Genomic DNA, 115,343 nt, shown 5'->3' with positions numbered 1-115,343 from the left:
TGGAACGGCGGGCATCGTCGGCTCGAAGACAGCAGCCCGGCTCGGCGAGCGTACCGTCCTGGTCGAGTCCGGTCGCACGGGCGGGGATTGCCTGTGGACCGGGTGCGTGCCTTCCAAGACCCTGCTGTCCGCTGGGAAGGACGCCGCAGAAGGGCATACCGATACCGGTTTCGAGCAGGCACGGGAACGGATCGCCGCCTCGATCAAGGCCATCGAGCCGGAGGACTCACCGGAATCCCTGGAGGCGGCCGGAGTGTCGGTCATCAGCGGATCCGTCCGGTTCACGGGCGCTGGGGAGGCGGAGGTGGGCGGCAAGCGGATCAGCTTCCGCCAGGCGTTGATCGCGACCGGCAGTTTCCCCACCGTTCCGCCCATTCCCGGACTGGATGATGCCCGGACGGTCACGTCCGAGACTGTCTGGGACCTCAAGGAAATGCCCGGCCGGATGGTGATTGTCGGCGGAGGTCCGATCGCCTGCGAGCTCGGCCAGGCGTTCGCCCGCCTCGGTTCGCGGGTGACCATCCTCGCGGGCTCGGGCATTCTGTCGAAGGAGACCCGGAAAGCTGCGGCGCTGGTCCGCACTGCCCTCGCGGCGGACGGTGTGGTGGTTGCCGAAAACGAGTCCGCCGAGCACGTTGAGACCGCACCGGGCGGTGGCTCCACCGTGCACACCTCACGCGGCAACCGGTTCAGCGCCGACGTCATCCTCGTCGCCGCCGGCCGCACCGCGCGCACCGAAGGCCTGGGCCTGGACGCAGTTGACGTGGAGTGCGACGACAAGGGCCAGATCCTCGTGGACTCCGCCATGCGCACGTCGAATAAGTCCATCTGGGCGGCCGGGGACGTGACCCAGAACCCGAAGTTCACGCATCTGGCCGGCGTCCATGCCAGCACCGCGGCGTCCAACGCCATCCTCGGGCTGCACCGGTCCGTCAGCGCAATCATCCCACGGGTCACCTTCACCTCACCCGAGGTGGCGGCGGTCGGAGTGACCGAGGCATCGACCCCGGGGCAGACGCTGTCCACCGTCGACCTGTCCACCACCGACCGCGCCATCACGGAGGGCTCACCGGCAGGTTTCGCGCAGCTGGTCATCGGCAAACGCGGACGCATCCTCGGCGGCACGATCGTTGGCCCCCGCGCCGGGGAGTCCCTCGGCGAACTGACCCTCGCGGTGGAGCAGGGCATGAGCACCCGACAGCTGGCCGGAGTTACCCACCCGTACCCCACCTATAACGACGCCGTCTGGAATGCCGCCATTTCCCACGCTCAGTCGTCGTTGGACTCGCCAGCGGTCAAGGCGGCGGTGCGCCTGCTTTCCGTCGTCGCCCGCCTGCGGAACGGACGCCGGTGATCCTGCCGGCGGACGCCTCAGCGCAGCGCCCGGAACCCGGCAACGACGCGCTGGCCGGCGCTCACCGACACCAGCACAGCCCACACCAGCGCGATATGACCGGCAAATGCCGGGAATATCAGCCACAGGCTGTGTACGACGACGGTCTCCGCACCTTCCGCGAGGCCGCCCAGGAAGGACAGCGAGCGTCCGTCGTCGAGCTGTCTCCCGTTGCGCTCGGCGATGGAGGAGAAGGCGAGGAACACGCTGCCGTTGATGTAGTACGCGAACAGGACCAGCAGGAAGGGCAACCAGCCGGCGTCGTACGCGGCAGTGGCCCCGACCGCCACACCGACCACCGTCGCCCCGTACACGATGAAGTCCGCTGAGATGTCCCAGAATCCGCCCTGTCCGGCATCCGTCTGCCCGGTCCGGGCCGACCGCAGCCGCGCCAGCGGACCGTCCAGGCCGTCGGCCAGGCGGCACAGCAGCCACGCAATCAGCGCCGGCACCCAGAGCTGCCCGGCAGTGAGCGCCGCGCTGGCGAGCCCCAGTACCAGGTTGAGCGACGTGAGCCGGTTGGGCGTGATCCACGGGACGTCGAGGCGCTTTGCCGTCCAGTCGAGCGCTGGCGCAAGCGCGGGCCGGAGCCGGGAATCAAACATCGGTCCGGGTGTCCTTCCGTCGCGCCCGGACGGCGTACACCACGCCGAGGAGAGTCAGGAGCCCCAGTGCCGCGACGGCGAGCTGCGCCTGCCACCCCAGTTCGAATCCGTAGGCGCCCAGCGCAAGGAAGCTGATCGTTCCAGGCAGGATGCCGAGCGCCGTGCCGAGGAAGTAGGGCCGCCAGCCCACAGAGGTGAGGCCCGCGGAGTAGTTGATGGCGGTGAAGGGCAGCACGGGCACCAGCCGCACCCCGATGATCGCCGCGAAACCGCGCCGGCGCAGCACCTCGTCCACCTTCGCGACGCGCGTGCCGGTGAAGCGCTCCACCGCTTCCCGGCCCAGGACACGGCCCAGCCAGAACGCCGCGGTGGCGCCGAGCATCGCGGCGACGTAGACGATAGCCAGTCCGGCGCCGAAGCCGAACAGCACCCCGGCCGCGATGGACAGGATGTTCTTGGGAACCGGCGCGAGGGTCAGCGCCGCGTAGCCGACCACGAAAGCCACCGGTCCCCACCAGCCGGCCGAGTCCACCATGGCTCGCAGGTCTTCCACCGGTGGAATCGGCACCAGCAGCACAACCGCAGCCATTGCGGCAACGAAGATCAGAAGGAGGAACGCCCGCCTGAGTGCCCTGGGGAAGCGCTCGCGCCGGCCAACTTCCTCCGCCATGTACACCGCCGTCCGTTCCTCGCTCCCGCCCCTGAGCGGGGCACGCATCGAGCATACGCCGAACCCGTCAGCCCGGAATCCGAGGATCAGAAGAGCCCATGAACCGCCCAGCAACCCGCTTCCCCCGCCGCGCTGTGGTCCCGTTTGCCCTGGCTTCGGCGCTGCTACTGCCCTCCTGCGGAGCGCCTGCCGGTCAGTCAGACGGGCAGGACGAATTCTCGAGCTTCGACGAGGTGCTGGAGGCAGCCGAGGGCCAGACCGTGGACCTCTGGATGTATGGCGGAGACGAGCAGGGCAACGCCTACGTGGATGAAACCCTGGCGCCTGCGGCGGAGGAACTCGGCATCACGCTGCGCCGGGTGCCCGTGGCGGATACGGCCGATGCGCTGAACCGTGTGCTCAGCGAACAGCAGGCGGGGCGGAACGACGGATCGGTCGACCTGGTCTGGGCGAACGGAGCCGTCTTCAGTACCGGCAAGCAGGCCGGCGCGTGGCGCTGTGACTGGACCGGGATGCTTCCGAACATGGAGTACACGGACCCCGAGGACCCGCTGCTGACCAACGATTTCGGGACGCCGGTCGACGGGTGTGAAGCGCCCTGGCACAAGGCGCAGTTCTCCTACTTCTACAACTCGGAAACCGTGGCTGAGCCGCCCACCAGCCTGGCAGGACTGCTCGACTGGGCCGAAGCCAACCCAGGACGCTTCACCTACCCTGCGCCGCCGGACTTCACGGGCAGCGTTTTCCTCCGGGAAGTGCTGATTACGACGGCGGGCGGCCCGGAGGAGGTCCCCCTCACCTACAGCGAGGAGGCCTTCGACGAGCATGCGCCGGCAGCCCTCGACGCCCTGGAAACCCTCGAGCCCTCGTTGTGGCGCGAGGGAGCCACGTATCCGCGCGACGAGCAGGCCCTCAACGAGCTGTTTGCCAACGGTGAAGTGGATTTCGGGATGACGTACGGCCCGGCGCGGCTGACGGACCTGGTGGCCTCCGGTGCCTTTCCGCCGTCCACGCAGGTCCTCACGTTCGACGAGGGCACGGTGGGGAACGCCAGCTTCCTGGCTGTGCCGGCCAACGCGGCGGACGCCGCCGGCGCCATGGCGGTGGCGAACCTCGCGCTGTCCCCTGAGCAGCAGGCCGCCAAGGCCGGCCCCGAGGTGTGGGGCCAGTTTCCGGTCCTCGACCGGGAGCGCCTCAACGCAGAACAGCAGGCCCTGTTCGACGCCCTGCCCGATTCCCCCGTGGTGCCGCCCTATGAGGAACTCTCCCGGAACTCCCATGGCGAGCTGGGATCCGCGTGGGTAACCGAGCTCGACGACGCGTGGCGCCGATCGGTCGCCGGCGGGGAATGACTGCCCGGTCCAGGGCGCTGCTCACCGCTGCGCCCGCCGTCCTGCCGGTGCTGGTGGTCCTGGGTGGCGCGCTGACCGCCGCCCTGCTGCAGAGCGTGGGGCTCCTTCCGTTCATCGGCGAACCGCGCTTCAGTACCGCCGCGTGGGATGCCGACGGGGAGTTGCTGCTGGCCACCGGCGTCTCCGTCTACATTGCTGCGGCGTCAACGGTGCTGTCCGTCGTCGTCGGCTTCCTGATCGCGGCCTACGTGCTGACCTCAGGGTTCAGCGGACGGGTGCTGGCGGTGCTCAGCGCCGCGTCGATTCCGATTCCGCACCTCGTCGCGTCCGGCGCCATGGGGCTGCTGCTGTCCGACGCCGGCTTTCTGGCCCGGGTCCTGGTCCTGCCCGCCGGCTTTCCGGAACTCGTGGGGAACCGGTGGTGGGGTGCGGTGATCCTTGAGTTCGGATGGAAGGAATCGGCGTTCGTGGCGCTGGTCCTGATCGGCAGCATGGCCCGGCAGGCGACCGGATTTTCGGAAGCTGCGGCCACCCTCGGAGCATCAGCGCGGCAACGGATCCTGCATGTGCTCCTTCCCCTGGCGCGGCCGGCCCTGACGGTGTCCGCGATCGTCGTGTTCGTCTACACCCTGGGCTCGTATGAGGCGCCCTGGCTGCTGGGACCGGTGGTACCCGAGGCGCTGCCGGTGCGCGCCGTCCGGCTGTTCGGTTCCATCGACCTCACCGCGCGGCCGGAAGCCATGGCAACAGCGCTGGTGTCCGTCGTCGTCGGGTTCGTGGCGATCGGCGCCGGCGTGCTGGTGCTTCGCAGGCTGAAGGGATGGCGCTGATGCAGCTGTCCCCACCGGCGCAGCTTCCTGCCCGCACTGGCACCCGCGCCGCAAGGCCGCTTCTCGGCGGACTGCTGTTCCTCTGGATCCTGCTGCCGGTGGTTCCGCTGCTCCTGTGGTCGGTGGCAGCGCAGTGGCGGGCGCCGGACATCCTGCCCGCCGAGTTCTCGGCCGCCGGGCTCCGTGCCCTGTGGTCAGCGGAGGTACTGGTGGCGACCGGGGCGTCCCTGGCCCTCGGACTCAGTGTCGCCGTGCCCGCGACCGCCCTCGGGCTGCTCGCGGCGTTCGCGTTGCGGCGGCTGCCCGCCGCCTGGGCGCGGACGGCAGAGGTGATCCTCCTGGCGCCGCTGGCCATTCCGCCGTTTGCGCTGGTGATGGGATCGAACGTCCTGCTGCTGGGCGCGCGGGTGCCGGCTTTCCCCGCGGTGGTCCTGGTGCTCACCGTGACCGCACTGCCCTACACCGTCTTCATGTTCCGTTCCGCGCTCGCCGCCTATGAGGACCAGTTCGACGAGGTGGCACGCACGCTCGGCGCGGGTACCCGCCGCATCGTGACGCGAGTGCGGTTACCACTGCTGGCTCGCGCCACCGCGCGGGCAGCCTTCCTCGCCTTCCTGGTGGGCTGGAGCGATTACATCACGACCCTGCTGGTCGGCGGCGGACAGCTTCTCACGCTCCCGCTGGTGCTGGCTCCGGCGGCCTCGGCGACCGGGAATGAGCAGATCACCGCGGCGCTCTCGCTCGCTATGATCGTGCCACCGCTGCTGTTGTTGGCATTGTTCGCGGTATCGAAACCGAGGAGGCGCCGATGAGCTCCAGCGTGGCCTTCGACCGGGTGTCCCGGGTGTTCGGGCAGACGGAAGTCCTGCGGGACGTATCGCTGACCGTGCCGGCGCGGACCTGCGTGGCGCTGCTCGGGGCGTCGGGCAGCGGCAAGTCGACGCTGTTGCGGATCGCCGCCGGACTGGATGCGCCGTCGGGCGGTTCGGTGCTCGTGGACGGGGAGGATGTCGGTGGGGTGCCGGCCGAAAAGCGGGGTATCGCCGTCGTCTTCCAGAAGCCGCTGCTGTTTCCGCACCTGACGGTGGTGGACAACGTCGCGTTTTCCGCGCGCATGGCCGGCCTGCCGAAGCGGGATGCGCGCTCGCAGGCGCGGGAGTTCCTGGAACTGGTCCAGCTCGGCGATTTTGCGCGGCGGATGCCGGGTGAGCTGTCGGGCGGGCAGGAACAGCGGGTGTCGCTGGCGCGTGCCCTGGCCGCCAACCCGCGCATCCTCCTCCTTGACGAGCCGTTCAGTTCCCTCGACTCCCGGTTGCGGGATGACATGTATGAGCTGATGGGGAAGATCCGGGCGGAGCTCGAGCCGACAATAGTGCTGGTGACCCATGACCGGCGGGAAGCATCGGTGCTCGCGGACTCCATCGCTGTCCTTGATGGCGGAACCATCCTCCAGCACGGCACCGTCCCGGAGCTGCACTACCAACCGGCCGGCCGCGCCGTGAACCGCATCATGGGCGGGCTCAATGAGGTCCCAGGGACGGTGGCGGGCGGCTTCCATACCTCGGTGCTGGGGCGCATCGCCGTCCAGCCGGGTGTGCCGGAAGGCCCTGCCCTGCTCGTTGTGCGCCAGGAAGCGGTGCAGCTTTCGCTGCACAGGGATCCCGACGACGACGGCGGCACCGCCGCTGGTGCGGTCGACGCCATTGGTGATGGTCCGGCCGCCACCGGTGTGGTTGGTGACGTGAAGTCGATGGGTGCCCACCTGCTGGTGATGGTCTATCTGGAATCCGCGGACGGCAGCGGGGCAAGTGTCGCCGTCGAGCTGGCGGGTGCGCCGTCCCTTCGTCCGGGTGACCGCGTGGCAGTGTCGGTTCCTGCCGGTCAGGGCTGGGTAGTGACGGGCTGAACCGGCCTCCACTGGTCTTGTCCACGGGGTTCCATCCCGTGTGTCAGGGCGCGTAGAGTCGCCAGCATGTGCGCCGGGCGCGACGCTTTCCCCGGCCGACGGTTCCGATGGGAAGGACGGCAATGTTGCCGCTTGTAGAAGTCCTTAAGCAGGTGGAGCTCGCAACGCGCCCCATCCATCCCGAGTCTCGTGCCGCATTGGACGCCCGCTGGTTGGGCCTGCCTGAGCATGTGAAGACGCAGAACCAGTTGCTGGGCCGCTGTGCGCTTGGGTGCGAGGGAACCCATGGCGTCTTTCCGAAGTGCAACCTCACCTGCACGCCCTGTTATCACTCGGCTGACGCCAACCATGTACGGATAGACGGACTCCATACCGTTCGTGAAGTGACGCGGCAGATGGAGTACCTCAGGAGCGTGCGCGGGCCGCGGGCGCATGCGCAGCTCATTGGCGGGGAAGTCAGCCTGCTTCCGCCGGACGATCACGCTGCGGCCCTGGCGGCGATGCGTGCCAATGGCCGGGAACCGATGTCGATGACGCACGGGGATTTCGATTACGAGTACCTTCTGGCTGTTGTGCTCGGCCCCGATGGCAAGCCACGATTCGACAGGGTCTCCTTCGCGGCGCATTTCGATTCCCTGATGCGCGGCAGGCGTGGCGCGGTCCGACCGCGGAACGAAGCCGAACTGGACCCGTTCCGGCTGAAGTTCGCCGAGATGTTCGCTGATCTGCGGCGTGAGCACGGCGTTGCTTCCTATCTGGCGCACAACATGACCGTGACGCCGTCGAACCTTGATGAGGTGGCGGACGTGACACGGGCGGTGCTCGCGATGCCGTACGACATGTTGTCGTTCCAGCCGGCGGCCTACATCGGGGATGACCGCCGCTGGAAGGAGGATTTCACCGACGTCGGCATTGACCGGGTTTGGGAGAAGATCGAGGAAGGCGCCGGCCAGAAACTTCCGTGGCAAGGGACCCAGTTCGGGGATCCCCGGTGCAACCGCTATACCGCGGGCCTATCGGCGGGCGGCACGTTCACGGTCCTTGTTGATCCGGAAAATCCAGCCGACCTCGCCGCGCGGGACACTCTGCTGTCCCATCACGGAGGGATGATTCTGGGCGATCACAGCACGCTCATCCGGGCGGCGAAGATTGTGCGGGCGGTGCTGCGCCATCCCGGGGATGTCCGGATTCTGGCGGGAGTGGGGCGGCGGATGGTGCGCAGAGCGGGCGGGGCTCGTGCCCTCTGGCGGGCCTGGCGGAGCAATTCCCTCGGGGTGAAGTCATTCGTTGTCCACAACTTCATGGATGCGGAGGTGGTGGCGCCGGCCTGGGCGCTGATGCAGCAGGGGAAGACCAGTGATGATCCGGCTGTGCGCGCAACCCAGGACGGCTGGAGGCCTGCATGTATACGATGAGCCATCCGGAGACGGGTCAGCTGATACCGGCGTGTGCGCAGCATTCGGTGCTGGATCCGGTGGCCAACGTCGAACTGCGCCGGCTGTTGCCGTTGCGGGTGCGGGGCTGAGGCCCTTTCCGCCATCTTCCCAGGGTTTCCTCCGGACCATGAGCGGCGTAGAGTCGCCCGCATGGCTGGCACACTGACACGTCCCCGTAGCGGCAAACTCATCGCAGGAGTCTGCGCGGCTCTCGCATCCGGTTTCGGTCTGCCCAAGTGGCTCGTCCGGATCGGATTCATCATCTTCGGGCTGGTGGGCATCGGCGAGCTGGTCTACATCATTCTGTGGATTGTGCTGCCCAAGTCCGACCGCTGATTACGGTTGCCGCTTAGCGGTTCACACTTGAGAGGCACGCTGGCCGCTGTCGGTTGCGCGCATGGCCGTGGCATCCAATTTGGCTGCGCGCCAGAGGTTGATCGCCAGCAGGATGGTCACCGGCGTCCAGATGGCGCGCTCTACCCGTGAAGGCGAGGCCGCGTTCAGTATGGTTCCCACCGCCATCAGGGCACTCGTGCCGTACATGAACCGGGAGCGGATCGATGTAGGTGCCAGGCGTGTTCCCGCGACGCCTGCCAGTCCCGTATAGATCGCAGCAGCGACGGCGCTGCTGATGCGAAGATTTTGCGGCAGGACGCCCGAATGGGCACCTCCGTATGCTGCTCTGCCCCACGGCGCGCCCGCAGCCAGGAGCATCTGGAAGCAGCCGACAACCACCAGCAGAGTCGCTGCGAATTTGCCTTCTCGGCTGGCGGAACGATGTTCTTCTTTGCTGCTGCGGATCATGGGAGTTCCTTACGTAGTGGCAAGCACATCCGGTTATTCAGAGTGCGACTGGCGCAAGTGGGATGGTTGAGGCATCCGCCCCCTTGATGGGCAGATACAGCACCATTATGGCTGGATCTTCCGCTGGTAGATCACCGCTAGAACCCGGGAAGTAAGGCCCGGCGCAGGGTATCCAGGCCCACCGATCCCAGGTTCAGTGCTTCAGTGTGGAAGGCACGGAGATCGAATGTATCGCCGTCGGTCTGCTGGCGGATAGCGCGGATTTCTTGCCAGACCCGCTGCCCTACCTTGTAGGACGACGCCTGGCCCGGCCATCCGAGGTAGCGGGTGAACTCAAACTCGAGCGCTCCCTCGGAAATATCGAGGTGCCGGGTAAGGAACTCGTAGCCTTTCTCTGGGGTCCAGGTCCCGCTGCCCCACTGCTCGGGAACGTCCAGCTCGAGGTGCACCCCGAGATCGAAGACAACCCGGGCTGCGCGCATCCGCTGCATGTCCAGCATCCCCATATAGTCACCGGGATCAGCGAGATAGCCCAGCTCCAGCATCAACCGTTCGGCATACAGTGCCCAGCCCTCGCCGTGGCCGGAGACCCAACAGGCGTGGCGCCGCCAGTTGTTCAGCAGCTCCCTCTGGTAGGTCGCCGTTCCATACTGCAGGTGATGCCCGGGCACCCCCTCGTGGTAAACGGTGCTGGTTTCGGCCCAGGTGGTGAACTCGTCCTCGCCGGGCGGGATGGACCACCACATACGCCCGGGGCGGCTGAAGTCATCGGAGGGAACGGAGTAGTAGATCACGCCCTCCTGGGTGGGCGCGATCATGCATTCCAGGCGGTCCATGGGTGCCGGAATGTCGAAGTGCACCCCGGCGAGGTCAGCCAGGGCCTGGTCCGCTGTAGCCTGCATCCATTCCTTCAGGGCAGCGGAGCCCTTGAGCTGACGGGCGGGGTCCGCGTTCAGGATCGCCTTGACTTCCTCGATCGTGGCGCCGGGCTTGATCCGGCCGGCCACCTCCACCTGTTCGGCAATCAGCCGGTCGAGCTCAGCCACTGCCCAGGCATAGGTTTCGTCGAGGTTGACGGCGGCGCCCAGGAAGCGCCGCGAGCACAGCTCGTAGTAGGCGCGCCCGACGGCGTCTTTCTCCGGCGCTGTCGGCAGCAGTTCGGTTTCGAGGAAATCCGCGAAATCTACGTACGCTGCTGCGGCGCCTGCTGCGCCGCGTTCGAGCCGGCTCCGGGTCCCGGCGTCGAGTTCGTTGTCCTTGATCTCCGCCTCCGCTGCCAGGGACTTGAAGTAGCCGTTGTCTTTGGCATGCTCGCGCGATTGCCAGACGACGGCGTTGATTTGCCGGGCAGCCGCGACGTGGCCTTCATCGCGGCTCTTTCGCAGTGAGGCAATATACCCGTCCAGGGCGCCACTCACATTTTCGAGTCTTTCGGCGATGCGCTCCCAGTCTTCGGCCGTCTCTGTGGGCATGAGATCGAAGACGTTCCGGATCAGCTGGGACGGGCACTCAATGTTGTTCAGTTCGGTGATACCGGTGGCGAGGAACTCCAGTTCCAGACCCAACCGCTCACGCATGGCGTCCAGAGTCACTCCGTCGACGTCGTCGACCGGGTTGAGGTCTTCCAGCCTGGCTAGTGTCTTCTGAATCGCCTGTGCAAAGACCTGATGTCCGGCGGGGGAGTAGTCGAAGAACCCGCTGCCGTAAGCCGGGATCCCGAGGGCGGCGGCAAGCTCCGGCTTGAGCCCCAGCAGCTTCAGGAAGAAGGCGTCCGCGACGTCGTCAATGGCGGTCCGGGCGCGCCGAACGGGGGCCAGGGCATCGGTCATGGCCCCACACTATCCATTTTCCGGAGCCGGACGAAGCATGGTCAGGGGCGTATCTCAGAGCAACTTTCGCAACAGTTTCCGTTTGAGCGCACCGAAGGGCGGGTAGGCAAGCCGGAGGGTGTCCACCGCCGTCGGCTTGGAAAAGACCGGCTGTAGGTGGCTGAACGTGTCGAAGGACTGGCGGCCGTGGTAGCTGCCGGTCCCGCTTGGGCCCACACCACCGAAGGGCAGCCCGGGCACCGCGAGTTGGATGGTGCAGACGTTGTGCGCAATGCCGCCGGCCTGCACTTTCTCCGTGAACGCGCGAAGGTGCTCGTCCTGATCGCTGAACAGGTAGGCCGCAAGCGGATGCGGGCGCTCGCCGATGAAGCGGATTGCGTCGTCGAGGTCCTCCACTTCGAGGATCGGCAGCAGCGGGCCGAAGATTTCCTCCTGCATGAGCGGTGAGGCCGGGTCGACGTCGCGCAGGATGGTTGGCTCGATGTACCGCTCGGAGCGCTCGTGCCGTCCACCCGCGACAATGGTGCCGTCGCCCAGAAGCTTCACCAGCCGGTCGAAGTGGTGTTCGTTGATGATCCGCCCATAGTCGCCGGACGTCTGCGGATCGTTGCCATAGAACTCCCGGACGGCGTCCGAAAGTGCCAGCGCCAGCGCGGGGGCGGCAGCCGGCGTCGTTAATATGTAGTCCGGTGCCACGCACGTCTGGGCCGCGTTCATGAATTTGCCGTAGGCAATGCGCCGGGCTGCGGCCTTGAGGTCACCACCGACGACGACGGCGGGAGACTTCCCTCCCAGCTCCAGCGTCACCGGGGTGAGGTGCTCAGCGGCGGCTTTCATGACGATTTTGCCGACGCGTTCCCCGCCGGTGTAGAAGATGTGGTCGAAGGGCTGGACGATGAGATCTGTGCTGACGTCCGCTCCGCCTTCCACGACGGTCACGGCCGACCGGTCGAGGTACTGCGGGACGAGCTCGGCGAGCACACTGGAGGTGGCCAGCGCGAGCTCGCTGGGCTTGAGGACCGCCGTATTGCCGGCGGCCAGGGCACCGACCAGCGGCGCGAGGACCAGCTGCAGCGGGTAGTTCCAGGGCCCGATGATGAGCACGGTGCCGAGCGGCCGGGGCTGGGTCCACGCCTTGGCCGGTTGCAGGCCGAGCGGCACGGCGACCTTTGCCGGCGCCATCCAGCGGTCCAGGTGCATCAGCGCGTAGTCGGTCTCCGCACGGACTACGGCGATCTCGGAGATGAAGGCTTCCGTGCGGCTCTTGCCCAGGTCCTTTTCGAGGGCGTCGGTGAGTGTGTCTTCGCGTTCGGTGAGCAGGCGCAGGAGGGCCTCAAGCTGTCCGCGGCGCCATTCGACGGGTCGAGTGGCTCCGGTGTGGAAGTACTGCTTGTGGTCTGCGAGCAGGTCGGCGGCGCTCATCGCGTGGTTTCCTCCTTGGCTGCGGTGGTTGGGCGTCCGGTGAAGTGGTCCATTGAGCTGTAGACCTTGAAGACCCGGCTGGCTATGACGTCCCAGGCTGGTTGCGGCAGGACGTTGCGGAGGGTTCCGGCGAGCTGCACGGTCCAGGGGAGTTGGACGCGTGCTTTGCCCGCCAACGTTGCGCGCCAGGCTTTGTCCACCACGTATTCGGGTTCCATGAGCGGAGTCAGCAGCGGCCCGCGGGCACCTTCGAACATACCGGTCTTGATGTAGCTAGGGATGAGGGTGGTGACGGCGATGGGGTGGCCGGTGGAAGCGAGCTCGAGGCGCAGGGAATCGCTCCAGCCGATGACGGCCCATTTCGATGCCGCGTACACGCTCATGCGCGGGACGGAGAGTGTGCCGGACGCGGAGGCTACGTTCAGGATCCGCGCGGGTGTTCCGCGTTCCATCATCGCGGGCAGGAACGCGCGGGTGACGTGCATCGGTCCGCCGGTGTTGATCTGGAGCGTGAGGTCGATGTCCGCGTGGTGATCGTGTTCCCAGAAGTACTTGCCGCGCACAATTCCGGCGTTGTTGATGAGCACATCCGGTGTACCGACGTCGTTCAGGACGGACTTTGCAGCGGCGGTAATGGACTCGACGGAGCCAACATCGACCACGTTGGTGTGGACCGTCGTCGTGCTTGAGGCAAGGCTCGCGGCGACGCTCTCGAGGGCGGTTTCGTTGATATCCCAGAGCACGACAGCGGCTGCCCCTTCACTGACGGCGCGTTCGGCGTAGAGCTTCCCGATGCCCATTCCCGCGCCGGTGATCAGGACGGTGCGTCCGCGGATAGTGAATGCCAAGGCAGGTTCCTCTCGGATGATGGCCCAGCGGCCAGCGTGCAGCGGTGTGGATCAGTAGTGGTCGCGGGCCTGTAACACGACGATATGCGTATCAGTCACGAGGTAGACGAGGCGGTGTGCCTCATCGATTCGTCTGGACCAGGCTCCGGACAGGATGTGCTTGAGTGGCTCGGGTTTGCCAGTGCCGGTGAACGGGTCGCGCAAGACATCCTGAATCAGCAGATTGATTCGCTTCAGCGTCTTTCTGTCCTGGCCTTGCCAGTAGGTGTAGTCTTCCCACCCGTTCCGGTCGAATGCGAGCTGTCGGCTCACGCGTCATGGAGTTCGTGAGTCTCGAACTCCCCGCGTCGGGCACGTTCCAGGGATGCGAGCAGCCGCTCAGCACCTTTCGTATGCCTCAACAGGTACGCAGTTTCGGTGATCGCGTCGTAATCGTCCTTGGACATGATGACGGCGTTACCGTGCTTTGACACGACCTCGACCGGAGCATGGTCCTCGTTGACCTGCTGAATGAGCCCGAACAGGTTGCGTCGAGCTTCTGTTGCAGTGATTGCGGACATCGGGAACCCCTTTGTAGTGGTACATGAAAGCGTACCACTTCACTCCAGTCGGGACTGTGAGAAGAAGGACCGCTTCCTGTTTCTAGCGGATTCCGGCACCCTGAGCGGCGGAGGTGACGAGGTCACTCTTGGGCAGCATCTCGCCTGTGCGTAAGGCGATGGCCCAGGTCGTGGTGTCGGTGACGGAGGCCCAGTTCGAGTGCAGTAGCGCCATGAGGGTTTCGTGGACCTGGCGTGCGGGTGCGGTACCGGCCTCGTTGGCGAGGTCGATTGCTCCGATCGCGTCCGCAAGGACTTCGACGGCGAAGCCGAGGGGCTCGGCGGCTGCAGCGGAGGCGATCACGCAGTTGTTGGTCATGTAGCCGGCGAGAGTGATGGTGTCGATGTTCTGCTCGCGCAACCAGGCTTCAAGGTCCGTGTTTGCGAAGATACTGGAGAACTGCTTGCTGATGCGCTTGGCTGCGGCGTCCTCGTAGGCGGCTACCGTGGGGTGGTTCTGCCAGGTCGACGATCCCGAGGCGAACACTGGGGCTTCCGCCGGGAGTTCGTGCTGGACGAGCACCACAGGCGTGTCGGTTTGCTGGGCCGCGTCGATCGCCGCCTGAATGTTGGTGATGGAGTCTTCGCGGGCCGGGAACTGGATGGGGAGCAGTCCCTCAAAGTATTCGTTTTGGGCGTCGATGACGATGAGGGCTCGGCGTGGTGCGGTCATGAGGTTCTCCTTCAAAGAGGGTTGGTTTGGAGCGTTGGGATGTGGGAAACGAGTTCTACTGCGCGGCGGCCGCGAGCGATGTTTCCAGGCGGGGCATTGCGTAGTGATCGGCCATCAGGCTGATCCCTTCCTGGTCGAGCGAGGTGGAGTGGCCCCCGACGACGAGCATCACCTCATCGGCGCCGGTACGCTCCCGTAGGGCTTCGATACGAGCGGCGACCGTTTCGGGAGTGCCGTGGAAACTGCGGCTGGTGTAGGCATCGATGATGTGCCGCTCCTGCATCGTGGCTTGGTAGGCCTCGACCTCGTCCGGGGGCAGGAGCAGGTAGCCTTCGCCTTTGAACATGCGCAGCATCGCCATGGCCGACGTTGCCGCCTGACGCCTGGCCTCGACCGGGTCGTCGCTGATTGCCGCGGATACGCTGACAAGGGTGTGGGGCTCGGCGAGTACGTCGGAGGGCTGGAAGCTCTCACGGTAGAGGCTCATGGCTGTGTCGACGTCGGCGTCGCCGAACTGCAGCGCGAACGCATATGGTCGGCCGAGTTGCCCGGCCAGTTGGGCCGAGTGCCGCGAGGAACCCAGCACCCACATCTGCGGCGTGCTCGGCGGTGCTGGTACGCGGTTCTCAGCCGCTTGCCAGGGGCCCGGTACCGCGTGGACCTGCCGGTAAGGATGCCCGGACGGGAAGTCATCGCCCAGGAATCCGAGCAGCTCCAATACCTGCTGCGGGAATCCGTCATTGGCGTCCGCTCCCCGACGCAACGCGGCGGCAGTAGCCCCGTCAGTGCCGGGAGCTCGACCCAACCCGAGATCGATCCGGCCCGGGGCCAGCGCCTCCAACATCCCGAATTGCTCGGCGATCAGCAGCGGGGAATGGTTAGGCAGCATCACCCCGCCAGCACCGAGACGGATGCGCGTTGTCTCTGAGATGAGGCGGGCGATCATCAACGGAGGTGACGATACGGAGGTCGCTCCCATCCCGTGATGCTCGGACATCCAGAACCTATGAAAGCCGCGCTCATCGGCAGTCCGCGCAAGCGAGATGGCGCTCTGGAGGCCCTCCGCGGCAGTCATCCCGACGCCGGTGCCGCCAGCGGAGAGCACTGACAGCGTGAACGGCGCCGAACCAGACGGTTGACTCAACTCCACAACAACTCCTCACGGGAAAGCAATATTTTTAGCATGATAAGAGCCTAGCATCGTTCTCACGCCTAATAGCTACTGATACCATGAGAACCATGACTGAGACTCTGTTAACAGCTGCGCCGGGGGCCCAGGAACACCCGAGCCTCGCCCTCGTCAACAGCGCAGGCAACGCGGCCGGCGGCAGGGGCTATGACGAGCTGAGTACTCCTGAAGCCGCGACGGCTTGGCTGGCGGCGCGCGATCTCGTCAGAGCAGAAGCTGTGCTGTACGAGCATTGCCAGGGCCGGCTCGTGACGCTGCGCGCGGATCTGCGAGATCTCTTCACCGCCCACACCACCGGAGACGCCCCCACGACGTCTGCGGTACACGGGCTGAACTCCGCCCTGACCTCTGTCCCCGGCGCTCTGCTGTTACGGTTCGACCCACAAGCGGGATTCACCCGTCGCGCCGACCACCCCGTGACCCAGGTCGTAGAACACGTCATGGCCGTGATTGCCGATGATGCCGCCTCCCTGCTCAGCGGTGACCAAGCCTCACAGCTCGCGTCTTGCGAAGCGGACTCCTGCCAACGGTTCTTCGTCCGCACCCACGCCCGACGCCAATGGTGCTCAACCCGTTGCGGCGACCGGGTCCGCGCAGCGCGTGCCTACTCACGTAAACGCGCAATCCCCAGCGCCCAGGTTGTGTGACGCACCCCGACAGGCGTCCTCGTTATCCAGACCACTTAAGTGAGTCATAGGCCGTGCGGTCGCCCCAATAGCCGAGCGTGTTCCTCCGCGGTAATCGATAGAAGCGATCCGTGGCGCGCAAGCGGCGGCAGGACGGCGTCGTGCACGTGCTTCCACTTCCGCAGTTCCGGGTCAGCGGCTTCGAACAGGTGATAGCCGCTGAGGCCGAACTCGTCGATCAGCAGTAGCGGAGCTGAGCCATTGGAAGGCAGGACGACGGCGGGACCCTCACCCTGCCTGATGTCACCTTTGCCTGCGGCTACTACCCAGGGCTCGAAGTCCGGGTCGAGGAGGCTGCGGCCGCGTTCGATGAAGACGAAAGCGTCCTCCTCGGGGCTGTCGGCCGGCCGGGAGGTCGCGGAGAAGCGGTACCACCAGTCGCCCACCTGCAGGAAGGTCACGTCGATGACGGATTTGCCAAGGTCCAGGTACAGGACGGGCGCGCTGAAGCTGGTGAAGTCGACCGTTTCGGTGACGAACATGCGCTGGTAGTCATTTCCTTCCTCACCGGTGCCCGGCAGGGAGGATGCGAAGAACACCAGCCACGCGTTGCGTTCCTCGGACCAGAAGCCTTTCGGTGCCCAGGCGTTGCCGGCGTCCTCGCGTGCGATGGGAACCAGCCGCGGGCCCGACCACGTGATGAGGTCATCGGATTCCCACACGAGGATCGACCTGCTGCCGCGGTGTTCGGCTCGGTCCCAGTCGCCGTCGGTCGCTATCCTCAGGTCGGTGGCGAGGACCACGAACTTGTCGCGGGTGTGATCGCGGAAGATGAAGGGATCGCGGGCGCCGCGCTCGCCGACGTCGCTGGTCAGGATAGGGGGGCCGTCATTCAGGGCGGTCCACCTCCTGGCATCCGGGCCGGCATTCACTGCGAGGCGGACCTGCTCGCCGTCCTCCTCCGTCTCTGGCGTGAAGTAGGCGAAGAGCCAGCGCTGGGAGGCAGCGTCGTCGTCGTTGGTTGTGTTGGCGGTATCGGTGAGAGGGGAAGTCACGCGAGACAGTCTGTCAGACGCTGATCCGCATGCCGTGGGGAACTGCTCATCGGTGGTCATCCTGTCAGGGCCGGGGTGCGGCGCAGCCACCATTCGCCGACGGCGACGTGCATCGAGAGCGCGAGCCAGAAGGCGATGCCGAACATCGTCGGGTCCAGGGTGGCCGGCGTCGTTCCCCCGGAGATTCCCTGTTCGATGCCCTCGAAGATTCCCACCCAGATCCTGATGGTGCCGACGCCGAGCCCGACGGCGAATGCGCGGATCATCCAGCGGCGATGCTGCGGTACCTCGTGACGCCGGATCGCGAGGAACGCGAGCACGAGACAGGCCAGGAACCAGCAGCCGAACACTAGTGTCGCGATGGACTCGGGGGCGCCTCCCCAGGCGTGGGGGATGCCGAAGAGGAGTGCGAACAGCCCGGAGAGTAGGGCGCAGCTGAGCAGTACCCGCCCAAGCCGCCGATGCACGGTGTAGTGCCGGGTTCGGAACCGCCGTGATAGCTGCAGCGGTGCTCCCAGGAGGAAAACGATGCCCGGCGCTATATGGAGGTAAGCAAGCCAAGGGTGGGCGACGTACCGTTGGCCGAAATCGTCGTCGGGTGCAGTTCCGGCGAGGATGTTGGGCCAGTCCGACGCCACCCGGATCGCCGCGAAGACCAGCACGATGGTGACCAGCACGCCGATTGCCACTGCGGCACGACGCACGAGCCGCGGGCTTGCAGTCGCCAGCTTCTCCGCCACGAGCGGATCGTCGCACCAAGTGGGTTGGGTGTCAATGGTTACGGCGCTATCCTGCGCAAGCGTCAGTTCGCTGAAGGCTCCAGATACGCTCTCACCGAAGTACGTAGCGCTTCCGTGTGCTCATAAATCTCGTCCAAAGAGCTGATCGGCACCCGAGTCTCCGCCTTGTTCTCGTCGAACAGTCCGAGGTACTTCTGCAGGCGATTAAAGTGCAGGCGAGCGATTGGCTTGCGGTTGTTGTCGTCGAGGAGGACCGCACAGTACGACTTGGCGTCACGCTGAACGATTCGGGCCGGCTTCACATCGCCGCAGACGATTGCACGGACAATATGGAAGCCCTCCATCTCTTCGAGAGTCGTCTCGATGCCCGTCTCGACAAGGTCTTCTTCTACAGATGCTTCGCTAGTGACCGTCGCCGCAATCTCGGCATCGTTAGCCATTGGAAAATTTGGAGCGCCCAACGCGGTCTTGAGACGTTCGTTGACTTGCTCGTTGAGAAACTGCTTGGTGGCTTTGGTGACGAGCCCCGTGAATTGATCCCGCACCTTCTGGGTGAACGGACCGTCGTACACCTTCGATGTGAGGAATTTGATCCAGTCGTCCGCGGGCTCGCGGAACTCCGCTGCTATAGCTCGTTTGATAGCGCCGATGTACTTCAGCTCGCCGGCCGCGCTGATGATGGAGTCGAGGTCGAATTCATCCTTGGAGAGCTTCATCAGCTCCGGTATGAGGGTTTCATCGACGTCATTCAGGTCGAGTACCAAAAACGGCTTGGCATCCATCCGGTTCGGCGCGTCCAGGTCCGTGAAGAACTCGTAGACCTCGCCGTTAGTAAGGATGGCAATCCGTGCATTCGTCACTGCGAAGTAGCGGAAGAGCTGCGATGCATGCTCAATACGGAGTGGTTCTTTGGACTTCTTGCACTCCATGAGAATCTGCACCGTGCCACCGTGCATGATCGCGTAGTCAATCTTCTCGCCCTTTTTCACGCCGACGTCGGCGATGAACTCAGGCACGACCTCAAGTGGATTGAAGACGTCATACCCGAGAATCGTCGAGATGAACGGCATGACGAACGCGTTCTTGGTCGCTTCTTCCGTCTCGATCTGACCCTTCTGCTGGCGCACCTTTGCGGCAAGCGCGGTCAGACGTTCTGCAAACTCCATTGTTTCCCCCTCGAAGTAGTTGATCCTTACAGTAGCTAAGAGTCGTTCGTGGATCATCGGGAAACACGGTTGGGCTCAGCACTGTTGCAGGAAAGTCACCGAACTGTCTTCGAATCTGCGCGACGTACTCGTGCGCGTTTTCGGTAGATTACGCGAACCGGGTTGGCCCCCTGGCATCCGGGTGTGAGCTGTCGATTACGCCGGAGTCCGAGCCGTACTCGGAGTTCCGGACCGACCAGCGTGCCCTCGCACTGTACGTCCAGCACGCCGAGTCGCTGGGGCGGGACTTCAACGCGTCGCCTGAACAGGCGACCATGAACCGCGCCTCCACCGACATGGGCAACGTGTCGCAGGTGGTTCCGGCCATCCACCCCTACATAGGTCTGGGCTGCTTCCCGGCAGCCAATCATCAGCCCAGCTTCGCGGCACACTGTGTCGGTGAGGCAGCGAATCAAGCAATTTACGACGGCGCTGCCGCCCTGGCGCTCACCGCGCTGGACTATCTGGCCTAGCCTGCACTACACCACCCACGCAGAAAGAGATCATGGACAGCCAAGAGTCACCGTCGACTGGCGACGTGCGATTCGAACGAGACAGCCTCGGAGAACGGGAAGTTCCCGCCGATGCGTACTGGGGCATCAGTACCCTGCGCGCTGTGGAGCACTTCCCGGTCAGTGGGCGGACCATCGGCACCATGCGGTCCCTGCTCTGGGGCTTTGGTGCCATCAAAGCTGCGGCTGCTCGGACCAACGAGAAGCTGGGGCTGCTGGAACCGCCTCGCTCGGCAACGATCCAGGCAGCATCTCGCGAGGTGATGGACGGGCTGCTTGACGAGCACTTGGTCGTTGATCGAATTCAGGGCGGTGCGGGGACCAGCACCAATATGAACGTCAACGAGGTGGTCGCGAACCGCGCGCTCGAGCTTCTCGGCCACACGAAGGGCGATTACTCGGCCCTGCATCCGATTGACGATGTGAACCGCAGCCAGTCAACCAACGACACCTATCCGACCGCCATCAAGATCGCTCTGTAGCGCGAGCTGACCACGTTGTGCGACGAACACCAGCGACTCAGCAACGCCTTTGCGGCGAAGGCCCAGGAGTTTGCGGACATCGTCAAGGTCGGGCGGACCCAGTTGCAGGACGCTGTGCCGATGACCCTGGGTCAGGAGTTCGGGGCGTTCGCCGAGACTTTGCGGGAGGACCGAAAGCGACTGCTCGAGCTGCTGCCTCATCTGCGCGAGTCAAACCTCGGCGCAACGGCAATTGGCACCGGGATCACAGCGCCGCCTGGCTACCGCGAAGCCGTCATCGAGGAACTTAACGCCCTAACCGGTATGCGGCTCGTCTCCGCGACGGACCTGGTGGAGGCAACGAGCGACACCGGTGTCTTTATGTTGGTTTCCGGTGTGCTGAAGCGCGCCGCGGTGAAGCTTTCGAAGATCTGCAACGACTTACGTCTGCTTTCATCAGGTCCGCAAACGGGCTTCGGGGAAATTTTCCTGCCGGCGGTTCAAATGGGATCGTCGATCATGCCGGGAAAGGTGAACCCGGTCATTCCAGAGATGGTCAACCAGGTGGCTTTCCGGATCGTCGGTGCCGACTCCACCGTGACGATGGCCGTCGAGGCAGGCCAGCTCCAACTCAGCGCTTTCGAACCTGTGATCGCTGATGAGCTGCTCGAATCACTCGGCTGGCTCACCGCCGCCTGCCGGCTGCTGCGTACACACTGTGTCGACGACATTCGGGCAAACACAGCGATGCTTCAGCAGCGGATGATCGAATCCATCAGCGTTGTCACTGGTCTAACTCCCTTGATCGGTTACGCGGCGGCCGCAAACCTGGCCAAGGAGGCGTTAGCCAGTAACCGAACTATCGCGGCGCTGGCCGTTGAACGAGGTCTCCTGAACGAACAGCGGCTTTCACTCGCCCTGTCCCCCGGCGGCATGGCAGGTCTGGACCTGAAAAAATCAGTATCAGCCTTGTAGACCAAGGTCGGCGAGCGTCGCTGTCAAGGACTTCGACTTCTGCAAGGGATTGGAGCGCTTCCCGGTTTCAACACGTCGCGCGCACCCGGCGGGATGGTTCACACCTGCGACCTTATGGAAGGTTGCCATCGCCGCCGCGGCGGGAGCTGCTGTGTCGCGGTTGAAACGCCGGGGCGAAATAAGGTGCTTGCGAAGCAACCGAACGGTTAGCTTCCCGAACGCCCTGCCCGATTCGTGTTTAGAGCGAAGGGCTGCAATTGCAAGACCCTACCTACGTCGGCTCAACTAATTCCAGACGCTGCTCCTTCAGGGAGCTCCCGGAATCCGTCCGGTTCACCCATTCACCGGATTCAAAACAGTCGGTGGTAGGCGGTTTCGTTGGGTAGCATGCCTATAGACACAGCGAACTTAGGAGCGTTGATTGCGAATAGAAAAGTCGGTCCTGAAGACTCTGGATCTAAGAGCCGCAGCGGAGGCGGTAACCACGCAACCGATGGACCGACTGCCCCTGATGATCACCGACAGATGCTTGTCGGAATCAGTTCGAGAACTAGTTCAATTCGTCGATGCTACTTATGCCACGGGCGCTCATCCATATAGCGAAACGTTGACAATGCCCAGAGCAAGTTCTGGGCCGAGACCAGTGAATATCATCGCTGCACAGGATCGCATCATCTATCATGCATTAGTCGAGCGACTTCGCCCCGCATTACCTCCAGAAACGCGATCGAGCGAGAATTGGAGCAAATTCGCCTCAGTCGGTGTCGAATCAAGGGCCGACGCCTATATCGTCGAATTCGACATGGCCTCTTGTTATGAGTATATCGATCATGTGACACTCCGTCGCGAACTCATCCTGCAATCCATGGACGTCGAAGGGGTGACGGCCGTGATGGAATTCCTGCAGTCGATCTTCGGCAGGTTTAGAGGTTTGCCTCAACTAATCCGTTCTAGTGATCTATTATCGGATGTGTATCTCGAGGGAATCGAACGGGAATTACTCCGCGGTGGATCTACCCCGGCGCGCTACGCCGATGATTTCAAAGTTGTATCAGAAAATTGGGGTGCAGCTAATACGATAATTGAGACTGCTGCCGACGTAGCGCGAGATTACGGCTTGATCCTGTCCACAGGAAAGACGAATATTCGCAAATCAGTGACGGTCACTGAGGATCGTGCGCGGTTCATCGATTTTCTAGTGAAGTACTTCAATGCAGCTAAGGGGGATTTGAGCCGTGTTGATGTATTTTCTGATAACTACGGGGATCCCGAAGAAGTTGAATCGACCGCAGACTCCAAAGAAGCCTACACCGTTGCTTTCCGACGAATTTTGGACGAGTGGTATGCCGCACAAGTCGGTCATGACTCCGCGGTCAACATTGACTTCCATGCACGCCATATTCCTCTCGCGCTATCCTGGTTACGCGATGCCGACGAGCGAATCGGTGACGACATTCTAGACCAGATCGTCTTTCGTGCCCCACTCAAGCTGAACTCAGTTTTGGCGTACATAAGGTCAAGAAAAGAGCACTTGCTGAACTGGGACACTATCTTGCGACTCGTATCAAGCGAGCGGCAGAGCCCATGGGCAAGATTGTGGTTGCTAAGTGCGGCCCAGGAAGAGTTTCAGTCGGGCGATGTCCTTCCACAACCACTTCTTGACTGGGCGCAGCTGCAATTGGGGGATAAGCATGAATCGGTGCGAGCGGAGGCCGCATGGTTTCTCGGTAGCGTTGGACAGCTAGCTGCGAATGATTTGCGGTTGCTCATCTCGTCCGCCACTCCCTTGTCGCTACCTGCACTCGCTGCAACCACCGCAACTTCGTTTGCTAAGACTGGCATGGCGAAAGCGATAAAAGGGGAGTCGCCTTTGACGAGAGCTGCCTACGCGTGGGGCGAAAAGCATTCTGCATGATACCCAAAGAAATTTCCGCCGAAGCAGAGAACGCATTGCGTAAAATCGCAGAGCTCACCATACTGACTTCCCCCTCTGCCGTCGAAGTCCGCCAGATTGTGATCGCTTGTGCCAGCTTGATGGAAGCCTACACGGACATAGCCAATGCAACTTTGATTGATGGTTCAGAGGTGTCTCGCTCCACCCTTGGGATGGCATTGCTTGAGGAAGCGCGATCCGACCTGTCACGTAGCTGGGATCGTCGTCTTTTCTGGTTCGAGACAGTGGCTGGTATGCAACTCAAGGGCAGTCACTCCACTCAAGCGGCGATGATCTTAGTCGATCTGCGTAATTCGCTGGCGCACGGAACAGGTGGGCTATCTGCATATCAGCGAGAAGCTCGTGATGGGGGGCGCCGGCTGGTGAAGGATCTCAGCTCAGTGCTTGGTGTCGACATTGGTAATGGTGGAGAACTGATTCTGTCGCCAGAAACCGCGAGGCAGGCGATCTTAATCTGCCGCGATTTCGTGCTCACCTTGGATAACCATTTTGTCGGAGCTGTGCGCCCTAGGGTCAACCCGTAGATAAGTCGTGATTCATTATGCTCATCCATCCCGTCGCCCTGCCGAGGAGCCTGGACTTCTCGCCGGGAGCAGATCCTTAAGGACAAGCTCGGCTTGCTGTCTAACTCCGTAGTGGATGTGGGTAGCTGCTAGAGCTTGCACTTTTTTCAGCAGCCCGGGGGACATGGGAACCGCGGTCTTGCGAAGTCCAAAGAGAGCCAACATAGGGATCCGCGCGCCGTCCTCATCGAGCAGAATAGAGAGCCTCTGATCAATGTGAGACAGGAGGGGGGAGGTCTCACGCCGCATGTAGCCCAGTGTCGCCGCCGCTTCGGCTCGAGTCCTGTAGTCAGCGTCGAAAGTGGCACCAATTGCAGTAGCGAATACCCAGTCAGTCTGAGGGGCGTTCTCAGCAAGGACTTGAAGGGTCTTCACTCCCTCCACACGGGCCTTCGCGTTGTCGCTCGCGATTAGGCGGCCGAACAGCACGACAAGCTCGTCATTCGGTAGGAGGCTTAAAGCTGCTATCAGCTGCACGGCTTCCGGATAGGGATCGATATCCTCGCTGAAGAACCCAGATGTAGAACTAAGAAGACCAGCTGGGTTTTGTTTCAGTCGATCAAGGAAGGACGAGGGCAACGATCCGATATGGCGCAAGAGACGTCGGTAGACAGGTGACTTGTCACTGCGTTGCACTACCGGATCGAGCAGATATTCACCTACATCTGTCCAGATTGGCGACTCCTGATTCGCCAGCCCGAATACGACCGCTAACTCACCTTCCGGCAACCCTCCCCCGGAGAACACCCCCTTCATAGCGCTTTCGCGGGTTTTGGCCATGGCCTCCCGTAGGACGCGCTCGACCGCAGCACGAGTAGCCCCGGAGAGCTGGTACCCCTGGACGAGCTGCAAATTCAACAGCTCGGCGACCCGCCTCAAATCGAGCCTGTCCTCCTCTACGTCAGGTATCGGCGCGCGTTCGGCCAAGACTGTCGCTGTACGCAATGTTCGCGACAGTTCGGAGTGTGGGTCAATCGAGCCTTTCAGAGCAGCGCGAACGCATTCTCTGAAAGACTCGTCGTTCCACACTTCGTTGTGCAGCCGATCGAAGAGACGGATCGACTCGTGATCGGCGGAGTTGCGCGTAGTACGTTGAAGCAAGAGTTTTGCTATTTCGGCCTCACGGTCGGCGCGGCGTGCCAGTATTATCGCTGCGCGCCAAACGTACTCAAATCTGAACTCGTTGGACTCCCAGGTACGTCCACGCTGAATTTTCGGGACAGCGCTCGCTTCCAAAACCAGATTCAGCGCTTCGCTAGCAGTTTTCGGGTCCAGGAGCTCGGATGAGGATTCCAGCAATAGGAAATCGAGCTGGTCCATCAAATTTGGCGCCGGCCGCTCGCTGATTAGCCGAGATGCCTGATTCCTCAAGACTTTCAACGGACCTTCGATCCTTATGCTTGCCAAGCCATACTCGAAATCCTTCTTGCTGCGCGAAGTCCGAAGAAGCCGGAGCGCGTCCTCGACTCTCCAGTCTTGGGAGAGATTGCGACCCCGTAAGTACCTCAAGCTACCTAGTAATTTTCGAAGGTTAAGGGCAGCAAGGTGACCACTAAACTCCGCGTGCATCAACGCTTCCGATAGCTCCGCGTCTCCGTCTGTCAAGGACGATGCAAGGTTGTTGTCGAGATTCGATCTATATGAATGCTCGAGGAACATTGACAAGCCGGACGCCACCCGGCTTCTCAACTGAAGGGCTTCATAGTCCGACGCTTGGCGAACTAGTTCTAAGCGGGCGGTCCAATCCTTACTGATCTGAATGAAATGGAGGTCATTAGCTGCACGTAGGAACTGATGCATGGCTCTTACGGTTTCCTGCGACCCCCAAGCGACGCCTCTGCTTAGCTCGAAGGCAGGAATTTGATCGGCCTTGAACTTCGTCAGGTACAACTTGGCTTGCTGAGCTTCAGCGACACCTTCGGCCCCTTCATCCCATCGGCGGAGGGCTAGGTTTTGGAATATCACGGCGAGCAAAAGCTCTTTGTTCAGAACATCGCTACTCGATATTTGCTCGGCGACGTCTCCTAGGATCTTCATCGACGATCTGTGTTTACCTAATTCTGCGAAGAACGAAGAACTTAGTACGGCACATACCGTCTTCTCCAGGGGGGTCGAAGAACTCGATCTAGCCCGTTCAGCCAGCTCGTTCGCTCCCTGTTGAACAGTACCTGCACTCAGTCCAGCCAGCGCGGAGTCCAATAAAGCTATGCCCGATGTATCGCGGGCCGCGAGATCGCGATAACCTTCAGATTCTCGTTCCCGGCGGTAGGCGTCAATCTGTGCCGTTGTCAGAAGTGCCAGGAGCGACGCAACCGTCACGACTTCGGAACTCCGGAAGTTTGGGTGCAGCGCCACGTCTCGGGGGCGCAGAATAGCCGCAAGTAGCGCGAAGTCTTCAGACATATTAGGCATCCTCGATAGCTTGTCGTTCCGAGCGGTCAAGCGCCCATGTTAAGCTCAATGCCGCTCCAGATGGCGGTTCATGGAGCGGAGCCAGTTTATGCACGCGGTACAGCCAATGCATTATCTCCTCGCGCAGTTCCTCGAGTGAAGTTGCGCCGGCCGCCCATAGGTTGGAGCGATCCCCGAGCAGGAACGCAACCTCATGGACAGCTTCTGATGGCGTTGTCCCGAATACGGAAACTCCGATTGCACGCACAACCTTCCTCTCATGGAGGCTAAGGTCGCTCCGAAGCTTTGACTGAGAATCGCCGGATGCCACGTCCTCGCACCGCAACACGCGGACGCGCAGTTCGACCGCTAGATCCATTGTTTGCCCCGTCATGTCGTCAACCGGTACTTCTTCGGCCGCGGCAAAATCCTCTAGCGCACCCTGATAGGAATCCACCCATTCGCCGTGCGAGGGATGCCCCTCAAACGACGCACGCAGCCTCTTCTGCTGTGGCACAGCGCGCTTGACAGTATTCCAAATGTGTCCGACTTCGAGTACCTTCGTAGCTACCCAATCCGACAAGTTGCGGCCCCGGAGAAAATTGGAGTGGCTTCCTCTGAAGGTCTTTGATCGCTCACTCGCGATCTGCCCCGTTGAACTGTATCGATCAACGACGCGATCTCCAGATGCTTTCGCGGCGAAATGGGGAATCCAAAGCGGACGGGTAGCGGAGGGCGCTAAGTCGACGCACACGTGATCAGCAAAAAATTTGGAGTTGGCACGTTGCAATTCCGAATGGATTGATAACGCCCCGCTCTCTCGAATGGGGATCACAGCAAATGGGATCCATTTGGTGCCCGCCAGCGGGCTTGCGAGTGTGAATAGACACCGGACCCGATCGAGCAGAGGCGACCCAGAGGTGTAATTACGTAGGAAGGCCTCTCGGATGGCCCCCATCGCAATGATTCCACCCATGCTGTGGCCGATCAAAAAGATTGATTCGTGGCGAAGCGCCTCGAGCTCTTCAGTCAATTGTTCGATAATCGATTCAACGCTAGGGCTGTCGTCGAATTTCCTCCGCATCCCGCTGGCGTAGTCGAACAGGGCGATATCAAAATCTCCAGAGAGGTGCTCCAGCAGATTGAGCGGGATGTCGCGCCAAGTGCCGTACCCGCTTCCCCCGAAACCGTGAATGAACACGACCACTTGTGAGGCAAAGGAGTTCTCACGTGCGGAATACACGTGAAGCGACTCGGTGGCGAACTCGCGAGTAGCAAATTCATCCGCTTTAAAGAACTGCGCCAAGACCACCTCTCTGGGTTCCGATGAGCGTAGGGCAAACCTCGGGCGGCTTGAACTTCGGGTCTGGAAAAAGTTCCTTCTGGTCCTCTGCCATTGTGCAGTCTTCCGCTTGCACGCCAGCGTGTTTCCTACATTCTAAGCACCAGCAAGTCGAGAAGTATCAAAGTGTCCCTACTCGACTCTCCTGAGCAGGAAAGGATCCGCTGGTCATGAGTGGCGAGTTTCTCTTACTTCGAGCCGCAGTCTGTAGGGGCGGCCCGGTGGCCTCACACGGCGTTGTGAACAGGGCGCCCGGTAGGTGAAGGGACCCATTGAGCGAAGCTACGGCTTGCGAATTCTCCGATGTTCCTTCAATGGGGCTTCCACCTTCTCGATAAGTCAAAGGATGGCCATCTACGGTCTCGATAGTGACCGGCAGGGCTAGTGATCTGGACCAGGCGTCCGCCGAATAGCAACGAATGTCGCAGCTGAAGAGAGTTGAACTTGTTCGAAGCGTACCGGAACGAGCAACTTGCAATAATTACTCACGCGAGGCGAAGAAATTGAAAGTCACAGCCCTCGTCTGCCTGGGTCACCTCTTGGACGTACAGGCGCCGATACCCACGCTCTGGAATAACCGGCGAAGCAGGACCGAGCTCCTCGGCGCGCCGCTCAAGCTCCTCCTCGGACACTTCTAGCTGCACCAGCCGACGGCTCACGCTCAACGTGACCGTGTCTCCGGTCCGCACCAGCCGCAACGGCCCACCCACAGCAGACTCCGGCGTCACATGTAACACCACCGCACCAGCTGCGGTACCAGACATGCGCCCATCGGAGATCCGCACCATGTCCTTCACGCCCTGCGCAGCGAGCTTCTTCGGGATCGGCAGGTACCCGGCCTCGGGCATGCCGGGATTACCCACCGGGCCGATGTTCTTCAACACCAGAACCGAATCCGGAGTCACGTCCAGCGAAGGGTCATCGATCCGTGCAGCCAGGTCGGCAGCGTTCTCGAACACCACAGCGGGCCCGGAATGCTCGAGCAACGCGGGCGACACTGCAGCCTGCTTAATGATCGCCCCACCTGGAGCCAGATTTCCGCGCAGCACAGCGAGGCTGCCCTGCGGATAGATCGGGTCCGACAACGGCCGGATGATGTCCTGCGGGAAGCCGGGGCCGGCGTCGTCGATCTCTTCACCCAGCGTCCGACCGGTCACCGTCAGCACATCGCGGTTGATCAGCGAACCGAGCTCACGTAGCACGGCCGGCACACCACCGGCACGGTGGAAGTCCTCCATGTAGTACTTGCCCGACGGCTTCAGGTCCACCAGCACCGGCGTCTCGGCGCTCATCCGGTCCAGCTCGTCAAGCGACAGCTTGATCCCCAACCGACCGGCCACAGCGGTCAGGTGAATGATCGCGTTCGTCGAGCCACCGATGGCCAGCAGCATCCGCAGCCCATTCTGGAAGGCCTCAGGCGTCAGGATCGACGACGGCGCAACGCCATCAGTAGCCAGCGCAACCGCCTGCGTTCCGGTCCGCTCGGCGATTCGTACCCGGTCCGCCGTCACCGCCGGAGCCGACGCGGACCCCGGCAGCGCAATGCCCATCGCCTCGGCAATGCACGCCATGGTGCTCGCGGTCCCCATCACCGAGCAGGTCCCAACGCTGCCCACCAGGCGCGAGTTCACGTCGTCGATCTCTGGTTTTGTGATCTCCTGCGCACGGAACTTGCCCCAGAACGCCCGGCAGTCCGTGCACGCACCGACCCGCTCGCCGCGGTATCCGCCGGTCAGCATCGATCCGGTGACCAGCGAGATCGCCGGCACACCGGCCGACGCCGCACCCATCAGCTGCGCCGGCACCGTCTTGTCACACCCGCCGATGAGTACGACGGCGTCCATCGGCTGCGCGCGGATCATCTCCTCCGTGTCCATCGACATCAGGTTCCGCAGGAACATGCTGGTGGGGGAGGAGAAGCTCTCGTGCACCGAGATGGTCGGGAACTCCACCGGCAGCCCACCGGCCAGCATCACGCCACGCTTCACGGCCTCGACCAGCGCCGGCATATTGCCGTGGCACGGGTTGTAGCCGCTGCCGGTGTTCACGATTCCGACGACGGTCCGGTCCAGCGCATCATCCGAGTACCCGGCGCCCTTGATGAACGCCTTGCGGAGGAACAGGGAGAACTCGGCGTCCCCATAGCTGGTGAGGCCGCGGCGCAGACCGGTCGGTTCGGGGGTGGAGTCGCTCATCGGAACGCAGGCGTCCCAGTGATGTGGTTGCCCAAAATCAGCGTGTGCACCTCATCGGTGCCCTCGTACGTGCGCACGCTCTCCAGGTTGTTCGCATGCCGCAGCGGCGAGTAATCCAGCGTGATCCCGTTGCCACCAAGCATCGCCCGGGCTTCCCGGCAGATCTCAATCGCCTCGCGGCAGTTATTCAGCTTTCCCACCGAGATCTGGTACGGCTCCAGAGTTCCCGCATCCTTCAACCGGCCCACCTGCAGCGCCAGCAGCATGCCCTTGTTAATCTCCAGCGCCATGTTCACCAGCTTCTGCTGCGTCAGCTGATACCCGGAGAGCGGCTTGCCGAACTGCAGGCGCTCCTTCGAGTAATTCAGCGCCGCCTCATAGCTGTCACGCGCCGCACCCATCGCACCCCAGATGATGCCGTACCGCGCCTCGTTCAGGCACTCGAAGGGCCCTCGCAGCCCCTTAGCCTTCGGCAGCATCGCAGACTCGGGCAGCCGCACATCCTCGAGCGTGATGTCGCACTGAATCGACGCCCGCATCGACAGCTTCTGGGTGATCGGGGTCGCCGTGAAACCCGGGGTATCGGTGGGGACGACAAAGCCGCGAACGCCGTCGTCGGTCGAGGCCCAAATGATCGCGACCTGCGCGACCGACGCCAGCCCGATCCAGCGCTTGGCGCCGTTGAGCACCCAATCGGACCCATCGCGACGAGCGTTCGTGATCATCGACCCCGGATCGGACCCCGACCCGGGCTCTGTCAGCCCGAAGCAACCGATCACCTCGCCCTTCGCCATGCGCGGCAGCCACTCGTTCTTCTGCTCCTCGGAACCGTGCTTCGCCAGTGCGCTCATCGCCAGCGACCCCTGCACGCTCACGAACGTCCGCAGCCCGGAGTCGCCCGCCTCAAGCTCCATCGCGGCCAGGCCATACTCCACCGAGCTGCGGCCCGGGCAGCCGTAACCCTTGATGTGCATGCCGAGCACACCCAGCTCGGCCATCTTCGGCACGATCTCCAGCGGGAACACCGCGTTGTCATACCACTCCGCGATGTTCGGCTTGATCTCGGTCTGCACAAACTCCCGGACAGAGGCACGCAGCGCAAGCTCCTCCTGCGACAGGAGCGAGTCGATGGACAGAAGGTCAACAGTCATGGTTCTACTACTTTCCGCTGGTGATGGTCGAGAGCGCCGCGAAGGTCGCATCGTTGTGTTCGCCGAGCAGCGGCGGCAGGCGCCGGTAGCTGGCAGGGGTCTCTGAGAGGTGGATCGGGTTGGCGACCTGGTGGCTGGTGCGCGGTCCGGCGTCGTCGTTCATTTCGACGGCGGGATCAAGTCCCAGCTCCTCGGCCAGCTGGAGGGCCTCCACAATGGAGTTCACCTTCCCGGCCGGGACGCCCTCCTTGGACAGGACGGCGGACCACTCGGCCGCGGGACGCTTGGCGAGCTGCTCCTCGAGGAGAGACTTGAGCTCATCGCGGTGGGCCACGCGCTGGGTGTTGGTTTTGAACCGCTCATCGTCGGACATTTCGGGAACTCCGAGGATCCGCACCAGCGAAGCAAACTGCCGGTCGGTTCCGACGGCGACGGCGAGCGGCCCGTCGGCGGTCTTCAACGTCTCATACGGAGCGATCGACGGATGCGCGTTCCCCATCCGCTGCGGCGCCTCACCGGTGGCCAGCGTGCTCGACGCCTGGTTCACCAGCCCCGCCAGCAGCGACGACAGCAGGTTCACGTCGATCCGCTGTCCCTGCCCGGTGGCGTCCTTATGCCGCAGCGCAGCCAGAATCCCAAGTGCCGCGTTCTGCCCGGTCACCACGTCGACCAGCGCCACACCCACCTTGCTCGGCTCCGAGTCCAGCGATCCGGTCACGCTCATCAACCCGCCGACGGCCTGCACCAGCAGGTCATACCCCGGAAGGTGAGCCCCCGCCGTCGAGCCGAAGCCGGTGATGGAGCAGTAGATGAGGTCTGAGCGCTCCAGCGTCTCGTAGTCCAGCCCGAACTTCTTCATCACGCCGGGCCGGAAGTTCTCGATGATCACGTCCGCGTGCAGCGCGATGTCCTTTGCCCGGGCGAGGCCCTCGGAGGTCCGAAGATCGCACACCACCGAGCGCTTGTTCCGGTTCACGCTCGAGAAGTACGTGCCGACGCCGTGCTCGTCGACGGGCGGCGTCCAGGACCGGGTGTCATCCCCGGCAGGGCTCTCCACCTTGATGACGTCCGCCCCGAAATCGGCGAGCATCATCGACGCATAGGGTCCCGCGAGAACGCGGGAAAAGTCCGCCACCCGGACGCCCTCGAGAGGGCCTGAACCTGACGTGCCCATCGTCATCTCCTTACTTTTGGTGCATCGACTGGGCGCTGGCTACGTGCTTCCTGCCGGGAACCCGTTCTCAGCGCCCACTCGATGGTGGTGCGTGGTGGTGCGTGGTGCGTGGTGCTGGGTGGTGCTTGGTCTTGCGTTCTACGTTCCTGCAGTCACCGGGTTGGTCAACGTCCCGACGCGGGCCACCCGCGCCTCGGCGACATCACCGGGCTTGATATGGATCGCGCCCGGCGTGCCCGTTGAAATGATGTCGCCCGGATACAGCGGCATCACCTTTGAGTGGAAACTGATCAGATATTCGGGGCTGTACCGCATGTGCGCCACGGTGTTGGTCCTCAGCACCTCCCCGTTCACCACCGTGGACACCTCCATGTCCGCGAGGATCCCGTCGCCCACTGCCTCGGCCAGCGGCACGATCCGCGGCCCGAACGAGAAGAAGCCGGGGAAGTTCTTGGACCGCGTCAGGAACCGCGGGTTCCTCTGCAGGATGTCCTCCGCGGTCTGATCGAGCACAGGCACGACGCCGGCCACATAGTCCAGCGCGTCCTCCACCTCCACATTGCGGCAGTACCGCCCGATGACGACGGCGACCTCCCCCTCCGCGGTAGTCCGCTCGCTCTGCGACGGGATGGGAATGTCCTCGCCCGGCCCGATGATGGTGTGGTCGCCCTTGATGAACGACGCCGGCTCCTCCGGAACACCCTCGGACAGGTCCGATGCGTGCTCCATATAGTTCAGCCCGATGCCCCACAGCATCCGCGGATGCCGGTAGGGTGCGCCGTACGTGACCGTGGAAGGGTCCTTGAAGATGTGGTCGTATTCGCCGTCGTCGACCGTGCGGACCAGATCCTCCAGCTTGTCGAGCAGTTCCTCGCTAAGGATCTCGCGGACGTCCCCATGGAAGCCGGGAATGAGGTCGCGGACCAGGGCGAGGCCGCGTTGCGGATGCACGACGGCGGCAACCTCGGCGTCTCCCTCACGGACCGAGCAAAGGTGCAGCGTGTGGTTCATCATCAGTAGCTCCTTACCAGTCCGCCGTCGCAGCGGATCTGCTCACCGGTCACGTAGGCCGCGGGCTGGCTCGCCAGGAACGCGACGACGGCGCCGAACTCTTCCGGCTTCCCGTACCGGCCTGCGGGGATGGTCGCCTCCGACGAGGCCCGTGCTTCCTCGGGCGTCTTGCCCGTGCGCTTGGCGGCGCCCGCATCGAGCGACGCCACGCGATCGGTATCAATCCGGCCGGGCAGCACCATATTCACGGTGACGCCATCGGCAGCCACCTCACCCGCCAGCGTCTTCAGGTACCCGGCGAGCCCGGCGCGGCCGATGTTGGACAGCGCCAGGTTCGGCAGCGGGCTCTGCACCCCGGAGGACCCGACGGCGACAATCCGCCCCCAGCCCCGCTCCCGCATGCCGGGCAGCACCAGCGAAACCAGCTTGATGTGCTGCAGCAGCAGCTGGTTCACGGCGGCGAGGGTCTGCTCATCCGTTACGTCAGCGGCGCCACCGGGCGGCGGTCCGCCGCTGTTGAGGATCAGCACATCGACGGGCCCGAACGCCTTCTCGGCCGCCTCGACGAGCCGCTCCGGGGCACCATCGAGGGTCAGGTCAAGGCCGACCCCGACGGCGGACGGCAGCTTTCCGGCCTCCGCCTGCACTACATCCTCCCGGCGGGCGGCGAGCACCACGTTGGCACCCTCACCGGCCAGCGCCTGCGCAATGGCCAGGCCAATCCCGGAGCTCGACCCCGGTACCAGTACGTTCTTCCCCTTGAGTCCGGTATCCATTTAGGCAAGCTCCTTTACAGCATCCAGGTGTCCATCGATCATGTCGGCCAGTTCAGCAGGCAGTGTCGGCGCAGGCGGGCGGACCAGCGCTTCGGCGATGATGCCGCGCCTGCGAAGGATCTCCTTGCGCAGCGCCAGGCCGATCCCCGGCTGACCCTCGAAGTTCGCCAGCGGCAACCACGGTGCAAAGACGTCGCGGGCGGCACGGAAGCCGCCGTCGTCGTTCGCTTGGATCGCCAACTGCAGCGCCTCCGGGTGGGAGAAGCCGGTCATGGCGCCCGCGGCACCCGCCGCGAGCTCATCAATCAGGCCGACGCCGCCGAGCCCACCGAACACCGGCACGTCCGTGGCGCGGGTCAACTGAGCAATAGCCGCAGCCGTGGGCGGTGCCTCGGACTTGATCGCCGAAATGAACGGGCAGCGCTCCACGACGGCGAGAATCTGCGCGGTGCTGATCTTCACGCCGGACGCGACGGGGTAGTCCTGCAGCACGATGTCGGCGCCGGTCGCTTCGTGGAGCGCGGTGAAGTGCGCGGTCAGCAGGTCCGGATTGGGCGTGTTCGCCTGCACCATGAGCGCGGCGAGATTGGACCCGGCTGCCTCGACCGCTGTGCGGGCCTGCTCAATCGCGACGTTGGTGCTCCGCGCCGACAACCCCACGATCAGGGGCGTCTCCTCGGCGGCCTCGGCGACGGTGGAGACGATGAGCCGCTGCTCAGCGGTATCCAGCGTGGCGCCCTCACCGAACACTCCCAGCGCCACCATGCCGGTGGCCGGAATGTGCGTGTACAGCTCCACCTCCCGGCGAAGCGACTCGGTGTCGACGGCGAATGACGGCCCGGTGAACGGCGTGGCCAGCACGCCCCAGAGCCCCCTCTTCAAGTGCGTCATGCAACTTCCTTACTATCAGTATCCAAAACAAGCGAAACAATGTGCTCGGCGATCGCCAGCGATGACGTCGCGGCCGGCGACGGCGCATTCCGCACCGCCAGCACCGACCCGTGGCGGGAGATCCGGAAGTCGTCCACCAGCGAACCGTCGCGGTCCAGCGCCTGGGCGCGGATCCCACTTGGCCCGGGAACGACGTCGTCAACGGTCAGCTCCGGCACATACTTGCGCGCTTCATTCACGAAGCGGCGCCTGCTCAGCGACCCCACCATCTCGACAGCGCCCGTCTTCCAGTGCTGCTTCGCGAAGGCCCGGAAGCCGGGGTACCCCACGGCATCGCCCAGGTCGCGGGGAGACACAGTGCCCCAGCCGTACGCCTCACGGGCGAGTGCGAGCACCGCGTTAGGCCCGACCATGACCTCGCCGTCGGTCCGCGGAGTCAGGTGCACGCCGAGGAACGGGTACTGCGGGTCTGGAACGGGATACACCAACCCGCGGACCAGCGAGCGTTTCGAAGGCTTCAACAGGTAGTACTCGCCGCGGAAGGGCACAATCTTCGGGTCCTCCCGATCACCGGCCAGCCCAGCCACCCGGTCCGCCTGCAGCCCGGCGCAGATGATCACCGAGTCGAAGATCTCCCAGGTGTCCGTCCCGTTGTGGGTCCCGGTCACCAGCGTCTCGTTGCCGCGCTGGGTGATGCCCGTGACCTCGAACCCGGTGTGCACCGTACCGCCGGCAGCGACCACGTCGTCCGCAAAGGATCGGGTCACAGCGCCGTAGTCCACGATCGCCGTATGCGGGGAGTGCAGCCCGCCAACACCCTCAACGTGCGGCTCAATCTCACGCAACTCGTCGCGGTCGATGATCCGCACACCCGGGACTCCGTTGGCCCGGGCGCGGGTCATGATGTCACCCAGCCGCGATTCCTCCACCGCGTTCCGGGCAACAAGCACCTTGCCGATCTCGTCATATGCCAAATCTTTCGAAGCGCAGTACTCCTTCAGCAGCTCCACGCCGCGTCGGCACAGCTTCGCCTTCAGCGATCCGGGCGTGTAGTACAGCCCGGCGTGCACCACGCCGGAGTTTCGGCCGGTCTGGTGCGCGGCAAGCGAATCTTCCTTCTCGAGGACGGTCACGGAAGCGTCCGGCTCCTGCTGGAGCAGCCGGCGCGCGACGGCGGTCCCCAGAATTCCGCCGCCGATCACCGCATAGCGTGTGGCTGTCATGAAGTCTCCTTTACGGGTGTGGGTTTGCGTCGCATCGAGGAAAGTGTGAACACCGGAACTCCCCGCGACTTGCGGATCAGCCGGCGCCCGATGCGGAAAGTAATGGCAGCTGCCAGCGCCACGACGCCGGCCACCACCCAGGCAGTGGAGTATGAGGTGGCGCTGACCAGCAGCCCGAACAACAGCGGCCCGCCGGCCGCGCCGAGCGACAGCCCGGTCTGGACAACGCCGGTCGCCGATGCGGCTGCCAGCCGGTTATCCCGCACGACGGCGAAGTGCAGCAGCCCCGGCCAGGTCCAGCCTGCGCTGTAGGCAAGAAGTGTGCCGGTCACCATCAGCGCGGTGGACCCGACACTGAGCATGAGATAGCCGACGACGCCGGCCACCAGCAGATTGGCGATCAGTACGTAGGGGCTGCGGGTGGGCATCTTGTCCATCAGCGCACCGAGGAGGATGCGGATGCTCAGGCCCACCACCGCCGCCCCGGCAAAAAGGAGTCCCGCGGTGCTCGGTTCAATGCCCGACTGCACCATCGAGTCCACCAGGAACACACCCAGCGAAGTGGCGGCAGCGGCAGCGAGGCCGGCACCGATCGTGAGGACTACCAGCCCGGCACGCGGGGTGCCGCGGTCCTCCGGGTGGCCGGCCGCCGTCGTCGTCGTCAATGGTGCCTGCCCGCGGAAGAAAGCCCATACGGCCAGGCATAGCGCCAGCCCGGCGCCGAAGAAGAACGCATACCGCCAGCCGAGCACCAGTGCGATGCCTGGGACGGCGAGCCCGCCCAGCAGCGACGCCATCGGGATGGACGACTGCTTCACCCCGAACGCCAGGCCCAGCCGGTTGCTGCCGATGCTCCGCGAAATGCCGAGGTTGGCAGAGGGCTGGGCCATGGCGTTGGCGAGGCCGCCGATGAACAGCGCCGCCACCAGAACGGGGAATGACGGTGCTGCACCGGCGCCTGCCAACGCCAGAGTTGCGAGGATGGCCGAAAAGACCATACCCCGCCCTGCTCCCACGCGCTGGACGATCCGGCCCATGAGGCGGGCGGATATCCCGGCCACCGCAAACAGGGTTGCTGCTGCGATGCCCATCTGCGCCGGCCCCAGGTCGAGGTCGTCGCGGATCTGCACTGCCAGCGCGCCCAGCAGGAACGCCGGCAGCACCCCGGTGGTGGTGACCGAGACGGCCTGCAACAGGGTGGTTACAGGCCGTCCGGAGGACGGTAGGTTCACGGGGTCGATTCAGCCGTCCGCGAGCGGTCAGTCTCTGAGCGTGCCGGGGTGGCGGAATCATCATGCGGGTGCCGCTTCACGCGGACCACGTGCAGCACCAGACCGACAGCGATCAGCGCCGCGCCGACCATGAGGAACAACGGCTCCATGACCAGCAGCGGCAGCGAACCGACGCCGATGAGCACCCGCTCTATCCAATTGGCCGGGCCCATGATCCAGCCGCCGGTGGCCACGGCCAGCGCTGCGACGGCGACGGTTGAAACCGCCAGCGCCAGAAGCACGGTACCCACGCCGCCCTGCATCAGCAGCCCGATACCCGGGCCGGTCAGCACGAAGATGAACGGAACCAGGAACGCGGAGAGCGTGTACCGCCACGTGAGCCACATCGTCTTGATCGGTTTGCCGCCGGTAATGGCCGACGCCGCAAACGGGGAGAGCGCGGTCGGAGGCGACACTTCGCTGAGCACGGAGTAGTAGAAGATGAACATCGCGGCGGCGAACGCGGGGACGCCGACGTCCTGCAGTGCCGGGCCGATGATCACCCAGGAGATGATGAAGCTCGCAGTGACGGGAACCGCGAGGCCCAGCAGGATCACCGAGATCGCCGAGAACAGCGCGGTGAGGAACAGGCTGCCGCCGGCGAAGTCCACAATGATGTTCGCGAGCTTCAGGCCCAACCCGGTCAGGGTCATGATGCCGACAATCAGGCCTGCGGCGGCCATGACGGGAATGACCGAGAGGGCGCCGGTAGCGCCGGTGGCCAGCGCGTCCCAGATCCGCTTCGGCGTCATCCAGGACTGCTTGTCGAGGAAGCTGAGGAGGAACGCGAGGATCGTTGCGTAGACGACGGCGCGGAACGGCGTCATGCCCAGGGCCATGAACACCACAATCGCGATCAGCGAGCTGAAGTGGTAGCCGAAGCGGAGCAGCAGCTTGCCGGCGGGCGTCGTATCGATCTCTACCGGCTTCGTCTTGAACTTCCGGGCATCCATCTCGATGGCGAGGATGATGCCGAGGTAATACAGGAGGGTCGGGATAGTGGCCCAGATCAGGACCTGGAGGTAGGAGACATTCAGCAGAGCGGCGATGATGAACGCCGCAGCGCCGAGGGTCGGGGGCGACATGATCGCGCCGATACCGGCGGCCGCGAGGACACCGCCACCGTGCTCCTTGGGGTAGCCGGCCTTCTTCAGCAGCGGCCAGGAAATACCACCGAGGGTCACCGTGGTGGCGACGCCGGAACCCGACACCGTACCGAGGAGGAAGCCCGCCATCGTGACTGTGCGGCCCGGGCCCGATTTGGACTGGCCGAATGCCGAGAAGGACAGGTCAATGAAGAACTTCGTGGCTCCCGACGCCGTCAGCACGGCGCCGTAGATAGTGAACAGGATGATGTACGTCGCCGCCACATCCGTTGGAACACCGAAGATGCCCTGCGTTCCCATCACGTTGTGGCCCACCAGGCGGACCCACCCGAACGACGACGTCTGGAACGGATCCGGAATGTACGGACCGAAATAGGCGTAAGCGAAGAAGCCGAGGACGACGATCGGCACCAGGATCCCCACGGTCCGCCGTGCCGCCTCCAGCACAACGAGGATGGCGATGGTGCCCATGATCAGGTCGAGGTAGGTGGGGATGATGGCCCGGCGGAAGAACGCGTCCCAGTCGGAAATGATGTAGAGGAACGGCACGATGGCGATGATCGCCAGTGCCCAGTCGAGGATGTGCGGATTGTCCGACCGGCGGCCTTCCTTGATGTCTTCCTTGGCCTGGTCCGACCGGCCCCAGCCGCGGTAGACGAGGAACGTCATGGACAGGCCGATCATCAGGAACGCCGGCAGGTAGAACTGCGTGGCCATCGGGTTGAACACCCAGTACAGGCCGAAGACGGACAGGATGACGCCAACCGCCTTGATGATGAGCGCCGGCGTGCCGGTGAGGTGCCGGGCAGGCTTCTCCGCCTCGAACTCGGCAATCAGCGCTTCTTCGTCGAACTTGCCGTCGGTGTCCTTGTAGGGATCCGGAGATCCGGTGAACTTCTCGTCCGCGTTCCGGCTGTGGGTAGCGCGGTGTGAGCCGGGCGGCGACTTATGCGCAGCTACGGCACCATTGCCGTCGGGTCGCTCGGTCATTGGATCTCCTTGATATCTAGCACAACGAACGGATTGGAGTTCCCCACCAGCGGCCACAGTTCAAGCGGTGGCTCTTCGGGAACGTGGAGGGTGCGCTGCCCGAGGTCGGTGGCAGCGATCGAGAGCGTGTCAAAGACCACCGGACGCTCAGGGTTCGGCGGTACAACGTAGTTGCGCCGGTCATTGGGGCCGGCAGGTTCCGGGGCGCCGGGGACGCCGTAGTACTCCTCGAGGACGGCGAGCTGGTCAGCCGCTATCTGTACCAGGCGGTAGGAACCGTCCGGCAGCACCTCATAGCGTTCCTCGGCGAGGGTCTGGTAGATCGAATTGCGGTAGCTCACCGCAAAGGTGTCCCCGTTCAGGGGCACCGTGGCCAGCTCGCCGTCGTCGTTGGTCACTGTCAGGGAACGCTGGGGTGACCCGGAATTCCCTGCGGTGATCCCTGCCAGTGTGCCGAGGCACACCAGCAAACCAACGACGACGACGGCGGGCTTATTCATGGTGGTTGGCTGGCCCTTAGCCTGCCTGGTCGAAGTATGCCTGGGCGCCGGCGCAGGTCTCTACGAACGGAACCGAGCCGGCAGTGGCTGGATCCATTTCTTCCGCGGCCGGGTGCACCTGGACAAGCTGTTCCTTGTTCTCGAAGAGAGCGGTGGTGATGTCCTCCTGGAGCTGCTCATCCATGCTGGACGCAGCAACCAGGATGTTCGGCGAGGCGATCACGGAGATTGCCTCGGTCTGTCCCTCGTAGGTTTCTGCGGGGATTTCCTGCTCGACGTAGTAGTCGCCGTACTCCTCAGCCATGGGAGCTGCGTACTCGCCGATCGGGATGAGCACCATGTCGCCGTCGGCCGCGAGGTCGATCAGCGCACCGGTGGGCAGGCCGCCTGACCAGAAGCCGGCGTCGATCGTGCCGTCGCGCAGGGCTGCCACTGTTTCGGCAACACCGAGCTGGCGGCGTTCGATATCCGCTTCGGGGTCAAGACCGGCAGCCTCCAGGGTACGGATTGCGGCAACCTCGGTAGCCGAACCCGGTGCGCCCACGGAGACGACCTTGCCCGCCATGTCCTCGACCGTCGCAACGCCGGTGCCTTCAACCGAGATGGGCTGCAGGAAGTTGTTGTAGACGTTGCCGAGCGAGCAGATCTCAAGGGCGCCGCTCTCGAAATCATTGACGCCTTCGACGGCGTCAGCAACGACGTCGCCCACGGCCAGGGCCAGCTGCGCCGAACCGTTCTGGATGAGCAGCATGTTGTCGACCGATGCGTTGGTCTCCTGGACGGTGGCGTCGTAGCCCTCGACGTTGTCGCGGATGACGGTCGCGAAACCGCCGCCCAGCGGGTAGTAGACGCCGCCGGTGCCGCCGGTAGCGATGGACAGGGTGCCGCCTTCGCCGCCTTCAGCGCCGCCGCCCCCGCCCGTTTCAGGTGCGGGGCTGCCGCAGGCGCTCAGGAACAGTGCGGGTGCAAGGAATGCGGCGGCAGCGATGCGCGATCCGCGGACCTTGTTCGAGGTGCTGGTCATGGATATCTCCCTTGATATGTGATGGGTGTTTGGTGCGGAGTTGATTCTCATTACTGGTGCCCCTCCTCTGGAGCGGTGTCAGCCGGGGCTGGGACGTCAGCCACGGCAAGCAGTCCGGCGAGGGTGCGGTAGTACCCCACGAGGACTGAGATTTCGGTGAGCCCGCTGTGCCCGAAGTGCTTTTGCGCGGTGGCTCGGATGGTTTCATTCACTCCGGCTTCGGTTACCAGTTCGCGGGTGAGTTCGAGCGCAGCGGCCTCGCTGTCGGAGACGCTCGCCGGGACGCTGCCTGCCTGCAGCTGGGTCAGTTCCTCGTTCGAAACGCCGACGACGACGGCGGCCCGGCTGTGTGCGTACCACTCGTACTCCGAGTTCAGGGCTGCAGCGACCGAGCAGATGACGAGTTCACGGGTGCGGTCGGGGAGCTGGCCGCCGAACCGCAGTGCTGCGCCGAGTTCCTGGACGGCGTTGCCGATTGCCGGTGCGAAAAGGAGGGCATTGAACGGGCCGGCGAGGGTGCCGTCGTCGTACACGATCCGGAACGGGCCGTTGGCGCGCGGGCCGGCAGTGATCTTCTCGTAGAGATCCTGCTGGTCCGCGGACAGCTCCGCCGGCTTGAGGAGGGGGAAGTGGTTAGACAAGGGTTCGCCCTCCGTCCACATAAAGGACGTGCCCGGTGACAAAGGAAGCCTGGTCGGAGGCGAGGAAGAGGACAGGGCCGGTGAGGTCATCGACGTTGCCGAGCCGCCCGGCGGGAACCAGTGACGTGTAGTGCTCGCGGACGCCCGGCTTGTCCAGGTGTGCCCGGGTGAGATCGGTTTCGGTGTAGCCGGGGGCGATCGCGTTGACGGTCACGCCGCTGGCTGCCCATTCGCGGGCCATGACGCGCATCATCTGGTTGATGCCGCCCTTGCTGGCCGCGTAGGGAGCGTGGTCGGGGTGGGCGAGTAGGCCCGAGACCGATGAGCAGTAGACCTGGCGGCCCCAGCCGGCGCTGACCATGTGCCGGCCGGCGGCCTTGCCGAGGCGGAAGGCGCTCGAGAGGTTGATGTCGAGGGTGCGCTGCCAGTCGTCGTCCGTGGTGTCGAGGACGGGGACGCGGTGGTTCATGCCCACGGCGTGGAGGAGGACGTCGATCCCGCCGAGGGTGTCGATTGTCGACTGGACGGCGTTTTCGCAGCCTTCGGCGGTGGAGAAGTCTGCGGTGACGCTGTTCTCGTGGGCCGCAAGACGTGCCTCATCGATGTCCGCAACGACCACGCGGGCACCCGCCGCGCTGAAGGCAGCGGCGCAGGCCTCACCTATGCCGCCGGCTCCTGCGATCAGCACGCGCCGGTCGGCAAGTCCTAGCCAGTTCTCCACGGAATAGGGTCCCTTTGCTTCGTCGTTGATAAGCGGTCGTTAGAATGGGCGTTATTGGAGATTGTATACAAAAACGGAGCGGTATGTAACCCCGGTCACACAGAAAGTTATCAGAGGTAACTTCGTTGCGGGAGGGGTTTGGTGGAGTGTTACGAGAGTGTGACATGTTACTGAGCGGCGGCTGGTTCCGGTCCGGAACGTCGTGGGCTGAGCGCATTGCGTGGCGCGTTCATGGCGTCGGAAGGCGGCTGGTTGGGGCCCTTGAACGTTCGCCGGTGCGGCCGGGCGAGGGTGCGGCCGGGCGAGAGCGCGACCGGTCGGGCGTGGCGCATCGCGAGCAACCTGGACCGCATCGCGAGCAATCTGGACAAAGGTGGCCAAAATAACGCGCACCTCGGACCAGGTTGCTCCAATCCAGGTCCGGATCGCTCACCACGTCGTCCGGATTCCTCCGCTTCGAGCCCCTGCTTCACGTCAGCCCCTACTTCGTGTCCGCCCTATGTGGCGTCAGTGCTTACTTCGCGTCGAGGAACCGGCGGAGGGCGTCGACGGCGTGGTCGCGGTGCTCGTCCAGGTGCTTGACCAGCCGGTCGGCGTCGCGGTCCGCGAAGGCATCGATGATGAGGTTGTGCTCTTCTTCGACGAGGCGCCGGTTGGTTGGAACGCCGTAGTAGACAAACCGGTAGGTGTCCGTGGCGTCCCAGAGGACCTGGATGAGCCGATCGAGCCGCGGCATTTCCGACGCTGAGAGCAGCACGAAGTGGAACCGGCGGTTGGCTTCGGTCATGGGCAGGATGTCTGCGGCGGCGCTGGCTGCCTCGACCTCAAGGGCGGCGTCCTTTATCGCCTGCAGCACTGAGCCGTCTGCGCGCTTGACGGCGGCGTACGCGGCTTCGGTCTCAAGGAGCTGCCGGATGCGGTACGTCTCCAGGAGATCCGCAAGCGACAGCCGGGCAACCTTGAAGCCCCGGTGCGGCTCGTAGACAATTTGTCCTTCGCCCTCGAGGATCTTGAATGCCTCGCGCAGTGGAACCCTGCTGACTCCGAGTCGTTCGGCGAGGGCGTCCTGCCGCAGCGGCTCGCCGGGCTGGACCTCACCGGCGATGATCATGCGGCGCAGTTCGGCGAGGGCGAAGGCCTGCGCGGTGGGAGGCCGCTTGGGCGATGTGCCGGCCATGCGCGTCCTCCCTCTGCTGTAGCTGACTTCTCGATGGTGAACTTCACGCCGCCGAATTTCCTGACGACTCTAGTTCAACACAGCAGCAGGTTACGGATTGCTCCGGATCTCCCCATTCTTGAGGAAAGCTTCGCCCAAATGCGCAGGGTGGCTTGATCTGGGTGGGTCACAGTGGAGGAAGACTCCTCCGGACCGGACCGTTCGCCGGTCCGGGGGTCGACTTCTTCGACGGGTTGGGAGCGGGTGCGATGGCCTGGCTGAAGAATAAACGAACCTCGGCAGTACCCGGCATGCCGACACTGACTGGACCGGCACTGACTGGACCGGCACTGTCTGGGCCGGCACTGACTGAGCTGCTGGAGAGTTGCGTGCCCGCAGACCTACCGGTGCACCGTCCTGAAGTCATTGCCCAACTGGCCGAGGAACTGGCGACCCTCGCGGACGCACTCCGCTACCGGGACAATTTCGCGCGACTCCTGCCCAAGCGCATCCGGGACCTTGATGTAGACCTCCGGTCGAAGAACCTGGAAGACGCCGAGGGTACGCTCCTGAGCCTCAACGTCGGCGCCACCATGGTGGGAGCACCCAGGTTGCAGTACGTCGCGGACCGGTGCCTGTCGGACTTCCGCAGCGGCCGCGAAATGAGCTGCCTGCCGGCGCTCGCCGGGGAGGCCGAGCGGTTCCTCATGTTGCTGTCAGGACCGGACGACGCTGACCCGGCACCGGGACCGGCAGCCGACTAATCCACCGGAATCATCCGGTAGCCGACCCCTCGAACAGTCTTGATGAACCGGGGTTCCCGGGTGTCCTCGCCGAGCTTCTTCCGGAGGTTCCGGATGTGCACCTCCACGAGGTGATGATCGTCGGTCCACCCCTCACCCCACACGCGCCCGAGCAGGGTTTCCCGCGTCCACACCCGGCGGGATCCGGTCATCAGGGTGGCGAGGAGATCGAACTCGATCTTGGTCAGCGGCAGCTCCTCGCCATCAAGCCGCGCCACCCGCCCCTCGACATCGACCGAGAGCGAACCATGAACGACGACGCCGTCATCCCGGCTTTCCTCCGCGGTTTCAGTTCCAGCCGCCTCACGTGACACGGTTCCGACCGAGGATGCCGTCCCATCAACGAGGGACCGCGGCCGGCGGAACATCGCCGCAACCCTTGCCCGCACCTCACGGGGACTGAACGGCTTGACGATGAAGTCGTCGGCGCCGATCTCCAGGCCCAGCACCCGTTCAATCTCCTCGACGCGGGCAGTGATCATCACGATGTAGGCGTCCGTCTCCGGCCGCAGTTGGCGGCAGACCTCCATGCCGTCAAGGTCCGGCAGGTTCAGGTCCAGGGTCACCAGGTCAGGCTGATGTTCGCGCACCAGGGACAGGGCTTCTCTTCCGCTCGCAGTCTCGATGGTGTTGAAACCCACCATTGAGAGAGTGAGTACCAGGAGCTCCCGGATGTCGGGATCGTCCTCCACCACCACTGCCGTGCGCTCAAACGAGTCAGTACCCATAGGTTGAACCTCTCATGTTCGCGGCAGCTCAATGGCCACGGTGGTTCCCACGCCCAGCTCGGACTGGATGGACAGCGATCCGCCGTGCCGTTCCACCGCCTCGGCAGCTATCGAAAGGCCCAGACCTGTGCCTGGGATCTCCGCCGCAACAGAGTTGGTGGCCCGGTAGAAGCGGGTCAGCAGCTGCGGCACTTCGTCCGCGGGAATGCCCATACCTGCGTCTTCGATCGTGACCCGCACCGCACCGTCGTCGGCTGTGAAACTGACGGTGACCTCACCGCCGTCGGGACTGTACTTCACGGCGTTGGACAGTACGTTCACACACGCGCGTTCCAGCAGCGCCCACATTCCGGTGACGTACAGCGCCAGGTCCGTGGGCAGGATCCGGATCGAGACGTTCTTCCTGGCGGCGAGCGGCAGCAGATCGGCCGCCACTGTTTCCAGCAGGTGAACCAGGTCAATCGACGCGCGGCCAAGGGCAGTACCGGCGTCGAGCACTGACAGTGCCAGGACGTTCTCCACAAGGCCGCTCAGACGTTGGCCGTTGCGCTCAATGATCTTCAGCATCTTCTGTGCTGGGGAGGGCAAGTCGCCGGCGTCGCCGTCCTGCAGCAGCTCAACGTAGCCAAGGATCGAGGACAGGGGAGTGCGCAGCTCGTGGTGAACCGTGGCCACAAAACCGTTCTTGGCGGCGTCGAGCTCGCGGAGCCTGTCCACCACCTGCTGCTGGCCGACAATCAGCTGCCCCTGAATCATCCCGTGGGCGAGGTTTCCGAGCAGGTGCTGCAGCAGGGCAATCTCGGCGCTGGACCACTTGCGGGCGCCGCGGTCAGCGACGATCCACACGAGGCCGAACGGCGTTGCACCCTCGCCGACCGGCAGCAGCAGGCCGCTGCTGTCGAAACCCTCCATGTGCGCGTGGATCTTGGGCAGGGTATCCGGAACTTCCGTGAGCTGCCCGGCGATGACCGCGAGGGAACCCGAAGTGCGCCACAGCTCCGTGCCCAGGACCCACAGCTCGTCCAGCAGGTCGCTGACGTCGTCCGGTTGCGCGATACCGACGCCGCGCTGCCAGCGTGCAGGATCGGAGGCGATGCGTGCGTCGTCGAAAATGTGCAGTGTGACGTCTTCGGCGTCAAGCGCTTCGCCGATTCCCTGCAGTGCCAGCTCAACCATGTCCGATGGCTCGTTGGTCTGGCGGATGTCGTCCGAAATGCGCCGCACGCGGTCACGCAGGAACGCCGACTCATTCCGACGCTCCTCGCGCAGCCGGTTGCGGTGGATTGCGGTATTGACCCGGTGCAGCAGTTCCTCGGAGGCGATCGGCAGCAGCAGGTAATCGCTGGAGCGCATGGCCAGCTCCGGATGGGATGTCACCTGCTCCACCGACTTCGCGGTCAGCACCACGGGGATATTCCGCGGCAGCAGATGGTCGGCTTCCTTGGCGATGGTCGCCAGATACTCCAGCGCAATGTCAGCGCCGACGACGGCGACATCAGCCGTGAGCTCCCGCGCCGCTTCGATTGCCGGGCCGACAGCGCTGTGCGCGGCAACCGTGAAACCGGCGTGGTGCAGGCCGCCGGCAATCTGCTTGAGCAGGTCGATGTCCGAGTCAACCACGAGGGCAGTGCCCACAGCAGTAGTGATCTCGCTGGTTGCGCGCAAGACTCGTCCCCTTGTGTCGTAAATCCCAGACCGTTGGTACAGCACGTTCTGCCGAGTCTAGCGACGTGCCCGTTGTCCTGCTGACAAGGAGCGGTAGGATCATGCATCAGCTGCCCTGACGAAAGGCCTGAACGTGCGCCGTGGCACCAATCTTCCCCGCATGGGGGACTTCAACCAGAGCGTCATTCTCGATGCCATCCGCCGGTCCAGCGAGGGGCTCAGCAGGGTTGAGCTGGTGGATCTGATCGGCCTGTCCCCGCAGGCCGTTTCCAACATCACGCGGCGCCTGCTTTCCGAGGAACTGATCGTAGAGGCGGGTAAAACCGGCAGCGGGCCGGGCAAGCCGCGGACCATCCTGCGCATCAATCCCTCCGGCCGGTACGCGATCGGTGTGCACCTGGACCCGGCGCTGACGACGGTGGTGCTGATGGACCTGATGGGAGTGGTGCTGCACCGCCGGGTGCGCGAGACACCGCTTGGCACGGAGCCGGGCCAGATCATTGAAGCGATTGCCGGTGAAGTGCGCGCCCTCCTCGCCGAGTCATCGGTGGACCCGACCCGCATCGAGGGAATCGGGGTGGCACCTCCGGGGCCGATCGACCGGCCGGCGGGCGCCGTCGTCGACCCTCCCCTCCTGATGGGCTGGCACCGAGTGCCGCTGCGCGATGCGCTCGCGGAGGCCACCGAGATGCCGGTCTTCGTGGAAAAGGATGTGACGGCGGCAGCGGTTGCGGAGATCTGGGGCGGCGGCCACGGGAGCACGCAGAGCTTCGTGTTTGTGTATATCGGCACGGGTATCGGCAGCGGAATTGTGGTGGACGGCGAAGTGCTGCGGGGAACCTCGGGCAATGCGGGCGAGATCGGGCACATCGTGACGGACCCGAACGGACCGGAGTGCGCCTGCGGGATGCGCGGCTGCATTGCGGTGACGTGTGATCCGCAGTCGCTGGTTCGGGAAGCCGAACGGCTCGGCGTGCTGAGCGCGGAGCGGCACCGCAGCGGTGATGTGGCTGATGGGCTGCTGCGGTTGTGCGCAGCGGCGGAGGCGGGGGACAAGCTCGCCTGCGACATCATCACCACGGCTGCCGTGCGTACCGCGCGCGCTGTGTCGGTCCTCGCCAATGTGCTCGATGTCGACCGCGTGGTGTTCGGCGGGCCGTTCTGGGCGCCGCTGGCGAACCGGTATCTGGAGGTCGTGCCGTCGTCGTTATTGGACTTCCGGGCTGCGCGGAGCATTCATCCGGTGGAGGTGGTCTCAACCGGGATCGGCGACGACGTTGCGGCCGTCGGAGCCGCCTGCCTCATGCTTGAGCGGACGCTGGGTCCGCGCGCAGAGCGGTTGATGCTGGCGCGCTAGTTTCCCCCTGATCCGCACCGTACCTACTGGAACTTTTGCGCAGCTCCGGTGACTTCCGGGCGGTCGAAGTCGCCGGAGCTGCGCAAAACTTCCGGGGTTGACAGATACCCCCCGGGGGTATACTTTTATTGATACCGGAGTCAGGAAGTCCGAGCCCGATCACCGGGCCGCATACTCCTTGAAGGTCATTCGATGCGGCCGTCGCCAATCTGGTTCAAGATCAGCGGCAGGCCAAACATCATTCCATCAACGCCTGACTTTCCAGGTCCCTCCGGACGAAGTCCCTACGGACGCAGTCCCTTGAAGGGCCGAAGGGAATCATCATGAAACACCAAACTTCCGGCCGCGCAGGCGCGCAGGTCGCGCACCACGACATGCCGGATAATTCTACGCATCCCGCCAACGCCGATTCCGAAGTGCATACGCATGGACAGCATGCCGGGCACTCCACCGCAACGTTCAAGAACCGGTTCTGGATCAGTCTGATCCTGGCCGTGCCCGTTGTCCTGTTCAGCCACATGTTCGCGGAAATTGTCGGCTACATTCCGCCCGATTTTCCCGGCGCCCTGTGGGTTTCGCCGATCCTGGGCACCGTCATCTTCTTCTACGGCGGTGCGCCGTTCCTGAAGGGCGGCATTGCCGAGCTCACATCCCGTCAGCCGGGAATGATGCTGCTGATCGCCATGGCCATCAGCGTTGCGTTCATCGCGTCCTGGATCACCACCCTTGGGATCGGAAATTTCAATCTCGATTTCTGGTGGGAACTCGCCCTGCTGGTGGTGATCATGCTGCTGGGCCACTGGATGGAGATGCGGGCCCTCGGCTCCGCGGCCGGTGCCCTCGACGCACTGGCTGCACTGCTGCCGGATGAGGCCGACAAAGTGACCGACGCCGGGATCGAAACTGTGCCGGTCAGCTCGCTCGCGGGCGGGGATGTAGTTCTGGTCCGCTCCGGTGCCCGCGTACCGGCGGACGGTGACATTGTGGACGGCACCGCCGAGTTCGATGAATCCATGATCACCGGAGAATCACGCACCGTCTCCCGCCGTATCGGCGAGAAAGTGGTTGCCGGCACGGTCGCGACGGACAACGCGGTTCGGGTGGAGGTGACCGCCGTCGGCTCGGACACCACGCTGGCAGGGATCCAGCGCCTGGTCGCAGAGGCGCAGGCCTCCTCCTCCAAGGCGCAGGCGCTGGCGGACCGTGCGGCGGCGCTGCTGTTCTACTTTGCGCTCATCGCGGGCATCCTTACCTTCATCGCCTGGTTGCTCCTCGGCAGTCCGGATGACGCGGTGATCCGGACCGTCACGGTCCTGGTGATCGCCTGCCCTCACGCCCTCGGCCTGGCGATTCCGCTGGTGATCGCCATCTCCACGGAACGCGCGGCCAAGGGAGGGGTGCTGATCAAGAACCGGATGGCGCTGGAGCGGATGCGAACCATTGACGTCGTACTGTTCGACAAGACGGGCACGCTCACCGAAGGCCGTCACGCGGTGACCGCGGCCGCTGCCACCGGTGGCGTTACGGAGGCGGAAATGCTGGCCCTGGCCGGCGCTGCCGAATCCGACAGCGAGCACCCGGTGGCCCGTGCCATTGTCCAAGCAGCGGCGGACAACCCGGAAGCGGTGGCGTTTGGCTACCGCGGTACCGGGTTCTCGTCGATGACCGGCCGAGGCATCCGCGCGGTTGTGAACGGTGCGGAGATCGCTGTCGGCGGCCCCAACATGCTCCGGGAACTCTCGCTCGATACGCCGCGGGACCTGAACGGCACCGTTTCGAAATGGATGGGTCGCGGCGCTTCGGTGCTTCACGTGGTCCGGGACGGTGCCATCATCGGTGCGCTCCGGCTTGAGGACCGGGTCCGCGACGAGTCCCGGGCGGCCGTGAAGGCGCTGCAGAACCGCGGTGTCAAGGTTGCAATGATCACCGGAGACGCGCGGCAGGTGGCCGATGCTGTCGGTGCCGAGTTGGGCATCGATGAGGTCTTCGCTGACGTATTGCCGCAGGACAAGGACTCCAAGGTCGCCGAACTGCAGGGACGCGGACTGAAGGTTGCCATGGTCGGTGACGGGGTGAATGACGCTCCTGCGCTGGCCCGCTCGGAAGTGGGTATTGCGATCGGTGCGGGCACCGACGTCGCAATGGAATCTGCCGGCGTCGTGCTCGCCGGAAACGATCCGCGGTCGGTGCTGGCGATGATCGACCTGTCCAGGGCCAGCTACCGGAAGATGATTCAGAATCTGATCTGGGCAACCGGCTACAACGTCCTCGCCGTTCCGCTGGCTGCGGGAGTGCTCGCCTTTGCGGGGATCATCCTCTCGCCCGCCGCGGGTGCCGTGCTGATGAGCGTGTCCACCATTGTGGTCGCGCTGAACGCGCAGCTGTTGCGCAGAATCGACCTCAACCCAGACCGCATCACCACGTGATGCAGAAGGATCAGACCATCATGAAGCGTTACCTATCCCTTTCAGCGCTCGGTATTGCCGCCGTCGTCGTGCTTGCCGGCTGCGGGACCGCCGAATCGGGTGAATCAGCAGCCGGCTCCTCCGGCAGCGAGATGGCCGGGGAGCATAACGACGCCGACGTCATGTTCGCGCAGATGATGATTCCCCACCACGAGCAGGCGGTGGAGATGAGCGACGTCGTTCTCGCGAAGGAGGGCCTCAGCCCCGACATCACGGAGCTGGCCACGCAGGTCAAGGGCGCCCAGGCGCCAGAGATCGAGACGATGACCGGCTGGCTCGACGCCTGGGGAGAGTCGGTTGAGGGGCACCATATGGACTCCGACGGCGGCATGGACGGCATGCTGAGCGAGGACCAGATGGGCGAGCTTGAGGCCGCCGAGGGCGAGGAGGCCGCGCGCATGTTCCTCGAATCCATGACCGCCCACCACAACGGCGCCGTGGACATGGCGCAGGAGGAAATCGAGAACGGCGAGAACGCGGAAGCGATAGCGCTGGCCGAGGACATCGTCGAAGCCCAGGAGGCGGAAATCCAGGAGATGAAGGAGTTGCTCGCGGAACTGTAGGCGGCAGGCTCTAGGCTGGTTTCCACCACCGTGAGTTGGCAGGACACGCCCCGAATGGTTGGCCATTAGGGGCGTGTCCTGCTCATTCAACGGGGGGATTGTGGGTTAAATCCACTCGATGTACTATTTCCGGTATCGGAAGTCTCCCGATGCCAAGTTTCAAAGGAGAAACCATGCGCGGCGCCTCTCGAACCCTCCCAGCAGCGGCGGTTGCCGTGCTCCTCGTCCTCAGCGGCTGCGCGGGCGGCGGCGGTGAGGAGGAGGCCACGGACAACACCCTGCGGATCATCTACCAGAAAGCCGGCGATGCCTCCCCGCTGGACACCCTCATGCAGAGCACCAAGGAACAGTTCGAGGCCGCCAATGAGGGCGTCACCGTGGAACTCGAGCCGGTCGAGGGCACCGATGAGGACTACAACACCCGCCTGGCGCTCTCGCAGCGCTCGCCGGACACCGCTCCCGACGTCTTCTACGAGGACACCTTCCGCCTGCGCTCCGACGTCGAGGCTGGGTACCTGCTCAATCTCGACGAGCATCTCGCCGGCTGGGAGGAGTGGGACGCCTTCAACGAAGCCGCAAAGGAAGCAGGAAAGGCCGACGACGGCGGCACCTACGCGGTGCCCCTCGGCACCGACACCCGGGTCATCTGGTACAACAAGCAGGTGCTCCAGGACGCCGGGGTGGACGTTCCTTGGCAGCCCGAGACGTGGGATGACTTGCTCGAGATGGCGCGCACCGTGAAGGAAGCGCAGCCCGATTCACGGCCGTTCAGTATGTATGCGGGAACCGGCACCGGTGAGGGCACCGTGATGCAGAGCTTCTACGAGCTGCTCTACGGCACTGAAAGCGGCGGTCTCTATGATGACGAATCGTCGAAGTGGATTGTCGGATCGCAGGGCTTTGTTGATTCGCTGGCGTTCCTGAAGACTCTTTATGACGAGGAATTCGCGGTGACCCCGGCCGAGGCCCTGGACCCGAACGTGTGGCAGGTAGTCCTCGGCACCATGCTGCCGGAGAACCAGATGGCGGCCACGGTGGAGGGTTCCTACGCGCCGTCGTTCTGGCAGGAAGGCGGCATGTTCGAGTGGCCGGAATACGCGGACGTGATGGGCGTTGCGCCTTTCCCCACGCAGAACGGGCAGGAGCCCGGAGCTACCAGCATGTCCGGCGGCTGGACGCTGGCCGTCGGGGCCGGCGCGGAAAACCCGGACCTCGCGTTCGAGTTCCTCACCACCGCCATGAGCCAGGAGAACCTGCTGCAGTACACGGTGGACAACTCGCAGATTGCCGTGCGCACGGACATCGCCGAGGCGCCCGAGTACCTTGAAGCGAACCCATTTGTCGCGGATGTCTCCGCGGTGCTTGATGTCACGAACTACCGGCCCGCGACCTCGAACTATGCCGAGATCTCGACGGCGGTGCAGGAAGCCACCGAGGCCGTCATCACCGGAGGAGCCACTCCCGAGGAAGCGGCGGCAACGTACGACGAGGCTCTGAAGGCGATCGTCGGCGAAGAGAACGTCGTCGAGGAGTAGCCATCTCCTCTACGGTCACTTCCCGCGGTTCGTCCTCCGGCGCCGCGCGCCGCGGCGGCAGCGGGAACAAAAGCCAGGAGCGGGAGCGCAACGGACGGGCCTCCCGCTCCCTGGCGTCGGCGTTGAAGCTGATTCCTCTCGCGCCGGCGATCATCCTCATCGGGATCTTCCTGGCCGGGCCGATCACCTGGTCCTTCTACGGGTCCTTCACCAATGCCGCCCTGACCGGTCCCAATGCGAAGAATCCCGAGTGGATCGGCCTCGAGAATTACACGACCCTGTTCGCCGATCCGCTCTTCCCGCAGTCACTCCTGCTCACCGTCGTCTTTGTGCTCGTCTCGGCTGTGATCGGGCAGAACTTCCTTGGACTCGGCCTCGCGCTGCTGATGCAGCGGGCGCATAAGGCGGTTGCCGCCGTCGTCGGCGTGTGTGTGGTGGCAGCGTGGGTGCTGCCGGAGATCGTGGCCGCGTTTGTTGCGTACGCATTCTTCTTCCGGGACGGGACGCTGAATCAGCTCACGGGTTTCGCGGGCCTGCCGGCGGTGGACTGGCTGTTCGAGCACCCGATGCTCGCGATCATCCTCGCCAACATCTGGCGGGGGACCGCGTTCTCGATGATGGTCTACCAGGCGGCGCTCAATGACGTTCCGAAGGAGATTACCGAGGCCGCGGAGATCGACGGGGCGGGCGGTGCCAAGACCCTGGTTTTCGTCACGGTTCCGATGATCCGGCGCAGCATCGCGACCAACCTGATGCTGATCACGCTGCAGACACTTGCGGTGTTCACGCTGATCTACGTGATGACCGCCGGCGGGCCCACCAACCGCAGCACCACCCTGCCGATCATGGCGTACGAGGAAGCCTTCCGCTACAGCGACATCGGCTACGGCACGGCGATCGCCGTGGTGATGCTGATCATCGGCGCCGCCTTTTCCCTGGCGTACATTCGCCTCCTGCGCGAGAGGAAACCGTCATGAGCGGGCCGGTTTCGCGTACGACGACGACGACGGCCGGTGCCGCCGTTCCCGGTGCCTTGCGCGGCGCTCGCCGGGGCTCACCTCACGGGTCGCGCCGCGGGGCGCCGAGCTGGAGAGCCAGCGTTGTCCTGGCACTGATCGCCCTGTGTTTCGTGGTGCCGCTGAGCTGGCTGGTGCTGGCGTCCTTCGATGCGGAAGCGACGTACGAGACTGCCCTGCCGGCGTCGTTCTCGCTGGCCAACTTCACCGCGATCCTGACGCCGGAGCAGACCTTTGTGCCGCTGTGGAACAGCCTCATCCTTTCGGGGGGCTCGGCGGCGTTGACAGTGATTGCCGCCGTGCTGGCCGCCTACCCGTTGTCCCGCTTCAACACGCGGTTCAACCGGCCGTTCCTCTATACCGTGCTGTTCGGGACGTGCCTGCCGATCACGGCGATCATGGTTCCGGTGTACAGCCTGTTCGTGCAGCTGAACCTGCTTGATTCACTTGCGGCGACGACGTTCTTCCTGGCGGCGACGTCGCTGCCGATGGCCATCTGGATGACCAAGAACTTCATGGATTCAGTGCCGGTGTCGCTCGAGGAGGCGGCGTGGGTGGACGGCGCGTCCGCCATGAAAGCCCTGTGGCATATTGTGGTGCCGCTGATGCGGCCGGGTCTCGGCGTCGTCTTCATCTTTGTGTTCATTCAGGCGTGGGGGAACTTCTTCGTGCCGTTCATCCTGCTGTTCTCGCAGGAGAACCAGCCCGCAGCGGTGAGTATCTTCCGGTTCTTCGGGCAGTTCGGCACGGTCGCGTACGGGCAGCTGGCCGCGTTCTCGATCCTCTATGCACTGCCCGTGATTGTTTTGTACATCCTCGTCTCGCGTGTGTTCGGTGGCTCCTTTGCCATGTCCGGCGCCTTGAAAGGTTAGATCCATGCACGACAATCGACTCCTGGTCGAGGCACGAATCGCGCGGTTCCTTGCCGAGCGGCTGACCCCTGCGGTGTGGCCGGTCTCGGTGCCGCTAGAGGTTTCCGCGTGGCAGGCGCCGGGGGAGCCGGTGCCGTTTTCGTCAGCCGTGTCCGGGCGGTTCGAGCCGTTTGTGGTGGGCTCTGCGTGGGGGCGTCCGTGGGGGACCACCTGGTTCCGCTTCGCCGGGACGGTGCCGGAGGAGTGGACGCTTTCTTCCGGGCATCAGGTCGAGGCGGTCATTGACCTTGGCTTCTCGACGATCATGCCGGGCTTTCAGGCCGAGGGGCTTGTCTACGCGCCGGACGGCCGGGTGATCAAGGCACTGGAGCCGCTGAATATGTGGGTTCCGCTGGACGCGGCGCCGGGCACCGCCGTCGAGTTCTATGTTGAGGCGGCGTCCAATCCCAATGTGATCGACGGTTTCGATTACCAGCCCACTCCGTTGGGGTCGCTGTCCACCGCGGGTTCGGATCCGCTGTACACGTTCCGCCGGGCGGAGGTGGCGCTGTTCGACCGGGAGGCCTGGGAATTGGGCCAGGATGTCTGGACGCTGAACGGACTCATGAATGAGCTGCCCGTTGATTTGCCGCGCCGGCACGAGATCCTGCGTGCGCTGGAGAAGGCGGTCAACGCCGTTGACCCAACGGATATCTCCGGGACCGCGTCGGCGGGCCGCGCGTGTCTTGCTGCGGTTCTGGCTTCGCCTGCACACGCGAGCGCGCACCGGCTGCATGCGGTGGGACATGCGCACATCGACAGTGCCTGGCTGTGGCCGGTCCGCGAGACGGTGCGGAAGGTGGCGCGGACGTTCTCCAACGTGCTTGAGCTGATGGACCGCGACCCGGGCTTTGTATTCGCTGCTTCCTCGGCGCAGCAGTATGCGTGGCTCAAGTCGTCCTATCCGGACCTGTTCGAGCGGGTGGCGGAGAAGGTCCGGGCCGGGCAGTTTGTGCCAGCCGGCGGTATGTGGGTGGAATCGGATACCAACATGCCTGGCGGCGAGGCGCTTGCGCGGCAGTTCGTTGCCGGCAAGCGTTTCTTCCTCGAGAACTTTGGCGTGGAGCCGCAGGAGGTGTGGTTGCCCGATTCCTTCGGGTACTCGGCTGCGCTGCCGCAGATTGTCCGTGCGGCGGGGTCGCAGTACTTCCTCACCCAGAAGATTTCGTGGAACGAGACGAACCTGTTTCCGCATTCCTCCTTCAACTGGGAGGGCATTGATGGCACGCGGGTCTTCACGCACTTCCCGCCGGTGGACACGTACAACTCGGACCTTTGCGGCAAGGACCTTGCCCGTGCCCAGCGGAACTACCGGGAAAAGGGGGCGGCCAACACGTCGCTGGTCCCGTTCGGCTGGGGCGACGGCGGTGGCGGACCCACCCGGGAGATGCTCGCTGCGGCGTCCCGCGCCGCTTCGCTCGAGGGATCTCCCGCTGTGACGCTGTCTTCTCCTGCACGGTTTTTCTCGGAGGCAGCCGCCGAGTATCCGGATGCACCGGTGTGGTCCGGTGAGCTGTACCTTGAATTTCATCGCGGTACGTATACGTCGCAGGCGCGGACCAAGCGGGGTAACCGCCGGTGTGAGCATCTGCTGCGTGAGGCGGAGCTGTGGTGCACGCTTGCTGCGCTGCGTTCGGGGTTCGCGTACCCGTACGACGAGCTGGAAACCGCCTGGCATACTGTGCTGTTGCAGCAGTTCCACGACATTCTGCCGGGCTCCTCGATTGCGTGGGTGCATGAGGAGGCCGAGCGCAACTATGCCGCTGTCACGGCAGCGCTGGAGTCGCTGATTGGCGCGGCGTTGCGTGCGATGCTGGGCACAGGTTCAGCGACAGCCGCACTGAATTCCGGGCCATATCGCGTGGAGGGTGTGCCTGCGCTGGGAGGTGCGGCGCCGTCGTCGTCGGCTGTTTATGAACCCGTACGTGAGGGATCGTCGTGGGTGTTGGAGAGCGAATCCCTGCGGCTGACGTGTGACGAGAACGGGTTGTTCACCTCGTTGGTGGTTGGCGGCTCGCAAGCGGCCGGCGGCCGTGAGGTCATCCCCGCGGGCACGAGCGCCAACGTGTTCCAGCTGTTCCGGGATACGCCCAACCAGTGGGACGCCTGGGATATCGATGAGCATTACAAGTTCAATGTCACGGAGCTGACCGACGCGGCGGCGGTTGATGCGGTCGGGTCGGTGTTGCGGGTGGAACGGGTGTTTGGGAAGTCGCGGCTGGTTCAGCGGATTTCGTTGAGTGCTGACGGCACTGCGGTGGATCTGTCCATCGAGGCCGACTGGCACGAGCAGCAGAAGCTCCTCAAGCTCGCGTTCCCTGTGGATGTGTTGGCTGACCGGGCGGCGTCGGAGATTCAGTTCGGGCATATCCAGCGGCCGACGGCGACGAACACGTCGTGGGACGCGGCGCGCTTCGAGACCGTGGCGCACCGCTGGGTGCAGGTAGGGGAGCCCGGGTTCGGGGTGTCGTTGGCGAATGACTCGACGTACGGGTACGACGTCACCCGGGCGGAATCGCCATCGGGGGTTCCGCATACGCTGGTGCGGGCATCACTGCTGCGGGGGCCGCTGTTTCCGGATCCGCAGGCTGATCAGGGAGCTCATACTTTCGAGTTCTCACTGCGGCCTTCGTCCGGTATCCCTGAGGCGGTCGCGGAGGGTTATCGGTTGAATCTGCCGGTGCGTACCGTGCCGGGGGTAGGGTTGTCGGCTGTTGAGCCGGTGGTGACGGTGTCCAACCCTGCGGTGGTTGTGGAGGCGGTGAAGCTGGCCGAGGACCGCAGCGGCGATGTCGTGGTGCGGTTGTATGAGGCGTTCGGTGGGCGGGCGTCGGCGGTGCTGTCGGCCGGCTTTGAGTACTCGTCGGTGGTTGCCACAGACTTGTTGGAGCGGACTGTTTCAGCTGACTTCCTGACCACCAACGACGGCGGCGTTGCCCTCTCGTTGCGGCCCTTCCAGTTGGTGACGCTGCGGTTCAGTGCGCGGTGACGTTTAGTGCGCGGTGAGCTTCGCCAACTGGTCCCGGATACCGTCGAAGTGGCGCTTCAACCGCTCGGAGGCCAGTGCCTTGTCGCCCGATTGCACAGCAGAGAAGATGTCCCGGTGGATGGCGGCGGTTTCCATCAGGTTGGCCGTATCGCCGCCCACCTCCGCATGGATCTTCCGGTAGACCTTCCAGAAGACGGACATGAGGTTCGAGAGGAGCTCGTTGCTGAGCGGTTCGAACAGCTGACGGTGGAATTCCTCGTCAATATCGGCAAAACCTTCGCCCCGCTGGGCGGCTGCCTCCATCCGTTGCACCGTCAGCTCGATGGCCTGCAGGTGGTCCGGAGTCATCACATCCATCGCGTCGCCGATCAGGCCCGACTCGAGCGCCTGCCGGACGTCGACGAGTTGGATGGCTTCCTTGCCCTCATGCCGGAGGGAAAGACGGCCGCGGAACGTCAGTCCGTCCGTCAGTGCATCGAAGTTGCTGGGGGCCACGAACATCCCGAAACCATGGCGGATCTCGACGACGCCCAGTGCCTGGAGCACTTTGAGGGATTCCCGCAGGGTGTTGCGTCCGATGCCGAGCTCGGCGGACAGCTCACTCTCAGTAGGGAGGGGATCGCCGGACTCGAGCTCACGCTCAAGAATCAGGTCCATGATCTCTGCCTGCAGCGCACGGAGCCTGGCCTGCGCACTGAAGCGGGCCTGGCGTTGCGGAAGATCGACGCTCATAATTTCTCCTAGAGTCAGCGGGCGGCGGTGGTCGAGACCCCGGAACGTCCAACGCCGTACACGGCCCGTCAGTGGAGTTCATCCGCGGCTAGGTTATCGGATGTCCCACCTCTTTGCACAGCCCGCTTCAACAAACACTATTCGAACTTGACCAAGACGTGTGATGCGCCTTACAGTTCTCGGCATAGCATCGGACATCCTACATCCGATAACCAATCTTGAAATGGTGAGGCACATAGATGAGCAACACTTTTGAAACCCCGGGTCTGCTGAAAGATTCCAGCCGCCGCAATTTCCTGAAGTTGGCCGGCGTCATGGGTGCAGCGGCGGCGTTTGCCGGTTCGATCTCAGCCTGCAGCCCCGGCGGCAGCCCGGCTCCGGCAGAAGAAGGCGAAGCGGCAGCAGGGTCCATCGAAGCCGGTATCTCCTACCAGCTGTCCACTGGGTTTGATCCCATGCTGGCCACAGGTGCAACGCCGCTCGCGGCCAACCTGCACATCTTTGAGGGCCTCGTGGAACTTCACCCGGCTACCCGGGAGCCCTACCTCGCGCTTGCCGCAGCGGACCCCGAGATGGTTGATGACACCACCTACCGGGTCACCTTGCGCGACGGCGCCATGTTCCACAACGGCGAAACCGTCACCGCTGACGACGTCGTCTTCTCCTTCGAACGCGTGCTTGACCCGGAGAACGCATCGCTGTTCGCGGGCTTCATCCCGTTCATCGACACGGTGACCGCTATGGATGAGAAGACCGTCGAGTTCAAGCTGAAGTATGCGTTCCCCGGCTTCGGCCCTCGTATCTCGGTCGTCAAGGTCGTGCCGAAGGCTGCCGTCGAGGCAGATCCGGAAGGCTTCGACCTCGCTCCCATCGGCACCGGTCCGTTCAGCCTGGTCTCCGCCGTCAAGGAAGACCGGATCGTCTTCAAGAAGTTCGCGGACTACAACGGCAAGTACGAGGCCCGCGTCGAGGACATGACCTGGCTGCTCATTGCTGACCCAGCCGCCCGCGTCGCTGCCGTTCCGTCCCGGACCCAGGCTATCGAGGATGTTCCCTACCTCGACGTCGACCAGCTCAAGAGCAAGGTCGAGGTGGAGTCCGTGCAGTCCTTCGGCCTGCTCTTCCTGATGTTCAACACCGCTTCGGAAAAGTTCGCTGACAAGCGTGTCCGCCAGGCACTGCACTATGCGATGAACACCGAGGACATCATCACCAAGGCCCTGCTGGGAAATGCGGTTCCCGCAACCTCCTACTTCCAGGAAGGCCACCCGTCCTACAGCAAGGCGTCCACCGTCTACGGCTTCGACGCAGACAAGGCGAAGTCGCTGCTGCAGGAAGCCGGCGCGGAGAACCTGACCGTCACCCTGACCTCCACCGATACCGGCTGGGTCACCAAGGTTGTTCCGCTGATCAAGGAAAACTGGGACGCCATCGGCGTGAACACCACCCTGGAGATCCTGCAGTCCGCGGCCGTGTACGCACCCGACAAGGTGAACGGCGGCAACTTCGATGTGCTCTGCGCACCGGGCGACCCGTCGGTATTCGGGAACGACGGCGACATCCTCCTGAGCTGGTTCTACCGCGGTGACGCCTGGATGAAGAACCGCGCGGCCTGGCATGAAACCGCTGGGTACGCTGAAGTCCAGAAGAAGCTTGACCAGGCGGTTCAGCTCAAGCCGGAAGAGGCAAAGCCCCTCCACGCCGACATCATCAACATCGTCGCCGAGGAAGCACCCCTCTACCCGATCTTCCACCGTCAGCTGCCCACCGCCTGGGACAGCGAAGCGCTGGTCGATTTCAAGCCGCTTCCGACCACCGGCGTCTCCTTCATCGGAGTCGGCCGAAAGTAATCCGCGTAACCGGTGGGACTGCTCCGGCAGTCCCACCGGGCCCGCGACAGGTTTGGAGTAATCGAAGTGACCACGTTAATCCGCCTCCTGGGGCGAAGGCTGGCAGCCCTCCCGTTCATGCTGCTCGGCGTTACCATCATGGTGTTTGTCGTCCTGTCAGTGATTCCTGCGGACCGCGCCACTGCCGTCCTCGGACCTGAAGCGACCGAGGAAATGAAGTTCGCCTGGAGGGAAGAACGCGGACTCAACGACCCCCTCATCGTCCAGTTCTTCCGCTACCTGGCCGGCATCCTGCGGCTTGACTTCGGCGTCACCAACCCTCCTGAGGAATCGGTGGCCACCAAGATCGCGGCCGCCTTCCCCGTCACCCTCCAGTTGACGCTGCTGGGAGTGCTTCTCGCCGTCGTTCTCTCGCTTGTCCTCGGTGTCCTCGGAGCCCTCTACCGGGACAAGTGGCCGGATCAGGTCATTCGCATCTTCTCCATCGCGGCGATAGCAACGCCGTCTTTCTGGCTAGCGATCCTGCTGATCCAGTGGTTCGCCCTGCCGGAAGGATCAATCTTCCCCACCGGCGGGCTTGCGTGGGCTGACCAGTACGGCTTCGTCGGCTGGCTCTACGCCATGGCCCTGCCGGCGCTTGCCCTCGGCATCCCCGTCTCCGCATCACTGATCCGTGTGGTCCGCACCTCCATGGTGGAGGAACTGGACCGGGACTACGTGCGTACAGCGATCGGCAACGGCGTGCCCTACCGCACCGTCATAGCGCGGAATGTCCTGCGCAACGCGCTGGTCACCCCGGTGACCGTGCTGGGTCTCCGCGTGGGCTACCTGCTGGGCGGCGCCGTCGTGATCGAAAAGATCTTCAGCCTCAACGGGATGGGCGATCTGATCGTGACCGGCCTGACCACCTCCGACACCAATCTGGTGCAGGGCGCGGTGCTGACCATCGCCGTCGTCTTCGTGATCGTCAACATCCTGGTTGACGTCCTGTACCTGCTCATCAACCCGCGAATCCGGACGGTATAACCATGCGAAACGGACTGGCTACCCGCCTGAGCACCTCCGGGGCCCGCTTCCAGGCGCTGCCTCTCAGCTCGAAGATCGCCCTCGGCTTCCTCACCTTCATCATCCTCGTGGCCATCATCGGCCCCATGATGGCGCCGTACGGGGAGAACGAGTCGATTGCACCCGTTTTGCCGCCGGGAGGGCCGCATCTCTTCGGCACGGACGGATCGAGTTACGACGTACTGTCCCGCATCCTCTACGGTGCACGGGTTTCCATCGCCATCGGTCTCGGAGCCGTGCTGCTCGCGATCATTCTGGGCGCCCTGCTGGGCGCACTGGCCGCCACGTCCCGCAAGTGGGCCAACGAAGGCATCATGCGCGTCATGGACATCCTCATGGCGTTCCCCGGCATCGCGCTGGCCGCAGCACTGCTGTTTGCGCTGAAGGATCACTCGAACAACATCTTCGGCTCAACGGTGCCGGTGATCATCGTGGCCATCGCGATCGTCTACACCCCGCAGCTGGCGCGTGTCGTTCGTGCCAACGTGCTGGCCCAGTACGGCGAGGACTACGTCCGTGCCGAGCGGGTCCTGGGAGCAGGCCGCTTCTACATCCTCATCAAGCACATCGTGCGCAACACAGCTGCGCCGGTCCTGGTTTTCGCTACGGTGATGGTCGCGGACGCGATCATCCTCGAGGCGTCGCTGTCCTTCCTCGGCGCCGGTGTCCAGCAGCCGGCGGCCTCCTGGGGCAATGTCATGTCCGACGGACGCAACGTGGTCTTCAGCGGAGCCTGGTGGCCCACCACCTTCGGCGGCATCACCATCCTGCTGACGGTGCTGGCGCTGAACATTCTCGCTGAGGGGCTGACCGACGCCATGGTCAACCCCAAGCTGCGCAAGGCAGCGCCCGTGAAGGAAGCGCCGCTGAAGAGCGGGCAGATCGCCGAGACCGCGCCGGCCACGCCGGTTCAGCCTTCCGTCCTGGACGGTGAAGAAGTGGAGCTGGGGGAGGACGGTGAACTGCACGACGACGGCGGCACTTCCCTTGAAAAGGCAGCCACACTCGGTGCCGGCATCCATACACCCGGATCACTCGAGGCGCTCGCGGAGGAACTCAAGCTGCTGTCCCGTGTGGAAAGCAGCCGCACGGACCGCCTCCCGCAGGTGGCCTCTGATGCTTCCGTGATCCTTGAAGTGAAGGACCTGTCCATCCGCTTCCCCGGCCGGTACGGGGACACCGCGATTGTGGACCGCGTGAACTTCACCGTCCGCGAGGGTGAGACCATGGGCCTCGTCGGTGAATCAGGGTGCGGCAAGTCGATCACCTCGCTGGCCATCATGGGCCTGTTGCCGCCGTCGGCGGAGTTGAGCGGTTCCATCACGTTCAACGGCAAGGAACTGCTCACCAACAACCCGAAGGAACGGACGGGCCTGTACCGGGGACTGCGCGGCGAGCAGATCGCCATGGTCTACCAGGACGCACTCAGCTCGCTGAACCCGTCCATGCTGATCAAGGACCAGCTCAGCCAGCTGACCAAACGCAACGGGCGCAAGACGCCGCGGGAGCTGCTGGAACTGGTGAAACTGGATCCGGACCGCACGTTGAAGAGCTACCCGCATGAACTCTCGGGCGGCCAGCGCCAGCGGGTCCTGATTGCCATGGCACTGTCCCGGTCGCCCAAGATCGTCGTCGCGGATGAGCCCACCACGGCCCTGGACGTGACTGTGCAGAAACAGGTGGTGGACCTCCTCAACGAACTCCGTGAGCAGCTTGGCTTCGCGATGGTCTTCGTCAGCCACGACCTCGCACTGGTCGCCTCCCTGGCACACCGCATCACGGTCATGTACGCCGGTCAGGTGGTGGAATCAGCCGAAACAACGGAGCTCCTGCGCAACCCGCATCACGAATACACTCGGGGCCTGCTGGGCGCGGTGCTCTCCATCGAGGCTGATGCCGATCGGCTGCACCAGATCCAGGGCACCGTCCCCTCACCCCGCGAGTTCGCCACAGGCGACCGGTTCGCCGAACGCTCCCTGCGTCCGGACGCCGATCCCAACCAGGTGCTCGAGTTCACCCGCGTGGGCAACGGCGAGCACTACTGGGCCAGCCACCTCACCTCTGACGCGCCGCTGGGCGATCAAAAGAACACGGACGACGACGACGGCCTGGTGAAAGCCTCCGCCACCACCTCCCCGGAAGGTGCACGATGAACAGCAATAACGCGGTGCCGGTCCTGGAACTGAAGGACGTCAAGGTCTACCACCGCTCGAGGACCGGCAGTCTTTTCCGCCCCAACATCGTCAAGGCGGTGGACGGAGTCAATTTCACGGTGCGCCGTGGCGAAACCGTGGGCATCGTCGGTGAATCGGGGTGCGGAAAGTCCACGCTCGCGTCGGTGCTGGTCGGACTGCAGGAACCCACCGCGGGGCAGATGCTCTTCCACGGAAAACCGGTCAGGAGCCGCAAGGATTCTGCCCGGAAGCAGTTCGGCCGCGACGTCTCTGTGGTCTTCCAGGATCCGTCCACAGCCCTGAACTCGCGCATGACCATTCAGGACATCCTGCTCGATCCGCTGCAGATCCACGGCATCGGCAACGAGCAGAGCCGGCTTGCCAAGGTGCGGGAGCTGCTCAGTGTGGTGGGCCTTCCGCAGTCAGCTGCGGAGGTAATTCCCAGCCAGGTCTCCGGCGGCCAGCGGCAGCGTGTGGCAATCGCCCGGGCGCTCGCACTGGAACCCTCGGTGATCGTGGCGGACGAGCCCACCTCAGCCCTCGACGTCTCCGTCCGCGCCCAGGTCCTCAACCTGCTCTCCGACCTGAAGCGCGAACTGAATCTCGGCATGGTGTTCATCTCGCATGACATCCAGACCGTCCGCTACGTCTCTGACCGGATCTGCGTCATGTACTTCGGCAAGATCGTCGAAGAGGGCACCGCAACGCAGATCTTTGACCATCCCGCCAATGACTACACCAAGAAACTCCTGGGCGCAGCGCCCAGCCTGCTTCATATCTGAGCACCCAGCTCACAGCACACCTACCTCTGGAGAAATATCGTGGCAATCGCGCCTACTTCCCGCTTCCACGGCGTCATCCCGCCCGTGGTCACCCCCCGGTCCGCTGACGGCGCTCTTGACGTCGCTTCGCTCGAACGGCTGACCAAGCACCTGCTCGACGGTGGTGTGAACGGACTGTTCGTCCTTGGCTCTTCCGCGGAGGTGCCCTATCTGACCGACAGCGAGCGCGCCGTCGTCGTCAGCACTATCGGTGGCGTCAACGCAGGCCAGGTTCCGCTGATCGTGGGAGCCAACGAGCAGACCACCAACCGGGTCATCGATGAGGGCCGCCGCATGGTGGAGCTCGGTGCCGATGCGCTGGTCGTGACGTCCCAGTACTACGCGATCTCCGACGCCAATGAGACCGAAACGCACTTCCGGGCGGTGCATGCCGCGCTGGACGTCCCGGTTTTCGCCTACGACGTCCCGGTCCGCACGCATTACAAGCTGCCGACGGACCTGCTGGTGCGCCTCGGCCGCGACGGCGTGATTGCGGGTGTGAAGGACTCATCCGGTGATGATGTGTCCTTCCGCCAGCTGCTCATCGCGGCCAGGGACATCCCCGACTTCGACATCTTCACCGGTCACGAAGTAGTGGTGGACGGTGCCCTGCTGGGAGGCGCACAGGGAGTGGTTCCGGGTCTCGGCAATGTGGATCCGGCAGGCTACGCGCGCCTGTACGCTGCGGGTGTGTCCGGCGATTTCGCAACTGCGGCCGCTGAGCAGGACCGTCTCGCTGATGTCTTCTCCATCGTCTACACGCCGACTCCCGGACGGGTTTCCCCCGGCGCAGGCGGACTCGGCGCCTTCAAGACTGCCCTCATGCTGATGGGCGTCATTGACTCCAACGCCATGTCGGTACCCATGGTTGCGCTCAATGACAGCGAAACCGCGAACATTCGGGTCATCCTCGAACGGAACGGTCTGCTCTAGACCATGCGGTACGTCATCGGAATCGATCTGGGGGGCACCAAGACGGCGGCCGGCATCGTCAGCGAAGACGGCCGCGTGCTGTGCGCGGCCCGGATTCCGACTGCCGCCAAGGAGGGGGCCGAGGCCATCCTCGATGCCACCGCTACCCTCGTGCTGCGGTTGGTGCGGCGGGCGGAAGCTGAGGGGATCGTCCCGGCGGCGATCGGCATTGGATCGGCGGGCGTCATCGACGGCGAGCGCGGGATGGTGGTCTCTGCCACCGATGCGATCAGCGGTTGGGTAGGAACCCGGTTGACTGAAGGCCTCCAAACGCGCACCGGGTTGGCCTGTGCTGCGATCAACGATGTCCACGCCCATGCGTTGGGGGAATCGTGGGCAGGTGCCGCTGCGGGAAGCTCGAGTGCGTTGCTGGTGGCTGTCGGCACCGGTGTGGGCGGTAGCTTCGTCGTCGACGGTGTGCCGCAGCAGGGTGCGCGGTTTGCTGCCGGCCATGTCGGTCATTTCGCGTCGCCGTATGCCTATGAGTTCGCTTCCGGGGTTGCTTCCGACGGTGATGCTGGTGCCAATGACATCGCCGGCGGCGCTGTCGCCCTGCCCTGCTCGTGCGGCGGTGCGGGGCATGTCGAGGCGATTGCCTCGGGTCCGGCGATCCTCCATTCCTACAACCGGGAGGTACCGCTGGCCGACGCCGCTCCGGACACGCACGCCGTCTTTGCCAGGGCCTCTTCCGGTGACAAAACGGCTCTTCTGGTAGTGAGCAGGGCAGCCGCTGCCTGTGGACAAGCCATTGGAGGACTCGCGAACATCCTTGACCCGGAGGTGGTGGTGGTCAGCGGCGGCGTGGCCGGCGCCGGACCGCTGTGGTGGGACGCCATGACCCGCGCCGCATCCGCGGAGCTGCTGCCGGCGCTGGCGGAGCTGCGGATTGTTCCGGCGAATCCGGCAACCGACGCCGCTGTGCTTGGCGCTGCACGGCTGGCCCTTACCCGCGACCCCGTGAAGGTGGCATCGTGATCAACCTTGAAAACCTGCGGGGCCGCCTGATTGTGTCCTGTCAGGCCTATCCCGGCGAGCCGATGCGGGATCCCCACACCATGGCCCAGGTGGCCCAGTCCGTTGTGATCGGTGGTGCTGCTGCTGTTCGGGTTCAGGGACTCGCGGACATTGAGCAGACCCGAGAGGCGGTGGAAGTTCCCGTTATCGGGCTGTGGAAAGACGGGCACGACGGCGTCTTCATCACTCCCACGCTCCGGCACGCTCTGGCCTGTGCAAAGGCCGGCGCCCATGTTGTAGCCCTTGACGGTACCCGCCGGCACCGGCCTGACGCGCTGACGCTCAAGCAGACGATTGACGGGCTGCGCGAAGAATCAGATGCGCTGGTTATGGCGGATTGCGGATCGCTCAATGATGCTTTGGCTGCGGTTGCTGCGGGTGCGGACATCATCGGGACCACGCTCGCCGGGTACACCGGCGAACGCGAGAAGACCGCCGGTCCGGACCTTGCACTCCTCGAGCAGCTGTCCGCGGCGAATCTTGGCCGGCCGGTGATTGCCGAGGGGCGCATTTCTACGCCGGACCAGGCGCGGCAGGCGATGCAGGCGGGGGCGTTCGCCGTCGTCGTCGGAACTGCGATCACGCATCCGGCCAGTATCACGGGCTGGTTTGTCTCAGCGGTGGAAGCGTCGTGACGCATACATCTCTCGCCCGCGGTCACTCACCCGGCCAGCCTTACGGGCTGGTTCCTCTCGACGGGGGAGTCCCTTCGACCTTTCATACCCGGGTGGATCCGGAGCTGGTTGGGGGATTGGCGTACTCGAATGCCCTGCCCCCGCCCACAACCGTCGAGGAGCTGGTTCGATTCCGTTCCCGCGCGGCGGAGTTGGTTCCACCCTTCGATGAATCCGCCACGTCCGTGATCCTGCGCAAGCACGACGGACCCGTCCCGCTGTGGAGTTACACGCCGCCCGGCGAGGGGCCGTTCCCTGCCATTTACTGGATCCATGGTGGCGGAATGATCAGCGGGAGCCTGCCGGCTGACCAGCCGTACTGCACCGCGCTCGCCGAAGCTACCGGCTGTGTGGTGATCGCCGTCGACTACCGGCTTGCGCCTGAATATCCGCACCCGGTTCCAGTTGAGGATTCCTATGCCGGCCTCGAATGGGCCGTCGCACATGCGGCGGAACTGCGCATTGATCCGCGTCGGCTGGCTGTCGGCGGATCCAGCGCCGGCGGCGGGATCGCAGCGTCAGTTGCCCTGGCGGCGCGCGACCGCGGCGGTCCAGCGCTCGCGTTCCAGTACCTGATGTATCCGATGCTGGATGACACGCAGACGTCGCCGTCCAGCCGGGAGTTCTCCGGCATTCCCACCTGGAGCCGGGAGCGGAACGCTTTTGCCTGGGACTGCCTGCTCGGTTCCTCGGACGGTTCTGCCACTGGAAGCCCCTACGCCGCTCCGGCCCGGGCTTTAGATTTGGCCGGCCTGCCGCCCGCGATGATTCAGGTGGGAGAGCTGGACCTCTTCCGGGATGAAGACGTCGAGTACGCGTTGCGCCTGCTTCAGGGCGGAGTGCCCACCGAACTTCACCTATACCCGGGCGCCTACCACGGGTTCGAGCTTGTTGCCCCGGACGCGAGCGTCAGCCGACAGGCATTGTCTGACCGCAATCGTGCGCTGATCCGCGCACTACATGAGCAGTCCTGACCACCGCCGTACCTGGTTACTGCCACCGACCTACTGCCGCACGAAGAGAGGGGAACACGCTTCACTCCGAAGAGATAGGACATCGTATGTCCAGCCAACCACTGACAATGAAGTTAGGAAGCCCTCTTGAAGAACACATTCTGCCGATTCCCCGGTAGGCGCACGGCCCTGAGTATCCTGGTTGCCGCCGCGCTGGTTTCCACCGGCGCACCAGCGGTTGCGGCGCCGGTTCCCGCGAAAGCTCCCGGCGACGCTCCGGGTTCATTCAGCGAGGTGAACCTCGGCGCTGAACTCATCAGCCCCTTTGCCTCTTACCGCATCCCGGCCCTCGCGTACCTGGGAAACGGGGTGGTTCTCGCCTCGTGGGACGGACGCCCGTTCAACGCTGCCGACGCCCCGAATCCCAACTCGATCGTGCAGCGCCGAAGCACGGACAATGGCGCCACCTGGGGACCAGTCGAGGTCATCGCAGCAGGATCAGTCACTGCTACAGGTGAGCAGGCGCCCAAATTCGGTTACAGCGACCCCAGCTACGTGGTCGACGAAGAGACCGGAAAGGTGTTCAACTTCTTTGTCTATTCCAAAGACCAGGGCTTTCAGGGCAGCACCTTCGGTAACGATGATGCCAACAGAAGCGTCATCAGCTCAGCAGTGATCGAGTCCGACGACGGCGGCATCACCTGGTCTGAACCGCGCCTCATCACTGGGATCACCAAGCCGGGCAGCGACCCTGCCAATCCGGCGCCCGGCGATGTGCGCGGCAACTTCGCCACGTCCGGGCAGGGCATTCAGCTCCAGTACGGGGAGTATGCGGGCCGGTTGATCCAGCAGTATGCCGGAGATGTTTTGCAGGCTGACGGGACCCGGACCATCCAGGCGTACAGCGTGTACTCGGACGATTCCGGCCTCACCTGGCACAAGGGCGAGAACGTGGGCACCCGAATGGATGAGAACAAGACCGTCGAACTGTCCGACGGCCGCGTGATGATGAACTCGCGTGACAGCGGCAACGGTGGGTACCGGAAGGTGGCTATCTCCTCTGACGGCGGACACAGTTATGGTCCGGTCACGCAGGATCTCGAGCTGCCGGATCCGACCAACAACGCCTCGATCACCCGGCTCTTCCCGGATGCACCTCAGGGTTCACACGAGGCAAAGAAGCTGATCTTCTCCAACTCCAACAGCCAGAGCTCCCGAAGCAACGTTTCTGTTCGGGTGTCCTGTGACGACGGCGAAACCTGGCCGTCTGTCCGTAGCGTCCGTTCCGGCTTCTCGGCGTATTCCACGCTTGAGCGTTTGGAGGACGGCCAGATCGGTCTGCTGTATGAGTCCAGCTACACCAACGGCATCACCTTCTCGAAGTTCGACGACGCGTGGCTGAACTACGTGTGTGCTCCGCTGTCCGTGCCCGACGTGAAGCTCGCTGCCGGTCAGTCGACCGACGTTCCGGTGACGATCACCAACCAGGAGCAGACTGCCGTGTCCGGTGAGGTCACGATCAGCACGCCTGAGGGCTGGACCGCTCCGGTGGTGAATGTGCCGTCCATTGCGCCCGGGGCATCGGTCACAGTCTCCGTGCCGCTGACGGCGGGCAGCAGTCCTTCCGCAGCATCGACGCTGGACGCTGTCTTCACATCAGCCCAGGGGGGAGAATCCCGCCGGTCATTCAAAGCCGCAGCAGACGCGGTCGGTCTGACCATCACGGGATCACCCGCAGATACCAGCCGGAACCTAGACACCACTCCGTATGTGGTGGGGGACCAGGTGGCCTACACCTTCCGCGTGACGAGTACGGCAACGGTGACCACCAACGCGGTCCCCACTGCCGGAACTTTCGACGTCGGATTCCTGCCGAGCGGCACACCCAATTGCCGCTATCGGAACCTACCTGCCGGTGGAGCTTACAACTGCACCACCGCGAAGCATACGGTGACGCAGGAGGACGTTGACCGCGGATACTTCATTCCTTCGGCCACTTTCGACTCCACCTCCACAACGAACGCAGCGTTGACGAAGTCGGTGAGCTTCACGGGGCAGGCGGTCTTCCTCAACTCAGCGGGCAAGGCGAAGGCGCTCGCGGCTGACATCGTTGGGTCCCGAACCGACACGAGTCGCGACCTGGCGGCGAACCCATACACCGCCGGCGAGCAGGTGCCGTACTCGTTCCATGTCACAAACACTGGCCTGGTCACTGAAGCCACGGTGCCGGCGTCGGGCAATTTCGCACCGTTTGTGCCGCCGGGACCGGGTAACTGCCGATTCCTGGTGCTGCCTGCCGGGAATGACTACACCTGCTCCACACCGAAGCACACTGTCAGTGAGCAGGAAGCGGCAGACGGCTTCTTTGTGCCGCTGACCACCTGGACCTTGAGTGCGTCCGGCTTCGCGTCCAAAGAGCTGACCATTCATGGCGGTGAGGAGGACCTGAAGGAGCGCAACCCGCAGTTGTCAGTGTCTGCGGTGTCGACAGAGACCTCTGATGCAGATGGAAACCGTATCGACAGCGTTGGCGATGGTGTGGTCCAGACCGTGACGGTGACGAACACCGGAAACGTGCGCTTGACTGACGTTGTTCTGGACGGCTGGGACGGTGGGGTTGCCGAGCTGGCGGAAGGTGCGAGTGCTACGTTTACGCGCACGTTTGCCCTGACTGAGCAGCAGGTTGGTGAGGGACAAGTGGAGGAGGCTGCCGCCGTCGTCGGTGCTTCCAACGGTGTGCTGAGCGCAACGGTGACGGCGACGCTCGCTGCCCATCCGCTGCAGCTCACGGAACCTGAGCCGACGTTTGCGCCGGAAGCACCGCTTCTTCAGCAGGATTGGCTCCGGGACTTTGACGCTCCCCGCGGGCCGGTGGCGTATTGGGAAGAGATCAGCCTGACTGTTCCCGAAGCCGGTGCCTGGTACTTCGTTCATCAGGGTCCACGGCCGTTGGGCTGGTTCCTGGCTGATGAGGCAGGGAAGGTGACGTTCACTGTGTCGGATGTTGCGCGTCCGGGCGCTCACCCGATTGCTCTGACCGATTCGACCGGGGAGTACCTCGGCTGGGATCGAGTAGTGGTTTCCGGCAAGAAGTAGCGATGTCCGGCAAGGAATAGAGGTGACGCCCGGGGTGGTGGCTCATTGAAGTGGCCACCACCCCGGGCGTCTCAACCCAATCAAACAACAAGGAGTTCCCATGAGGCCTGAAGGCTGGCACATTCTGATCATTATCGTCATTGCCATCGTGCTGTTCGGTGCGCCCAAGTTGCCCGGGCTGGCTCGCAGTGTTGGCCAATCCCTGCGGATCTTCAAGTCGGAGGTGCGGGAACTGAAAGAAGAATCCCGTGTTGACGACGTCGAGGCACCGAAAATCATCTAGCGCGCAGAGGCACCGAAAATCACCTAGCGCGCAGACGCTTGCTAGAACGGCGGCGGTGGTTCGGGCGGTTCCACGTAGGTCTCTCCGCCGAGCGACGTGACATTGGGTGCGCCGGCGTCGTCCTGCCCAATTGACCAGTGTCCCTCGGTCTTCATCATGTGGTGCCGTTTGCAGCGAGGCCCGAGATTAGTCAGCGACGTTTCCCCGCCGTGAACCCAGGGAATGATGTGGTCGATTTCGCAGGACCACGACGACCGGTTACATCCCGGATGAATACAGGTCGGGTTCTTGATCCGCACCCAGTCCTGTAGGTGTTTGGGGGGCCGGTATCTGTCCCTACCGACGCTGAGCACCGCGCCGGATTCGGGGTGGACCAGGATCCGGGTGAAACTCGGTGCGTGTGCGGCGAGGTTCCGGGCTGTTTCGGGGTCAATTGGGCCGTACCCGTCGAGGAAGCCGTTTTCGCAGCCCTCCAGGTTCGGGGCGGCACCAGTGACGCTTTCAGAGCATAGGTCGACCGCCGTGCCTTCGCGGGACGCAGGGGCGCCGTCTGCGGCGGGAGAGTTTTGCCAGTCGGTGCGGTTGTGTCCGAGCAGTGTCATCACGGGGACGGTGACAAACACGGTGGCTCCTATCCCGCGGAAGCCTGTGCCTTTCTTCGGGTCCCCGGTGCAGGTATGGGTCAGGACATCAGCGAACACATCCGCGCGCAACTGCGACAGGGTCCGAGCCTCCTCCGGGCCCTGCAAAGACCGGGCCGCAGCGTCCACCCGGTTGAAGATCCCGTGTGCCTGCTCCGCGGGTAGGTAAGCGCTGAGCCAGGCCATACCGTCCTACTCAGGCTCCACTGCAACGCGGCGGTCTTTCATCTCCCGGGCCTTCCGCTCGATGATCGACTCCGGGTGCAATTTCTCGTGTAGCCGTCGACACCTACGGACCAGTTTGGGGCGCGTCAGCGCACCGGCCGTTTCCAGGACCGTCTCTTCAAAACCTGCTACAGCCTCTGCAGGAATGCATTCCGATTCCTGCACGATGACCTGCGCCTGTGCCTGACTGATCTTGCCGTCGTCAAGCGCTTCCCACGTTCCCGGCAGGTCCTCCCTCAAACGCAGCGCTTCACCGAGCATCCGTTGTGCTGCCCTGCCCGGCACCCGAAGCAACGGGGCGATTTCCTCAGCCGCCAACGTGAAGCTCAGATCCGGAGAGGCCGCACCCTCCCCGGGATTCCCCAAAGCGGTGCCGTCCATTCCGCGAATATGGTCGAAGACATCGGCGATGAGAACGGCTTGCCTGGCGGCCGCCCATGACGCCAACCGTTGTGCTGCCCGCACTAGGTCGAGACTCTCAGCGAGGATCCGCGACCGCCGGGACGCCGAGGACCTAATGTTCTGCAACCGGGCCACCAACTGGTACGCCGATGCTGAATCCACGGCAGCCCGGGAACGCGCTTCGGATTCGGCGTCGTCGAATTCATCGTCCCAATCCAGGGCGAGAAACTGCCCAAGAGGCATGTCCCACCAGGGCAGGTCCGCCTCAGCGTAAGCAGCATCCAGAGCCTGCTCATATGCTTCCTCACGAGTCAGCGCAGCAGCTTCCTCCCGCGTCTCCCCGGCCTCGATTCCCATACAAAACAGCTAATCATCCGGCTTCGACAATTTCGGATCAGCGCCTGAATACAGGGAAATGCCGTTGCTCAGTCCGCTTTCGCAGGAAGAAATCCGGGAACCGAAGAGTCGCGTGCCTGCCTCTCAGCCGTCCACATGAAATAGCCTGCCGAGGCGATCGCGAGTTGGAATGGAATAGCGAGCAGGACAGCCGAGGTTTGTTCGTTCGCAGCCAGCAGCAGGGCGCTGCTCATTACAAGGAGGACCCCCAACCCGCCGCGGCAACAACCCTGATCGGAGGATGAAGATGCCGATCAGGACAAACCCGATGATGAGTGCCACCATGCCGACGACGACGAAGTAGGGCATCCCGGAAAAGTCACCACCGAAGAAAGCGGCCTGGATGAAGACCGCTGCAAGCAGCACCAGAAAGCCGACGGCGGCACATAGCAGTCCGGTATGCATCAGCTTTGGGGACCGGCCGGAATGGCGTGCCATAAGGGTCAACCCGACGATGCCGATCAATACGAGGAGAGCGGCAACGGAGCCAATGCCGGTGGCGAGGCCGGACGCGGTCCGCATCGACTGAGCGCCGCATTCACTTCCCACGCAGCCGCTCGGTTGAAGGGAGTGGAGAAATATGGCGAGGCTGCCGAGGAGTCCGCCGGTCATGGCGGCGGGTCCGGCGAAACGAGTGAACAGGGACGAAACGGTGGAGGATGTATCCCACGTCATGGACGACCGCCAACAAGGTAAGGAGACCCAGGAACAACGATGTCTTAGCGTTTACCCGGGAGTAGGTTGACGTCAATATGACAGGAGGCCGTGATCCGCGGTCTACTGTTCCGTCGCTGTGCGCAGAATGGCAGCGATCTCTTGGAAGCCCAGGGAAGTGGCTTGCTGCAAAGGTGTCAGGCCATCGCCCTGGGAGGGGAGCCTCACATCCGCACCGCCTTCGATGAGAAGCTGCACGGTCTCCACGTATCGGGGCGAGCCATCACCGAAGATGATCGCCTCGTTGAGTGCGGTCCAGCCCAGGTTGTTGACATGGTTAACGTCCACGTCGGTCTCCAGCAGCCTTCGCACCACGTCCGCATGGCCACGCTCCGCGGCGCGGATCAGAGCGGTGCCGTTGAAACTGTCGAGAGCGTGGACGTCCGCACCGTTGCTCAAGGTCAGCTCCAGCAGCTCGAGGTAGCCCTCACTCGCTGCGATGAGGAAAGCGCTCTGTTGGGTCTCGTCCTCGTAGTTGACATCAGCACCGGCCTCGATGAGCCGGCTAGCTTCGGCGACGTTGTTGTCCCAAGCAGCGTTGATCAGGTTCTGATTCAGCGGGATCAGTTCTTCGGGGGTGAGCGACTTTGACGTAGGCGAGGGGCTGCTCGGCGAGACTTCCGGAGCAGACTCCACGGCTCGCGGCGACGGGCTCGGTGAACTCGACGGGCTCGGTGAAATGGAAGCGCTCGGCGTGCTCGACGCACGCGCGGACTGGGAAGGCGCCTGTTGCGTCTGACCGGTCACTTCGCCGTTGCCGGTGCAGCCGGTCATCAGCAGCAGTAGGGCCAGAACACCGCCCGGCACGGAGGCCCTCAACGGGACGCCTTCGGCGGGGCTACCGAGGTGGCACGCCAGAACTTCATCGGGACCATTCCCATGCCCGTCAGCATACTCGCGCCATGAACCGGACGTCAGTGGGTCAGGCGCGGCTCAGCTCCGAGTTCCTCCAGGATCAGTTTTTGTGCGCGGGGTAGGTGGTCAGGGGTGTCAGGCAGAAGGAATCGCAACCCCCGGCAGCTGCCACAGCCCCACTCCGAGCCCGTCGCCGCGGAAAGCCACCGAATCAGCGGTCCACTCCGCCGAGACACTGCCTGTACTCCACAGGTCCGTGGCCTGACCGTCCAGAGGAACTCCGAGCAGGTCCAAGGGGACCTTAACCCCGTCGAAACCAGACCGCGAAGCCACCACCAACACCGACGCTGCGGCGTGCTCACGGACGTACACCAACAAATCGCCCCGCGCATACACCCACCGCAACCCGCCCTCAACCAGCGCCGGCACCTCACGACGCAAGCGGCCTAGGTGAGCAACGGCGTCGTACAGGTCCTGGTGTTCCGCCGACAGGGCATCCCACGGCATCGGCGTCCGTGAATCCTCACCGTTGACGCCTTCAAGACCAAACTCGTCACCGGCAAACAGCGTGGGTATCCCGGGCATCGAGAACAGGATGCCCAGTCCGATCAGCTGCCCACCAGGAACCATGACGGTCGAAGCGCGGGCAGTGTCATGCGTGTTCAGTGCGATCATGTTCTGCGTCCGGACCTGCCACGGAAACGCCGCCGCAAACACCGAATGCAACTCCACAAACTGTTCAGCCGGAATGCGATTCGGCCCTGGCAACGGCGTGCCGAAGAAGTTCACCTGGTCAGCCGTGGAACCGGCCAGCCATTGCCACAGCGGCCGGGTGAAGTTCGAGTAGGTCATGGCACCGTGCCACGTATCGCCGTCGAAATCCTGGGCTGCATCATTGGTGGACTCAGCAAGGAGCAGGGTGTCCGGATTGACGGATCGCATGGTCGATCGCACAGCAGAAGCCACCGAACGGTTCAGGTCCACGTCCCCGTGGCGGCCGGTCATATTCGCCACATCGATCCGCCAACCGTCCAGATTGAACGGAGCGTGCAGGAACCGCGCGACGACGGATGCCGGCCCGCTCACAAACCGCTCCCTGAGCGCCGGGGAGAGCCAGTTCAGCTTCGGCAGGCTCGGCACGCCGAACCACGACGCATACTCGGAGCCATCCTCGGAAAAGTAGTAGAAGCCGGCCTCCTCGGAGGCAGGATCCGACGACGCCGTCCGGAACCACTCGTGCGCATCTCCCGTGTGATTGGTGGTGAGGTCACCGATCACCTTCAGCCCACGTGCATGCGCTGCCTCCACGAGCCGGATTAGCGCCTTGTCGCCGCCTAGCAGCGGGTCGACCCTGGTGAAGGTCGAGGCGTCGTACCGGTGGTTGGACCGGGCTGGAAAGAAGGGCGTCAGGTACACCACCGTGGCACCGAGCGACTGAATATGATCAAGCCGCTCGGTGATCCCGTCGAGGTCGCCTCCATAGAACTGGTACGGCGTATCGGGGCCGGTTGGCTGAACCGGCGTACCCCATTCGCAGGGAACCGCCCAGTCCGGGACCTCGCGCGCGGCGGCGGAGGAGGAGCGCCCAAACCGGTCCGGGAAGATCTGGTAGATCACGCCGCTGCGAGCCCACGTAGGTGCCGGCTCGTGGGACACCAGCTGGAAGTCGTGGACGTCGGGTGTGTCCCGGTGGAAGAACCCCTCGGCGTTCAGCCAGTGCCAGGAAGAACCCCCAACACCCGCAACCTCGAACAGGAACCGGTACCGCGTCACAGGATTCACCAGCAGAACTGAGGCCTCCCACCAGTCCCACGCGCCTTCGGTACCGAGAAGGACAGCCTCGTCATAGTGCGGCTCCGCATCGCGAAGCGACCGGACGAACACCCGCTCGACCGAACCGAACGCGTGCGGCACCCGAAGGCGGACCGGCACCGCAGCACCAAGGGACGGCGCCAAAGGAACATACAGCGCCGATCCGTCGTGATGCGGAACCTGGAAGCTCAACCCCTAGCCCTTGACCGATCCGGCCGCGAGCCCGTTCACGATGTATTTCTGCAGGTAAAGGAACAGCGCCATGACCGGCAGCGCAGCCAGCACTGCACCCGCGGCAAATACACCCCAGTTCTCGGACCGTTGCTGGCCCACGTAAGAGTAGAGGCCCACCGCCAGGGTCTGGCTGTCCGGGTCATTGAGCACCACGCTGGCAATCACAAATTCGCTGCTGAGACCGATGAAAGCCAACAGCCCGACGACGGCCAGGATCGGTGTGACCAGCGGCAGGATGATAGTGAAAAACACCTGCACATGGCTGGCGCCATCGATGCGCGCGGCCTCGTCCAGGGACGCCGGGATCGTGTTGAAGAACCCGTACATCAGGTAGGTATTCACACCGAGCGCACCACCGAGGTACACCATGATCAGCCCCAGTTGGCTGCCGAGTCCCAGCCACGGCACCACATCGGTGATGAAATTCAGCAGCAGGAAAATTGCGACGACGGCAAGCAGCTGCGGAAACATCTGCAGTACCAGCAGGGACAGCAGGCTGACCCGGCGGCCTTTGAACCGCATCCGGCTGAACGCGTAGGCAGCCAGCGCGCCGAGGAAGACCGTTGCCGCCGAGGTGACGACGCCGATCACCAGCGTGTTCATGAACCACTTGCCGAAGGGGCGGTTGGGATTGCTGAACAGTTCCTCGAAGTTGCCGAAGTCAATCCGGCTGAAGAGCACGTTGGAACCGGCCATGGTGCCCGTCGAGTTCAGCGCAGCGGACAAAACGTACAGCAGGGGGAAGATCGCGAACGCCGTGGTAAGGACCGCGACCACGTGGCGCCAGCCCTTGTCACGGAACCACGCACCGAAGGATTGCTTGCGGCGTTCCGGTGGCGGCGCCGTCGCGCCCTGACTGGGTGTAGCGAGGAGCGGTGTGGGGGTTTCGGTGGCCATTAGTTGATCTCCTCGAGAGACTTTGTCTGCCGGAAGCTGATCACGGAGATCACGGCAACGATGAAGAAGATGATGATGGACAGCGCGCTTGCGAGGCCGTAGTCACGCCCTACGCCGCTGCCGAACGCAACCTCGTACACCATGGTGATGAGGATGTCCGTTGCGCCCACATTGACCGTGGTGTCCGAAAACCGCGGACCGCCGTCGGTGAGCATGTAAATCACGTTGAAGTTGTTGAAGTTGAACGCAAAGCTCGCAATAAGCAACGGAGCAACCGAGACCAGCAGGAGCGGCAGCTTGATGGAGGTGAACAGCTTCCACGGGCTGGCGCCGTCAAGCCGCGCGGCCTCGTTGACGTCTTCGGGCAGCGACTGCAGCGCGCCGGTGCACACCAGGAACATGTAGGGAAATCCGAGCCACAGGTTGACCAGCAGCACACTGAATTTCGCGAGTAACGGATCTGTGAGCCATGGAATGTTCGCGCCGCCGAAGAACGTGTTGTTGACGTAGCCGAACTCCGGGTTGAGCAGACCGGACCAGACGAGGCCGGCAAGGAATGCGGGGAAGGCATAGGGCAGGATCATCAGGATGCGGTAGATCTTCTTGCCGCGAAGGTTGGGGTGGTTGAAGGCATTGGCGAGGAACAGACCCAGCGCAAACGTGGACAGCACCGAGATCAGCGCGAAGGTGAACGTCCAGAGGGTCACCTGCAGGAGGGGCCCGCGAATGTCCTCATTGGAGAATGCCTTGGTGAAGTTCGCGAAGCCGACGTCGATCTTCCAGCCGGTGTTCAGCTGCTGGCCGTCTGCGGAGACGAAGGTTCCTTCACCGGAGTCCGAGTAGACCGTGCCGGTTTCGGCATCCGTGAACGTGTCGGCGGCTTCGTCGTAAACCAGGGTGGGGCTGAAAACGTATGCAGTGGAGCCGTCGCTGGTCCTCAGGGTTCCGTCGTCGGGATCTTCAGAGAACGGAACGGTCAGCGCAAGGATCTCCGCCTGGTTCGCAAGGACCTCGTCGAACTGCAGGGTGCGGTAGTCCTCGAGCTCGGTCGCCTTGCCGGTGCCGTCGGTGACGGCGTCGGAAACCCCTTCGAGGGGTTCTTCCGTGCTGCCGATGCTGATGTCGCCGTCGGGATCGGTAGTGAGGAAGTGGAACTCGCCGCCCTGCTCAACGATGGTGACCCGATAGGCGGGGGAGTCCGGCACCCGCTGCTGCGCCGCGAGCTGGATGGACGAGATGGCGTCTTCCTTGGTGCTGTTATGCCCATCACCGTAATTGGTGAACGCAACGTAACCGCTGAAGAGCATGACGAAGACCTGGAAGATCAGAAGGAAGAAAATCCCGGGGGCCAGGTACTTGGCGGGCAGCCCACCCCTGCGGAGGTAGATCCAGTTGATGACCAGCGTGACTACGGCGGCCAGCACCAGTACCGCCCACTTTTCCTGCATGAACAGGACGATCAGCACATAGACGGCAAAAGCGTCAACGAGTCCCAGCAGGATGATCTTTGCGAGGAGACCGGCAACGGAATCCGAGGGGCGAAGGGTCTGGGACCGTTTCCTGGACTCGGTGGGGGAGGAAGTGATGGTGGGCATGCGGCAGAGCTTTCGTTGAGGGCGATTCGGCGAGGCGGGCCGGCCGTGCAGGTGAAAAGCGGGAGAAAGACCGGAAAAAGCAGGTGCAAAGCAAATGAGGCAGGAGCAGGTAAAGCGAAGCCGTTGTGGGCCGGGGTCTGTCCGGCCCACAACGGCTTCGAAAAGGTGAAACTATCCGGCAGCGATCTTCTGCTCGATGTTTTCCACCATTGCCGGCCAGGCTTCCTCCGGCTTGACGGTGCCCTTGATCAGTGCAAGTTCAGTTGCGCCCCAGTCAGCCCAGACTGCCTGCATTTCGGGTACGGCCGGCATCGGAACGCCGTTGGCGCCGATCTCACCGAAGGCTGCAACGACGGGATCGGTGGCTGCCTTGTCGAAGGACGCGGTCAGTGCCGGAGGACGGCCGCCGACGCTGAACATGGCGTCCTGCGCCTCTTCGGTCGTCAGGTAGTTCACCGCGAACTCGTTTGCTGCGAGAGCGTTGGAGCTCTGCGACGAGATGAAGAAGCCGTTGACGCCGATGAACGGCTGAGCGGGCTCATCACCCACGGTGGGCAGCGGATCGATAGCCAGATTGATTCCGGCCTCCTGTGCTGCGGGAACGTTCCACGGACCGGTCAGGTAGTAGGGGGACTCGCCAGCGAGGAACTTCTCCTTGGCGATGTCGCCGGTGATGTTCGAGTTCAGGACGCCCGAACCGGAGTCACCCCACTCGACAAGCTGCTTTGCGAACTCGACGCCATTGGGCTCACCGAGCAGGAGCTTGGACGGGTCATAGCTGCCGTCCTCGTTCTGTGCGAAAACGGGAACGCCCATCGATGTCTGGAACGGGTACATGTGGTACGGATCCGCCTGCTTGGGGTCAAGCCCAACCAGGAACGGGAACTCGGCTTCGCCGGCGTCAACCGCTGCCTGGCCCTTCTCAATGACCTGATCAAAGGTCTCGGAAGCCTCCGGCACCATGTCGGTGTTGCGCAGCAGCGCGATGTTCTCGACTGCGTACGGCACGCCGTACAGGCTGCCCTCGTAGGACATGGCCTGGATTGCGGATTCCTGGAACTCCCCGGCCTTGTCGCCCAGCTCGATGGGAGCAACAACGCCGTTTTCGACGAAGGTACCGATCCAGTCATGCGGGCCCACGATCAGGTCCGGTCCGTTGCCGGTGGGCACCTGGGTGATGAAGTCGTCACGAACCGCTGCGAAGTCCTTCACCGCGAGGTCGATCGAGATGCCGGTATCTTCCTTGAAGTCGGCAGCGATCTGCTCGAGAGCCGGAGCACGCTCCGCATCCACCCACATGGTCAGCGTGGTCGAGCCGCCCTCAGCGAGGTCGGTCGGCGCTGCGGATTCTCCCGCGGCGGTATCCGTGGACCCGCCACCGCAGGCAGTGACTGCCAGCACCGCAACGGACAAAGCCGCGGTGGCCAGCGTCCGGAGGTGGAGGGCTCTGGTTGTTTGCACCTTCATTGGTGAACCTTTCTGTGGCGCCGCAAGGCAGCCGATACTGAGCTTTTGCGCTGCATGGCGCGGTTGTAAATGTAAGACCGATTGATTGCGCCGAACACGCCGAATCCGAACGGAACGAGTGAGGCACAACACATCGTAAGCGCTTGCGGCCAATCTGTACAACACCGAAGGAAAGTTTGGCCAGTTTCCGCGGAAGGCGTCTGTTTCTGCGGCAAGTAACGCTTCCGCAACACTGTAAACGCTTCCATTTTTTCAGCAACTGGGGTTAGCATATTCCCCATGCCCAACGCTGTTTCCCTGGCCCCTGCTGTGTCCGCGCAGGCTGTAGCGCCCACCTTCCACGAACCACTCCATACCGCACACGACGACGACGCCTGGTGGCGCTCGTCCGTGATCTACCAGGTGTACCCGCGGTCCTTCCGGGACCTGAACGGTGACGGCCAGGGTGACCTCGCGGGAATCACCGCAGAGCTGCACCAGCTGGCGGACCTCAGTATCGATGCCATCTGGATGTCCCCGTTCTACACCTCGCCGCAGCGCGACGGCGGCTACGATGTCGCCGACTATTGCGACGTCGATCCGATGTTCGGAACGCTCGATGACTTCGACCGGCTCACCGCCCGCGCGTCCGAGCTGGGCATCAAGGTGATCGTCGACCTCGTTCCCAACCACTGCTCCAGCGACCACTCACTGTTCAAGGCTGCCCTTGCCGCCGGCCCGGGTTCGGAAGAGCGGGCCATGTTCATTTTCCGCGACGGCACCGGACCGGATGGCTCCAACCCGCCGAACAACTGGCAGTCACACTTCGGCGGATCCGCCTGGACCCGCACACTGAACGACGACGGCACGCCGGGCCAGTGGTACCTCCACCTCTTCGATTCCTCCCAGCCTGATTTCAACTGGGACAACCCGGCGGTCCACTCCGAGTTTGAGCGGATCCTGCGATTTTGGCTGGACCGCAACGTCAGCGGTTTCCGCGTTGACGTTGCGCACGCTCTGGTCAAGGCCGAGGGCCTCCCGGACTGGGACGGCCGCCCGGACGGCGGCTCCACGGATGGGTACCCGGGTCACGCTGCGCCGATGTTCGGCCAGAAAGCGATCCATGATATCTACCGCCGGTGGCGGTCAATTCTGGGAGAGTACGACGGCGACCGCATCCTCTGCGCGGAGGCCAGCATTGATCCGTTGTCCCGCCTGGTCAACTGGGTGCGAGAAGACCAGATGCACCAGGCCTTCAACTTCGCGTACCTCCATCACCCGTGGGACGCCGCCGAACTCCGCGGCATCATTACCTCCTCACTGCAGGCCTTCGACAGCGTAGGAGCGCCCACCACCTGGGTGCTGAGCAACCACGATGTTCCCCGGCATGCGACGCGGTTCGGCGAGGAGGATCCCGAGGTCGGGCTTGACCGCGCGCGTGCGGCATCGCTTGCCATGCTTGCGTTGCCCGGCGGCGTCTACTTGTATCAGGGCGAGGAACTCGGCCTGCCTGATCACCTGGAGATTCCGGACGAGCTGCGCCAGGACCCGACGTTCATCCGGACCGGTGGGGAACGTGTAGGCAGGGACGGGTGCAGGGTCCCGCTGCCGTGGCAGGCGGACGAGCCGCACTACGGGTTCGGCTCCAACGGCGGCGGGTGGCTTCCCCAGCCGGAAGATTGGTACACGCTGGCGCGTGATGTCCAGCAGACCGACCCGGCTTCTACCCTCAACCTGTACCGCTCGTCGCTCGCGCTGCGGAAACAGCTCCGTCTCGGCGCCGGATCGCTGAGCTGGGCCGCGGACTACGCGGACACGGACACCATCGCGTTCAGCAACAATGACGTCATGGTGATCATGAACATGGGAGAATCTGTTGCTTACGTACCATCGGGCACGGTCATCGCAGCGAGTCACGCAGATGCCGGTGCAGACGGCGTTCTGGCGCCGAACCGGTGCGTATGGGTAAAACTCAACTAAGAGGACTCCGCCCGTCCTTTGCTCTGAGGGAGGGCGCCGTGGTTGGCATCAAGGACGTTGCAGCGCTCGCAGGCGTCTCGACTGCCACGGTTTCCCGCGCCCTCAGCGGCAATGGTCAGGTCTCCGAGCGGGCCCGGCTGAAGGTTCTTGAGGCTGCGAAGCAGCTGGACTTCGTGCCGTCCTTCTCGGCGTCGTCACTTGCCTCGGGAAGGAACCGCAATGTCGGCGTCGTCGTGCCGTCAGTCAACCGCTGGTACTTCTCCCAGATTGTGGACAGCGTTGCGGCGTCCCTCCTGGACGCCGGCTACGACCTGACGCTGTACAACGTCAGCGATGGCGCAGGGCACCGCGACCGGGTCTTCTCGGAGTTCCTGCTGCGCCAACGGTGCGACGGCGTGATCTCCGTTTCGCTGCAGCTGTCCGAAACTGAACTCGGACAGCTGCTTGCGGTGGGTAAGCCGATCGTCGGTATCGGTGGTCCGCTTCCCGGCGCAGACACCATCAGCGTCAACGAGTTCTCCATTGCGGAGTTAGCCACCGAGCACCTGATCAGCCTGGGGCACCGGCGGATTGCGTACATCGGCGGACCCGAGGACGCTGCAAAGGACTTCAACATCTCCGAAGGCCGGCGCCGCGGCTACGAGGTGGCCATGGAAGCTGCCGGCCTGGAAATTGTTCCGTCATGGCTCGCCTACGCGGACTTCACCATTTCCGGTGGATACGCCAGCGCCAAGCAGGTACTCGCTTACCCCCGGAACCGGCCCACCGCAGTCTTCTGCGCTTCGGATGAGATGGCGATCGGCACCATCGTCGCCGCGCGAGAGCTCGGAATACGGGTTCCCGACGCCCTCTCGGTGATCGGAATTGACGGCCATGACCTTGGTGAGGTCTTCGGGCTGACAACCATTGCGCAGTATCCCGCGTTGCAGGGCAGCCGCGCCGTCCAGCGAATGTTGCAGCTGTTCGCCGGCCCCGCCGAGTCGGGGGAACGCTCCAACCACACAGCCCATACCGAGATGATCGTGCGCTCCAGCACCGCAGCGCCGACGGAGTAGCGTGCGCTCTCAGTCCTGTGGGGCATCCGCTGGCGGCAACTCGTCTGCGTAGGGCGCCCGCGGACCGGCTCCGTCCGGGCGCAGCTCGTTCGCGGCCATGGCCAGCAGGTCGCGTTCCAGCTGCGGCAGCGAGATCAGGCTCTGCAGGTAGGCGTCCACCTCATACTCCCCGGCGGACCCGCCGATGCTGAAGTAGTGCAGCCACAGTTCACCCGTTGTGATGTCTGCTCCCATCATGACCTCCTTGAGGCCCTGGCGCTGTTCCGGTTCGGAGCTTTCAAAGCCCACAATGAACCTCAGGTAGTGCGGGCCGTGGTTTCGGCCACCAGTTCAGCGCAGACATCGCGGAGGGATGTTCGCAGTTGGCGTGCAGTCATGATCAGCTCCGAGAGGGCCTGCTCCCGTGTGTGGCCTTTGCGTTCCATCAGGATGCCGCACGCCTGGTTGGTCAGGTCGCGGCTATAGAGCGAAGCCTGGAGGGCACCGCTCATGCGTTCGACTACTTCGCTGCCCTGTATATGGGACAGCAGCGTGGCGGCTGGGCCGGCAAACGAGCTCAGCAGGGAGGATGCCCCTGCGTTGTAGAGATGAGGCACGTCGGCATAGACCTTCAGGGCACCTATGGGATGTCCCTGCGCCACGAGTGGCGTGCTCAGCACAGAACGGATCGGGAGGTCCTTTACGGCGCTGCTCCAATCGGGCCAGCGGGGATCGGTCGCCACATCGTCCATCAGCACCGGTTCAGCAGACGCCCAGGCAGTGAGGCAGGGGCCGGAGCCAAGTTCGTACTGAAGCCGGTCGGCCTCCTTCACCACGTCATCGGTGAATCCGGTACTGGTTCTACGGCCCCTGGAATCGATAAGAGACACGCCCGCTCCAACGCTGCCGGGCATCGAACTCTTCACTGCCACCGCAAGGTGCTGGACGGCATCGTCTACCTTTTCCTGGGTAAGCAGTAAACCCATGATCCGGCCGACGGCGGTGGATAACTCGTCGAGTGGAACTCTGTCAGTCATGGCGTGCCTTCAGCTTTGTGGATGGAGCATTCGGAGGGGTCACTCGTCGAAATCCGGTGCCTTGTCATGATCACCCGCTACCCGACCAATGACGCCCTCCGCCAGGGTGTGCATCTTGGTGTTTCGGTGGCTGCTGGCATCAACAAGGATCTGGAAAGCCTTCTCACGGGAACAGCGGTTCTCGGCCATGATGATGCCTACCGCCGTCGCAATGGTCGTCCGGGTTTCCAGCGCTGCGCTGAGGTTGTCGGTGAGCTCATTGAGCTGCGCAATCTTCAGGGCGAGATGAAGCGCACGGGCAGCTTCTTCCGCAACGCTCTGCGCCGCAAGGATGCTCTCATCCGAGAATCCTTGAATGCGTGACGAGTAAAAATTGAGGACCGCCTTGCCGGAGTTCCTGACGTCCATGGGTACCGAGAGGATTGACTTCACGTCACACGCTTCCGTGGAGCGCATATAGTCGGGCCAGCGGGTTTCCGTCTTCACATCCGGAACGCTGATGATGGCGCCGACCCGAAGGGCGGTCAGGCATGGACCGTCGCCGTAGCTGTTCTGCACTTCATCAAGAATCCTGGAACGTTCATCACTGTTAGCCACCGTGAGCGGCTTTTTCCGGCGAAGGACTGTCACTCCACAGGAGATGGGATTGTCCGGCAGCGAAAGCTCAACGGATGCCACCCTGCTCAGTTCCGCCAGAAACTCCTGGACATCAGCATTGTCCGCGAGCAGGTCCTGTAGTTGCATCACCAGTTCGGCGCTCCCTGCATCAACCGGTGACAGAAGGGCACCACTTCCACTATCCACGTCCGGCATCCTTTCTCATCGGAACCTCGACTAATTACCATCTTCCCCCGGTCACCTCAGTTTAGGAACCTGCTGGTTCCCTTGCGGCGCCGCTTGTGTCATCCGGACCGGTTCGCAGTGCGACTGATCACCGTCGTCGCCATTGCCTTGCCGAGGAGCTCATCGGCGATGCCCTGCACCCGCCTGTTGTGATGCCGGGAGGCCACCTGCAGCGTGGTCATTGCAGCCTCATGGCTGCAGCGGTTCTGCATCATGACAAGCGCGACGGCGGCATCCACCACCGCACGGGACTTCAGTACGGCGCGCAGATCGTCCGGATAGCGCTCGGCTGGATGGACCCGCAGGGCCAGGCGCAGGATCGTCGAGAGTGAATTCGCGTGCTTCTCTATAGCGGCGACTGCCTGTGGTCCGAACGCAGCAACGTCGGGTGAATAGCAATTGAGCGCAGCTGCCGAGGAGCCATCCGTCGGGATGGGCACTGCCAGAACGGATCGCACCGGCTCGCCCGAGACGGCGGCGGCGTATCTGCGCCAGCGCAGGTCGGCCACCAGTTCAGCAATCAGCACCGAGTGCTGCTGGCGCAAGGCAGTGAGGCAAGGGCCGTCGTCGGACGCATACTGCTGCTCATCCAGCCGTTGAGCCAGCTCGCTGCTGCTGGCAACGGTGGTCGGCCCGCCGGTGCGTTCGACTGTGATGGCACAGTGCATGGGGGAATCAGTGCTGAACAGTGACGCCGAAATGGTGGTCAGGTCAAGCAGGAACTCAGTGAATCCCGGGCTTTCGAGGAGCATCTGCTGAAGCTGCTCGATTCCAGCTATGTGGTCGTCGGGGGCCATGCGGCCTCAATTCTGTACAAGCGCCAGAGCAACAACCCCGACTGACGGCAGGCTACTCGATGCGCACCCCGCCCGTAGGAAGCCAGACCGTCAGGACGGACGGGTTTCCTACTATCGAGACTACGCTCCCTCAGCCACGCCGCTGCTGTTAAGCCGGCAGCAACTGAAAGGGGCGGTGTCCGCCTTGCACGGACACCGCCCCTTGTAGAATCTCTCCGAGCTATTCCGAACGGGTGTTCTGCGTGGCGAGCGTGTCCCAGAAGGACGTGTCCGCCGTATTGATTGACCCATCAGCGATTGCACGCACCGACGCATCGAGCGTGGTGACGGTCTGCTTGATCAGGTAGCCATTGCTCTTCTGGCCGAGCACGGCCGATTCCCGTTCGTGGTCCGACATACCGCGCATCTCGAACAGCAGGGTGGAAATCCCGTACTCGACGGCGATTCCGTTGCGGCTGATGGTCTCGGCCGAACCGCCGCTGTACTTGCCGAGGTGGCCCCAACCGGTGGAGTCCACGGCGTCGAACACCACTGCGCCAAGGCGCTTTGACCCCTCGAGCACAGCCGGATCGACGTTCGGCGTGGTGGGGTGCAGGATCGAACCGGACACCAGTTCGCCGTCACGTTCGCTGTTGGTGCCCTGGTGGTGCAGGTCGATCATGTAGTCGATGTTGTATTTCGCCATGACGTTGTAGTGCAGGGCCTGGGTCTCCGGCTGAATCTTGGCGACGTGGTCCCGGTTAAGGTCCACCTCCACGGCGTTGTACCGGGTGAGATGGCGGTCGCCGCTGGCGATGTAGTCATCAAGGGAGAAGTCGACGTCGCCCATTGCGCCGTCGGGGTTCAGCATCGGCACCACAAGGATGTTGACGCCGTCGAGCACGTTCCCCGTCTTGCCGGTGCCCAGGTGCTTGATGAATTCGAGGGCACCCTCAGTGGTGAGCTGTTCATTGCCGTGCTGTTGGGTAAGGAAAAGGATGGTCGGGTTATCCGGGTCGGAGATGTACTTCGCGAGGTACAGGTCGCGGCCCTTGACCGACTGTCCGATGACCTCCAGTTCCATGGCGTCCTGCCTGGCATCCTGGGTCTTCAGGAAGCTGGCCAGCTCATCATAGGTACGGAGGATGGACGTGTTGATGGTTTCGTTGCCGTTGTAGCCCGGCCCCTCGCCGACGCCGAACGTAGGTGCGGCGACGGCAACAGAGGAGATGGTGAGCGCGCCGGCGAGCGCTGCTGCTGCAAGTGATTTCTTCACAGGGAAGGGTGTTCCTTTCAATGCGGATATTTCGATGCGGTTGAGGGTGGGATGCAGTGAATTGGTGAGCAGGGTGGATCAGAAAGAGACGGGGATGGTGCCTGCGTAGTCGGTGCTGTAACCCGCAACCGGTGCATGCGGGATCTCTTCCCAGACGTCCGGATCAACCTGCTGGACCTCATCGGCTGCCAGGCCGGACAGCAGGGTCCTCATGGCGAGGACGTTTTGCTGGATGCTCTTGCCACGGGCTTTCTGGCCGAGGCTGCCTTCGCTGGTATTGCCGGACGTCTCGAAGAAGACCACAGGGTTTGAGTGCCCGGTGGGATTCAGGCCCTGGTAATTGAGCCCCAGCATCATCGCGGAGACCACACCGCCTTTGATGTCGATTTCCAGGTTCCCACCCACCTGGTAGCGGTCCATGGTGATGTAGCCGTACTTCGACAGCTCCTGGAACACGTAGCCGTGCATCTGACGCGTCAGCACGTCATAGGCGCCGCCCTGCAGCGTGGGCAGGGTAGGGCCGCCGGGCGCCAGCGAGATGCCGAGGGACAGGGTGACGTCGTCGCCCGTTCCGAACTGCTTCTTCAGGCCCTGGTGATGGATGTCAATGCCGTAATCCGGCTTGACCATGGTCCAGTACTCATAGAACGCGATCGACTCGTCCGCCTGGAATTTGTCCGCAACCCAATCGCGGTTGAGGTCGATGCGCTGCTGCTGGCCGGCATCGTTCAGGAGCGGCTCGCCGGTTGCGTCGTCGTAGAGGACTGTCTGGCGGATGTTCAGTTCGCTACCGTCCGGGTTGTACATGGGGATGAAGTGGATGGTGAACGCGTCGCGGATCTGCTGGTACTCGGCCGAGCCGTTCGTGCCCAGGTCCTTCAGGAGGGTGAGGATGGATTCGGCGCCGTAGGGTTCGTTGCCGTGGATGCGTCCCTGCACCCAGACATCCTCGGGGCCGTTGCCTACCGTGGCCACGAAGAGGTCGCGGCCCTGCTCGCTCTGGTTGACGGCGGTGCCGGCTTCTCCGAGAGTGAAGACGTCGACGGGAAAACGGCTGTTGCTCTCGAGTTTGGTGAGCTCGGCAATTGTGTCGTCATAGGTGAGGATGCTGGCGGTGCTGGTTTTTCCTTCGGTGGAAGGGAAGTTGGCAACGGCGGGCGGGCCAACAAGGAGGGGCGCAGCCAGGGCGGCAGTGCCCAGGAGTGCGAGTCGTGCATGAAACGGGAAGGGCTTTCCCATGGTCGTAAACCTCCGGGGTCTCAGAGAGGGGGGATTCACGACGTTACTTGGGGCAAGCAACTGTTTGGCGAACTTGGGCCCTTATTGGTGCCAATATCGCCCTGGCATCTTGACGAAACGGTCGAGAAACACTAAGAGCGCCGGGGCTTCCGGCGCTCTTCGAGTTCTACAGGTGGCTACGGCGTCGTAGTCAGTGCGGGATCGGCTTCCCGCGCAATCTCTGTCCCGGTGATCCCAGGCGTTGGTTGGACGGCTGCCGAAGCGCACAGCTCCGCAGCCGTGATCGGCTCCTTCGTTACCGGGTCCAGCACCGGCTCTTTGGTGACCGGGTCGACGACGATGGCCTCCGGGTCGATCGCAGGATCACAAGCCTCCACAGGATCGGTCACCGAGACCGTCGGGGGAGTAGCGGGAGGTGGGGTGCTTGGGGCAGGTGGCGGGTCGGCCGGCGCTGGGTCCGGGACGACAGGTAGGGTTGGGTCCACCACGGGTGGTGTTGGCGTCTCTGTGACCGGCGGTGTCGGGTCTACCGGCGTTGGGTCTGGAACAACCGGTGTCGGGTCCACTGGTGGTGTCGGGTCGACTGGTGGTGTTGCGTCCACGGGCGGCGTCGGCGTGTCCGTGACCGGTGGCGTCGGGGTTTCGGTGACTGGCGGGGTCGGATCCGAGGTGACCGGCGGCGTCGGGTCGGTTGATGATGAAGGCGGCGGTGTACCCGGCTTGGTGGGTGACGGGGTCCCCGACGGCGTTCCGGAAGGTGTGCCCGACGGCGTACCCGGCTTGGAAGGCGCGGTTGACGTTCCGGGAACCGACGTGCTCGGTGTACCCGAGGGCTGTGCAGGCTTCTCATCGCTCGAAGACGATGCGCTCGAAGACGCGCCGCTCGAGGTCTTGCTGCTCGAGGACTTGGTGCTGGACGATGCCCTGCCGCTGGACCGCGGTCCCTGAGCAGCTACTTCGGCGTCCACACGGGCAGGCGACTTCACCGCAACCGGCTCAATGGCCTCAGAGGTGGCGAGGTAGGCAACCCAGGCGGTGTCGTCGTCGTTCCCGCTTCCTGTTCCCGGTGTGAAGTTGACCAGGCTCGGCATCTCAACCGGACCACTGCCGTCCAGCGGAAGCAGCTTCCAGCCGCCGGGATCAGCGTGACCGCCGTTGAGGATGGTCTCGAAATGCAGGTGGCAGCCCGTGGACCAGCCTGTGGTGCCTACGGTGGCGATGACCTGCCCGGCGCCCACGCGGTCGCCGGCCTCTACCCCGATTCCCTCGAGGTGATTGTAGGTGGTGACCAGACCGTTGCCGTGGTCGAGTTCCACACGGTTTCCGCCGCCCCAGGGGTGCCAGCCGGCAGCACGGACAACACCGGCATCCGCTGAGAAGACCCGGGTGCCGCAGGGCGCCGCAAAGTCCTGGCCGGTGTGGAATTCATCGTGTTCCCCGGTGATGGGGCTCGTGCGAAGGCCGAACGGCGAACTCGGGGTCAGGAACTGAAGCGGAGAAATGAGCATGCCCTTGCCCGGGCGCGGCATGGAGCTGAGGGCCTCAACCGATGACGTCTTGGCAGCGGGTGCCGTGGCACGGGAGGACTCCTCCGCACCGGGAACCGCACGCCCTGGTACCAGCGAATCCGTGGTGCCGAAAGGCGACGTCGTCTCCGGGGTGACGAGCTGCTGCTCACCCACGTACCCGGTAGGCGGAACGATGGCGTCAGCGAAGCTTCCGGCTCCCTGTGCGAGCACGGTTCCGGTTGCACCTGCCCCGGAGGTCAACGAGGTCAACGGGGTGGATCCGGGATAACCAAAGGAGTAAATGACAGCCAGAGCAAGGCAAACGCTCACTCCCGACCGAACCGCACGACGACGGCTCCTCAGAACGCTGTGGCCGGACACCGGCCTGACTTCACTCACTGCTACTCCCCATGTGTTTCCCCTGTTGAAGGTCCATTCCGACCGAACCCCGGGGAGGAATCCGAACAATCAGCCTTCGTCAGGTGCCCGCGAGGGGCCCTTGATTACTGGTGGCTGACAATCAGCCTACTGGGCTGATTGCCATGGAGATAGAGTGCTCCGCCACTCTTGTGGAAACCTTGAGTGAACTTGGCGGGCGCTGTGGGAATACCCGGTAAACAGTGCCGTTTGCTGCGGCGCGGAGCGGCGGCGCGGGAAGCTACTGCGGGGCGATGACCTGCCAGGCATCACACACCACGTCCCAGCGGCGGTGCTGGAACGGACCCCACAGTTCGCCGTCGTTGCTGACCCGGAAGCCATCACCGTCAACCACGGTGATTTCAACAGCCTCTCCGCGCCCGATCCGCACGTCCGTGCGCCGCGCGTGGTCGCCGCTCTTGAGTCCCAGGGCGTATCCCACCCGTGCAGCGGGACCCACTGATTCCCAGAGCACGACGTCGACAAACCCGTCATGCGGGTTGGCGTCCGGTATGAGCCGGGCACCTCCGCCTACGGTGCCGCCGAGGCCGAGGGCTGCCATCAGCAGCGGACGGGATCCGTCATGAAGCAGTTCGCCGTCCACCCGCACGCTGAGGTGCTGCCCCGGAGAGCTGAACCCCGCAGCGACGGCACCCAGCGGGTACCCGAGCTTTCCGGCCTTCACCTTTTTCAGCTTCTGCTTCAGCTCCGCGCCCTTGGCCGCGGCATCCGCACCGATTCCCACATGGACAGCGTTGACGGCGGTGCGGTCCTCACTGACCAGGAGTTCCATCGTGCGTGCCTGCCCGGACATCACACATTCGGCGGCCTGGAGCGGGTCGGCTGGAAGTTTCAGTGAACGCGCAAGATCATTTCCCGTTCCCACGGGGATGATGCCGATCGGCCCGGCTGCACCCAGCGCCCCGGTCTGATGCAGGCACTGAATTGCGGCGTGGACCGAGCCGTCACCGCCCAGCAGCACCAGCTGCCTGCCGTCGAGGCTTCCGAGGGCTGAATCCAGCGCGTCCAGGTCCTCGGTCCGTGCAAGTTCAAAGGACGTGCCCCGCCTGGCCGAAGCGGAGGCAAGGAAGGAGGTAACGGCGTCGACACTGCGGCGGTACGCGGTTCCGGCGGACGCGTTAACGACCGCCAATATGTCCTGACTGTGCACGGGTGCTCTCGTCTGCTGGGGGTTGAAACAACTGGAACCACAGTAATACGGGCGGTCAAGCGGGGGTGAGGGCCGCCGTCGTGCCGTCTGTCGCACTAAGGAGGTCCGCGGGCGCGAGCTCGATCTCAAGTCCCCGGCGGCCGCCCGAGACGAGGATCGTCTCGAAAGCCAGCGCGGATTCATCGAGCACCAGCGGGCTGCGGTGCCGCTGCGCGAGCGGTGAGATTCCGCCGAGCACATACCCGGTCCGCCGCTCCGCAGCGGCGCGGTCCGCCATGGCTGCGCGCTTGCTTCCGCACGCGGCGCCCATCGCTTTGAGGTCCAGTAGGCGGCTGACGGGAACGACGGCGACGGCCAATTGGGTGCCGGCGTCCACCATGAGCGTCTTGAAGACGCGCGCGGGATCAACCGCCAGTTTCTCCGCGGCTTCGGTTCCGTAGTGCTCGGCCGAGGGGTCATGCATGTAGCTGAGCGTGCGGTACTGAATGCCCAGTCTGGTCAACAGTGCCGTGGCAGGAGTCGCGGCGGAAGCGATGCGTCGTCCCACCGCTTCAGCCCCTGCGACCTGTGGAGCCTTGGACGGCCCGGTTGCGGCCGAGTGATTTGGCCTCATACAGGGCGGCGTCCGCGGTGGCGATGACGGCGGCGAGGTCCGTTGATTCCGCGTCGACGGAGGCGATGCCGTAACTGACGGTCGGCGGCTCGAACCCCTCGGCGAAGGTAGCGAGTGCAAAGCGGGCGCTGAGCTGATTCACGATGGTTTCGGCACGGTTCGCGTCTGCACCGGACAGCAGTATGACGAACTCCTCCCCACCGTGGCGGCCGACCAGATCAGTGGACCGTACGGTGCCCACGCAGATGTCCGCGAAAGCCTGGAGGACCACATCCCCCGCCGCGTGGCCATGGGTGTCATTCACGGTCTTGAAATGGTCTAGGTCCGCCAGCACCAGTGCGCCGGGGGTCCCGTTGCCCCTGATCCGTTTCAGCTCGTTGACGGCGAGGTCGTCGAATCCGGAGCGGTTGAGCAGGCCGGTGAGTCCGTCACGGGTGGCGCGAAGGTGAAGATCACGGGTCACCTGCTCGTTACTGAGCGCGGCCATGCTGAAGGAAACCACTACCAGGAGCACCAGCGTGATGAGCGTGGTGATTGCTGAGTCGAAGTAGGTGGTGAAGGTCGGTCCGTCCGGCCCTTCCACCAGGAAGACGAGCCACCGGCCCAGATAGTAGACAGCGAGGAGGCCGGAGGCCAGCGCCAGGGCTTTTGTGACTCTGCTGTAGGAGCGCTTGATCGCCCACAGTTCTGCGGAAGCTAGGGCCAGGAACAGGCACATGAACCCGAGGAACACGGGTCCGCCGGACCAGTCGTTGGTCGCCGGGCTGTCCAGGGCCGAGGCCAGCAGGGTCACCAGCGGTCCCGCGAGAAGCTGCCAGGTGCGCGGTCCGCGTGCGCGCAGCGTTCTGGCGCCGGCCCAGACGCTGGCCGCTCCGAGCACCAGCAGCGCGTTACCGGTGGGGTTGGCCCAGACCTGGTGGGCAGTTCCATCAAGCAGGTACGCGGCGGAGCCCGTGAGGAACAGGGCAAGGGCAGCACACCACCACGCGCTGTAGACCGAACGCGTGCGCTGGAAGGTCACGAAATAGAAGAGACCCAGCAGCGTCACGGCCACCACTGCGAACACCACACGCAGGGTGGTCGTGTCGAGAAATTCCATGAGGCCCCCCGCGGCGTCGAGATAGGGACAAGTATCCCATCCCTTGCCGGCGCCCGCGACGAAGAACTGCTGGCCGAGTATCTTTAGGCAACATCCATGACGAGAAGGAACCAGAGTGCTCAAACTGTTTGAGGGACCCAGCATCATCTACACGGTTCTCGGCGTCGTCGTCTTTGCGGCAGCGCTGCTGCCCCGCCTGCTGCGGCGTGCGCCCATCTCGATGCCCATGGTGTTCCTCGCGGCCGGAGTCCTTGCCTTCGCACTCATCGACTACCTACCCACGCCTGACCCGGTGAAGTACGGGGAGGTCACCACCCACCTCACTGAGGTCTGCGTAATCATCTCCCTGATGGGAGCGGGCCTTGCACTCGACCGGCCGCTCGGCTGGAGGTCATGGTCCACCACGTGGCGCCTGCTCGCGATCGTCATGCCGGTGTGCATCCTCGTCTTCGCCGTCCTGGGCTACGTGTTCCTGGGGCTCGGTCTGGCCAGCGCCATCCTGGTCGCCGCCGCACTGGCTCCCACGGATCCGGTACTGGCCTCGGAAGTCCAGGTCGGTGAGCCTGCGGACGGTGAGGAAGGGTTTGACCGTGAGGACGAGGTCCGGTTCGGGCTCACCAGCGAGGCCGGCCTCAATGACGGCCTCGCCTTCCCATTCGTGTACCTCGCGATCACCATCAGCATGGTCGGCGCCGCCCCTGGTGCCTGGTTCCCGCAGTGGTTCCTGGTGGACGTCCTGTGGCGCATCGGGTTCGGTGTTCTGCTCGGATATGGCACAGGCAAATTCCTGGGGCGCCTCTTCTTTTCCTCGCGTGCGGAATCATTCCGGATGTCCAACCGCTCCGAAGGGTTTGTTGCGCTCGCCGCAACGTTCCTGGCTTATGGGCTCACAGAGACGTTCGAGGGCTACGGATTCGTCGCCGTCTTTGTCTGCGCCATCACCATCCGGGCAGCGGAGCGGAACCACGGTTATCACCGCATACTGCACAGCTATGTGGAGCAGCTTGAGCGACTGCTCTCCGTTGTCATCCTGGTGCTGCTGGGCGGGGCCATCGCGAGGGGGCTCCTTGACACCATCGGGTGGACCGACGTCGTTCTTGCCTTCGCTTTCCTCATCCTTGTCCGGCCGCTGGCAGGATTCCTGGGACTCCTCGGCGGCCAGACGGGCGTCCGGGAGAAGGTGGCGCTGGCCTTTTTCGGGGTCCGCGGCATCGGTTCCCTCTACTACCTCGGTTACGGGTTGAGCAACGGTGATTTCGACGCCGAAGCGAACGAAGTCTGGGGTTTCGTCGGCCTCGTCGTTGCGCTCTCCGTTGTGCTGCACGGCATCACGGCAACGCCGGTCATGACAGCACTTGACCGTCTTCGCCGGCGCGAGGCCGAGCTTGACGGCGGGGGAAACGTGCCCAAAACCCATGTCTGAGGTGCCCGCCGCTGCTCCAGCGTGGCCGGAGCCCCCGCCACTGCAGACCCCTGCCGTCATGGATCAGTTCTGGGGCGATGCCGTCTTCCTGCACTGGCGCATCCCCACCCCGACGGCAGCCCGTTTGATGCCTGCCGGCACCGTTCCGGACGAGTGCGACGGCGACTCCTGGGTGGGCCTCATCGGCTTCCGTATGCGTGGCGCAGGTTTCGGGCGCGGGGCGCCGGTACCGTATTTCGGCACCTTCACGGAAGTGAACGTACGGCTCTACTCCCGGGACCGGAACGGGGTGCGCGGCGTCGTCTTCCTTACCCTCGACGCATCCCGGCTCGCAGTGGTGCTGGGAGCGCGGGCGGCCGGAATCCCGTATGTGTGGTCCCGCTGCCGCGCCTGGCACGGCGTGGACGGCACCGGATACTCGGTGGACAGGTTCCGGGGCGCGGCGTCGTCGTTCTCAGTGCTGCCCACCGGGAGCGTTGCGGCGGATCCGTTGTCCGTCCACCTGACTGCCCGGTTCGGCCTGCACTCGCGGTTCGCGGGCCGGACCCTCCACATCCCCAACACCCACTCGCCGTGGCCGCTCCAGCATGCGGGGTTGCAGCACTGGGACGACTCCCTGGTGCGTGCGGCGGGCCTGGCCGTGGAGGGACCTCCGGAATCGGTGCTCTATTCGCCGGGTGTGCAGACCCAGTTCGGGCTGCCCCGCAAGGTTGAATCGAGCCGGCGCAGCTAGTCGGTGACGAAGCCGCTCAGTCCGCTGGCGCCGTCGTCGTGCAGGTTTGCCTCCACGTTCTCAACCCGGCCGGGAGCATCTGCGGAGCGCAGCCAGGCCAGGAGCTGCTCAACGGCCGACGACGGCCCGGCCGCGACAACGAGCACCGAACCGTCGGACCGGTTGCTGGCCGAACCGATCAGGCCGAGCTGCTCGGCCTGCTGCCGGGTCCGGTAGCGGAAGCCGACGCCCTGGACCTCGCCCGTTACCGCAGCGACGAGGCGCACGGTGCTCATGCCATTCCCGAGGGTCGGATATTGAGGGACTCCACTGTCGAATCGCGTGAGGCATCAACCGCGAGGCGGACGGCCTTTGCAACCTGGGCGGGCTGGATCCACGCTGTGGGGGAGTAGTCCTTTCCCTCGAAGTCGTGAAGCTCAGCCTGCATGTCCGTTGCCACCCGTCCGGGGTGGATCGAGGACACTCGCACGCCGTTGGGCCGCTCCTCTTCCCGGAGGGCGTCGGTGAGCGCGCGGAGGGCAAACTTGGTGCCGCTGTAGACAGCCGAGCCCGCGCCGGAGCTGTAACCCGATCCCGAGTTGATCGCGATGACCTGCCCACGGGCCGCGCGAAGGGCGGGCAGCAGGAGCCGGGTCAGCTTCGCGACGGCGAACACGTTGATGTCGAAGCTTGTCCGCCACGTCTCGTCGTCGAGATCAGCTACCGCCCCCATCTGCAGCACGCCGGCGGAGTGCACCAGCACGTCAAGTCGCTCAATGCCGGCGATGTCCGCCTCCGTTACCTCGCGCACGTCAACGGCGAAGGGTTCTGCCGATGGGTAGGACGCCGCCAGGGCCTCCAACGCCGCACGGTCCCGTCCGCCCAGCAGGAGGTGATGGGTGGGCGCGAGCTCGTCGGCAATGGCACGGCCGATGCCCCGGGAGGCCCCGGTAATCAGTGCCGCAGGCAGGAAATCGGTGGAAGTCATGGGTGAAATCCTAGGCGCCCGGGAACTTTCGCGCAGATCCGGCGGGTCCGCCGGGGTCCACGTCACTGGAGCTGCTCAAAAGCTACCCCCTAGCGCAGAGGCGCCGGGCTTGGCAGGATGGAAAGCGGATTCTGAGACCGTTCATCCCCGAGAGGAACTTTCCTGATGCAGTACACCCACCTTGGTCGCTCCGGCCTGTCCGTTTCCCGCCTGTGCCTCGGCACCATGAACTTCGGGCCCAAGACCGAAGAAACGGACTCGCACTCCATCATGGATTCGGCCCATGCCTCCGGGATCAACTTCTTCGACACCGCCAACGTATACGGCTGGGGAGTGAACAAGGGCCGTACCGAGGCGATCGTGGGGCGTTGGTTCGCCAAGGGCGGCGGGCGGCGTGAGAAGACGGTGCTGGCAACCAAGCTATACGGTGACATGGACGAATGGCCCAACAACGGCAAACTCTCCGCCCTCAACATCCGCCGCGCTCTCGACGCCAGCCTGAAGCGGCTCCAGACCGATTACATCGACCTGTACCAGTTCCACCACGTCGACCGGAACACGCCCTGGGACGAGATCTGGCAGGCCATCGAAGTTGCCGTCCAGCAGGGCAAGATCCTGTACTCGGGCAGCAGCAACTTCGCCGGCTGGCACATCGCCCAGGCGCAGGGGGCCGCTGCGCGCCGCAACTACACCGGCCTCATCAGCGAGCAGTCCATCTACAACCTGCTCACCCGCACCGTGGAGCTCGAAGTTCTCCCGGCGGCCCAGGAATACGGGTTGGGCATCATCCCCTGGTCGCCGCTGCACGGAGGGCTGCTGAGCGGAGTCCTGAAGAAGGAGAACGAGGGTGTCCGCCGGCTCGAGGGCCGCGCCGCCGACACACTTGAGAAGCACCGCGATCAGATTCAGCGCTATGAGGACCTCGCAGACAAGCTGGGCCACTCGCCCGCGGACCTCGGGCTGGCCTGGCTCCTTGCGCAGCCGGCGGTCACCGCACCGATCATCGGCCCGCGCACCCAGGAACAGCTCGACGGCGGCCTGCGTGCCCTGGAGATAAAGCTCGACGACGACACCCTGTCCGAGCTCGATGACATCTTCCCGGGCCACAAGACCGCGCCTGAGGATTACGCGTGGTGAGCGCCGCGTGAAGATCCTCTGCATCGGCGGAACCGGCGTCATCAGCACGGCCGTCGTCGACCGGGCGCTCGCGCAGGGCTACTCTGTCACCGTCCTGAACCGGGGGACCTCTACCGAGCGCCCGGTGGCATCGCGTGCGGAAGTGTTGACCGCTGATATCCGGAAGCCGGACGAAGTCCGTGCTGCCCTCGGGAACCGCACCTTCGACGTCGTCGTCGACTTCGTGGCTTTTACCCCCGACCACGTTGCTGCCGACATCGAACTGTTCACTGGGCGAACCGGGCAGTACGTGTTCATCAGTTCGGCCTCGGCGTACCAGAAACCGCCGGCAGCGCTCCCGATTCGCGAATCGACGCCGCTGCGCAACCCGTTCTGGCAGTACTCGCGGGAGAAGATCGCCTGCGAGGACCTGCTGGTGGCCGAGTACCGGGAGCGCGGCTTTCCCGTCACCATCGTGCGGCCCTCGCATACGTACGACCACACGAAAATCGCCATCGCAGGCGGCTGGACGGACATTGCGCGGATGCGGGCGGGACGACCGGTGCTGGTCCATGGTGACGGCACGTCCCTGTGGACGCTCACGCACAGCACCGACTTCGCGAAGGCGTTTGTCGGGCTTCTTGGACTGCCGCAGGCGATCGGGGACAGTTTCACCATCACCTCCGACGAATTCCTGCCCTGGAACCGGATCTACCAGATCTTCGCCGAGGCAGCCGGAGCGCCGGAACCTCAGCTGGTCCACGTCGCGTCCGAGACCATCGCCGCGCACCTTCCGGACCTCGGTTCCCAGTTGCTCGGCGACAAGTCGCACTCTGTGATTTTCGACAACTCCAAGGTCAAGGCGCTGGTGCCGGACTTCTCCTGCACAACCCCGTTCGCCCTCGGAGCACGTGAGATTCTTGCCTGGTATGACGCCGATCCCAACCGTCAACGGGTCGACTCCGAACTGGATGCATCGTTCGATCGGATCATCGCTGCGGCGCAGGTCAGCCAGGATCGGCTTTCTACCGCCAGCTGAACTGCTTGCAGGCGCGCTGAACGTGGAACTACGGTGATGTCACAGCCCACTGCCGAGGAGATATACGCATGGAAGTGCCCCCAATTGTCTGGATTCTGACTGTCGCAGGAATCGTGGGGCTGCTTCTCTTCGATTTCTTTTTCCATGTGAGGAAGGCGCATACGCCGTCCCTGAAGGAAGCCAGCATCTGGTCGGCCATCTACGTGGGCATCGCGCTGCTGTTCGGCGTGGGAGTGCTGATTTTCGCCGGCCCGCAGTTCGGCACCGAGTATTTCGCCGGATACATCACGGAGAAGGCCCTTTCCGTGGACAACCTGTTTGTCTTCCTCATCATCATGACCACGTTCAAGGTGCCGCGGGCGGACCAGCAGAAGGTGCTCCTGTTCGGCATCGTGTTCTCGTTGATAGCGCGGACTGCGTTCATCTTCCTCGGCGCCGCCCTGATCAACTCCTTCGCCTGGGTGTTCTACATTTTCGGCCTGATCCTGCTGATCACTGCCGGTAACATCCTCAAACCGAAGAACGTGGAGGAGGAAGAGACCTTCATTGTCCGGATGGCCCGCAAGTTCCTGCCGGCCACGGAACACTACGACGGTGACAAGCTCTTCACCGTTGAGAATGGCAAGAAGGTGCTTACCCCGATGCTGCTGGTCATGGTGGCCATCGGCGGAACCGACATCCTCTTCGCGCTGGATTCCATTCCCGCCATCTTCGGCCTCACGCAGAGCGTCTTCATCGTCTTCACGGCCACAGCCTTCTCGCTGATGGGGCTGCGCCAGCTGTACTTCCTCATCGACGGATTGCTGGACCGGTTGATCTACCTCTCCTACGGCCTGGCGGCAATCCTGGGCCTGATCGGCGTGAAGCTGATCCTGCACGCGCTTCACGAGAACAACGTGCCGTTCATCAACAACGGTGAGCCTGTTGAAGTTGTCGAGATTTCAACCGGGCTCTCCCTCAGCCTGATCGTCGGCATTCTGTTGGTGACGGTAATTGCTTCGCTGGTGAGCCCGAAGGGCAAGGCCAAGACTCTCATCTCGGGTGCCCGGCGCCATGCCATCGAGTACCTCGACCTCAACTACGAGACAGACATCAACCAGCGCGAGCGTATCTTCGACAAGATGTGCGCCGAAGAGGCAATGCTCAAGAAGCAGCCGGAGAAGTACAAGCGCTTCATCCGCAACGAGACCGAGTTCAAGGCGCTCCTCACACGTGCCCACGAGGAGCACGAAGCCGCACTGGAACGCGAGCCCACGCGCTGAAATCGGCGGCCCCCGAGCCAAAAGCGCCGGAGATCGGCAGGATCGTGGGGATGTCCCCACGATCCTGCGCTTCTCCGGCGCCTTTGAGGTCGAGCTGCGAAGCGGCGATCAGGCGGCCAGGCCGGGCTGAAGGGGAACCGTTCGGATCCGCCAGATGGCGTATTCGTCCGTGTGGAGGATGGCGCGGCGGCCATCAGCGTCATCGCGGATCCAGACGACGCCGATGCCGGGAGCGGTGTCCTCGACCCGGCCGCGGTAATGGACCTCGTTACGGAGGTGGGCTTCGACTTCGTCGCCCCGGCGCAGCGTGGCAACGTCCCGGATGCGGCTGATTTCAGTGGAGGTGAGCAGAGACATGTGCGGCTCCTTACGGGAGTGGAACCGGCTTTCCCGCCGGTGAAACCAGCATCCCGCCGGTGTGTTGCCGTGTCGTTACGGGGGCATTATTTCTGCGGGTACAACGTGTTGCCTTGTCAAGAGGGCGGGGAATTATTACCCAGGGTTGCTCAGGAACTCGCCCTACCCCGGGATTGGTTGCCTAAGCTACCCAGATGACCGAACCGACTGCGCCGGACCCGGCCTACCTCAACGCCATTGCCGCCGACACCCGGGCGCGCATGCAGACAGCCATCCCGGAAGAGTCTCCTCGTCGGGGAGCGCCGCAGGAGTTGGCGGACGCCGTCGAGAAGCGCGTTACTGCCCTACAAGGTGATCTCGCGCGTATCGTGCACACGCTGCACGCCAACCCGGAGACTGCGTATCAGGAGCACGCCAGCGCGGCTGTCCTGGCGGACGTGCTCGGAAGGCACGGCATCGACGCAACCGTCGGAGTGCACGGCGTGGGCACTGCCATCCGCGCGGAGCTCAACGGCACGTCGCCCGGCCCCACCGTTGCTGTCCTCAGCGAATACGACGCGCTACCCGGCATCGGCCACGCCTGCGGGCACAACGTCATTGCCGCAACCGGCGTGGGTGCGTTCCTCGCCCTGGCATCCGTGCGGGACCGGCTTCCCGGCAGGGTCGTTTTCCTCGGAACACCGGCCGAAGAGGGCCACTCCGGCAAGGAAATCATGGCCCGCAACGGTGCGTTCGACGGGGTCGACGCCGCGATCATGGTGCACCCCTACGGTTACGACCTCGCTGACCAGGCCTGGCTCGGGCGCCGCCTGCTGACCATTACCTTCACGGGCGTCGCCGCCCACGCGTCCGCCCAGCCGTTCATGGGACGCAACGCGCTCGACGCCGCCAGCCTCACCTACCAGGGCATCGGCCTCCTGCGGCAGCAGCTTCCGCCGTCGGACCGGGTGCACGCCAACATCGTCGAGGGCGGGCAGAGTCCCAACATCATCCCCAACCGTGCGGTGCTGAAGCTGTACGCGCGCTCACGGCTGCCCGAGACGCTGAAGGACCTGAGCCGGCGGCTCGACGACATCGCCCGGGGCGCGGCGTTGATGACGGGCACCGCCGTCGACCTGGCCTGGGACGAGCATCCGCCGTCCCTGCCCATCCGCACCAACAACGCGCTGACCGGCCGCTGGGTCAAGGCGCAGCAGGGGAGGGGACGCGCTCCGCTGCCCGCCGGCGTCGTTTCCGACACGCTTGCCGCTTCCACCGACTTCGGCAACGTAAGCTACCGGATCCCCGGGATCCACCCGCTCATCAGCATCGCCGGATCCGGCACGGCGCTGCATACGCGCGAGTTCGCTGCCGCCGCCAACACGGAAGCGGCGGAAAAGGGAGCCTACGACGGCGCCGCCGGCCTCGCGCTCACTGCGCTGGACTACCTCTGCGACCCGGAACTGCAGCGTGCCGTCGCAGCCGAGTTCGAGGCCCAGGGCGGGCCGGTGGACGTGCCCGCCTACTTCGACTGATCCTCCAGCTCTTCCACTAACTCCCCGGAATCCAAGGAGCACCTGTGTCTACAACAACCGACGCCTCCCGGCGCCGCCTCACCGACCGCTTCCTCAACGGCGTGGAACGTGTGGGCAACAAGCTGCCCGAACCGTTCACGCTCTTCCTGATCCTCTTCGGAATCACCGCAGTCGTTTCGACCGCCATGGCGTGGGCGAACGTCACCGTGCAGGTGCCCGGCGCTACCGAGGTAACGCAGATCCGCGGCCTCTTCACTGCAGAGGGGCTCACCTGGCTGACCGAGAATCTCGGCCCCAACTATCTTGGCTTTCCGCCGCTGGTCACCGTACTGCCCATCCTGCTGGCCGTCGGCGTGGCCGAGAAGTCCGGCCTCCTCGCCGCCATGATCCGGAAAGCCTTCGGATCCGCGCCGCGCTGGGCGCTGCCGTACGCGGTGGGCGTGGTGGGAGTGCTCGGTTCCATCATGTCCGACGCCGCCTTCGTGGTGATCCCACCGCTGGCCGCGCTCGTGTTCAAGGCCGCCGGCCGCCACCCCGTCGCGGGCCTGCTCGGCGGATTCGCAGCGGCAGGAGCCGGCTACTCAACCAACCTGCTGGTCACCAGCCTGGATGCGCTTTTCGCCGGAATTACGACGGCGGTCACCGAGACCCTGCCCAATCCCGGTTCACCGGTGACTCCGGTGTCAAACTACTTCTTCAACGTCGCGTCCGCGCTGACCCTCATGGTCATCGCTGGATTCGTCATCGACAAGATCCTTGAGCCCCGCCTGAACCGTCAGGGAGTGCCGCGGAATGAAGTAACCGACGACGACGGCGGCGCCCCTGCTGCCGCTGATTCGAACCTGACCGGGAATTCAGACCTGCGGGCCGAACTGGATACCAGGGAAACCACAGCTCTGCGGTGGGCGATGATCGCCGGAGTTGCTCTCGCCGTCGTCATTGCGCTTGCGGTGACCCTGCCCGGGTCCCCCTGGCGCAACGAGGAGGGCGGCTACCTTCCGAGGTCACCGCTGCTCAGTTCGATCGTCTTCATTGTGTTCGCGATGTTTGTCGTGCCCGGCCTGGTCTACGGGAAGATCGTCGGGACCATCGCGACCGGCAAGGATGTGCCGCGGGTCATGGGTCAGGCGATCCGTGACATGGCGGGCTTCCTGGTGCTGGCCTTCATCCTCGGCCAGTTCATTGCGCTGTTCAACTGGTCCGGGATCGGGCAGTGGATAGCGGTTGCAGGTGCTACCGGGCTTGAGGCGATCGGGCTCACCGGGTATCCCGCGATCCTCGGCTTCATCGTGCTCGCGTCCCTGCTGAACCTCTTCATTATCTCGGGATCCGCCATGTGGACGCTGATGGCCGCGGTGTTTGTTCCGCTGTTCGTGCTGCTCGGCTATGAGCCGGCCTTCATCCAGGGCGCCTTCCGTGTGGGCGATTCGGCCACGCAGGTCATCACCCCGCTCAACCCGTACATGATTGTGCTGCTCGCGATGCTGCGGAAATATGAACCCGATGCCGGGCTGGGCACGCTGATCGCCCGCATGCTGCCGTTCGTCATTCCGTTCTGGCTCGCGTGGGCGGGCATCCTCAGCGTTTTCTACTTCTTCGAGATTCCGATGGGGCCCGGCAACGGCATCTTCCTTCCGCCGGCGGAATAGCCGCGGAAAGCCCTGCAGAGCAGGAATAGCCCGTTTGAGAGCGAGGTTGCACCCAACATGACACCTTCGGAAGCTCCAAAGATCTACGCCCTGCACGAGAACCCCGAGTGGTTTCCACCGTTCGCCCGCGCCTTCGAGCAGGAGGGGCTGGAATTTGAGGAATGGCTGCTGACCGACGGTGTTCTGGACCTCGACTCGACGCCGCCGGAAGGTATTTTCTGGTCGCGGATCAGCGCTTCGGCGCATACGCGGGACCATGATCTGTCCAAGGACTATGCCCGGGCAGTGCTGTCCTGGCTCGAAGCTCACGGCCGCCGGACTATCAACGGCCGGCGGGTCCTTGAGCTCGAGATGAGCAAGGTGGACCAGTTGACGGCGCTGAAGGCGGCGGGGATCGACACGCCGCGGACAGTGGCGGCCATCGGCCGCGACCGCATTCTGGACGCGGCAAAGAGCTTCCCGACCCCCTTCATCACCAAGCACAACCAGGGCGGGAAGGGCCTGGGCGTCCGTAAGTTCGAGAGCCATGCCGAACTGGCCGAGTACGTGGCCTCGGACGAGTTCGAGGAACCGCAGGACGGCATCACCCTGATCCAGGAATTCATCCAGGCAGCCGAACCGATCATCACACGGGTGGAAATTGTGGGTGGAGAGTTCATCTACGCCATCCAGGCGGACACCGCCCGCGGCGGGTTCCAGCTCTGCCCGGCGGATGCCTGCGCCATCGATCCGACAACCGGTAAGCCGATCATGCCGCCGGGTGCAACGATCGAACCCGTTGCCGGCCAGCAGCTCTTCAGCCTCCGCCGCGACTTCGATCACCCGATCATCGAAAAGTACGTCGAATTCGCACGCCGGAACAACATCGAGGTATGCGGGATCGAGTTCATGGAGACCGCAGACGGGCGCGTCCTTACCTATGACGTGAACACCAACACCAACTACAACGCCGTGGTGGAGGCCGAAGCGCCGCGCTCCGCTCCCGGTGCGCTCGCACAGTACCTGGCGGCAGTGGCAGCCGGCCCGGCGCCGTCGTTCGTGTAAAAATCCGGGGTCCAGCGGTAGCCTCGGAAATGCAAGCCCTACCCACTATGGAAGGAGCAGATGCGATGCCGAAGGTAACAAAATCGGGAAAGGTCAAAACCGACGACCTGCCCAGCACGCTGCAGAGATCGGACAAAAAAGCGCAGGAAACCTACGCCAGAACGCTCGACTCTGCGGAGGAACAGTACGGTGACGGCGAACGGGCGCACCGCACCGCGTACAGCGCCCTGAAACACACCCACGAGAAGGTGGGTGATCACTGGGAGCAGAAGGATTCCAACGGTCCCTCCGACGAGCAGGCGGAAGGCGGTCGCGGAACGGCGAAGGAAACCGCCGGCGGTGTGGACGCCAACGCCTCCAAGGAGCACCTTTACGAGGTCGCCAAGAAGCTCGAGATTCCCAAGCGCTCAACCATGAGCAAGAAGGAACTGGTGGACGCGATCCAGAAGGCCAACGACAGGGAAACCCGCAAAGCCAGAAACTAGTGACCAGATGCTATTACGCAACACAAACATTTCGTAATAGCACCAAGCGTAGGCTAGCCTTACTTTCGTATCCATCCCGACGGTCCGTTCACGCCGTCTCGAAAGTCAAGGAGCCCCCATGGCCCCCACACGCGTGCGCGGCTTGATTGCCGCAGCAGCCATTGCGGTATTGTCCCTCTCCGCGTGCTCCACAGGCCCGGCGGGCGGCGGCTCGGAAGCTGCCGGAGCCAACGAAGCCGGCTCCGCCGAGGCCTTCCCGGTCACCATTGAGCACGCCTTCGGCGAGACCGTCATCGAGGAAAAGCCTGAGCGGGTTGCAACGGTGTCCTGGGTCAATGACGACATCGCGTTGGCGCTCGGCGTGGTGCCCGTGGGCATGCCGGTCAATGAGTACGGCGGCAACGAGCAGGGCTCAGTCCCGTGGAAGGACACCAAGCTGGAAGAGCTCGGCGCCGCCATCGGTACCGAGAACGCGCCGGTCCAGTACTCCGAGGCTGATGGAATTGCCTTCGACGAGATCGCTGCCACCAACCCCGACGTCATCCTGGCCGCCTATTCCGGTCTCACCGAAGAGGATTACAACACCCTCAGCGAGATCGCCCCGGTTGTCGCCTACCCCGAGGTTGCGTACGGCACCGCGTGGCAGGAATCCACGGCAATGATCGGGGAGGCGCTTGGCCTGGCCGAAGAGGCCGAGCAGCTGGTCACCGAAACCGAAGATCAGATCGCCGAGGCTGCAGCGGAATACCCGGCCATCGCCGGCAAGACCTTCATCTTCGGAAACCTGGAGCCTGCCAATGCCGAGGGCGTGAACGTCTACACGGCCAGCGACAACCGCCCCCGGTTCCTGACGCAGATCGGAATGGAAATGGCCACAGTGGTTGAAGAGAACGCCACCGGTGAAGAGTTCTTCTTCCCGTGGTCGGCGGAGCGTGCCGATGAACTCGAGTCGGACGTCTTTGTGACCTGGGTTCCGGACGAGGCCACCAAGGAAGCAATCGCCGAGGACCCGCTGCTGAGCCAGATTCCCGCGGTGGAGTCCGGCGCGCTCGTAGCGGATGCTGACAACACCCTCACGTTGTCCATCTCTGCTGCCAGCCCGCTGTCTCTGGTCTGGGCGCTGGACAAGTGGCTGCCGATGATCAATGAAGCGGCGGAGGCCGCCGAGGCTGCGTAAGGCAACATCGAAGTACGACGCCGGCACTCACCGGCGGAAGGGGCGTCCCACTTCGGTGGGGCGCCCCTTTTCGCAGGTCGGGGCTCGTTCATTGCGTTTCCGAGCCCTATGCACTGGAATGGTAAGGGTACTTGTCATCGAAGCTCGGAGGCATCATGGACAACCTGGAAATGGAAGACCTGCAGACCGCCACGGCATGGGATGCCAGCGGGGAGAAGCTGGGGAGCGTCTCACAGGTGCATCTCGACGGGCTCTCGGGCCAGCCCGCCTGGGTGACTGTCGGTCTCGGGCTGTTGAACACGCGGGAGCACTTCGTTCCGCTCTCCGGTGCCCGGTTGGACGGTGAGAACCTCTACGTCGCAGTGTCCAAGGACGCAATCAAGGATTCTCCGGACTTCACGGTGGAGGAGGGCCTCACCGCCGAGCAGGAGGCTTCCCTTCGGGACTACTACCGGGCGTAAATCGACCTGGCGCGCAGAGGCTTCTGCGCGCGGTCAGCGTGTGAGAACGCGAACGCGATCACAGCCCCACTCTTGCTGAGTGCAGCAGCGCCGGTTGAGGTGAGCAACCTGGATCGTGGTGAGCGGAATTTCTCTCCATAGTCTCCGGGTTGCTCGCGCCGAAGTCCAGGTTGCTCGATGCCTCGTCCGGGTTGCTTGAGTCGGTGTCCAGGTTGCTACAGCAAAGCGGCCGTCCCCCATGGGTTTCGGCCGCTTTGCTGTGGAACAGTGGGTCTAGCTGAATAGCCCGACGATGTAGCCGACGAAGTACAGCAGCCCGAGCAGCACGAAGATACCGATCAGCACGAGCCATATCCGCGACGCCGCCTTGCCGGGTGCACCTTCCTCGTGACCCTGCGGCCCGCCGGTGCTCGCCTCGGCGGGAGGGGTCTCGCCCGGCGGAACACCGCCGCCCGGCTCCAGACCGGTGACCTTGTCCTTCTCCGGATCCGGATTCTGGCTGCTCATCCCTGCTCCTGCCCGGCCCGTTCTGTGGCCGCAGACGCCCGGGGGGTCCATGACATGGTGATGTTTGCGCCCTCTTCGGTTTCGGTCAGGTACAGGTGCAGGTCTTCCCCATAGAGGTTCTCGTCTTCGACGACGTCCCCTGCCTCATGTGCCAGCTCCACCAGACGGCTGATCGCCACGGCCATGGCCCGGCCCCAGTCCTGCGGGTGCTTGCTGTCCGACTCTTCGGTGACTGAAAACTTCTTCTCTGCGCTGCCCATGGCTACTCCTCACTGCCCTCGTCACGTGCCGCGGCTTTCTGCCGCCACCCGTTTGATAAGCAAGCTTTGTAGTGATCCTCGTCCCACAGTAGCAGTCCGGTCACCAGGAGTCTTTCCCTGCTCCCCGCACTGCCTTGCGTGCAGCGTGACCAATGATTGCGCTGTAGGTGGGGTAGGCGAACTTGACGCGGGCCAGCGTAGCGACGTCGGTGCCGGCCGCCATCGCAGACGCAACGGCCTGGATCACCTCCACCGCGTTCTCACCCACCGCGTGCGCTCCGAGGATCAGCTCGCGGTGCCTGTCGGTCACCAGTTTCAGGAAACCCTGTTCCCGGTCATCAATAATGGGACGCTCCACCGCACCATAGGGAACGACGACGACGGCGCACTCCGCGTCCCGCTCCCTGGCCATCGCCTCGGTCAGGCCAACACCCGCGTAATCCGGGTCGGTGAAGCCTCCCTCGGGAAGCAGATGATGCGGTGTGGTGCGGTGCGCGCCAAGGACCGCATTCTCGGCAGCGGTTTCACCCTCGAAGACTGCCGCCTGAACCAGCATGGAGGTTCCGTTGGCGTCGCCGGCAACAAAGATGTGCGGCACATTGGAGCGGAGGTAATTATCCACGGGTATGGCTCCCCGGGCGGTGGATATTCCGGCAGCCTCCAGCCCGAGACCATGAATGTTCGCAGGCCAGCCGGCGGCCATGACCACCGCTCCCACGCGTGCTGACTGCGCGCCGCCGGTTCCCTGCCAACGGATTTCCAGGGCGCCGTCGTCGTGCTTTTCAATTCCATCCACACCGCCGATACCGACATCCACGCGCACACCGCGGGACCGGAAGCCCTCCGTCACGGCGGTGGAAACGTCGCTATCCTCCGTGGTGAGGATGCGCGGCGCGAGGTCCAGGAGGGTGACCCTGGATCCCAGGGCGTCGAAGATGGTAGCCAGCTGCGCACCGGTATGGCCGCCGCCGATGATCGCGACTGAGCCTGGCAGATCGGGAAGGTCGAGGACGTCGGAGGGGAGCGCGGCATGTTCGGCGCCGGGAATGGGAAGCCGGCGCGCGCTTCCGCCCACGCACAGGATGACCGAGGTGGCGGTGACAGTGCGCCCGTCAATCGAAACCTCATTCGGCCCGATAAACGAAGCCTCACCCTCCAGCAGCGTGGTGTCCAGTCGCTGCATGGCCTCGCCGTACCCCTTGGCATCCAGCACGCGGTCCACGGTGGTGCGGACGCGGCGAATCAGCTGCGGCCAGTCCACCGCGGGCTCATGCACCACAATCCCGTAGTCCCGAGCCGTCCGCACCTCCCGGTACAGGCGCGCTGTCTTGGCCAGTACCCGCGTGGGTACGCAGCCCGAGTTCACACAGGTGCCGCCCAGCCGTGCGCGTTCGACGACAGCGGTTCGAGCACCGAGTTCCGCCGCCCGTGTTGCTGCAGCCATGCCCGCCGGGCCGGCGCCGATCACCAGAACATCAAAATCCATCACGACCTCCTGGCTCCCATCCTGCCCCATGGGACAGACATTCCGTCAGGATCGGGGCAGCGAGGGGGTGCACTCAGGCGAAATAGACTCCGATGCGGTTGCCGTCGATCTCCTCGATGCGGATGTCGATGTCATAGACCTCCCGGAGAAGGGAGGTGTGCATCAGCTCTGCCGGAGTGCCCTGGTGCACCACAGCGCCGTCGCGCATCGCGATGATCGCATCCGAGTAGCAGGACGCGAAGTTGATGTCGTGGATCACCAGAACCACGGTCTTGCCCAGATCTTCAACAGTGCGCCGCAACATGCGCATCAGGTCCACGGCGTGCTTCATGTCGAGGTTGTTCAGCGGTTCGTCGAGGAAGATGTAGTCGGTGTCCTGTGCCAGCACCATGGCGATGAACGCCCGCTGGCGCTGACCACCCGAGAGCTCGTCGACAAACCGGTCGGCCATGGACTGCAGGTCAAGGTAGTCCAGGGCGCGTTCGATATGTTCGCGGTCTTCTGCGCCCGGTCTGCCCTTGTTGTCGGGGAAGCGACCAAACCCCACGAGGTCGCGGACGGTGAGCCGGACTGTGAGCTGGTTGTCCTGGCGGAGGATGGCCATCTTCCGCGCAAGGGTGGCGCTCGCCGTCGTACTGACGTCCATCCCCTCGATCACCACCGAGCCGCCGTCCATTGGAAGCAGCCGGCTCATCATCGATAGCAGAGTGGACTTTCCAGCGCCGTTGGGTCCGATGATCGAGGTGATGCCGCCCGACCGGATGGAGGCGGTGACCGAGTCCACGACGGTTTCGGAGCCGTACGCCTTGGTCACGCCGGTCAGCTGGATCATTTGATCGAACCTTTCAGGAGCAGCGCGATGAAAACAATCCCGCCGACAAACTCGATGACAATGCTGAGGGCGGTGTCGAATCCGAAGACCCGCTCAAGGATGAGTTGTCCGCCCAGGAGCGCGATTGCGCCCAGCAGGACGGCGATCGGCAGCACGTAGGCGTGCCGGAATACGGCGGACAACTGGTACGCCAGCGACGCCACGAGCAGGCCGAAGAAGGTGATCGGCCCCACCAGTGCGGTTGAAACGGCAACCAGCACCGAGCAGATGACAAGCACCTGGGTGACCGTGCCCTTGTGGTCCACACCGAGGCTGAGCGACGTTTCCCGACCGAGGCTCAGCACGTCGAACCGGTTCCGGATGCGCCAACCGGCCGCGCTTGCCGCGAGGATAGCCAACGCTGCAACCCCCAACAGCGAGGCCTCGACATTGTTGAAGCTCGCGAAGAACAGGTCCTGCAGCACCACGAACTCGCTGGGGTCGATGAGCCGCTGCAGCAGCGAGGAGATCCCGCGGAAGAGCGTGCCGAAAATGATGCCGATCAGCAGGACGAGGTGCAGGGATTTCCCGCCGCCGATGAACAGCCAGCGGTAGAGCAGCCAGGAGAATCCCACCATCAGCACCACTTCCATGATGAAGCGGGTGCCCGCGCCCATCGTCAGGAGGGCCTGCGTCCCGATGGTGAAGGCAAGGAACGTCTGCAGGAGGATGTAGAGCGCGTCGAAGCCCATGATCGACGGCGTCAGAATCCGGTTTCCTGTGACGGTCTGGAAGAGCACGGTGGAGATACCGACGGCGTACGCCACCAGCAGCATCGACGCCACCTTGGTGGCGCGCAGCGGCAGGACGTAGCCGAGGTTGCCCGAGAGGCCGATCGTCATGAAGGTGACAATAAGGGCGGCGGTGGCCAGACTCAGCACCAGGATCCAGGTACGGGGACTGAGGCTCCGAACGGGCCGCCGTCGTCGTGATGCAAGTGCCGGTGGGAGTGCGTCAGGCGACACGGCGGCGGCTCCTCAGCAAGAGATAGAGGAAGCCGGCGGCTCCGACCACGGACAGGACAGTGCCGACCGGAATTTCATAGGGGAACCGGATCAGGCGGCCAAGGACGTCACACAGCAGCACCAGCCCCGCGCCCAGCAGCGCAACCCAGGGAACGGACCGGCGTACGTTGTCACCGATCAGGATCGAGACAAGGTTGGGCACCACCAGGCCGAGGAACGGCACTGCGCCAACAGTGACAACGACGACGGCGCTGATCAGGGAGACGATCACCAGTCCCAAACTCATTACCGCGCGGTAGTTCAGGCCGAGATTGGTGGTGAACTCGCTGCCCATCCCGGCCACGGTGAAGCGGTCGGCGGCGAAGTAGCCGGCCGCTGTGAGCGCGCCGACCAGCCAGAGGAACTCGTATCGGCCGGCGATGACGCCGGAGAAGTCCCCGATCATCCAGCTGTTGAGGCTCTGCAGCAGGTCGAACCGGTAGGCACAGAAAGTGGTGACAGCGCCGATGATTCCGCCGAGCATGATCCCCACCAGCGGAACAATCAGGGTATTGCGCAGCGGTATGCGTCGGAGCACCAGCAGGAACAGGGCAGTGCCGGCGACTGCGAAGACGGCTGCGACGCCCATCTTGGCCAGCAGGGGAGCGGCCGGCACCAGCACCGTGACAACGAGGATGCCGAGCATTGCCGACTCCACCGTTCCGACCGTGGACGGTTCGACGAACTTGTTACGCGCCATGAGCTGCAGAATGAGCCCCGCGACGCCCACCGCCATGCCGGTCAGCAGGATCGCCAGCGTCCGCGGGATGCGGCTGATGAGCAGGATCCGGCCGGCGGTGCCGTCGTCTGAATCGGACAGGAGCGCGGCCGGCGACACGTCGCTGACGCCGATAAACAGGCTCGCAACAGAAAGTGCGACGACGGCGAGCACCGCCAGTACAGCGTGTAACGCTGGGAACCGGCGGCGCGCCGTCGCTGAACCGGCTTCTGCCGGTGGGGTTGCTGTGATCACGAGGTGAGCCCTTGGGCCGGTTACCGCACAGGGCGACCGGATCTTCGGTCAGTTGGTCAGGGCGTCGTTGACGGAGCTGATCATGGCCTCGACATTGCCCAGGCCGTAGCCCACGAGGTACCAGCTGGCTGCGTCGAGGTACGCGATGTTGTCTTCCGCGGCAGCGGTGGTGCCGTTGACGAGCTCGTTGTCCAGGACTGCCGACGCGGCATCGCCGGACTCGCCGATAGCGGAGTCCCGGTCAATGACAAACAGGTGGTCGGGGTCGGTCTCGGCGATGAACTCGAAGGAGATGGATTGGCCGTGGGCGCCATCCGCACTGATGTCGGCGGCGGGCTTGACGCCCAGAACGTCGTGGATGAGTCCGAACCGTGAACCGGCGCCGTACGCAGTCAGTTCCCCGCCGCTGGTAAGGACAACCAGACCGGTGCCGGCCTCAGCCGCGTTGGCCTTCGCATCGGCGACGCTGGCGTCGATAGCAGTGAGGCGTTCTGCTACCTCGTCTTCCTGCTCGAAAATACGTCCAAGGGTGGTGCTCACGTCCTTGAAGCTCTCAACCTGCGCAGCCTGGTCGACGCTCAGGTCTATGGTGGGTGCTATCTCGCTCAGCTCGTCGTAGTAGTCGGCGGTGCGGCCGGAGATAATGATCAGGTCCGGTGCCCCGGCGGCAATTGCCTCGAAGTCCGGTTCCTTCATGGAGCCGATCTTCGTGTATCCGTCGGCTTCATAGGCGGCTAATGATTCCGGGAGAGTTGCCTGCGGCACTCCTGCCACCGTAACGCCGAGGCTGTTTAGGGAGTCCAGTACGCCAAGGTCAAAGGTGTAAACAGTCTCAGGACTCACTGAAACCTCCGTTGAGCCCTGCGCGTGTTCAACGGTGAGCGTGGTGCCGGCGCCGTTTGCCGCCTGGCCGCTGCCTGCGTCCGCGGTGCCGCCGCATGCCGACAGGGTCAGGGCCGATACCGCAGCTGCGGCGGCCACCTTGAGCTTTACAGGATTTTTCACGGGCGGGACTCCAGGGTGAGAAGGAAGGAAGGGCGGCAGCCGCGTCAGCAGTGCCTCCTGAGTAAGGTATGGCTTACCTTAGGAGTCTTCCAAACTCTCCCGGCGTGAACTATCTCACGTTGATTTCACGCACGTTTTGTGCGAAAGCCGCGCCGTCAGGTCGACGGAACGCCCGGTATCCGGTTCTCGCGGAACGCATCAACGAAGAGGGCATGATCAGCACGGACCGTCCGCGCGTAGTCGAGGGAGAACGTGAGGATGTCCTCGATGAACTCCTCCCGGCGCCCTTCGGTTACCTGCATGATGGCCCGTTCCGTCTGGAAGTTCACCAGGTCCTGGTCGCTGTCCTCGTCCGAGGCACAGTGCACCTTGGCGGTAGCCCGTCCCAGGTCAATGAGCACAGGCTCGATCTCGGCCGGCTCGGTGAGGTTGTCCCAGCGCAGGTCCGCCTTGTAGGGGGACAGCTCATCAACCACGAACCCGACGCCGTCCACCGTGGTGTAGCCGAGGAAAGTGTCGGTGTGAACCTGAAGCGCCCGCTGGCTGATCACGGTGCGGTGGCCATCATGCTCGAAGTACGAGCGCACCCGCTCATCCGTGACGATCCGGCTGGGTGCTGCCAGGTTTCCCTGCTTCATCGAGATGATGATGTCGTTTTCCAGGGCCTCGTTGTAACCCTCGATGAGCACGTTGTAGGCAGGCAGACCTGCGCTGCCGATGCCGAATCCGGTGCTGCCGACGATGTCCTTGACGTTGTAGAAGATCTCCAGGGCGGACCGTTTGTCTTCGGGAATGGTGCGGAGGTAGTTCTCGAACGCCTTCGCCACCATGGCGTGCTCGGCCTCTTCCAGCCTGCGCGTCTTGCTGTTGTCCTGGAAGTGGCGCTCGTGGTCTTCCACGAAGGTCATCGCGTCGAGCAGGTCGGTGCGCCGTGAAGCACGGGCCGCAAGCAGCACCGCATGAATGGTGCCAGAGGTGTTGCCGAGGTGGAGCGCGAAATCGTCCTGGCCGACGTCGTCGTAGTGCTTGACCTGGTCCAGGTAGGCGGCCAGGTACGTCCGGGCCAGGGACCGCACGGCTTCCTCGGGAAGCGCCTTCTGCCAGCACATCAGCGCCAGCGAGGTGGTGAACCGGCGCAGGTCCCAGGAGAAGTGGCCCAGGTAGGCCTCGTCGAAGTCGTTGATGTCGAAGGTGAGCTGACCCGTGCTGCTCATGTAGGTGCCGAAGTTCTCCGCGTGAAGATCGCCGTGGATCCAGATGCGGCTGGTGTGCTCATCCGCCCAAGTGTCCGTCACTTCGCGCATGTCTGCGTAGAAGAGGCAGGCGCTGCCGCGGTAGAACGCGAATGGATCGGCCGCCATCTTGCGGAACTTGGTCCGGAACCCGTGCGGGTCCGCTTCCATCAGCGGCTTGAACGCCTCGACCAGGGTGTCGGAGATGAGCGACTCGCGGGCGTTGTCTTCTACCATTTCGCCAGTCTAGGGGTGCTCCCTGACAACGGAGCAAGGCGTAAGCTCGAACCATGATCACCACGGCGAGCCTTGACGCGCGCCCCCGGATACTGCCGGTCGTTGCCGCCGCACTGGTTTCGGCCTCCGGTTTCCTTATCTTCGCGCTCGAGCAGAGGCTTCCCGGCTACCTGGTCCTTGCCGCAGCACTGACAACCGCCTACTTCAGCGGCAAAGCACAGCATGGCAAGAGCCTTTTCCGGGATCTGCTGCTGCTGGCCATAGGGCTCGTCATCATCAGCGCCGTTCCCATCACCACAGACATCAGCTTCAGCCACATGGCCATCATGGGTACGGCCATGATCCTGGCCGTCGCCGTCCCCTACCTGCTGTCCCGCTTCGTTTTCAAGGATCACGCCATCCGCTTTCCGGTCCTGACCGGCCAGAAATGGAACCGGACAGAACGCTGGTACCTGCTTGCCGTCGTCGTCATCGGGTATGTGCTTCTGCCGGTCTATATGATCCCGACCGGAGTCTACGAGAACTGGCCGGCGGCCTCGGATCCGGGAACAATCGCGCGATTGTTCCTGGGCACCAACGTCCTGGGCATCTGGGACGAGCTGTTCTTCATCTGCACCGCGTTCACGCTGCTGCGGCGCCACCTTCCCGACTGGCAGGCCAATGTCCTCCAGGCGGTCCTGTTCACCTCGTTCCTCTGGGAGCTGGGCTTCCACTCCTGGGGGCCGGTGCTCATTTACCCGTTCGCCCTGATCCAGGCGTGGATTTTCTCGAAGACCAAGTCGCTGAGCTACATCGTGAGCGTGCACCTGTTGTTCGACTTCGTGCTCTTCCTGGTGCTGCTGCACGCGCACAACCGCGAGTGGTTCGCGATCTTCCTCTACTAGTCTCCGGGCTGGTCCCCACTGGTCCCCCACAGGTGGACGCGGGATTGGACTGACCCCCGGGGACGTCTGAGACGGTAGGGGAATGAATTTTCTCGAGGCGATCACCCCCTTCCTGGCCGTGGCGGGCGCGGTGCTTGCCGCCGTCGTACTGGGGTGGATCCTGCGCAGGGTCGCAGCACGTGCGCTGCGGAAAGTACCGCAGATCCATGAGGTCACCCGGAAATCGCGCGGTCCTTTGCAGGCCGTACTGGCGGTTCTCGGCGTCCGTATAGCCCTCGGTGCCACCGCCCGGGACACCGCCTGGTTCCCACCTGTGGACTACACGCTGGTGCTGGCGCTCATCGTGGCCCTGGCGTGGCTGCTGGTTGCGGTGCTCTCCATAATCGAGACGATCGTGCTGCGCCACTACGAGAATTCCAGCCGTGATAACCGGCGTGCACGGCGGCTCAAGACCCAGATCATGCTCGCACGGCGGGTTGCCGTTGCGGTGATCATCACCCTGGCACTGGCGAGCGTCCTGCTGACCATCGATGAGGTTCGCGCACTGGGAGCGGGAATCCTGGCCTCTGCC

Annotated in this window: 106 protein-coding genes and 2 pseudogenes (2 of these 108 cut by a window edge); 46 read left to right on the top strand and 62 right to left on the bottom strand. The window is 64.0% G+C overall.

The window, feature by feature from the left end:
• Window positions 1–1,354 carry the 3' portion of a dihydrolipoyl dehydrogenase family protein gene (locus JOD47_RS05180; protein WP_204532602.1) on the top strand. It extends 35 nt beyond the left edge of the window, so only the last 1,354 of its 1,389 coding nucleotides appear in the window; its start codon lies off the left edge, out of view; its stop codon occupies window positions 1,352–1,354.
• A 17-nt stretch (window positions 1,355–1,371) separates the two neighbouring features.
• On the opposite strand, the gene JOD47_RS05175 is transcribed toward JOD47_RS05180, so the two are convergent.
• Window positions 1,372–1,998: a CDP-alcohol phosphatidyltransferase family protein gene (locus JOD47_RS05175; RefSeq protein ID WP_204532600.1), complete on the bottom strand. Its 627-nt coding sequence runs from the start codon at window positions 1,996–1,998 to the stop codon at window positions 1,372–1,374.
• Window positions 1,991–2,668, bottom strand: a complete 678-nt coding sequence (locus JOD47_RS05170; protein ID WP_204532599.1) for a TVP38/TMEM64 family protein — start codon at window positions 2,666–2,668, stop codon at window positions 1,991–1,993. The genes JOD47_RS05175 and JOD47_RS05170 overlap by 8 nt, the downstream gene beginning before the upstream one ends.
• Before the next feature lie 98 nt (window positions 2,669–2,766).
• On the opposite strand from JOD47_RS05170, the gene JOD47_RS05165 reads away from it, so the two are divergent.
• The 7 genes from JOD47_RS05165 (at window position 2,767) to JOD47_RS05140 (ending at window position 8,528) form a co-directional block, all read left to right on the top strand.
• Window positions 2,767–4,020 carry an ABC transporter substrate-binding protein gene (locus JOD47_RS05165; RefSeq protein ID WP_204532598.1) on the top strand — a complete coding sequence of 418 codons (1,254 nt, stop codon included), beginning with the start codon at window positions 2,767–2,769 and terminating at the stop codon, window positions 4,018–4,020.
• Entirely contained in the window at window positions 3,966–4,850 is an 885-nt protein-coding gene (locus JOD47_RS05160; protein WP_204532597.1) for an ABC transporter permease subunit, read from the top strand. The genes JOD47_RS05165 and JOD47_RS05160 overlap by 55 nt, the downstream gene beginning before the upstream one ends.
• Window positions 4,850–5,662: an ABC transporter permease gene (locus tag JOD47_RS05155; RefSeq protein WP_204532596.1), complete on the top strand. Its 813-nt coding sequence runs from the start codon at window positions 4,850–4,852 to the stop codon at window positions 5,660–5,662. Before JOD47_RS05160 ends, JOD47_RS05155 begins: the two co-directional genes overlap by 1 nt.
• Window positions 5,659–6,756, top strand: coding sequence for an ABC transporter ATP-binding protein (locus JOD47_RS05150; protein WP_204532595.1), 1,098 nt, complete (start codon window positions 5,659–5,661; stop codon window positions 6,754–6,756). The genes JOD47_RS05155 and JOD47_RS05150 overlap by 4 nt, the downstream gene beginning before the upstream one ends.
• Before the next feature lie 122 nt (window positions 6,757–6,878).
• Window positions 6,879–8,171, top strand: a complete 1,293-nt coding sequence (locus JOD47_RS05145; protein ID WP_204532594.1) for a hypothetical protein — start codon at window positions 6,879–6,881, stop codon at window positions 8,169–8,171.
• A complete protein-coding gene (locus tag JOD47_RS17640; RefSeq protein WP_275577873.1) occupies window positions 8,159–8,281 on the top strand; it encodes a hypothetical protein in 123 nt (40 codons plus the stop codon). The genes JOD47_RS05145 and JOD47_RS17640 overlap by 13 nt, the downstream gene beginning before the upstream one ends.
• A 61-nt stretch (window positions 8,282–8,342) precedes the next feature.
• On the top strand, window positions 8,343–8,528 hold the full coding sequence (locus JOD47_RS05140; RefSeq protein WP_204532593.1) for a PspC domain-containing protein: 186 nt from the start codon (window positions 8,343–8,345) through the stop codon (window positions 8,526–8,528).
• 21 nt (window positions 8,529–8,549) lie between these two features.
• Here the strand turns inward: JOD47_RS05140 and JOD47_RS05135 are convergent, their stop codons facing one another.
• From JOD47_RS05135 to JOD47_RS05100, 8 genes are all read right to left on the bottom strand, one after another.
• Window positions 8,550–8,996: a hypothetical protein gene (locus tag JOD47_RS05135; RefSeq protein WP_204532592.1), complete on the bottom strand. Its 447-nt coding sequence runs from the start codon at window positions 8,994–8,996 to the stop codon at window positions 8,550–8,552.
• Window positions 8,997–9,133: 137 nt separating this feature from the next.
• Window positions 9,134–10,825, bottom strand: coding sequence for a DUF885 domain-containing protein (locus JOD47_RS05130; RefSeq protein WP_204532591.1), 1,692 nt, complete (start codon window positions 10,823–10,825; stop codon window positions 9,134–9,136).
• Window positions 10,826–10,879: 54 nt separating this feature from the next.
• Complete coding sequence (locus tag JOD47_RS05125) at window positions 10,880–12,247, bottom strand: aldehyde dehydrogenase family protein (RefSeq protein WP_204532590.1); 1,368 nt, start codon at window positions 12,245–12,247, stop codon at window positions 10,880–10,882.
• Window positions 12,244–13,095, bottom strand: coding sequence for an SDR family NAD(P)-dependent oxidoreductase (locus JOD47_RS05120; RefSeq protein WP_204532589.1), 852 nt, complete (start codon window positions 13,093–13,095; stop codon window positions 12,244–12,246). Before JOD47_RS05120 ends, JOD47_RS05125 begins: the two co-directional genes overlap by 4 nt.
• Window positions 13,096–13,146: 51 nt before the next feature.
• Complete coding sequence (locus tag JOD47_RS05115; RefSeq protein ID WP_204532588.1) at window positions 13,147–13,407, bottom strand: Txe/YoeB family addiction module toxin; 261 nt, start codon at window positions 13,405–13,407, stop codon at window positions 13,147–13,149.
• The gene (locus JOD47_RS05110; protein ID WP_204532587.1) at window positions 13,404–13,655 is read right to left on the bottom strand and encodes a type II toxin-antitoxin system Phd/YefM family antitoxin; all 252 of its coding nucleotides are present in this window, start codon (window positions 13,653–13,655) and stop codon (window positions 13,404–13,406) included. The genes JOD47_RS05115 and JOD47_RS05110 overlap by 4 nt, the downstream gene beginning before the upstream one ends.
• An 82-nt stretch (window positions 13,656–13,737) precedes the next feature.
• Window positions 13,738–14,367 carry a cysteine hydrolase family protein gene (locus JOD47_RS05105; RefSeq protein WP_204532586.1) on the bottom strand — a complete coding sequence of 210 codons (630 nt, stop codon included), beginning with the start codon at window positions 14,365–14,367 and terminating at the stop codon, window positions 13,738–13,740.
• A 55-nt stretch (window positions 14,368–14,422) separates the two neighbouring features.
• On the bottom strand, window positions 14,423–15,511 hold the full coding sequence (locus JOD47_RS05100) for an LLM class flavin-dependent oxidoreductase (RefSeq protein ID WP_239548016.1): 1,089 nt from the start codon (window positions 15,509–15,511) through the stop codon (window positions 14,423–14,425).
• Between the two features lie 95 nt (window positions 15,512–15,606).
• Between JOD47_RS05100 and JOD47_RS05095 the strand changes: the two genes are divergently transcribed.
• Window positions 15,607–16,203, top strand: a complete 597-nt coding sequence (locus tag JOD47_RS05095; RefSeq protein WP_239548015.1) for a CGNR zinc finger domain-containing protein — start codon at window positions 15,607–15,609, stop codon at window positions 16,201–16,203.
• A gap of 44 nt (window positions 16,204–16,247) precedes the next feature.
• Here the strand turns inward: JOD47_RS05095 and JOD47_RS05090 are convergent, their stop codons facing one another.
• The 3 genes from JOD47_RS05090 to JOD47_RS05080 all read right to left on the bottom strand — a co-directional run bounded on the left by JOD47_RS05090 (window position 16,248) and on the right by JOD47_RS05080 (window position 19,143).
• On the bottom strand, window positions 16,248–17,237 hold the full coding sequence (locus JOD47_RS05090; protein ID WP_204532577.1) for a glycoside hydrolase family 43 protein: 990 nt from the start codon (window positions 17,235–17,237) through the stop codon (window positions 16,248–16,250).
• A gap of 56 nt (window positions 17,238–17,293) precedes the next feature.
• Complete coding sequence (locus JOD47_RS05085; protein WP_204532575.1) at window positions 17,294–17,977, bottom strand: DUF2306 domain-containing protein; 684 nt, start codon at window positions 17,975–17,977, stop codon at window positions 17,294–17,296.
• A 62-nt stretch (window positions 17,978–18,039) separates the two neighbouring features.
• Entirely contained in the window at window positions 18,040–19,143 is a 1,104-nt protein-coding gene (locus JOD47_RS05080; RefSeq protein WP_204532573.1) for a type I restriction endonuclease, read from the bottom strand.
• A 314-nt stretch (window positions 19,144–19,457) separates the two neighbouring features.
• Between JOD47_RS05080 and JOD47_RS17450 the strand changes: the two genes are divergently transcribed.
• From JOD47_RS17450 to JOD47_RS05060, 4 genes and pseudogenes are all read left to right on the top strand, one after another.
• Window positions 19,458–19,655, top strand: coding sequence for a hypothetical protein (locus JOD47_RS17450; protein ID WP_239548014.1), 198 nt, complete (start codon window positions 19,458–19,460; stop codon window positions 19,653–19,655).
• Window positions 19,656–19,687: 32 nt separating this feature from the next.
• Window positions 19,688–21,130 (top strand): annotated as a pseudogene (locus JOD47_RS05070) (aspartate ammonia-lyase).
• 493 nt (window positions 21,131–21,623) lie between these two features.
• Window positions 21,624–23,045, top strand: coding sequence for a reverse transcriptase domain-containing protein (locus tag JOD47_RS05065; protein WP_307836386.1), 1,422 nt, complete (start codon window positions 21,624–21,626; stop codon window positions 23,043–23,045).
• Window positions 23,042–23,608 (top strand): hypothetical protein, encoded by a 567-nt coding sequence (locus JOD47_RS05060; RefSeq protein WP_204532569.1) that lies wholly within the window; start codon window positions 23,042–23,044, stop codon window positions 23,606–23,608. The genes JOD47_RS05065 and JOD47_RS05060 overlap by 4 nt, the downstream gene beginning before the upstream one ends.
• A gap of 21 nt (window positions 23,609–23,629) precedes the next feature.
• Here the strand turns inward: JOD47_RS05060 and JOD47_RS05055 are convergent, their stop codons facing one another.
• The 17 genes from JOD47_RS05055 to JOD47_RS04975 form a co-directional block, all read right to left on the bottom strand.
• On the bottom strand, window positions 23,630–26,050 hold the full coding sequence (locus tag JOD47_RS05055) for a hypothetical protein (RefSeq protein WP_204532567.1): 2,421 nt from the start codon (window positions 26,048–26,050) through the stop codon (window positions 23,630–23,632).
• Window position 26,051: 1 nt separating this feature from the next.
• Window positions 26,052–27,344 (bottom strand): alpha/beta fold hydrolase, encoded by a 1,293-nt coding sequence (locus JOD47_RS05050; protein WP_204532565.1) that lies wholly within the window; start codon window positions 27,342–27,344, stop codon window positions 26,052–26,054.
• Window positions 27,345–27,865: 521 nt separating this feature from the next.
• The gene (locus tag JOD47_RS05045) at window positions 27,866–29,575 is read right to left on the bottom strand and encodes an IlvD/Edd family dehydratase (RefSeq protein WP_204532563.1); all 1,710 of its coding nucleotides are present in this window, start codon (window positions 29,573–29,575) and stop codon (window positions 27,866–27,868) included.
• A complete protein-coding gene (locus JOD47_RS05040; protein ID WP_204532561.1) occupies window positions 29,572–30,726 on the bottom strand; it encodes an acyl-CoA dehydrogenase family protein in 1,155 nt (384 codons plus the stop codon). Before JOD47_RS05040 ends, JOD47_RS05045 begins: the two co-directional genes overlap by 4 nt.
• 7 nt (window positions 30,727–30,733) lie before the next feature.
• A complete protein-coding gene (locus JOD47_RS05035; RefSeq protein ID WP_239548013.1) occupies window positions 30,734–31,900 on the bottom strand; it encodes a CaiB/BaiF CoA transferase family protein in 1,167 nt (388 codons plus the stop codon).
• 138 nt (window positions 31,901–32,038) lie between these two features.
• Window positions 32,039–32,914 (bottom strand): fumarylacetoacetate hydrolase family protein, encoded by an 876-nt coding sequence (locus JOD47_RS05030; RefSeq protein ID WP_239548012.1) that lies wholly within the window; start codon window positions 32,912–32,914, stop codon window positions 32,039–32,041.
• Window positions 32,914–33,687 carry an SDR family oxidoreductase gene (locus JOD47_RS05025; RefSeq protein ID WP_204532555.1) on the bottom strand — a complete coding sequence of 258 codons (774 nt, stop codon included), beginning with the start codon at window positions 33,685–33,687 and terminating at the stop codon, window positions 32,914–32,916. Before JOD47_RS05025 ends, JOD47_RS05030 begins: the two co-directional genes overlap by 1 nt.
• The gene (locus tag JOD47_RS05020; RefSeq protein WP_204532553.1) at window positions 33,688–34,578 is read right to left on the bottom strand and encodes a dihydrodipicolinate synthase family protein; all 891 of its coding nucleotides are present in this window, start codon (window positions 34,576–34,578) and stop codon (window positions 33,688–33,690) included. It abuts the gene before it with no gap.
• Entirely contained in the window at window positions 34,575–35,801 is a 1,227-nt protein-coding gene (lhgD, locus tag JOD47_RS05015) for an L-2-hydroxyglutarate dehydrogenase (RefSeq protein WP_204532552.1), read from the bottom strand. Before lhgD ends, JOD47_RS05020 begins: the two co-directional genes overlap by 4 nt.
• Complete coding sequence (locus tag JOD47_RS05010; protein ID WP_204532550.1) at window positions 35,798–37,033, bottom strand: MFS transporter; 1,236 nt, start codon at window positions 37,031–37,033, stop codon at window positions 35,798–35,800. Before JOD47_RS05010 ends, lhgD begins: the two co-directional genes overlap by 4 nt.
• Entirely contained in the window at window positions 37,030–39,168 is a 2,139-nt protein-coding gene (locus JOD47_RS05005) for a TRAP transporter permease (RefSeq protein WP_204532549.1), read from the bottom strand. Before JOD47_RS05005 ends, JOD47_RS05010 begins: the two co-directional genes overlap by 4 nt.
• The gene (locus tag JOD47_RS05000) at window positions 39,165–39,668 is read right to left on the bottom strand and encodes a hypothetical protein (RefSeq protein ID WP_204532548.1); all 504 of its coding nucleotides are present in this window, start codon (window positions 39,666–39,668) and stop codon (window positions 39,165–39,167) included. Before JOD47_RS05000 ends, JOD47_RS05005 begins: the two co-directional genes overlap by 4 nt.
• A gap of 16 nt (window positions 39,669–39,684) precedes the next feature.
• Window positions 39,685–40,692: a TAXI family TRAP transporter solute-binding subunit gene (locus JOD47_RS04995; RefSeq protein WP_204532547.1), complete on the bottom strand. Its 1,008-nt coding sequence runs from the start codon at window positions 40,690–40,692 to the stop codon at window positions 39,685–39,687.
• A gap of 50 nt (window positions 40,693–40,742) precedes the next feature.
• A complete protein-coding gene (locus tag JOD47_RS04990; protein ID WP_204532546.1) occupies window positions 40,743–41,333 on the bottom strand; it encodes a carboxymuconolactone decarboxylase family protein in 591 nt (196 codons plus the stop codon).
• Window positions 41,326–42,054, bottom strand: coding sequence for an SDR family NAD(P)-dependent oxidoreductase (locus tag JOD47_RS04985; protein WP_204532545.1), 729 nt, complete (start codon window positions 42,052–42,054; stop codon window positions 41,326–41,328). The genes JOD47_RS04990 and JOD47_RS04985 overlap by 8 nt, the downstream gene beginning before the upstream one ends.
• A 167-nt stretch (window positions 42,055–42,221) precedes the next feature.
• A complete protein-coding gene (locus JOD47_RS04980; protein ID WP_204532544.1) occupies window positions 42,222–42,407 on the bottom strand; it encodes a hypothetical protein in 186 nt (61 codons plus the stop codon).
• Window positions 42,408–42,568: 161 nt separating this feature from the next.
• Window positions 42,569–43,231, bottom strand: coding sequence for a GntR family transcriptional regulator (locus tag JOD47_RS04975; protein WP_204532543.1), 663 nt, complete (start codon window positions 43,229–43,231; stop codon window positions 42,569–42,571).
• 290 nt (window positions 43,232–43,521) lie between these two features.
• Here JOD47_RS04975 and JOD47_RS04970 point away from each other — a divergent pair, with 290 nt between their 5' ends.
• The gene (locus tag JOD47_RS04970) at window positions 43,522–43,974 is read left to right on the top strand and encodes a hypothetical protein (protein ID WP_204532541.1); all 453 of its coding nucleotides are present in this window, start codon (window positions 43,522–43,524) and stop codon (window positions 43,972–43,974) included.
• On the opposite strand, the gene JOD47_RS04965 is transcribed toward JOD47_RS04970, so the two are convergent.
• Together JOD47_RS04965 and JOD47_RS04960 are read right to left on the bottom strand one after the other, a co-directional pair.
• The gene (locus JOD47_RS04965) at window positions 43,971–44,741 is read right to left on the bottom strand and encodes a response regulator (protein ID WP_204532539.1); all 771 of its coding nucleotides are present in this window, start codon (window positions 44,739–44,741) and stop codon (window positions 43,971–43,973) included. The two genes, JOD47_RS04970 and JOD47_RS04965, sit on opposite strands and share 4 nt — an antisense overlap.
• A gap of 12 nt (window positions 44,742–44,753) precedes the next feature.
• Complete coding sequence (locus tag JOD47_RS04960) at window positions 44,754–46,406, bottom strand: sensor histidine kinase (protein WP_204532537.1); 1,653 nt, start codon at window positions 46,404–46,406, stop codon at window positions 44,754–44,756.
• 160 nt (window positions 46,407–46,566) lie between these two features.
• Here JOD47_RS04960 and JOD47_RS04955 point away from each other — a divergent pair, with 160 nt between their 5' ends.
• The 7 genes from JOD47_RS04955 to JOD47_RS04925 all read left to right on the top strand — a co-directional run bounded on the left by JOD47_RS04955 (window position 46,567) and on the right by JOD47_RS04925 (window position 57,242).
• Window positions 46,567–47,763 (top strand): ROK family transcriptional regulator, encoded by a 1,197-nt coding sequence (locus JOD47_RS04955; RefSeq protein WP_204532535.1) that lies wholly within the window; start codon window positions 46,567–46,569, stop codon window positions 47,761–47,763.
• Window positions 47,764–48,137: 374 nt separating this feature from the next.
• A complete protein-coding gene (locus tag JOD47_RS04950; protein ID WP_239548320.1) occupies window positions 48,138–50,189 on the top strand; it encodes a heavy metal translocating P-type ATPase in 2,052 nt (683 codons plus the stop codon).
• A 20-nt stretch (window positions 50,190–50,209) separates the two neighbouring features.
• On the top strand, window positions 50,210–50,791 hold the full coding sequence (locus JOD47_RS04945; protein WP_204532531.1) for a DUF305 domain-containing protein: 582 nt from the start codon (window positions 50,210–50,212) through the stop codon (window positions 50,789–50,791).
• A gap of 173 nt (window positions 50,792–50,964) precedes the next feature.
• Window positions 50,965–52,326 carry an extracellular solute-binding protein gene (locus JOD47_RS04940; RefSeq protein WP_204532529.1) on the top strand — a complete coding sequence of 454 codons (1,362 nt, stop codon included), beginning with the start codon at window positions 50,965–50,967 and terminating at the stop codon, window positions 52,324–52,326.
• A gap of 122 nt (window positions 52,327–52,448) precedes the next feature.
• Complete coding sequence (locus JOD47_RS04935; RefSeq protein ID WP_307836202.1) at window positions 52,449–53,303, top strand: carbohydrate ABC transporter permease; 855 nt, start codon at window positions 52,449–52,451, stop codon at window positions 53,301–53,303.
• Entirely contained in the window at window positions 53,300–54,214 is a 915-nt protein-coding gene (locus JOD47_RS04930) for a carbohydrate ABC transporter permease (protein WP_204532522.1), read from the top strand. Before JOD47_RS04935 ends, JOD47_RS04930 begins: the two co-directional genes overlap by 4 nt.
• 4 nt (window positions 54,215–54,218) lie before the next feature.
• Entirely contained in the window at window positions 54,219–57,242 is a 3,024-nt protein-coding gene (locus tag JOD47_RS04925; RefSeq protein WP_204532520.1) for an alpha-mannosidase, read from the top strand.
• A 3-nt stretch (window positions 57,243–57,245) separates the two neighbouring features.
• On the opposite strand, the gene JOD47_RS04920 is transcribed toward JOD47_RS04925, so the two are convergent.
• On the bottom strand, window positions 57,246–57,974 hold the full coding sequence (locus JOD47_RS04920) for a FadR/GntR family transcriptional regulator (protein ID WP_204532518.1): 729 nt from the start codon (window positions 57,972–57,974) through the stop codon (window positions 57,246–57,248).
• A gap of 239 nt (window positions 57,975–58,213) precedes the next feature.
• Here JOD47_RS04920 and JOD47_RS04915 point away from each other — a divergent pair, with 239 nt between their 5' ends.
• The 10 genes from JOD47_RS04915 to tatA all read left to right on the top strand — a co-directional run bounded on the left by JOD47_RS04915 (window position 58,214) and on the right by tatA (window position 70,876).
• Complete coding sequence (locus JOD47_RS04915; protein ID WP_204532516.1) at window positions 58,214–59,824, top strand: ABC transporter substrate-binding protein; 1,611 nt, start codon at window positions 58,214–58,216, stop codon at window positions 59,822–59,824.
• Between the two features lie 66 nt (window positions 59,825–59,890).
• On the top strand, window positions 59,891–60,850 hold the full coding sequence (locus JOD47_RS04910; RefSeq protein ID WP_307836201.1) for an ABC transporter permease: 960 nt from the start codon (window positions 59,891–59,893) through the stop codon (window positions 60,848–60,850).
• Between the two features lie 2 nt (window positions 60,851–60,852).
• Window positions 60,853–63,042: a dipeptide/oligopeptide/nickel ABC transporter permease/ATP-binding protein gene (locus tag JOD47_RS04905; RefSeq protein WP_204532514.1), complete on the top strand. Its 2,190-nt coding sequence runs from the start codon at window positions 60,853–60,855 to the stop codon at window positions 63,040–63,042.
• Window positions 63,039–63,845: an ATP-binding cassette domain-containing protein gene (locus JOD47_RS04900; protein WP_204532512.1), complete on the top strand. Its 807-nt coding sequence runs from the start codon at window positions 63,039–63,041 to the stop codon at window positions 63,843–63,845. The genes JOD47_RS04905 and JOD47_RS04900 overlap by 4 nt, the downstream gene beginning before the upstream one ends.
• Window positions 63,846–63,890: 45 nt before the next feature.
• On the top strand, window positions 63,891–64,817 hold the full coding sequence (locus JOD47_RS04895) for a dihydrodipicolinate synthase family protein (protein ID WP_204536448.1): 927 nt from the start codon (window positions 63,891–63,893) through the stop codon (window positions 64,815–64,817).
• A gap of 3 nt (window positions 64,818–64,820) precedes the next feature.
• The gene (locus JOD47_RS04890) at window positions 64,821–65,831 is read left to right on the top strand and encodes an ROK family protein (RefSeq protein WP_204532510.1); all 1,011 of its coding nucleotides are present in this window, start codon (window positions 64,821–64,823) and stop codon (window positions 65,829–65,831) included.
• Complete coding sequence (locus tag JOD47_RS04885; protein ID WP_372432788.1) at window positions 65,828–66,505, top strand: N-acetylmannosamine-6-phosphate 2-epimerase; 678 nt, start codon at window positions 65,828–65,830, stop codon at window positions 66,503–66,505. The genes JOD47_RS04890 and JOD47_RS04885 overlap by 4 nt, the downstream gene beginning before the upstream one ends.
• Complete coding sequence (locus tag JOD47_RS04880; RefSeq protein ID WP_204532509.1) at window positions 66,502–67,518, top strand: alpha/beta hydrolase; 1,017 nt, start codon at window positions 66,502–66,504, stop codon at window positions 67,516–67,518. Before JOD47_RS04885 ends, JOD47_RS04880 begins: the two co-directional genes overlap by 4 nt.
• A gap of 126 nt (window positions 67,519–67,644) precedes the next feature.
• Entirely contained in the window at window positions 67,645–70,593 is a 2,949-nt protein-coding gene (locus JOD47_RS04875; RefSeq protein ID WP_204532508.1) for an exo-alpha-sialidase, read from the top strand.
• A gap of 100 nt (window positions 70,594–70,693) precedes the next feature.
• Window positions 70,694–70,876: a Sec-independent protein translocase subunit TatA gene (tatA, locus tag JOD47_RS04870; RefSeq protein ID WP_204532507.1), complete on the top strand. Its 183-nt coding sequence runs from the start codon at window positions 70,694–70,696 to the stop codon at window positions 70,874–70,876.
• A gap of 41 nt (window positions 70,877–70,917) precedes the next feature.
• On the opposite strand, the gene JOD47_RS17740 is transcribed toward tatA, so the two are convergent.
• From JOD47_RS17740 to JOD47_RS04830, 8 genes and pseudogenes are all read right to left on the bottom strand, one after another.
• A complete protein-coding gene (locus JOD47_RS17740; protein WP_307836385.1) occupies window positions 70,918–71,175 on the bottom strand; it encodes an HNH endonuclease signature motif containing protein in 258 nt (85 codons plus the stop codon).
• Window positions 71,176–72,387 (bottom strand): annotated as a pseudogene (locus JOD47_RS04865) (DUF222 domain-containing protein); the annotation flags it as partial.
• Window positions 72,388–72,624: 237 nt separating this feature from the next.
• On the bottom strand, window positions 72,625–73,215 hold the full coding sequence (locus JOD47_RS04855) for a hypothetical protein (RefSeq protein WP_204532503.1): 591 nt from the start codon (window positions 73,213–73,215) through the stop codon (window positions 72,625–72,627).
• Window positions 73,216–73,317: 102 nt separating this feature from the next.
• Window positions 73,318–74,073, bottom strand: a complete 756-nt coding sequence (locus JOD47_RS04850) for an ankyrin repeat domain-containing protein (RefSeq protein ID WP_239548011.1) — start codon at window positions 74,071–74,073, stop codon at window positions 73,318–73,320.
• A gap of 171 nt (window positions 74,074–74,244) precedes the next feature.
• On the bottom strand, window positions 74,245–76,113 hold the full coding sequence (locus JOD47_RS04845) for a glycoside hydrolase family 13 protein (protein WP_204532500.1): 1,869 nt from the start codon (window positions 76,111–76,113) through the stop codon (window positions 74,245–74,247).
• A 3-nt stretch (window positions 76,114–76,116) separates the two neighbouring features.
• Window positions 76,117–77,052 carry a sugar ABC transporter permease gene (locus JOD47_RS04840; RefSeq protein ID WP_204532498.1) on the bottom strand — a complete coding sequence of 312 codons (936 nt, stop codon included), beginning with the start codon at window positions 77,050–77,052 and terminating at the stop codon, window positions 76,117–76,119.
• Window positions 77,052–78,647 (bottom strand): ABC transporter permease subunit, encoded by a 1,596-nt coding sequence (locus JOD47_RS04835; RefSeq protein WP_204532496.1) that lies wholly within the window; start codon window positions 78,645–78,647, stop codon window positions 77,052–77,054. Before JOD47_RS04835 ends, JOD47_RS04840 begins: the two co-directional genes overlap by 1 nt.
• Window positions 78,648–78,818: 171 nt before the next feature.
• A complete protein-coding gene (locus JOD47_RS04830) occupies window positions 78,819–80,114 on the bottom strand; it encodes a sugar ABC transporter substrate-binding protein (protein WP_204532494.1) in 1,296 nt (431 codons plus the stop codon).
• A 279-nt stretch (window positions 80,115–80,393) separates the two neighbouring features.
• On the opposite strand from JOD47_RS04830, the gene JOD47_RS04825 reads away from it, so the two are divergent.
• Window positions 80,394–82,073: a glycoside hydrolase family 13 protein gene (locus JOD47_RS04825; protein WP_204532492.1), complete on the top strand. Its 1,680-nt coding sequence runs from the start codon at window positions 80,394–80,396 to the stop codon at window positions 82,071–82,073.
• A gap of 38 nt (window positions 82,074–82,111) precedes the next feature.
• Window positions 82,112–83,128 (top strand): LacI family DNA-binding transcriptional regulator, encoded by a 1,017-nt coding sequence (locus JOD47_RS04820; RefSeq protein ID WP_204532490.1) that lies wholly within the window; start codon window positions 82,112–82,114, stop codon window positions 83,126–83,128.
• Window positions 83,129–83,137: 9 nt separating this feature from the next.
• On the opposite strand, the gene JOD47_RS04815 is transcribed toward JOD47_RS04820, so the two are convergent.
• The 10 genes from JOD47_RS04815 to JOD47_RS04770 form a co-directional block, all read right to left on the bottom strand.
• Window positions 83,138–83,416: a hypothetical protein gene (locus tag JOD47_RS04815; RefSeq protein ID WP_204532488.1), complete on the bottom strand. Its 279-nt coding sequence runs from the start codon at window positions 83,414–83,416 to the stop codon at window positions 83,138–83,140.
• Window positions 83,417–83,424: 8 nt separating this feature from the next.
• Window positions 83,425–84,144, bottom strand: coding sequence for a GAF and ANTAR domain-containing protein (locus JOD47_RS04810; protein WP_204532486.1), 720 nt, complete (start codon window positions 84,142–84,144; stop codon window positions 83,425–83,427).
• A gap of 39 nt (window positions 84,145–84,183) precedes the next feature.
• Window positions 84,184–84,957 carry a GAF and ANTAR domain-containing protein gene (locus tag JOD47_RS04805; RefSeq protein WP_204532484.1) on the bottom strand — a complete coding sequence of 258 codons (774 nt, stop codon included), beginning with the start codon at window positions 84,955–84,957 and terminating at the stop codon, window positions 84,184–84,186.
• Between the two features lie 89 nt (window positions 84,958–85,046).
• Window positions 85,047–85,784 carry a GAF domain-containing protein gene (locus JOD47_RS04800; RefSeq protein ID WP_204532482.1) on the bottom strand — a complete coding sequence of 246 codons (738 nt, stop codon included), beginning with the start codon at window positions 85,782–85,784 and terminating at the stop codon, window positions 85,047–85,049.
• 220 nt (window positions 85,785–86,004) lie between these two features.
• Window positions 86,005–87,039, bottom strand: coding sequence for a M14 family zinc carboxypeptidase (locus JOD47_RS04795; RefSeq protein WP_204532480.1), 1,035 nt, complete (start codon window positions 87,037–87,039; stop codon window positions 86,005–86,007).
• 78 nt (window positions 87,040–87,117) lie between these two features.
• Complete coding sequence (locus JOD47_RS04790) at window positions 87,118–88,278, bottom strand: M14 family zinc carboxypeptidase (RefSeq protein ID WP_204532479.1); 1,161 nt, start codon at window positions 88,276–88,278, stop codon at window positions 87,118–87,120.
• Window positions 88,279–88,454: 176 nt separating this feature from the next.
• Window positions 88,455–90,185, bottom strand: coding sequence for a peptidoglycan DD-metalloendopeptidase family protein (locus JOD47_RS04785; protein ID WP_307836199.1), 1,731 nt, complete (start codon window positions 90,183–90,185; stop codon window positions 88,455–88,457).
• A 259-nt stretch (window positions 90,186–90,444) separates the two neighbouring features.
• A complete protein-coding gene (locus JOD47_RS04780) occupies window positions 90,445–91,356 on the bottom strand; it encodes a diacylglycerol/lipid kinase family protein (RefSeq protein ID WP_204532478.1) in 912 nt (303 codons plus the stop codon).
• A 73-nt stretch (window positions 91,357–91,429) separates the two neighbouring features.
• Window positions 91,430–91,921, bottom strand: a complete 492-nt coding sequence (gene ybaK / locus JOD47_RS04775; protein ID WP_307836198.1) for a Cys-tRNA(Pro) deacylase — start codon at window positions 91,919–91,921, stop codon at window positions 91,430–91,432.
• Window positions 91,922–91,925: 4 nt separating this feature from the next.
• Complete coding sequence (locus tag JOD47_RS04770; protein WP_204532471.1) at window positions 91,926–93,086, bottom strand: GGDEF domain-containing protein; 1,161 nt, start codon at window positions 93,084–93,086, stop codon at window positions 91,926–91,928.
• 124 nt (window positions 93,087–93,210) lie between these two features.
• Between JOD47_RS04770 and JOD47_RS04765 the strand changes: the two genes are divergently transcribed.
• Both JOD47_RS04765 and JOD47_RS04760 read left to right on the top strand, forming a co-directional pair.
• On the top strand, window positions 93,211–94,509 hold the full coding sequence (locus JOD47_RS04765; protein WP_204536440.1) for a cation:proton antiporter: 1,299 nt from the start codon (window positions 93,211–93,213) through the stop codon (window positions 94,507–94,509).
• Entirely contained in the window at window positions 94,502–95,242 is a 741-nt protein-coding gene (locus JOD47_RS04760; protein ID WP_204532469.1) for a YqjF family protein, read from the top strand. The genes JOD47_RS04765 and JOD47_RS04760 overlap by 8 nt, the downstream gene beginning before the upstream one ends.
• Here the strand turns inward: JOD47_RS04760 and JOD47_RS04755 are convergent.
• Together JOD47_RS04755 and JOD47_RS04750 are read right to left on the bottom strand one after the other, a co-directional pair.
• Window positions 95,239–95,517 (bottom strand): acylphosphatase, encoded by a 279-nt coding sequence (locus JOD47_RS04755; protein ID WP_204532467.1) that lies wholly within the window; start codon window positions 95,515–95,517, stop codon window positions 95,239–95,241. The genes JOD47_RS04760 and JOD47_RS04755 overlap by 4 nt on opposite strands.
• Window positions 95,514–96,209, bottom strand: coding sequence for an SDR family oxidoreductase (locus tag JOD47_RS04750; protein WP_204532465.1), 696 nt, complete (start codon window positions 96,207–96,209; stop codon window positions 95,514–95,516). The genes JOD47_RS04755 and JOD47_RS04750 overlap by 4 nt, the downstream gene beginning before the upstream one ends.
• Window positions 96,210–96,374: 165 nt before the next feature.
• Between JOD47_RS04750 and JOD47_RS04745 the strand changes: the two genes are divergently transcribed.
• The 3 genes from JOD47_RS04745 (at window position 96,375) to JOD47_RS04735 (ending at window position 99,626) form a co-directional block, all read left to right on the top strand.
• Window positions 96,375–97,346, top strand: coding sequence for an aldo/keto reductase (locus JOD47_RS04745; protein WP_204532463.1), 972 nt, complete (start codon window positions 96,375–96,377; stop codon window positions 97,344–97,346).
• Window positions 97,347–97,353: 7 nt separating this feature from the next.
• Window positions 97,354–98,364 carry an SDR family oxidoreductase gene (locus tag JOD47_RS04740; protein ID WP_307836197.1) on the top strand — a complete coding sequence of 337 codons (1,011 nt, stop codon included), beginning with the start codon at window positions 97,354–97,356 and terminating at the stop codon, window positions 98,362–98,364.
• 68 nt (window positions 98,365–98,432) lie between these two features.
• A complete protein-coding gene (locus tag JOD47_RS04735; RefSeq protein WP_204532459.1) occupies window positions 98,433–99,626 on the top strand; it encodes a TerC family protein in 1,194 nt (397 codons plus the stop codon).
• Window positions 99,627–99,734: 108 nt separating this feature from the next.
• Here JOD47_RS04735 and JOD47_RS04730 read toward each other — a convergent pair whose 3' ends face one another.
• Entirely contained in the window at window positions 99,735–99,983 is a 249-nt protein-coding gene (locus JOD47_RS04730; protein WP_204532458.1) for a hypothetical protein, read from the bottom strand.
• Window positions 99,984–100,177: 194 nt separating this feature from the next.
• On the opposite strand from JOD47_RS04730, the gene JOD47_RS04725 reads away from it, so the two are divergent.
• From JOD47_RS04725 to JOD47_RS04700, 6 genes are all read left to right on the top strand, one after another.
• On the top strand, window positions 100,178–101,497 hold the full coding sequence (locus JOD47_RS04725) for a M20 family metallopeptidase (RefSeq protein WP_204532456.1): 1,320 nt from the start codon (window positions 100,178–100,180) through the stop codon (window positions 101,495–101,497).
• Between the two features lie 44 nt (window positions 101,498–101,541).
• Window positions 101,542–103,146 (top strand): AbgT family transporter, encoded by a 1,605-nt coding sequence (locus tag JOD47_RS04720; RefSeq protein WP_204532454.1) that lies wholly within the window; start codon window positions 101,542–101,544, stop codon window positions 103,144–103,146.
• Between the two features lie 57 nt (window positions 103,147–103,203).
• Window positions 103,204–104,190, top strand: coding sequence for an ATP-grasp domain-containing protein (locus JOD47_RS04715; protein ID WP_204532452.1), 987 nt, complete (start codon window positions 103,204–103,206; stop codon window positions 104,188–104,190).
• A gap of 65 nt (window positions 104,191–104,255) precedes the next feature.
• A complete protein-coding gene (locus JOD47_RS04710; RefSeq protein ID WP_204532450.1) occupies window positions 104,256–104,675 on the top strand; it encodes a ChaB family protein in 420 nt (139 codons plus the stop codon).
• Window positions 104,676–104,793: 118 nt separating this feature from the next.
• Window positions 104,794–105,852 (top strand): iron-siderophore ABC transporter substrate-binding protein, encoded by a 1,059-nt coding sequence (locus tag JOD47_RS04705; protein ID WP_204532448.1) that lies wholly within the window; start codon window positions 104,794–104,796, stop codon window positions 105,850–105,852.
• A gap of 155 nt (window positions 105,853–106,007) precedes the next feature.
• Entirely contained in the window at window positions 106,008–106,313 is a 306-nt protein-coding gene (locus JOD47_RS04700) for a PRC-barrel domain-containing protein (protein ID WP_204532446.1), read from the top strand.
• A gap of 273 nt (window positions 106,314–106,586) precedes the next feature.
• On the opposite strand, the gene JOD47_RS04695 is transcribed toward JOD47_RS04700, so the two are convergent.
• The 8 genes from JOD47_RS04695 to JOD47_RS04660 all read right to left on the bottom strand — a co-directional run bounded on the left by JOD47_RS04695 (window position 106,587) and on the right by JOD47_RS04660 (window position 113,888).
• Window positions 106,587–106,820 (bottom strand): DUF6480 family protein, encoded by a 234-nt coding sequence (locus tag JOD47_RS04695; protein WP_204532444.1) that lies wholly within the window; start codon window positions 106,818–106,820, stop codon window positions 106,587–106,589.
• Complete coding sequence (locus JOD47_RS04690; RefSeq protein ID WP_204532442.1) at window positions 106,817–107,080, bottom strand: hypothetical protein; 264 nt, start codon at window positions 107,078–107,080, stop codon at window positions 106,817–106,819. Before JOD47_RS04690 ends, JOD47_RS04695 begins: the two co-directional genes overlap by 4 nt.
• Before the next feature lie 100 nt (window positions 107,081–107,180).
• Window positions 107,181–108,566, bottom strand: a complete 1,386-nt coding sequence (locus JOD47_RS04685) for a dihydrolipoyl dehydrogenase family protein (protein WP_275577872.1) — start codon at window positions 108,564–108,566, stop codon at window positions 107,181–107,183.
• Window positions 108,567–108,639: 73 nt separating this feature from the next.
• Complete coding sequence (locus JOD47_RS04680; protein WP_204532438.1) at window positions 108,640–109,398, bottom strand: iron ABC transporter ATP-binding protein; 759 nt, start codon at window positions 109,396–109,398, stop codon at window positions 108,640–108,642.
• Window positions 109,395–110,402, bottom strand: a complete 1,008-nt coding sequence (locus tag JOD47_RS04675) for an iron chelate uptake ABC transporter family permease subunit (RefSeq protein WP_307836196.1) — start codon at window positions 110,400–110,402, stop codon at window positions 109,395–109,397. Before JOD47_RS04675 ends, JOD47_RS04680 begins: the two co-directional genes overlap by 4 nt.
• Window positions 110,392–111,414: an ABC transporter permease gene (locus JOD47_RS04670; protein WP_307836195.1), complete on the bottom strand. Its 1,023-nt coding sequence runs from the start codon at window positions 111,412–111,414 to the stop codon at window positions 110,392–110,394. Before JOD47_RS04670 ends, JOD47_RS04675 begins: the two co-directional genes overlap by 11 nt.
• Window positions 111,415–111,462: 48 nt before the next feature.
• Window positions 111,463–112,419: a siderophore ABC transporter substrate-binding protein gene (locus tag JOD47_RS04665; RefSeq protein ID WP_204532430.1), complete on the bottom strand. Its 957-nt coding sequence runs from the start codon at window positions 112,417–112,419 to the stop codon at window positions 111,463–111,465.
• 155 nt (window positions 112,420–112,574) lie between these two features.
• The gene (locus JOD47_RS04660) at window positions 112,575–113,888 is read right to left on the bottom strand and encodes a DUF2252 domain-containing protein (protein WP_204532428.1); all 1,314 of its coding nucleotides are present in this window, start codon (window positions 113,886–113,888) and stop codon (window positions 112,575–112,577) included.
• A gap of 53 nt (window positions 113,889–113,941) precedes the next feature.
• Between JOD47_RS04660 and JOD47_RS04655 the strand changes: the two genes are divergently transcribed.
• A complete protein-coding gene (locus JOD47_RS04655; protein ID WP_204532426.1) occupies window positions 113,942–114,772 on the top strand; it encodes a CPBP family glutamic-type intramembrane protease in 831 nt (276 codons plus the stop codon).
• 82 nt (window positions 114,773–114,854) lie between these two features.
• On the top strand, window positions 114,855–115,343 hold the 5' portion of the coding sequence (locus JOD47_RS04650; RefSeq protein WP_204532424.1) for a mechanosensitive ion channel family protein. The gene runs 711 nt beyond the window's last position; only the first 489 of its 1,200 coding nucleotides appear in the window; its start codon is at window positions 114,855–114,857; its stop codon lies off the right edge, out of view.

Source organism: Arthrobacter tumbae, from assembly GCF_016907495.1.
Taxonomy (GTDB): domain Bacteria; phylum Actinomycetota; class Actinomycetes; order Actinomycetales; family Micrococcaceae; genus Arthrobacter_D; species Arthrobacter_D tumbae.
Note: the sequence above shows the minus strand (reverse complement) of the source record. Positions and strands in the feature narration are given on the sequence as shown.

Coding starts and splice junctions, on each gene's coding strand:
- JOD47_RS04905 (WP_204532514.1), top strand. CDS start 60,853: ATGCGAAACGGACTGGCTACCCGCCTGAGCACCTCCGGGGCCCGCTTC.
- JOD47_RS04840 (WP_204532498.1), bottom strand. CDS start 77,052: ATGGCCACCGAAACCCCCACACCGCTCCTCGCTACACCCAGTCAGGGC.
- JOD47_RS04965 (WP_204532539.1), bottom strand. CDS start 44,741: ATGGGTACTGACTCGTTTGAGCGCACGGCAGTGGTGGTGGAGGACGAT.
- JOD47_RS04835 (WP_204532496.1), bottom strand. CDS start 78,647: ATGCCCACCATCACTTCCTCCCCCACCGAGTCCAGGAAACGGTCCCAG.
- JOD47_RS04940 (WP_204532529.1), top strand. CDS start 50,965: ATGCGCGGCGCCTCTCGAACCCTCCCAGCAGCGGCGGTTGCCGTGCTC.
- JOD47_RS05125 (WP_204532590.1), bottom strand. CDS start 12,247: ATGAGCGCCGCCGACCTGCTCGCAGACCACAAGCAGTACTTCCACACC.
- JOD47_RS05110 (WP_204532587.1), bottom strand. CDS start 13,655: ATGTCCGCAATCACTGCAACAGAAGCTCGACGCAACCTGTTCGGGCTC.
- JOD47_RS17640 (WP_275577873.1), top strand. CDS start 8,159: ATGTATACGATGAGCCATCCGGAGACGGGTCAGCTGATACCGGCGTGT.
- JOD47_RS05155 (WP_204532596.1), top strand. CDS start 4,850: ATGCAGCTGTCCCCACCGGCGCAGCTTCCTGCCCGCACTGGCACCCGC.
- JOD47_RS04790 (WP_204532479.1), bottom strand. CDS start 88,278: ATGGGAAAGCCCTTCCCGTTTCATGCACGACTCGCACTCCTGGGCACT.
- JOD47_RS05000 (WP_204532548.1), bottom strand. CDS start 39,668: ATGAATAAGCCCGCCGTCGTCGTCGTTGGTTTGCTGGTGTGCCTCGGC.
- JOD47_RS05055 (WP_204532567.1), bottom strand. CDS start 26,050: ATGTCTGAAGACTTCGCGCTACTTGCGGCTATTCTGCGCCCCCGAGAC.
- JOD47_RS05165 (WP_204532598.1), top strand. CDS start 2,767: ATGAACCGCCCAGCAACCCGCTTCCCCCGCCGCGCTGTGGTCCCGTTT.
- JOD47_RS05005 (WP_204532549.1), bottom strand. CDS start 39,168: ATGACCGAGCGACCCGACGGCAATGGTGCCGTAGCTGCGCATAAGTCG.
- JOD47_RS04810 (WP_204532486.1), bottom strand. CDS start 84,144: ATGACTGACAGAGTTCCACTCGACGAGTTATCCACCGCCGTCGGCCGG.
- JOD47_RS05025 (WP_204532555.1), bottom strand. CDS start 33,687: ATGGATACCGGACTCAAGGGGAAGAACGTACTGGTACCGGGGTCGAGC.
- JOD47_RS05170 (WP_204532599.1), bottom strand. CDS start 2,668: ATGGCGGAGGAAGTTGGCCGGCGCGAGCGCTTCCCCAGGGCACTCAGG.
- JOD47_RS04830 (WP_204532494.1), bottom strand. CDS start 80,114: ATGAAGGTGCAAACAACCAGAGCCCTCCACCTCCGGACGCTGGCCACC.
- JOD47_RS04930 (WP_204532522.1), top strand. CDS start 53,300: ATGAGCGGGCCGGTTTCGCGTACGACGACGACGACGGCCGGTGCCGCC.
- JOD47_RS05065 (WP_307836386.1), top strand. CDS start 21,624: ATGGACCGACTGCCCCTGATGATCACCGACAGATGCTTGTCGGAATCA.
- JOD47_RS04855 (WP_204532503.1), bottom strand. CDS start 73,215: ATGACGTGGGATACATCCTCCACCGTTTCGTCCCTGTTCACTCGTTTC.
- JOD47_RS04945 (WP_204532531.1), top strand. CDS start 50,210: ATGAAGCGTTACCTATCCCTTTCAGCGCTCGGTATTGCCGCCGTCGTC.
- JOD47_RS04730 (WP_204532458.1), bottom strand. CDS start 99,983: ATGTCTCTGCTCACCTCCACTGAAATCAGCCGCATCCGGGACGTTGCC.
- JOD47_RS05030 (WP_239548012.1), bottom strand. CDS start 32,914: ATGATGAACCACACGCTGCACCTTTGCTCGGTCCGTGAGGGAGACGCC.
- JOD47_RS05150 (WP_204532595.1), top strand. CDS start 5,659: ATGAGCTCCAGCGTGGCCTTCGACCGGGTGTCCCGGGTGTTCGGGCAG.
- JOD47_RS05130 (WP_204532591.1), bottom strand. CDS start 10,825: ATGACCGATGCCCTGGCCCCCGTTCGGCGCGCCCGGACCGCCATTGAC.
- JOD47_RS04890 (WP_204532510.1), top strand. CDS start 64,821: ATGCGGTACGTCATCGGAATCGATCTGGGGGGCACCAAGACGGCGGCC.
- JOD47_RS05175 (WP_204532600.1), bottom strand. CDS start 1,998: ATGTTTGATTCCCGGCTCCGGCCCGCGCTTGCGCCAGCGCTCGACTGG.
- JOD47_RS04715 (WP_204532452.1), top strand. CDS start 103,204: ATGACACCTTCGGAAGCTCCAAAGATCTACGCCCTGCACGAGAACCCC.
- JOD47_RS04805 (WP_204532484.1), bottom strand. CDS start 84,957: ATGCCGGACGTGGATAGTGGAAGTGGTGCCCTTCTGTCACCGGTTGAT.
- lhgD (WP_204532552.1), bottom strand. CDS start 35,801: ATGACAGCCACACGCTATGCGGTGATCGGCGGCGGAATTCTGGGGACC.
- JOD47_RS04915 (WP_204532516.1), top strand. CDS start 58,214: ATGAGCAACACTTTTGAAACCCCGGGTCTGCTGAAAGATTCCAGCCGC.
- JOD47_RS04770 (WP_204532471.1), bottom strand. CDS start 93,086: ATGGAATTTCTCGACACGACCACCCTGCGTGTGGTGTTCGCAGTGGTG.
- JOD47_RS05140 (WP_204532593.1), top strand. CDS start 8,343: ATGGCTGGCACACTGACACGTCCCCGTAGCGGCAAACTCATCGCAGGA.
- JOD47_RS04900 (WP_204532512.1), top strand. CDS start 63,039: ATGAACAGCAATAACGCGGTGCCGGTCCTGGAACTGAAGGACGTCAAG.
- JOD47_RS05080 (WP_204532573.1), bottom strand. CDS start 19,143: ATGGAGTTTGCAGAACGTCTGACCGCGCTTGCCGCAAAGGTGCGCCAG.
- JOD47_RS04980 (WP_204532544.1), bottom strand. CDS start 42,407: ATGCGGTCCAGGTTGCTCGCGATGCGCCACGCCCGACCGGTCGCGCTC.
- JOD47_RS05045 (WP_204532563.1), bottom strand. CDS start 29,575: ATGAGCGACTCCACCCCCGAACCGACCGGTCTGCGCCGCGGCCTCACC.
- JOD47_RS04970 (WP_204532541.1), top strand. CDS start 43,522: ATGCCGACACTGACTGGACCGGCACTGACTGGACCGGCACTGTCTGGG.
- JOD47_RS05145 (WP_204532594.1), top strand. CDS start 6,879: ATGTTGCCGCTTGTAGAAGTCCTTAAGCAGGTGGAGCTCGCAACGCGC.
- JOD47_RS04755 (WP_204532467.1), bottom strand. CDS start 95,517: ATGAGCACCGTGCGCCTCGTCGCTGCGGTAACGGGCGAGGTCCAGGGC.
- JOD47_RS04995 (WP_204532547.1), bottom strand. CDS start 40,692: ATGACCAGCACCTCGAACAAGGTCCGCGGATCGCGCATCGCTGCCGCC.
- JOD47_RS05020 (WP_204532553.1), bottom strand. CDS start 34,578: ATGACGCACTTGAAGAGGGGGCTCTGGGGCGTGCTGGCCACGCCGTTC.
- JOD47_RS04760 (WP_204532469.1), top strand. CDS start 94,502: ATGTCTGAGGTGCCCGCCGCTGCTCCAGCGTGGCCGGAGCCCCCGCCA.
- JOD47_RS04975 (WP_204532543.1), bottom strand. CDS start 43,231: ATGGCCGGCACATCGCCCAAGCGGCCTCCCACCGCGCAGGCCTTCGCC.
- JOD47_RS05060 (WP_204532569.1), top strand. CDS start 23,042: ATGATACCCAAAGAAATTTCCGCCGAAGCAGAGAACGCATTGCGTAAA.
- JOD47_RS05135 (WP_204532592.1), bottom strand. CDS start 8,996: ATGATCCGCAGCAGCAAAGAAGAACATCGTTCCGCCAGCCGAGAAGGC.
- JOD47_RS04725 (WP_204532456.1), top strand. CDS start 100,178: ATGACCGAACCGACTGCGCCGGACCCGGCCTACCTCAACGCCATTGCC.
- JOD47_RS04800 (WP_204532482.1), bottom strand. CDS start 85,784: ATGGCCCCCGACGACCACATAGCTGGAATCGAGCAGCTTCAGCAGATG.
- JOD47_RS17450 (WP_239548014.1), top strand. CDS start 19,458: ATGAACCGCGCCTCCACCGACATGGGCAACGTGTCGCAGGTGGTTCCG.
- JOD47_RS04920 (WP_204532518.1), bottom strand. CDS start 57,974: ATGAGCGTCGATCTTCCGCAACGCCAGGCCCGCTTCAGTGCGCAGGCC.
- JOD47_RS05040 (WP_204532561.1), bottom strand. CDS start 30,726: ATGACTGTTGACCTTCTGTCCATCGACTCGCTCCTGTCGCAGGAGGAG.
- JOD47_RS04690 (WP_204532442.1), bottom strand. CDS start 107,080: ATGGGCAGCGCAGAGAAGAAGTTTTCAGTCACCGAAGAGTCGGACAGC.
- JOD47_RS04825 (WP_204532492.1), top strand. CDS start 80,394: ATGCCCAACGCTGTTTCCCTGGCCCCTGCTGTGTCCGCGCAGGCTGTA.
- JOD47_RS05095 (WP_239548015.1), top strand. CDS start 15,607: ATGACTGAGACTCTGTTAACAGCTGCGCCGGGGGCCCAGGAACACCCG.
- JOD47_RS04955 (WP_204532535.1), top strand. CDS start 46,567: ATGGGGGACTTCAACCAGAGCGTCATTCTCGATGCCATCCGCCGGTCC.
- tatA (WP_204532507.1), top strand. CDS start 70,694: ATGAGGCCTGAAGGCTGGCACATTCTGATCATTATCGTCATTGCCATC.
- JOD47_RS04680 (WP_204532438.1), bottom strand. CDS start 109,398: ATGATCCAGCTGACCGGCGTGACCAAGGCGTACGGCTCCGAAACCGTC.
- JOD47_RS04685 (WP_275577872.1), bottom strand. CDS start 108,566: ATGGATTTTGATGTTCTGGTGATCGGCGCCGGCCCGGCGGGCATGGCT.
- JOD47_RS04735 (WP_204532459.1), top strand. CDS start 98,433: ATGGAAGTGCCCCCAATTGTCTGGATTCTGACTGTCGCAGGAATCGTG.
- JOD47_RS05035 (WP_239548013.1), bottom strand. CDS start 31,900: ATGGGCACGTCAGGTTCAGGCCCTCTCGAGGGCGTCCGGGTGGCGGAC.
- JOD47_RS05105 (WP_204532586.1), bottom strand. CDS start 14,367: ATGACCGCACCACGCCGAGCCCTCATCGTCATCGACGCCCAAAACGAA.
- JOD47_RS04745 (WP_204532463.1), top strand. CDS start 96,375: ATGCAGTACACCCACCTTGGTCGCTCCGGCCTGTCCGTTTCCCGCCTG.
- JOD47_RS04705 (WP_204532448.1), top strand. CDS start 104,794: ATGGCCCCCACACGCGTGCGCGGCTTGATTGCCGCAGCAGCCATTGCG.
- JOD47_RS04710 (WP_204532450.1), top strand. CDS start 104,256: ATGCCGAAGGTAACAAAATCGGGAAAGGTCAAAACCGACGACCTGCCC.
- JOD47_RS04925 (WP_204532520.1), top strand. CDS start 54,219: ATGCACGACAATCGACTCCTGGTCGAGGCACGAATCGCGCGGTTCCTT.
- JOD47_RS04695 (WP_204532444.1), bottom strand. CDS start 106,820: ATGAGCAGCCAGAATCCGGATCCGGAGAAGGACAAGGTCACCGGTCTG.
- JOD47_RS04660 (WP_204532428.1), bottom strand. CDS start 113,888: ATGGTAGAAGACAACGCCCGCGAGTCGCTCATCTCCGACACCCTGGTC.
- JOD47_RS04700 (WP_204532446.1), top strand. CDS start 106,008: ATGGACAACCTGGAAATGGAAGACCTGCAGACCGCCACGGCATGGGAT.
- JOD47_RS04750 (WP_204532465.1), bottom strand. CDS start 96,209: ATGACTTCCACCGATTTCCTGCCTGCGGCACTGATTACCGGGGCCTCC.
- JOD47_RS04655 (WP_204532426.1), top strand. CDS start 113,942: ATGATCACCACGGCGAGCCTTGACGCGCGCCCCCGGATACTGCCGGTC.
- JOD47_RS04950 (WP_239548320.1), top strand. CDS start 48,138: ATGCCGGATAATTCTACGCATCCCGCCAACGCCGATTCCGAAGTGCAT.